Source organism: Exiguobacterium profundum, assembly GCF_001909285.1.
Taxonomy (GTDB): domain Bacteria; phylum Bacillota; class Bacilli; order Exiguobacteriales; family Exiguobacteriaceae; genus Exiguobacterium; species Exiguobacterium profundum.
In genome coordinates this window covers 1,651,706-1,767,048 of record NZ_MRSV01000001.1, presented here as the reverse complement: position 1 = coordinate 1,767,048, position 115,343 = coordinate 1,651,706, and the positions used below count along the sequence as shown (strand labels likewise).

At 47.9% G+C, this 115,343-nt stretch carries 113 protein-coding genes, 1 tRNA gene and 3 pseudogenes (2 of these 117 running past the window's edge); 31 read left to right on the top strand and 86 right to left on the bottom strand.

What is annotated here, in order from left to right:
- From BBB58_RS09155 to BBB58_RS09095, 13 genes and pseudogenes are all read right to left on the bottom strand, one after another.
- Positions 1–550, bottom strand: partial view of a glycoside hydrolase family 43 protein gene (locus BBB58_RS09155; RefSeq protein WP_074036944.1) — the 5' portion only. Its footprint begins 398 nt before the window's first position; the window shows 550 of its 948 coding nt (coding positions 1–550); its start codon is at positions 548–550; its stop codon lies off the left edge, out of view.
- On the bottom strand, positions 547–1,716 hold the full coding sequence (locus BBB58_RS09150) for a sn-glycerol-1-phosphate dehydrogenase (RefSeq protein ID WP_074036943.1): 1,170 nt from the start codon (positions 1,714–1,716) through the stop codon (positions 547–549). Before BBB58_RS09150 ends, BBB58_RS09155 begins: the two co-directional genes overlap by 4 nt.
- The gene (locus BBB58_RS09145) at positions 1,713–2,717 is read right to left on the bottom strand and encodes an aldose epimerase family protein (protein WP_074036942.1); all 1,005 of its coding nucleotides are present in this window, start codon (positions 2,715–2,717) and stop codon (positions 1,713–1,715) included. The genes BBB58_RS09150 and BBB58_RS09145 overlap by 4 nt, the downstream gene beginning before the upstream one ends.
- Positions 2,718–2,732: 15 nt before the next feature.
- Positions 2,733–2,972, bottom strand: coding sequence for a DUF6171 family protein (locus BBB58_RS15055; RefSeq protein WP_074036941.1), 240 nt, complete (start codon positions 2,970–2,972; stop codon positions 2,733–2,735).
- A 1-nt stretch (position 2,973) separates the two neighbouring features.
- The gene (locus BBB58_RS09135) at positions 2,974–4,497 is read right to left on the bottom strand and encodes an alpha-N-arabinofuranosidase (protein ID WP_074036940.1); all 1,524 of its coding nucleotides are present in this window, start codon (positions 4,495–4,497) and stop codon (positions 2,974–2,976) included.
- Positions 4,498–4,541: 44 nt separating this feature from the next.
- Positions 4,542–6,029 (bottom strand): L-arabinose isomerase, encoded by a 1,488-nt coding sequence (gene araA / locus BBB58_RS09130; protein ID WP_074036939.1) that lies wholly within the window; start codon positions 6,027–6,029, stop codon positions 4,542–4,544.
- A gap of 34 nt (positions 6,030–6,063) precedes the next feature.
- Complete coding sequence (gene araD / locus BBB58_RS09125; RefSeq protein ID WP_074036938.1) at positions 6,064–6,762, bottom strand: L-ribulose-5-phosphate 4-epimerase; 699 nt, start codon at positions 6,760–6,762, stop codon at positions 6,064–6,066.
- Positions 6,756–8,453 (bottom strand): ribulokinase, encoded by a 1,698-nt coding sequence (gene araB, locus BBB58_RS09120; RefSeq protein WP_074036937.1) that lies wholly within the window; start codon positions 8,451–8,453, stop codon positions 6,756–6,758. Before araB ends, araD begins: the two co-directional genes overlap by 7 nt.
- 280 nt (positions 8,454–8,733) lie before the next feature.
- Positions 8,734–10,047, bottom strand: a complete 1,314-nt coding sequence (locus BBB58_RS09115) for an arabinan endo-1,5-alpha-L-arabinosidase (RefSeq protein WP_074036936.1) — start codon at positions 10,045–10,047, stop codon at positions 8,734–8,736.
- A 16-nt stretch (positions 10,048–10,063) separates the two neighbouring features.
- Positions 10,064–11,455, bottom strand: a complete 1,392-nt coding sequence (locus tag BBB58_RS09110; protein WP_084543070.1) for an arabinan endo-1,5-alpha-L-arabinosidase — start codon at positions 11,453–11,455, stop codon at positions 10,064–10,066.
- 77 nt (positions 11,456–11,532) lie between these two features.
- Positions 11,533–12,375, bottom strand: a complete 843-nt coding sequence (locus BBB58_RS09105; protein WP_084543124.1) for a carbohydrate ABC transporter permease — start codon at positions 12,373–12,375, stop codon at positions 11,533–11,535.
- Between the two features lie 72 nt (positions 12,376–12,447).
- Positions 12,448–13,344, bottom strand: a pseudogene (locus BBB58_RS09100) (carbohydrate ABC transporter permease).
- Positions 13,345–13,413: 69 nt separating this feature from the next.
- Entirely contained in the window at positions 13,414–14,763 is a 1,350-nt protein-coding gene (locus tag BBB58_RS09095) for an ABC transporter substrate-binding protein (RefSeq protein ID WP_074036933.1), read from the bottom strand.
- 367 nt (positions 14,764–15,130) lie between these two features.
- On the opposite strand from BBB58_RS09095, the gene BBB58_RS09090 reads away from it, so the two are divergent.
- Both BBB58_RS09090 and BBB58_RS09085 read left to right on the top strand, forming a co-directional pair.
- Positions 15,131–16,255 (top strand): GntR family transcriptional regulator, encoded by a 1,125-nt coding sequence (locus BBB58_RS09090; RefSeq protein ID WP_074036932.1) that lies wholly within the window; start codon positions 15,131–15,133, stop codon positions 16,253–16,255.
- Between the two features lie 27 nt (positions 16,256–16,282).
- Positions 16,283–16,909, top strand: a complete 627-nt coding sequence (locus BBB58_RS09085) for a YesL family protein (protein ID WP_074036931.1) — start codon at positions 16,283–16,285, stop codon at positions 16,907–16,909.
- A gap of 417 nt (positions 16,910–17,326) precedes the next feature.
- Here the strand turns inward: BBB58_RS09085 and BBB58_RS09080 are convergent, their stop codons facing one another.
- The 4 genes from BBB58_RS09080 to BBB58_RS09065 form a co-directional block, all read right to left on the bottom strand.
- The gene (locus BBB58_RS09080; RefSeq protein ID WP_074036930.1) at positions 17,327–18,883 is read right to left on the bottom strand and encodes an AMP-binding protein; all 1,557 of its coding nucleotides are present in this window, start codon (positions 18,881–18,883) and stop codon (positions 17,327–17,329) included.
- Positions 18,876–19,673 carry an SDR family NAD(P)-dependent oxidoreductase gene (locus tag BBB58_RS09075; protein WP_244150719.1) on the bottom strand — a complete coding sequence of 266 codons (798 nt, stop codon included), beginning with the start codon at positions 19,671–19,673 and terminating at the stop codon, positions 18,876–18,878. The genes BBB58_RS09080 and BBB58_RS09075 overlap by 8 nt, the downstream gene beginning before the upstream one ends.
- Positions 19,674–19,870: 197 nt before the next feature.
- Complete coding sequence (locus BBB58_RS09070; protein WP_074036928.1) at positions 19,871–20,293, bottom strand: SRPBCC family protein; 423 nt, start codon at positions 20,291–20,293, stop codon at positions 19,871–19,873.
- A gap of 207 nt (positions 20,294–20,500) precedes the next feature.
- Complete coding sequence (locus BBB58_RS09065) at positions 20,501–21,364, bottom strand: GRP family sugar transporter (RefSeq protein WP_074036927.1); 864 nt, start codon at positions 21,362–21,364, stop codon at positions 20,501–20,503.
- A gap of 123 nt (positions 21,365–21,487) precedes the next feature.
- On the opposite strand from BBB58_RS09065, the gene BBB58_RS09060 reads away from it, so the two are divergent.
- From BBB58_RS09060 to BBB58_RS09050, 3 genes are all read left to right on the top strand, one after another.
- Positions 21,488–21,560: transfer RNA gene (locus BBB58_RS09060), tRNA-Ala, on the top strand.
- A 112-nt stretch (positions 21,561–21,672) separates the two neighbouring features.
- Positions 21,673–22,005, top strand: coding sequence for a four-helix bundle copper-binding protein (locus BBB58_RS09055; RefSeq protein ID WP_074036926.1), 333 nt, complete (start codon positions 21,673–21,675; stop codon positions 22,003–22,005).
- Positions 22,006–22,066: 61 nt separating this feature from the next.
- The gene (locus BBB58_RS09050) at positions 22,067–22,633 is read left to right on the top strand and encodes a 3'-5' exonuclease (protein ID WP_074036924.1); all 567 of its coding nucleotides are present in this window, start codon (positions 22,067–22,069) and stop codon (positions 22,631–22,633) included.
- 23 nt (positions 22,634–22,656) lie between these two features.
- On the opposite strand, the gene BBB58_RS09045 is transcribed toward BBB58_RS09050, so the two are convergent.
- The 5 genes from BBB58_RS09045 to BBB58_RS09025 form a co-directional block, all read right to left on the bottom strand.
- A complete protein-coding gene (locus BBB58_RS09045) occupies positions 22,657–23,718 on the bottom strand; it encodes a bifunctional glycosyltransferase family 2/GtrA family protein (protein WP_074036922.1) in 1,062 nt (353 codons plus the stop codon).
- A 90-nt stretch (positions 23,719–23,808) separates the two neighbouring features.
- Complete coding sequence (locus BBB58_RS09040; RefSeq protein ID WP_074036920.1) at positions 23,809–24,816, bottom strand: sodium:calcium antiporter; 1,008 nt, start codon at positions 24,814–24,816, stop codon at positions 23,809–23,811.
- 187 nt (positions 24,817–25,003) lie between these two features.
- The gene (locus tag BBB58_RS09035; protein ID WP_074036918.1) at positions 25,004–25,852 is read right to left on the bottom strand and encodes an HD domain-containing protein; all 849 of its coding nucleotides are present in this window, start codon (positions 25,850–25,852) and stop codon (positions 25,004–25,006) included.
- Positions 25,853–25,952: 100 nt separating this feature from the next.
- Positions 25,953–26,657 carry an SDR family NAD(P)-dependent oxidoreductase gene (locus BBB58_RS09030; protein ID WP_074036917.1) on the bottom strand — a complete coding sequence of 235 codons (705 nt, stop codon included), beginning with the start codon at positions 26,655–26,657 and terminating at the stop codon, positions 25,953–25,955.
- 39 nt (positions 26,658–26,696) lie between these two features.
- A complete protein-coding gene (locus BBB58_RS09025) occupies positions 26,697–27,242 on the bottom strand; it encodes a glycerol-3-phosphate responsive antiterminator (protein WP_074036916.1) in 546 nt (181 codons plus the stop codon).
- 115 nt (positions 27,243–27,357) lie between these two features.
- Between BBB58_RS09025 and BBB58_RS09020 the strand changes: the two genes are divergently transcribed.
- Positions 27,358–27,783 carry a GNAT family N-acetyltransferase gene (locus BBB58_RS09020; protein WP_074036915.1) on the top strand — a complete coding sequence of 142 codons (426 nt, stop codon included), beginning with the start codon at positions 27,358–27,360 and terminating at the stop codon, positions 27,781–27,783.
- A 25-nt stretch (positions 27,784–27,808) separates the two neighbouring features.
- Positions 27,809–28,978: a cation:proton antiporter gene (locus tag BBB58_RS09015; protein WP_074036914.1), complete on the top strand. Its 1,170-nt coding sequence runs from the start codon at positions 27,809–27,811 to the stop codon at positions 28,976–28,978.
- A 39-nt stretch (positions 28,979–29,017) separates the two neighbouring features.
- Here BBB58_RS09015 and BBB58_RS09010 read toward each other — a convergent pair whose 3' ends face one another.
- A complete protein-coding gene (locus BBB58_RS09010) occupies positions 29,018–29,635 on the bottom strand; it encodes a DedA family protein (RefSeq protein ID WP_074036912.1) in 618 nt (205 codons plus the stop codon).
- 90 nt (positions 29,636–29,725) lie between these two features.
- Between BBB58_RS09010 and BBB58_RS09005 the strand changes: the two are divergent.
- The 5 genes and pseudogenes from BBB58_RS09005 (at position 29,726) to argH (ending at position 35,920) form a co-directional block, all read left to right on the top strand.
- A pseudogene (locus BBB58_RS09005) lies at positions 29,726–30,336 on the top strand (DNA-3-methyladenine glycosylase I).
- Positions 30,337–30,456: 120 nt separating this feature from the next.
- Complete coding sequence (gene putP, locus BBB58_RS09000) at positions 30,457–31,944, top strand: sodium/proline symporter PutP (RefSeq protein ID WP_074036910.1); 1,488 nt, start codon at positions 30,457–30,459, stop codon at positions 31,942–31,944.
- A 113-nt stretch (positions 31,945–32,057) separates the two neighbouring features.
- Positions 32,058–33,200, top strand: coding sequence for a CapA family protein (locus BBB58_RS08995; protein ID WP_074036908.1), 1,143 nt, complete (start codon positions 32,058–32,060; stop codon positions 33,198–33,200).
- Between the two features lie 124 nt (positions 33,201–33,324).
- Complete coding sequence (locus BBB58_RS08990) at positions 33,325–34,539, top strand: argininosuccinate synthase (protein ID WP_031423543.1); 1,215 nt, start codon at positions 33,325–33,327, stop codon at positions 34,537–34,539.
- Complete coding sequence (argH, locus tag BBB58_RS08985; protein WP_074036907.1) at positions 34,532–35,920, top strand: argininosuccinate lyase; 1,389 nt, start codon at positions 34,532–34,534, stop codon at positions 35,918–35,920. The genes BBB58_RS08990 and argH overlap by 8 nt, the downstream gene beginning before the upstream one ends.
- Before the next feature lie 39 nt (positions 35,921–35,959).
- Here argH and BBB58_RS08980 read toward each other — a convergent pair whose 3' ends face one another.
- On the bottom strand, positions 35,960–36,556 hold the full coding sequence (locus tag BBB58_RS08980; RefSeq protein WP_074036906.1) for a TetR/AcrR family transcriptional regulator: 597 nt from the start codon (positions 36,554–36,556) through the stop codon (positions 35,960–35,962).
- A 169-nt stretch (positions 36,557–36,725) separates the two neighbouring features.
- Here BBB58_RS08980 and BBB58_RS08975 point away from each other — a divergent pair, with 169 nt between their 5' ends.
- The 4 genes from BBB58_RS08975 (at position 36,726) to BBB58_RS08960 (ending at position 39,426) form a co-directional block, all read left to right on the top strand.
- The gene (locus tag BBB58_RS08975; RefSeq protein WP_074036904.1) at positions 36,726–37,544 is read left to right on the top strand and encodes a hypothetical protein; all 819 of its coding nucleotides are present in this window, start codon (positions 36,726–36,728) and stop codon (positions 37,542–37,544) included.
- A gap of 75 nt (positions 37,545–37,619) precedes the next feature.
- Complete coding sequence (locus BBB58_RS08970) at positions 37,620–38,561, top strand: DUF5692 family protein (RefSeq protein WP_047795258.1); 942 nt, start codon at positions 37,620–37,622, stop codon at positions 38,559–38,561.
- Between the two features lie 73 nt (positions 38,562–38,634).
- Complete coding sequence (locus BBB58_RS08965) at positions 38,635–39,165, top strand: biotin transporter BioY (RefSeq protein WP_047795257.1); 531 nt, start codon at positions 38,635–38,637, stop codon at positions 39,163–39,165.
- A 63-nt stretch (positions 39,166–39,228) separates the two neighbouring features.
- Positions 39,229–39,426, top strand: a complete 198-nt coding sequence (locus tag BBB58_RS08960; RefSeq protein WP_074036902.1) for a hypothetical protein — start codon at positions 39,229–39,231, stop codon at positions 39,424–39,426.
- A gap of 21 nt (positions 39,427–39,447) precedes the next feature.
- Here BBB58_RS08960 and BBB58_RS08955 read toward each other — a convergent pair whose 3' ends face one another.
- From BBB58_RS08955 to BBB58_RS08935, 6 genes are all read right to left on the bottom strand, one after another.
- A complete protein-coding gene (locus tag BBB58_RS08955) occupies positions 39,448–40,296 on the bottom strand; it encodes a sulfite exporter TauE/SafE family protein (RefSeq protein WP_074036900.1) in 849 nt (282 codons plus the stop codon).
- A 69-nt stretch (positions 40,297–40,365) separates the two neighbouring features.
- The gene (locus BBB58_RS08950; protein ID WP_047795254.1) at positions 40,366–41,253 is read right to left on the bottom strand and encodes an alpha/beta hydrolase; all 888 of its coding nucleotides are present in this window, start codon (positions 41,251–41,253) and stop codon (positions 40,366–40,368) included.
- Between the two features lie 28 nt (positions 41,254–41,281).
- Positions 41,282–42,070, bottom strand: coding sequence for an AAC(3) family N-acetyltransferase (locus BBB58_RS08945; RefSeq protein ID WP_047795253.1), 789 nt, complete (start codon positions 42,068–42,070; stop codon positions 41,282–41,284).
- Entirely contained in the window at positions 42,070–44,700 is a 2,631-nt protein-coding gene (locus BBB58_RS08940) for an SbcC/MukB-like Walker B domain-containing protein (protein ID WP_244150718.1), read from the bottom strand. The genes BBB58_RS08945 and BBB58_RS08940 overlap by 1 nt, the downstream gene beginning before the upstream one ends.
- Positions 44,697–45,077 (bottom strand): AAA family ATPase, encoded by a 381-nt coding sequence (locus BBB58_RS15415; protein WP_244150717.1) that lies wholly within the window; start codon positions 45,075–45,077, stop codon positions 44,697–44,699. Before BBB58_RS15415 ends, BBB58_RS08940 begins: the two co-directional genes overlap by 4 nt.
- On the bottom strand, positions 45,077–46,180 hold the full coding sequence (locus tag BBB58_RS08935) for an exonuclease SbcCD subunit D (protein ID WP_074036898.1): 1,104 nt from the start codon (positions 46,178–46,180) through the stop codon (positions 45,077–45,079). The genes BBB58_RS15415 and BBB58_RS08935 overlap by 1 nt, the downstream gene beginning before the upstream one ends.
- Positions 46,181–46,286: 106 nt before the next feature.
- On the opposite strand from BBB58_RS08935, the gene BBB58_RS08930 reads away from it, so the two are divergent.
- The 3 genes from BBB58_RS08930 to BBB58_RS08920 are packed head-to-tail and all read left to right on the top strand — an operon-like array spanning position 46,287 to position 49,165.
- Positions 46,287–48,017 (top strand): ABC transporter ATP-binding protein, encoded by a 1,731-nt coding sequence (locus BBB58_RS08930; protein WP_074036896.1) that lies wholly within the window; start codon positions 46,287–46,289, stop codon positions 48,015–48,017.
- Entirely contained in the window at positions 48,014–48,886 is an 873-nt protein-coding gene (locus BBB58_RS08925; RefSeq protein ID WP_074036894.1) for an NAD(P)-dependent oxidoreductase, read from the top strand. The genes BBB58_RS08930 and BBB58_RS08925 overlap by 4 nt, the downstream gene beginning before the upstream one ends.
- Positions 48,887–48,931: 45 nt before the next feature.
- On the top strand, positions 48,932–49,165 hold the full coding sequence (locus tag BBB58_RS08920; RefSeq protein WP_074036892.1) for a DUF2188 domain-containing protein: 234 nt from the start codon (positions 48,932–48,934) through the stop codon (positions 49,163–49,165).
- A 14-nt stretch (positions 49,166–49,179) separates the two neighbouring features.
- Here the strand turns inward: BBB58_RS08920 and BBB58_RS08915 are convergent, their stop codons facing one another.
- The 12 genes from BBB58_RS08915 to BBB58_RS08860 all read right to left on the bottom strand — a co-directional run bounded on the left by BBB58_RS08915 (position 49,180) and on the right by BBB58_RS08860 (position 63,428).
- Positions 49,180–49,824 (bottom strand): DUF975 family protein, encoded by a 645-nt coding sequence (locus tag BBB58_RS08915; RefSeq protein ID WP_074036890.1) that lies wholly within the window; start codon positions 49,822–49,824, stop codon positions 49,180–49,182.
- Between the two features lie 72 nt (positions 49,825–49,896).
- Positions 49,897–50,550, bottom strand: a complete 654-nt coding sequence (locus tag BBB58_RS08910) for a copper homeostasis protein CutC (RefSeq protein ID WP_074036888.1) — start codon at positions 50,548–50,550, stop codon at positions 49,897–49,899.
- A 13-nt stretch (positions 50,551–50,563) separates the two neighbouring features.
- Positions 50,564–51,334, bottom strand: a complete 771-nt coding sequence (locus BBB58_RS08905) for a DeoR/GlpR family DNA-binding transcription regulator (protein WP_074036886.1) — start codon at positions 51,332–51,334, stop codon at positions 50,564–50,566.
- A gap of 174 nt (positions 51,335–51,508) precedes the next feature.
- Entirely contained in the window at positions 51,509–52,129 is a 621-nt protein-coding gene (gene plsY / locus BBB58_RS08900) for a glycerol-3-phosphate 1-O-acyltransferase PlsY (RefSeq protein WP_012726437.1), read from the bottom strand.
- Positions 52,130–52,140: 11 nt separating this feature from the next.
- Positions 52,141–53,001, bottom strand: a complete 861-nt coding sequence (locus tag BBB58_RS08895; protein ID WP_074036884.1) for a M15 family metallopeptidase — start codon at positions 52,999–53,001, stop codon at positions 52,141–52,143.
- Positions 53,002–53,079: 78 nt separating this feature from the next.
- A complete protein-coding gene (locus tag BBB58_RS08890) occupies positions 53,080–53,496 on the bottom strand; it encodes an acyl-CoA thioesterase (RefSeq protein ID WP_012726439.1) in 417 nt (138 codons plus the stop codon).
- Between the two features lie 31 nt (positions 53,497–53,527).
- On the bottom strand, positions 53,528–55,786 hold the full coding sequence (locus tag BBB58_RS08885; protein ID WP_074036881.1) for an AAA family ATPase: 2,259 nt from the start codon (positions 55,784–55,786) through the stop codon (positions 53,528–53,530).
- Between the two features lie 56 nt (positions 55,787–55,842).
- Positions 55,843–56,520, bottom strand: coding sequence for a hypothetical protein (locus BBB58_RS08880; RefSeq protein WP_012726441.1), 678 nt, complete (start codon positions 56,518–56,520; stop codon positions 55,843–55,845).
- Between the two features lie 101 nt (positions 56,521–56,621).
- Positions 56,622–58,187, bottom strand: coding sequence for a BCCT family transporter (locus BBB58_RS08875; RefSeq protein WP_012726442.1), 1,566 nt, complete (start codon positions 58,185–58,187; stop codon positions 56,622–56,624).
- Positions 58,188–58,311: 124 nt separating this feature from the next.
- Positions 58,312–58,806, bottom strand: a complete 495-nt coding sequence (locus BBB58_RS08870) for a DUF3939 domain-containing protein (protein WP_074036879.1) — start codon at positions 58,804–58,806, stop codon at positions 58,312–58,314.
- Positions 58,807–58,919: 113 nt separating this feature from the next.
- Positions 58,920–61,634: an aconitate hydratase AcnA gene (acnA, locus tag BBB58_RS08865; protein WP_012726444.1), complete on the bottom strand. Its 2,715-nt coding sequence runs from the start codon at positions 61,632–61,634 to the stop codon at positions 58,920–58,922.
- A 195-nt stretch (positions 61,635–61,829) separates the two neighbouring features.
- Complete coding sequence (locus BBB58_RS08860) at positions 61,830–63,428, bottom strand: peptide chain release factor 3 (RefSeq protein WP_074036877.1); 1,599 nt, start codon at positions 63,426–63,428, stop codon at positions 61,830–61,832.
- A 178-nt stretch (positions 63,429–63,606) separates the two neighbouring features.
- Here BBB58_RS08860 and BBB58_RS08855 point away from each other — a divergent pair, with 178 nt between their 5' ends.
- The 3 genes from BBB58_RS08855 (at position 63,607) to BBB58_RS08845 (ending at position 66,185) form a co-directional block, all read left to right on the top strand.
- Positions 63,607–64,038: a DUF2621 domain-containing protein gene (locus tag BBB58_RS08855; protein WP_031423504.1), complete on the top strand. Its 432-nt coding sequence runs from the start codon at positions 63,607–63,609 to the stop codon at positions 64,036–64,038.
- Between the two features lie 306 nt (positions 64,039–64,344).
- Positions 64,345–64,629, top strand: a complete 285-nt coding sequence (locus BBB58_RS08850; RefSeq protein WP_439097893.1) for a DUF485 domain-containing protein — start codon at positions 64,345–64,347, stop codon at positions 64,627–64,629.
- Positions 64,626–66,185, top strand: coding sequence for a solute symporter family protein (locus BBB58_RS08845; RefSeq protein WP_074036874.1), 1,560 nt, complete (start codon positions 64,626–64,628; stop codon positions 66,183–66,185). The genes BBB58_RS08850 and BBB58_RS08845 overlap by 4 nt, the downstream gene beginning before the upstream one ends.
- A 33-nt stretch (positions 66,186–66,218) precedes the next feature.
- Here the strand turns inward: BBB58_RS08845 and BBB58_RS08840 are convergent, their stop codons facing one another.
- Positions 66,219–66,671 carry a CcdC family protein gene (locus BBB58_RS08840; RefSeq protein ID WP_074037919.1) on the bottom strand — a complete coding sequence of 151 codons (453 nt, stop codon included), beginning with the start codon at positions 66,669–66,671 and terminating at the stop codon, positions 66,219–66,221.
- A gap of 19 nt (positions 66,672–66,690) precedes the next feature.
- A complete protein-coding gene (locus BBB58_RS08835) occupies positions 66,691–67,389 on the bottom strand; it encodes a cytochrome c biogenesis CcdA family protein (protein WP_074036873.1) in 699 nt (232 codons plus the stop codon).
- A 188-nt stretch (positions 67,390–67,577) separates the two neighbouring features.
- Between BBB58_RS08835 and BBB58_RS08830 the strand changes: the two genes are divergently transcribed.
- Positions 67,578–67,760 (top strand): aspartyl-phosphate phosphatase Spo0E family protein, encoded by a 183-nt coding sequence (locus BBB58_RS08830; RefSeq protein WP_012726451.1) that lies wholly within the window; start codon positions 67,578–67,580, stop codon positions 67,758–67,760.
- 76 nt (positions 67,761–67,836) lie between these two features.
- On the opposite strand, the gene BBB58_RS08825 is transcribed toward BBB58_RS08830, so the two are convergent.
- The 7 genes from BBB58_RS08825 to BBB58_RS08795 all read right to left on the bottom strand — a co-directional run bounded on the left by BBB58_RS08825 (position 67,837) and on the right by BBB58_RS08795 (position 75,266).
- Positions 67,837–69,600, bottom strand: a complete 1,764-nt coding sequence (locus BBB58_RS08825; RefSeq protein ID WP_074036871.1) for an ABC transporter ATP-binding protein — start codon at positions 69,598–69,600, stop codon at positions 67,837–67,839.
- Complete coding sequence (locus tag BBB58_RS08820) at positions 69,590–71,344, bottom strand: ABC transporter transmembrane domain-containing protein (protein WP_074036869.1); 1,755 nt, start codon at positions 71,342–71,344, stop codon at positions 69,590–69,592. The genes BBB58_RS08825 and BBB58_RS08820 overlap by 11 nt, the downstream gene beginning before the upstream one ends.
- Before the next feature lie 125 nt (positions 71,345–71,469).
- Positions 71,470–71,703, bottom strand: a complete 234-nt coding sequence (locus tag BBB58_RS08815; RefSeq protein WP_012726454.1) for a YneF family protein — start codon at positions 71,701–71,703, stop codon at positions 71,470–71,472.
- A 125-nt stretch (positions 71,704–71,828) separates the two neighbouring features.
- Positions 71,829–73,820 (bottom strand): transketolase, encoded by a 1,992-nt coding sequence (tkt, locus tag BBB58_RS08810; RefSeq protein ID WP_074036867.1) that lies wholly within the window; start codon positions 73,818–73,820, stop codon positions 71,829–71,831.
- A 199-nt stretch (positions 73,821–74,019) separates the two neighbouring features.
- Entirely contained in the window at positions 74,020–74,253 is a 234-nt protein-coding gene (locus BBB58_RS08805) for a DUF896 domain-containing protein (protein ID WP_074036865.1), read from the bottom strand.
- A gap of 60 nt (positions 74,254–74,313) precedes the next feature.
- The gene (locus BBB58_RS08800; protein WP_031423490.1) at positions 74,314–74,958 is read right to left on the bottom strand and encodes a YneB family resolvase-like protein; all 645 of its coding nucleotides are present in this window, start codon (positions 74,956–74,958) and stop codon (positions 74,314–74,316) included.
- 71 nt (positions 74,959–75,029) lie between these two features.
- On the bottom strand, positions 75,030–75,266 hold the full coding sequence (locus BBB58_RS08795) for a hypothetical protein (RefSeq protein WP_074036863.1): 237 nt from the start codon (positions 75,264–75,266) through the stop codon (positions 75,030–75,032).
- A 212-nt stretch (positions 75,267–75,478) separates the two neighbouring features.
- Here BBB58_RS08795 and lexA point away from each other — a divergent pair, with 212 nt between their 5' ends.
- The 3 genes from lexA (at position 75,479) to BBB58_RS08780 (ending at position 77,597) form a co-directional block, all read left to right on the top strand.
- On the top strand, positions 75,479–76,090 hold the full coding sequence (gene lexA, locus BBB58_RS08790; RefSeq protein ID WP_074036861.1) for a transcriptional repressor LexA: 612 nt from the start codon (positions 75,479–75,481) through the stop codon (positions 76,088–76,090).
- Positions 76,090–76,530, top strand: coding sequence for a metal-binding protein (locus BBB58_RS08785; protein WP_031423485.1), 441 nt, complete (start codon positions 76,090–76,092; stop codon positions 76,528–76,530). Before lexA ends, BBB58_RS08785 begins: the two co-directional genes overlap by 1 nt.
- A 191-nt stretch (positions 76,531–76,721) precedes the next feature.
- Positions 76,722–77,597: an AraC family transcriptional regulator gene (locus tag BBB58_RS08780; protein ID WP_074036859.1), complete on the top strand. Its 876-nt coding sequence runs from the start codon at positions 76,722–76,724 to the stop codon at positions 77,595–77,597.
- Between the two features lie 119 nt (positions 77,598–77,716).
- On the opposite strand, the gene glnA is transcribed toward BBB58_RS08780, so the two are convergent.
- From glnA to hflX, 4 genes and pseudogenes are all read right to left on the bottom strand, one after another.
- Entirely contained in the window at positions 77,717–79,057 is a 1,341-nt protein-coding gene (gene glnA, locus BBB58_RS08775) for a type I glutamate--ammonia ligase (protein WP_031423481.1), read from the bottom strand.
- Between the two features lie 47 nt (positions 79,058–79,104).
- Positions 79,105–79,509 carry a MerR family transcriptional regulator gene (locus BBB58_RS08770; protein WP_031423479.1) on the bottom strand — a complete coding sequence of 135 codons (405 nt, stop codon included), beginning with the start codon at positions 79,507–79,509 and terminating at the stop codon, positions 79,105–79,107.
- A 92-nt stretch (positions 79,510–79,601) separates the two neighbouring features.
- Positions 79,602–80,900: a methionine gamma-lyase family protein gene (locus tag BBB58_RS08765; protein WP_074036857.1), complete on the bottom strand. Its 1,299-nt coding sequence runs from the start codon at positions 80,898–80,900 to the stop codon at positions 79,602–79,604.
- Between the two features lie 2 nt (positions 80,901–80,902).
- A pseudogene (gene hflX / locus BBB58_RS08760) lies at positions 80,903–82,150 on the bottom strand (GTPase HflX).
- 101 nt (positions 82,151–82,251) lie between these two features.
- Between hflX and BBB58_RS08755 the strand changes: the two are divergent.
- Positions 82,252–83,256, top strand: a complete 1,005-nt coding sequence (locus tag BBB58_RS08755) for a tyrosine-type recombinase/integrase (protein ID WP_074036855.1) — start codon at positions 82,252–82,254, stop codon at positions 83,254–83,256.
- A gap of 84 nt (positions 83,257–83,340) precedes the next feature.
- Here the strand turns inward: BBB58_RS08755 and BBB58_RS08750 are convergent, their stop codons facing one another.
- Positions 83,341–83,901 (bottom strand): histidine phosphatase family protein, encoded by a 561-nt coding sequence (locus BBB58_RS08750; RefSeq protein ID WP_074036853.1) that lies wholly within the window; start codon positions 83,899–83,901, stop codon positions 83,341–83,343.
- Between the two features lie 34 nt (positions 83,902–83,935).
- Positions 83,936–84,529 carry a GNAT family N-acetyltransferase gene (locus BBB58_RS08745; protein WP_074036851.1) on the bottom strand — a complete coding sequence of 198 codons (594 nt, stop codon included), beginning with the start codon at positions 84,527–84,529 and terminating at the stop codon, positions 83,936–83,938.
- A 257-nt stretch (positions 84,530–84,786) separates the two neighbouring features.
- Here BBB58_RS08745 and BBB58_RS08740 point away from each other — a divergent pair, with 257 nt between their 5' ends.
- Complete coding sequence (locus BBB58_RS08740) at positions 84,787–85,944, top strand: MFS transporter (RefSeq protein WP_074036849.1); 1,158 nt, start codon at positions 84,787–84,789, stop codon at positions 85,942–85,944.
- Between the two features lie 32 nt (positions 85,945–85,976).
- On the opposite strand, the gene BBB58_RS08735 is transcribed toward BBB58_RS08740, so the two are convergent.
- Entirely contained in the window at positions 85,977–86,495 is a 519-nt protein-coding gene (locus tag BBB58_RS08735) for a hypothetical protein (protein ID WP_074036847.1), read from the bottom strand.
- A gap of 14 nt (positions 86,496–86,509) precedes the next feature.
- Positions 86,510–87,298 carry a hypothetical protein gene (locus BBB58_RS08730; RefSeq protein WP_143180244.1) on the bottom strand — a complete coding sequence of 263 codons (789 nt, stop codon included), beginning with the start codon at positions 87,296–87,298 and terminating at the stop codon, positions 86,510–86,512.
- A gap of 88 nt (positions 87,299–87,386) precedes the next feature.
- Between BBB58_RS08730 and BBB58_RS08725 the strand changes: the two genes are divergently transcribed.
- Complete coding sequence (locus BBB58_RS08725) at positions 87,387–87,935, top strand: DUF4256 domain-containing protein (protein WP_074037918.1); 549 nt, start codon at positions 87,387–87,389, stop codon at positions 87,933–87,935.
- A 685-nt stretch (positions 87,936–88,620) separates the two neighbouring features.
- Here the strand turns inward: BBB58_RS08725 and BBB58_RS08715 are convergent.
- From BBB58_RS08715 to BBB58_RS08610, 22 genes are all read right to left on the bottom strand, one after another.
- Positions 88,621–89,802 carry a glycine C-acetyltransferase gene (locus BBB58_RS08715; protein WP_074036841.1) on the bottom strand — a complete coding sequence of 394 codons (1,182 nt, stop codon included), beginning with the start codon at positions 89,800–89,802 and terminating at the stop codon, positions 88,621–88,623.
- Positions 89,803–89,815: 13 nt separating this feature from the next.
- Complete coding sequence (tdh, locus tag BBB58_RS08710; protein ID WP_074036839.1) at positions 89,816–90,892, bottom strand: L-threonine 3-dehydrogenase; 1,077 nt, start codon at positions 90,890–90,892, stop codon at positions 89,816–89,818.
- A gap of 166 nt (positions 90,893–91,058) precedes the next feature.
- Positions 91,059–91,319, bottom strand: coding sequence for a stage V sporulation protein S (locus BBB58_RS08705; RefSeq protein ID WP_012726477.1), 261 nt, complete (start codon positions 91,317–91,319; stop codon positions 91,059–91,061).
- Between the two features lie 26 nt (positions 91,320–91,345).
- A complete protein-coding gene (locus BBB58_RS08700; RefSeq protein WP_074036837.1) occupies positions 91,346–92,140 on the bottom strand; it encodes a TIGR00282 family metallophosphoesterase in 795 nt (264 codons plus the stop codon).
- A gap of 48 nt (positions 92,141–92,188) precedes the next feature.
- On the bottom strand, positions 92,189–93,751 hold the full coding sequence (gene rny, locus BBB58_RS08695) for a ribonuclease Y (RefSeq protein ID WP_074036836.1): 1,563 nt from the start codon (positions 93,749–93,751) through the stop codon (positions 92,189–92,191).
- A 188-nt stretch (positions 93,752–93,939) separates the two neighbouring features.
- Complete coding sequence (gene recA, locus BBB58_RS08690) at positions 93,940–94,989, bottom strand: recombinase RecA (protein ID WP_012726480.1); 1,050 nt, start codon at positions 94,987–94,989, stop codon at positions 93,940–93,942.
- Positions 94,990–95,065: 76 nt separating this feature from the next.
- Entirely contained in the window at positions 95,066–96,292 is a 1,227-nt protein-coding gene (locus BBB58_RS08685; RefSeq protein ID WP_074036834.1) for a competence/damage-inducible protein A, read from the bottom strand.
- A 62-nt stretch (positions 96,293–96,354) separates the two neighbouring features.
- Positions 96,355–96,933, bottom strand: coding sequence for a CDP-diacylglycerol--glycerol-3-phosphate 3-phosphatidyltransferase (pgsA, locus tag BBB58_RS08680; protein WP_074036832.1), 579 nt, complete (start codon positions 96,931–96,933; stop codon positions 96,355–96,357).
- 32 nt (positions 96,934–96,965) lie between these two features.
- The gene (locus BBB58_RS08675) at positions 96,966–97,838 is read right to left on the bottom strand and encodes a helix-turn-helix domain-containing protein (protein WP_074036830.1); all 873 of its coding nucleotides are present in this window, start codon (positions 97,836–97,838) and stop codon (positions 96,966–96,968) included.
- Between the two features lie 27 nt (positions 97,839–97,865).
- Positions 97,866–98,642 carry a YmfK family protein gene (locus BBB58_RS08670; RefSeq protein WP_012726484.1) on the bottom strand — a complete coding sequence of 259 codons (777 nt, stop codon included), beginning with the start codon at positions 98,640–98,642 and terminating at the stop codon, positions 97,866–97,868.
- Between the two features lie 93 nt (positions 98,643–98,735).
- Positions 98,736–99,449 carry an elongation factor P 5-aminopentanone reductase gene (gene ymfI / locus BBB58_RS08665; protein WP_244150716.1) on the bottom strand — a complete coding sequence of 238 codons (714 nt, stop codon included), beginning with the start codon at positions 99,447–99,449 and terminating at the stop codon, positions 98,736–98,738.
- Entirely contained in the window at positions 99,428–100,687 is a 1,260-nt protein-coding gene (yfmH, locus tag BBB58_RS08660; RefSeq protein ID WP_074036828.1) for an EF-P 5-aminopentanol modification-associated protein YfmH, read from the bottom strand. The genes ymfI and yfmH overlap by 22 nt, the downstream gene beginning before the upstream one ends.
- Positions 100,684–101,922 carry an EF-P 5-aminopentanol modification-associated protein YfmF gene (gene yfmF, locus BBB58_RS08655; RefSeq protein WP_074036826.1) on the bottom strand — a complete coding sequence of 413 codons (1,239 nt, stop codon included), beginning with the start codon at positions 101,920–101,922 and terminating at the stop codon, positions 100,684–100,686. Before yfmF ends, yfmH begins: the two co-directional genes overlap by 4 nt.
- A gap of 7 nt (positions 101,923–101,929) precedes the next feature.
- Entirely contained in the window at positions 101,930–102,481 is a 552-nt protein-coding gene (locus BBB58_RS08650; protein ID WP_074036825.1) for a cob(I)yrinic acid a,c-diamide adenosyltransferase, read from the bottom strand.
- A gap of 49 nt (positions 102,482–102,530) precedes the next feature.
- A complete protein-coding gene (locus BBB58_RS08645) occupies positions 102,531–104,240 on the bottom strand; it encodes a HAMP domain-containing sensor histidine kinase (protein WP_143180242.1) in 1,710 nt (569 codons plus the stop codon).
- Positions 104,237–104,953, bottom strand: a complete 717-nt coding sequence (locus BBB58_RS08640) for a response regulator transcription factor (protein WP_074036824.1) — start codon at positions 104,951–104,953, stop codon at positions 104,237–104,239. The genes BBB58_RS08645 and BBB58_RS08640 overlap by 4 nt, the downstream gene beginning before the upstream one ends.
- 160 nt (positions 104,954–105,113) lie before the next feature.
- Positions 105,114–106,298, bottom strand: a complete 1,185-nt coding sequence (ccsB, locus tag BBB58_RS08635) for a c-type cytochrome biogenesis protein CcsB (protein ID WP_031423441.1) — start codon at positions 106,296–106,298, stop codon at positions 105,114–105,116.
- Positions 106,298–107,842 (bottom strand): cytochrome c biogenesis protein ResB, encoded by a 1,545-nt coding sequence (gene resB / locus BBB58_RS08630; protein ID WP_074036822.1) that lies wholly within the window; start codon positions 107,840–107,842, stop codon positions 106,298–106,300. The genes ccsB and resB overlap by 1 nt, the downstream gene beginning before the upstream one ends.
- A gap of 19 nt (positions 107,843–107,861) precedes the next feature.
- Positions 107,862–108,443 (bottom strand): redoxin domain-containing protein, encoded by a 582-nt coding sequence (locus tag BBB58_RS08625; RefSeq protein ID WP_074036820.1) that lies wholly within the window; start codon positions 108,441–108,443, stop codon positions 107,862–107,864.
- 136 nt (positions 108,444–108,579) lie between these two features.
- A complete protein-coding gene (locus BBB58_RS08620; RefSeq protein WP_012726494.1) occupies positions 108,580–109,338 on the bottom strand; it encodes a pseudouridine synthase in 759 nt (252 codons plus the stop codon).
- A 4-nt stretch (positions 109,339–109,342) separates the two neighbouring features.
- A complete protein-coding gene (scpB, locus tag BBB58_RS08615; protein ID WP_074036818.1) occupies positions 109,343–109,936 on the bottom strand; it encodes an SMC-Scp complex subunit ScpB in 594 nt (197 codons plus the stop codon).
- Positions 109,914–110,681 (bottom strand): segregation/condensation protein A, encoded by a 768-nt coding sequence (locus BBB58_RS08610; protein ID WP_074036816.1) that lies wholly within the window; start codon positions 110,679–110,681, stop codon positions 109,914–109,916. The genes scpB and BBB58_RS08610 overlap by 23 nt, the downstream gene beginning before the upstream one ends.
- An 83-nt stretch (positions 110,682–110,764) precedes the next feature.
- On the opposite strand from BBB58_RS08610, the gene BBB58_RS15410 reads away from it, so the two are divergent.
- Complete coding sequence (locus BBB58_RS15410; RefSeq protein ID WP_244150715.1) at positions 110,765–110,932, top strand: DUF309 domain-containing protein; 168 nt, start codon at positions 110,765–110,767, stop codon at positions 110,930–110,932.
- Between the two features lie 18 nt (positions 110,933–110,950).
- Positions 110,951–111,247, top strand: a complete 297-nt coding sequence (locus tag BBB58_RS15405) for a hypothetical protein (protein WP_244150714.1) — start codon at positions 110,951–110,953, stop codon at positions 111,245–111,247.
- A 54-nt stretch (positions 111,248–111,301) separates the two neighbouring features.
- Here BBB58_RS15405 and BBB58_RS08600 read toward each other — a convergent pair whose 3' ends face one another.
- The 5 genes from BBB58_RS08600 to deoB all read right to left on the bottom strand — a co-directional run.
- Complete coding sequence (locus BBB58_RS08600; protein ID WP_074036814.1) at positions 111,302–111,658, bottom strand: GCN5 family acetyltransferase; 357 nt, start codon at positions 111,656–111,658, stop codon at positions 111,302–111,304.
- Between the two features lie 89 nt (positions 111,659–111,747).
- Positions 111,748–112,188 carry a peptidylprolyl isomerase gene (locus BBB58_RS08595; RefSeq protein WP_074036812.1) on the bottom strand — a complete coding sequence of 147 codons (441 nt, stop codon included), beginning with the start codon at positions 112,186–112,188 and terminating at the stop codon, positions 111,748–111,750.
- 114 nt (positions 112,189–112,302) lie between these two features.
- The gene (locus tag BBB58_RS08590; protein WP_074036810.1) at positions 112,303–113,604 is read right to left on the bottom strand and encodes a pyrimidine-nucleoside phosphorylase; all 1,302 of its coding nucleotides are present in this window, start codon (positions 113,602–113,604) and stop codon (positions 112,303–112,305) included.
- A gap of 28 nt (positions 113,605–113,632) precedes the next feature.
- Complete coding sequence (locus tag BBB58_RS08585) at positions 113,633–114,442, bottom strand: purine-nucleoside phosphorylase (protein ID WP_074036808.1); 810 nt, start codon at positions 114,440–114,442, stop codon at positions 113,633–113,635.
- 13 nt (positions 114,443–114,455) lie between these two features.
- A protein-coding gene (gene deoB, locus BBB58_RS08580; RefSeq protein WP_074036806.1) for a phosphopentomutase crosses the window boundary here: on the bottom strand, positions 114,456–115,343 show its 3' portion. 279 nt of this gene lie beyond the right edge of the window; only the last 888 of its 1,167 coding nucleotides appear in the window; its start codon lies beyond the right edge, outside the window; its stop codon occupies positions 114,456–114,458.

Below are 115,343 nucleotides of genomic sequence, written 5' to 3'. Positions count from 1 at the left end.
TCTCCCAGTCATACTCCGGCGTCGCAATCATCGTCTGTGGCCCCGTGAGCGTCCACGGGTTCGCCATCTCCGAGATGTAGAGGTTCGAGTTGCCATCGATGGACGGGTCTTTTTGGGCCCACACATAATAGAGGCGTCCCTCGTGCTCGAACGTCGTCGCATCAAGCGCGAACGATTCGCACCAAGTCCGGATCTGTCCTTTTTCAATCCATTCCCCTTCTAGCGGATTCGCCGAGCTGTTCTCGAGCACATACATCCGATGATCGAAGACGTGATCTTCTCGCGCGGCCGCAAAATAGAGGTACCATTTCCCTTGGATGTGATGTAATTCCGGGGCCCAAATGTTCGCACTCATGATACCCGTCTCACGTTTAGTCCAGACGACTCGTTCGTCGGCCTCGGTCAAAGCCGCGAGCGTCTTCGCCCGACGGAGCGGGATGCCCGTGAAGTCTGGCAACGAGGCCGTGAAGTAATAATAGCCATCTGTATGGCGCATGATCCATGGGTCCGCTCGTTGTTCCACTAGCGGATTTGTGATCGTCTCTCTCATAAAGAACGCTCCCCTACCTCAGATTGTGTTCGGTTCAAACTCATATGTTTTAACAGTGTGTGTCGTTCTCTCAAACGGTACGCCTCTCGCTTGCTACTCGCTAATAAGAGCGAGGAGACCCCGATCTCGTCCGGCCGCAGCGGTGACTGTAACGCGTGGAAGATGTGTTCGAGCTCTTGGCTTGTCGGCATCTGCTCGGCCCATGCCCGTAGCGCGTCTGGCGTGTCGGGCCGTTCGAGCATCATTGTTTTATAGGAATCGATGAGTTCCATCGTGGCGATGGCGACTTTCGTTCCATGGAGGACCGCCGGACGATGGTTGGCGATAAAGTCCATCTCCCAATAGTGGGACAAGTGATGCTCACCACCGGAAGCTGGATGCGAATGACCGAAAATCAACATGGCGACTCCGGACAACAACAGCGACTCCATCAGTTGATCCAACCCGTCCGCGTCTCGTTTATAGATGGCAGGCAAGGCGTCCACACACGATTGTAACGCCTGTTCCGTCAACGATGCGGCGACCGGACAAAACGGCTCACCGCCGTCAAATGCTCCGAACCGCCAGTCCAACAAGGACGTGTATTTCCCGAGCATATCGCCGACCCCGGCCGCAATCAACACGTCCGGCGCCTTTCGAATCACCTGACTCGGGACGAACACGGCAATCGGGTACACGAGCTGGTACGTGATTTTCTTGCCTCTCACAATGAGAGGGGCCCCTTTCGACGTGAAGCCGTCCACTGACGGAGCGGTCGGCACCGAGATGAACGGTACTTTCGTTTTGGCCGCACAGAACCGGGTGACGTCATGAATCGTGCCGGCCCCTAGCGCAATGAGCGCGTCGACGGTTTCATCTTGTTGAAGCAATACTTGTACGACCGAGCGCTCCTCCGCCAACACGTCGCCTTGCTCATCCGCTTGGAGCGAGACGAGCGACACATCAACTCCGATGTCCATCAAGGCTTCTCGTAGCGGGAGAAACCCGACGCGTTCGGTATTCGTGTCGGCGACGACAAGGAGACGGCTCCACTCTTTTTCGTGGACGAACGCAGCCAATTCGACCCAAACATGTTCAGACGCGACCATCCGTTCAATCGTGATTGCGTGATGGGGGTTCCCGCAATCACAAGCTTGAACGTGTTCGTTAATCTGTTCGAGGTTCATCGGCTGACTCCTGTCTCGACGCGGTACGTCGTTTGCCAACGGTACGTGTTTCCTGCCTTCAAGCGAATCGACGGGAACGTCTCGTGGTGAACCGCATCTGGGAGGTGTTGCGGTTCCAAACAGACGCCGTAGTGACGTCTCGACGTCCCTTCACGCAATGAAGTCGTCTCGTTCATCTGATTGCCCGAATAGAGGACGATGGCGGGGGCCGTCGTCGAGATCGTCAACTCTCGCTGTGACGCTCGCTCATAGAGTCTCGCTTCCCGTCGCTCCGCGAAGACGAACGGATGGTCATAACCGTTGACCAATTCGTTTTGTGGATGGGTTGACTCGAGGCCGTCCGCCAAGACACGACCAGACCGGAAATCAAACGCTGTCTGATCGACTTCAAGCAAGCGACCCGTCGGAATCAAATCATCCCGCAGCTCAGCGAACGTGTCGGCGGACAACGTGAGCTCATGGTTCAAGATGTCCCGCTCACCTCCGCTCAAGTTGAAATACGTATGGTTCGTCAAATCACACACCGTATCTTGATCAGAGGTCGCCTCGTATGTGATGGTGACGCCGTGGTCGACCAGTTCGAACGTGGCGCGGACGTCGAGTGTCCCGGGATATCCGTTCTCTCCGTCCGGGCTGACGTAATGAAGTGTCACACGGTCGGATGTTCTCTGTTCGACCGTCCAGACGTGACGGTGCAATCCTTCTCCGCCGTGAAGGTGATGGACACCTTCATTTGCGGGCACGTGATACGTCACACCATCCAGGTCGAACGTACTCTGGTCGATCCGTCCGGCGACCCGTCCGATCGTCGCACCCAAATAATACGTGTCCTGCATGTACGCCTCGACTGTGTCGTACGACAAGACGATATTTTTCCAGCCGTCGTCCTGAATCGAAAATTCTTGCAACGTCGCTCCGTAAGTCAATATGTTCAATCGATACACATCGTTCTCGAGCGTGATCGTCGACTCGTCAATCGCTGTTTCTAGTTGCCGCTTCATGACATCCACTCCTTTTTACCAAACGTTCACTGGGCAGTGCTTCGTCGCGAGTCGTGCCCGATACGAGACGTAACACCCACATTTCAAGCAAGTATCTTGTTGCTGGAACGGGCAAGCCGCGCAATGGGTGAGGCGTGCCTCGTATTCCGTATCCGACACCTGCTCCATGACTTCCGCATCGATGGTCAACAGCCAGTCTTGGTCTGTCGCTTGCGGTGTACAGGTCCGACATCGCCGCGTCTCCGCCACTGTCATCTCAGCGGACCGCGATGGTGATGACGCTCATCGCCGGCACATCGAGGACGAGCTTGCTGTCTTCCGTGACTGTCACATCATGGTCCTGTGGTGAGACGAGGTCAGGCTGTTCGAACGTGTTATGGGCGTTCAAATGGTCTGCCGTCAAAATCCGGGCCGACACGCCAGAGACGGTGCCGATTCCCCGCAAATCGATTTCGACCGTATCGCCTTGCTCGTGGTCGAGTTGGCAGAGGCTGATGTGGAGCACACCTTCCGCATTTCGCGAAGCAGTGGCGTTCACGGCCGGAATGGCTTCATCTTTGGCCATATAGTTGCGTGTGTGCGCGGCGAGTTCGACGCGTTCGGCGTCTTGGTGGACGCTGTACATCTCGAACACATGGTAGGTCGGCGTGAGGATGAATCGGTCTCCTTCTGTCAAAATCATCGCCTGCAACACGTTGACCATTTGAGCGATGTTCGCCATATGAACGCGGTCGTTATGGTTATGGAAGATGTTGAAGTGGACCGCAGCTACGAGTGCATCCCGAATCGAGTTTTGTTGATACAAGAAACCTGGGTTCGTCCCCGGCTCCACATCGAACCAAGTGCCCCACTCGTCGACGATCAAGCCGACACGTTTTTCTGGGTCATACTGGTCCATGATCTGGCCGTGTTTCGTGATCAACTCGTCCATATGGAGGGCGCGTTTCAACGTGATGAACCATTCGTCCTCCGTGAAATCGAGAGCCGAGCCTTTGCCCAACCAGAAGTCACCTGGGATCGTGTAGTAATGGAGGCTGAGCCCGTCCATCATCGTCCCTGCTTCCCGCATCAGGACCTCTGTCCATTTATAGTCGTCGATGTTCGCCCCACCGGCGATTTTATAGAGTTTATTGCCGTCATAGTTGCGGACGTACGTCTGGTAGCGGCGATACAGGTCCGCATAATATTCCGGGCGCATGTTGCCGCCGCAGCCCCAGTTCTCATTCCCGACGCCGAAGTACGTGAGTTCCCACGGCTCGGTCCGGCCGTTCTCTTGTCTCCAGTTCGACATCGGTGACTCGCCACCGAACGTCATGTACTCTACCCATTCCGACATCTCTTGCACCGTCCCGCTTCCAACGTTCCCACAGATGTACGGTTCACACTCGAGCAATTCACAGAGGCGCATGAATTCATGGGTGCCGAAGTGGTTGTTTTCGACGACCCCGCCCCAATGCGTGTTGACCATCCGTTTTCGGTTCTCGTTCGGACCGACCCCGTCCTTCCAGTGGTATTCGTCGGCAAAACAGCCGCCCGGCCAACGAAGGACCGGAATGTTCAATTTTTTCAAGGCGGCGAGCACGTCGTTGCGAATACCATCCGTGTTTGGAATCGGCGACTCAGGACCGACCCAGAGCCCTTCATAAATACAGCGACCCAAATGCTCGGCGAAGTGACCATAAATGTGCTTGCTGATCGTCCCCTTGGTTAAGTCGGCATTGACGATGAGCTGTGTCGTCCCTGTCGTCACGTGCGTCGGTTTGATGAGTTGGTTGTTCATTGTATCTCCTCCATGAAGAAGGGCCAACAAAGTGGCCCTTTAGATTATGGTCGATAGTAAAGTTCGTTCCACCGTAGTTCGTTGTTGAATTGGACCGTCTCCGTCTTGGCGTCGATGACCGCGATTTCAACGTCGAGCAGTTCCGCAAAGTCCCGCAGTTGGTCGGTCGTCACTTCATACGAATAACAGGTGTGGTGCGCCCCACCGGCTTGAATCCAGTTTTCGACCGCTTGCGCCATCGAAGGTTCTGTTTTCCAAAGAACGCGTGCGACCGGCAAGTTCGGCATCGCCTCTTCCGGCTGAATGCCTTCGACCGTGTTGACGAGAAGACGGAAGCGATGGCCGAGATCAATGATACTCGCGTTCAACGCCTTGCCGCTCTGTCCTTCAAAGACAATTCGGGCCGGTGCTTCCCTGTCGCCGATACCGAGCGGATGGACTTCGATTCTTGGTTGATCGACCGCAATCGTCGGACAAATCTCCAACATGTGGGCGCCAAGCACCATCTCGTTGCCCGGCTCGAAGTGGTACGTGTAGTCTTCCATGAAAGAGGTCCGCTCGTTGTTCGCCATGATTTTCATGAGACGGACCAACGCCGCGGTCTTCCAGTCACCTTCTCCGGCAAAGCCATAGCCTTGCTCCATCAAGCGTTGGACGGCGAGACCCGGCAACTGCTTCATGCCGTGCAAATCTTCGAACGTCGTCGTGAAGGCGGTATAGCCGCCTGCCTCGAGGAAGGCTTTCATACCGAGTTCGATGCGACCCTGGTAACGGACCGAGTCGAAGAACTCCTCTTCTGCCATCCCTTTGTTCATCAGCTCGTAACGAGACGCGTATTCGTCCATCAGCGCATCGAGATCTGTGTCGGTCACGGCGTCCATATATACGACGAGATCACCGACACCATATCCGTCCACCGTCCAACCAAGGCGGATCTGCGCTTCTACTTTATCGCCTTCCGTCACGGCGACGTTGCGCATGTTGTCACCGAAGCGAGCCACTTTTAGCACTTTGCTTTCGGCCAACGCATGAGCGACTTTCATCCAGCTCGCCATCTTGCCGCGCGTCGTCTCGTCTTCCCAGTGCCCGACGAGCACTTTGCGTTTGACGTTCATCCGGCTCGTGATGAAGCCGTGTTCCCGGTCGCCGTGCGCCGATTGGTTCAAGTTCATGAAGTCCATATCGATTGCATCCCAAGGGATGTCACGGTTGAACTGTGTACCGAAATGGAGCAACGGTTTTTGTAGGACGCGCATGCCACTGATCCACATCTTCGATGGCGAGAACGTGTGCATCCAGGTGATCACGCCTGCACATGAGTCGTCCGCATTCGCCTGAAGCATCATCTGACGGATCTCTTCTGTATTTTTGACGACACCTTTGAAGACGATCCGGTCGCTAAAGACGTCGGCCGCATCGAGTCCGGCCACCATCTCTTTTGAATGATCCTCCACTTGTCGAAGCACGTCTTCGCCGTAAAGCATTTGGCTTCCTGTCACGAACCAAAATTCATATGTTTTTGCTGTCAACATCCAAAGTCCCCCTAATGTGAGGGCGAAGTTCCGGTCATTTTTTGCCGTAGTATGCGTTCGCCCCATGTTTTCGCAAATAGTGTTTATCTAAGATGCTCTGTTTAATCGGTGTCAGGCCAGGGTTCAAGTTCAAGGCATGAAGTCCCATCTTGGCGACTTCCTCGAGGACGACCGCATTGTGGACCGCCTCATTCGCGTCTTTGCCCCAGCAGAACGGTGCGTGGTTGGCCACGAGCACGCCGGGAACGGCGACCGCTTCGAGCATTAACTCGTCGAGTGTCTCTAAAATGATGTGTCCGGTCTCGAGCTCATACGCCGTCGCGATCTCTTCGTCTGTCAATTCTCGAGTGCACGGAATCTCTCCATAAAAGTAATCGGCGTGTGTCGTTCCGAACGCCGGAATCGCCCGCTTCGCCTGTGCCCAGCTCGTCGCCCATGGCGAATGGGTATGCACGACCCCGCCAATCTCTGGGAGAGACCGGTAGAGCGCGAGATGGGTCGGTGTGTCTGATGAGGGACGAAGCTCGCCTTCGACGACGTTACCTTCCAAATCGACGACGACCATGTCTTCCACGGTCAATCGTTCGTAAGGGACACCGCTCGGCTTGATGACGACCAATCCGGCGTTACGGTCGATGCCACTGACGTTGCCCCATGTGAACGTGACCAAGCCGTGTTGCGGGAGGGCCAAGTTCGCTTCGAGCACGGCTTCCTTCAAATGACGGCTTACCATACCGGCTCCTCCTTAACGCGTGACGCGTCGGCTTTGATTTTTTTCAAGCGTTTCATCACATCGTTTTCACCGCGACCGAAGTAGTCGTATAGTTTCGTGTATTCGGCGAACAGAGCATCATATGTCGCGACGTTTTCCGGGATCGGCTTGTACGTCTCTTCTTTGACACGGCCCATCTTCGCTGCCGCTTCCGTGATCGTGGCGTAACCGCCTCGCTCCGCACCAGCCGCCACCGCTCCGAACATGGCCGACCCGAGGGCAGGCGTTTGCGAGGAGGCGGAGATTTTGATTTCCATGTTCAACACGTCCGCATAGATTTGCATCATGAGGGCGTTCTTCTCGGCGATTCCGCCGGCCGCATATACTTCATGCACAGGGACACCGCTGTTCCGGAACGCTTCCACAATCGTCCGCGTCCCATACGCTGTCGCTTCAATCAATGCCCGGTAAATGTCTTCTGGTTTCGTGAGCAATGTCGCTCCGAGTAGGACACCCGTCAAATTCGTATCGACGAGCGTCGATCGGTTCCCGTTCCACCAGTCGAGGGCGACGAGACCGCTCTCCCCAACACGTTGCCGGGCTGCTTTCTCCGTCAACAACTGATGGATGCCGATACCTTTCAAGGCGGCCTCTTCGACATAATGTCCTGGGACACACGTCTCGGTGAACCATTCAAAATGGTCCCCGACACACGATTGGCCAGCTTCATAGCCCATCAATCCTGGGATGACGCCGTCTTCGACGACACCGCACATGCCTGGGACGACTTGTTCGTCTTCACCGAGCAAGATATGGCACGTCGATGTGCCCATGACCATCAGCATCTTGCCAGGTTCGGCGATTCCGACAGCCGGTACCGCCACGTGGGCGTCGACGTTCGCGACCGCGACGGCCGTGCCTGGAAGGAGTCCGATCCGCGCGGCGAACGCCTCTGTCAGTTCACCCGCCTTGGACCCGATTGGCGCGATGTCGCGCGTTAGTTTCTCTTCGACAACGTTCTCTAGCCGTGGGTCGAGCGCTTTAAAGAATTCGTTCGACGGGTAACCGCCTTGTTTATGCCAAATGGCTTTATATCCAGCTGTGCAACTGTTCCGAACGACGCGACCTGTCATCTGGGAGACGACCCAATCCGTCGCTTCTAGAATCTGGTCCGCCGCTTCATAAATGGCCGGCGCTTCGTTCAGGATTTGCCACACTTTCGGGATCATCCACTCCGATGAGATTTTCCCGCCGTATCGTTTCAAGAACGCTTCGCCCCGTTCGGCCGCGATGCGGTTCAACTCGTCCGCCTCGTCTTGCGCGGCGTGATGCTTCCAAAGCTTCACGTAGCTGTGCGGGTTTTGCTGATGTTCCTCGCGGAAACAAAGCGGGTTCAAGTGTTCGTCAATCGGTAAGATCGTGCAGGCTGTGAAATCGATACCGAGTCCTACGACTTGGTCAGCCGTGATCCCCGCCTCTTTGACGACGGCCGGGATGGTGAGTTCTAACACTTCTAAATAGTCTTGTGGATGTTGGAGCGCCCAATCATGCTCGAGACGGGTCACCCCGTCCGGTAAATATTCATCCATGACGCCATGTGTGTACGGTTTGACCGCGGTCGCCACTTCTCGGCCTGTCGCTACGTCGACGAGGACCGCACGTCCTGATTGCGTCCCGTAGTCGACGCCGATTGTATAGTTGGCCATATTCATCACCCTACCTTTAAAAGAATGCGCTTACAAAAAGGATGAAAAAAATAAAGTGTGTGGGCACTCCTATCTTTTCATCCGTACAACTATTCAAATACCGTGCCTGATTCGAAAAAAAAACAAAAAGATACAATCAAGTTGTACGTATAACTTACACCTTGATTGTATCAACTATTTTAAATTAATCAACTGTTTTCAGTATTTTATTCGAACATTTTTGCATTAGTTCTGAAAAAACTGTGACACGCATCTTTAAAGAGAATGCGATAAGTTGTACGGATATTTACAGTTGTTTGCCGATAAAGACTCGCCCTTGGTCAGACAATCCCGCGAACACGAGCGTCTCTCGCCAATTCTCCCAGTCCCAGCCCGGTAACACATGCCAAGTGATCCCTTCAGGACCGTAGAGTTTGATGGTCGTATCCGTCAGCTTCTCATAACGCCCTCGTTCGCCGTCCTCTGTCACGAACGTCCCCCCGTCACCTAGAAGTTCAATCTTACTCGAAGGCAGGACGCCATGTTTCGTCCGGTCCATGTAGATCCACTCCCACTCCCCGACGAGCTCTTCCATCTCGATGGACCGCTCTTCTTCCCCGGCATATCGTTGCGGAGACACGAGCGGCCAGCCCGATTCCGTCCAGATGATTTTCCGAATATGCAGTTCGTGCCAGTGCGGGTCTTGCTCACCTCTGACGTGATGGACGAGATAATCCTTGTCGCCGTCCTGCAAGACGGAGTTATGACCAGGACCAACCCAACCTTCCCCAGCCCCGAACCGATAGCCCCCTAGAATCTTCATGCCAACTTGTTGCGGGTCGATCTCGAGGTCGGTCATGACGTTCCCATCAAAATCGACGTATGGTCCGGTGATCGAAGTCGAGCGGGCCACACGGATGTGATAGTCCTTGAACAAGGAGTCGTACGAGACGAACAAGTAATAATGGCGATCCGCCTCCCGATAGACGATATACGGTCCCTCGATTGCCCCTTCAACGCTTTGGTGACGTTTCGCAATCAACGTCTCCTCACTCCCCGGGCGTTTCTTTCCCGTTTCCGGATCGACCGGGAACACATACACCCCCCCGAAGAAGCTGCCGTAGACGAGCCACGGTTCTCCTTGCGCATCGAACGTGATATTCGGATCGATCGCATTCGGCCCCGATGTCCCCGCCTCGCTCTTCACGACGAGCCCGTGATCCTGCCACGGTCCGTCTATCGTTTCCGCACTGGCGACACCGATATACGACTGCGTCTGTCCAAATTGTGAAGCCGCATAGTACATGACATAGCGACCACTCATGAACACGACTTCCGGCGCCCAAAGCCCTGGCGCCCCCGTCCATTCCACAGCCTCGTGCGGAAGTTCTCCAAGCGCCAAGCCAACGTATTCCCAATGGATCAAGTCAAGTGAGCGACGCACTTGAATCCCGCCGTTGATGTGATGTCCGTGGGCGGCGTCCGTCGAGAACACGTAATACCAATCCCCGACTTTGATTGACGCCGGATCGTGGGCGTTGTGTGTGCCCCACATCGTTTCGTCTGTCAATCGTTCTAACACATAACGTTCTTCTCGTTTCAGACCGTTCAGCTTTTGCATGTACTCGTTTCTCCTTTTATCGTTTTTTGTCCCATACGGCGGTGCCGTCCTCGCTCAGACCTGTGAAGATGATCGTCGGTTGCCAATTCTCCCAGTCCCAAGCCGCTCCGACTTGCGTCTCATACGTCTCTTGCCCGACTTCGACCTCGAGGACCGAGCCGTTCAATCGCCAAGACCCGTCCCCGTTTTCGAGCTTCCCGCCTCGTTTCAACGTCAACGTGCTCCAGGCTTGCTGCCCATCGTCGAATCGCGGGAACGTGATGACGTCCCAGTCCCCGACCAGATGGGCGTCGTCGACCTCGACGTCTCCTTCGCCTGCATAGCGCTCGGGCGAGACGACCGGCCAACCGTCTTTCGTCCAATACACTTTTCGGACGTGCAACTGTGACCAGTAGATGTCTTCACTCGGTCGCGCCTGATGCAACACGAACGTATCAGTCCCGTCTTGTAAGAATGCCGAGTGTCCGGTCCCGACGTATCCGTCATCTCCTTCGAAACGATACGGACCCACGATTTTCACGCCCGTATCAAATGACTCATCCGATTCGTCCCGTAAGTCGCGACCACGCGAGTCGACGTACGGTCCCGCGATTGACTTCGAGCGACCGATTCGGACGTTGTACGTATCTTCTAACCAACCATACGACACCATCAAGTAGTAATAACCTGTCTCATCGTTATATAAGATTTCCGGTCCTTCGATGCCCATCGACATGTCTTTCCGTTTGGCGAGCAGCGTTCCTTCTGACGATTCGTCCACTCGCTTCCCGGTGCCTGGATCAATCTCCGTCAAAAAGATTCCCCCAAAGTACGACCCATACGTCATCCACCATTTACCTGACGCATCTTGCGTCACATGAGGGTCAATCGCGTTGGCGACACCCCCGTCCCCGTCTTTCGACGTCACGACGGCGCCCTCGTCTTCCCAAGGCCCTTCGATCGTTGACGCGGTCGCTAGCCCGATGTACGACGTGCGGCTCCCGACCCCTGATACGGAATAGTACAAGTGGAACCGATCTCCGATTTTTGTGATCGCCGGGGCCCAGAACGTATTCCCACCGGCCCAAGCGAACGCCTCTTCAGACACTTGATCGAACACACGGCCGACGAACTCCCAGTGAATGAGATCGGTCGATTTACGAATTTGAATGCCGGGCGTCGGAGGACTACCCACCATGTAATCCGTCGAGAAAACGTAGTACGTGTCACCATCTTTAAAGATTGCCCCGTCATGCGTGAAGTTCGTCGTCCACTCGCTCTCTTTGTTGAGCACGTCTGGCGTCACGTCTTCCACCTTTTGTTCAAACGGCGCTTTCGGGAGTGCCAACTCATCGATTGATGCACTCGTCGTCTGCCAGAAGAAAACACCTCCGACCGCGACGATGAGCAACGCCATCCAGACCATCATTTTTTTTATGTCAATCTCCTTTCTCCATCAAAAAGGCACCCGCCTTAAAAAGACGGGTGCCTTTGTCCTGTCACACCTCAGCCCTTCACACCAGAAATCGCAATCGACTCGATGATCTGTTTTTGGAAGATCATGAAGACGATTAACATCGGGAGTAACGCCACGACGGACGCGGCCATGATTAACGGATAATCACTTTGAATTGCATACGATGCGTTAAAGTTCGCGATGACAAGTTGAAGCGTCTGTTTCTCCGGCGAGTTCAAATACAGAATCGGTCCGAGATAGTCGTTCCAGATTGCCATGAACCAAAGAATCAATTGCGCGGCCACGGCCGGCTTGATCAATGGAAAGATAATCTTATAGAAGATTTGGAAGTACGAGCAGCCATCAATCTTGGCCGCTTCGATAATCGAGTTCGGAAAGCTGTTCAAAAATTGGCGCAAGAAGAAAATCATGAAAATATTCCCGAACAGTCCCGGCACGATCAACGGTAACAGCGTATCCACCCAGCCGATGCTCGAGAACATCATGAACTGGGGAATCATGAGCACCGGGTACGGGATCATGACAGAAGCGAACAAAAGGAGAAAGATTTTATTCTTGCCTCTGAAGTTCAACTTCGCGAAGGCGAACGCCGCCAAACTCGACGTGAACGTCCCGACAATCGTGACGGATAATGCGACGATCAAACTGTTCGATATCCCCGACAACAGCGGGCCCATGCTCCAAATTTCCGTGTACTTGCTAAACGAAATATCGGTCGGGATCCATACCGGCGGGAGTGCAAACACATCCTCTTTTGATTTTAACGACGTCGATACCATCCAGAGCAGCGGCGCGATCATGACGACCGCTCCGATGGACAGGAAGATAAAGATGAAGAAATCCGTGATCCGGTCCTTCTTCTTCACCGACATCGTTTCCACGTTCTCTTTTTTCCGTGAGAGAGCTAATTGCATGGTCATTCTCCTTTCCTATACGCGAATCGCTCAATCAAGATCGAACGATGATTTTTTATTCATCCGGAATTGGAGCAACGTGACGATGAAAATGAAGAGCCCGAGGACGAGCGCCATCGCCGAAGCGTAACCGAGTTGGAAGTTCCCGAACGATTTTTGTCAAATGTAGAAGACCGCAGAGGCAGACGAGTACTCCGGACCCCCGGTTGGTGTCATGACGTTGATTTCTGTGAAGATTTGCGCCCCACCGATGATGTTCGTCACGATGATGAAGAACGTGACCGGTTTGACCATCGGGAGCGTGATGTGCCAAAAGCTTTGCCACGCGTTGGCTCCATCGAGTTTCGCTGCTTCATAAAATGATTTCGGGACACTTTGGAGCGCCGCCAAATAAAGGAGCATCGTGTAGCCAAGCCCTTTCCAAATCGCCATGAGAATGAGCGCGGGTTTGACGGTATCGGTGTTTTGGAGCCAGTTCGGCCCGTCGATGCCGATCAACGCCAAGAATTGGTTGACCAATCCATAGTCCCCGTTGTACGCCCATTGCCACAAAATCGAGACGGCGGCAATCGACGAGATGACGGGAATGTAGTAAATCACGCGGAACGTATCCGTCCCAAAAATCTTTCGATTCAACGCGAGGGCGAGCAGCAGCGCGAGGACGATGCCGATCGGAATCCCAATCATCATGAAGAGCGTGTTGTACATCGATTTATAAAAATATTCATCTTGGAACAAATTGACGAAGTTCTCAAACCCAATAAATTTCATTTGACCAAGCCCGTTCCAATTCGTGAAGGCGCCGTAAACGGAATACATCAACGGTACGAACGCGAAGAGGAAGAACCCAATGACCGGTGCCGCAACGAACAAGTAGGCGTACCGCTGTTCAGTTCGATATAACTTGGAAATCGATTTTGTTTTCATTGTTCTTCCATCCTTTCAACGTCAGAGACGCGGGTGGCGAACTTCGCCACCCCCGTTTCGACTCTCTGATCAGTTCGCCTGTTTCTCTTGTTCGATCGCCGCATCGAGCAACTTCTGCATCTTCGGCTGCGCCGTCTTCACATAGTCTTCGACCGATGTTTTACCATCGAGGACAGGCTGGATGTTTTTGAAGAACTCGTCGTACCATTCTGCCGTGTATGTTTTCTCAGCCGGGAAGCCGCGGCCATAATCGTTGATCAAATCAAGGAACTCTTGTTTGTTTTCTGGTTTGATCGACGTATCAGCCGCCCAGTTGTCTGCGATTTCCATACTGTTCGGCAATTGGACTTGCGCGTCTACGAGCGCTTGTTGCCCTTCTTGGTCTGCAGACAAGTACATGGCCAACTCTGCCGCTTCCTCTTTATGTTTCGTCGTCGACCCGACGCCAATCCCGAGCGATCCGACCCATCCCGACGCTTTACCGGTAGAACCAGCTGGCCATGGGAGTAAGTCGTACTCGAATTTCAACTGTTCTTTAAATGCCGCCATATCCCACGGTCCGACCGGGAAGAAGGCGAGCTGTCCTTTCAGCCAACGTTGGTACGTGTCGAGCGTCTGTGTTTCGCCGATTGACGGTGTGATTCCGTGTTTCAACTGTTGATCGACGAAGAATTGCAACGCTTCGATGAACTTCGGATCATCGATTGTCACTTTCGTACCATCTTCATTGATCCAGTCCGCTCCATTACTCCAAACGAACGGTTGAAGGGCCCAGTTCACGTTGAAGCCAGTGCCGTACTGATCCATCTTCCCGTCACCGTTCGTGTCTTTCGTCAACTGTTTGGCCACGTCCACGAACTCGTCCCATGTATATGGTTTGTCTTTATCCGGAAGCGGGATGCCCGCATCTTCGAACATCGTCTTGTTGTAGCCGAGTGCGAACGGACCTAAGTCTTTCGGTAGCCCGTAAATCGCGCCTTCTCCGAGCGTCTTCCCATCGAAACGATATTTGTCGACACCCTTCTCCCAAATGTCGTCCAACTTGACGTCTTCTGAAGTTTCAACCGCTTCAGTGATATCGAGTAGCACGCCCGAGTTTACATAGGCCTTCACTTGGGCAGGATTATAGAAGAAGACGTCTGGGATTTTGCGACCTGCGATGGCCGATTTGAGTTTCGTGTCGTACTGATCCGGCGCCGTCTGGACCATCGTCACTTTTACATCTTTGTTGGCTTCTTCAAAACGTTTTACCGTTGCTTGGTAGGCTTTTAACTCTTCTGGATTTCCACGGAACATAAATGTCAGTTCAACTTTTCCATCCGCGCCTGCCTCGTCTCCCGAACAGCCGGCGAGCGCTAAAGAAGTTGTCATCAGTGCTGACATCGTCAACGCAAACATTTTTTTCGTTTTACGATTCATTGTGAATTCCTCCATCAATTTATATTCATGTGCAAAGCATGATAAAGATGTACGTACATGTTGAGTTAAATAAAAAAGCAAACTGTATAATGAAGCCCACACGACACTATACATTTACTAGCCAATAAACCAATATAATTGGTAATGAAAGCGTTTTCTGTACAATTCGAGTCTATTACACACGTTCGGACATGTCAATTCGATTTTTATGTATTTTTATATTTCATCCGTACATATTCATAGAAGATTCAGATGATTTTTTTGCTTATTCATAGTAAATGGTACATTTGTTTGTTAATATGGAAGTAAGATCATATCTTGTACGTATGAGTTGTTCGACGTACATGAGAGAAAGCAGGGACGCCAGATGGCACAACGCACAAAGTACAATATGGTCAAAGATCATATTCTTGAATGGATAAAAGATGGAACGGTAAGACCCGGTGAAAAAATTCCTTCTGAAAATGAATTGGTCCAATCATTTGGAGTGAGCCGTCATACGATTCGACAAGCTGTAGGAGAACTAGTGAACGAAGGTTATCTTTACCGTGAACAAGGCTCGGGCACGTATTGTTCCCCGGTCCTTCCGACCTCGACTCCCCAGACGATCGAACGTTTAGGCAATGGTAAAAACATCGGAGTCATCACGACCTACATGTCTGATTATATCTTCCCGTCCATCATCCGGGGGATTGAATCCCACTTGGCTTCAAAAGGATACACGTTGACCTTATCTTGTACGGATAACAACGTCGAGAAAGAACGGCAGTGCCTCGAGATGATGTTAGATCGTCAAATTGATGGGTTGATAGTCGAGCCGACGAAGAGCAGTAGCTACAATCCGAACATCAAATATTATTTAGAACTCGAACAACAGCATACGCCTTATTTGATGATTAACCAATACTATTCGCAGTTGACGCCCCCTTATTTGATCATGGATGACGAGAAGGGTGGGTTCTTGGCTGCCGAACATCTCATCAAACTTGGCCATGAGCGCATCATGGGACTTTTCAAAACAGATGACCTTCAAGGGGTCCATCGGATGCGCGGCTTTATACGCGCGTTCCGGGAATACAATCTCCCCCTAGAGCCAGAATTAATTATAACGTATACGACAGAAGAACTTGTGCCCTCTTTTTATGACGTGATTCATCAAGTGTTTGAGAACGCGGACGAACGGCCGAGTGCAATCGTCTGTTATAACGACCAACTCGCCCTTAATGTGTTGGACCAGTTGAGAAATCTACGCCTCTCTGTCCCGCAAGACGTCTCACTCGTCGGATATGACGACTCGGTGCTTGCCGTCGCGACAGAGGTTAAACTGACTTCGATCATCCACCCGAAGCAAGAATTGGGTCGTGCCGCAGCCGAGTGGATTATCGCGGCCGTCGAGAAAAAAGAGATGCCACCGTCACATACGTATGAACCCGAATTGATCGTCCGCAACTCGACTGCACCCTATAACCGTCTCGAATCTAAATTAGGCTGATTCTCTGCTAACTTCTTGGAGGTCCTCATGAATTTAAAACATGAACACAACAAGCTATTCCAAGCGCTCGAATTTGTCACCAGCCTGGTGCAACTGAACGTGGTCTTCTTACTGAGCATTCTGCCTGTCATCACGTTGTTCCCGGCCTTGTACGCTTTACATGCCGTCACAAGACAATGGTCAATCAACCAAGATTACAGCGTGTTCCGCGCCTACTTCCGCTTCTTTAATGAAGGAGTGCGCCGTCATTATAAGCTCGGTATAGCCTGGACATTGTTTGTATTCGTCTTATTGATCGACTTTTTACTTATTCGGCAAATCCATACAGGGCAGACGATTCTCTTCGCAGGTCTGTTCGTGATTGGATTTGTCTTCATCTCCCTGTCGTTATTCCTGTTTCCCATTTTGACGCACTACGAGATGAAGACGATGGATGCCTTGAAATTAGCTTTATTCAGCATCATACGATACGGCTATATTGTCGCGCTCGCGCTCTTGTTGTTCACAGCACTCGGTATGCTCGCGTACCGGTCACCACTCTACTTGTTGTTCGGATTTTCGTTCATCGTTTTTTTAAAAACGAAACTATATCTCCACCAATTAAATCGTACTATAACGAACAATCATATCGATATCGACTCCACGCAATATTGAATTTTTCCATCTACTTTAACATAGTAGATGGTTTTTTATTTGAGTCTAAGAAGAATGGTTTACTCATCTGTCAATTTTCAATAAATATGACCAAATCACTTCTTTAGGTTGTTTAAGTTCTATTCAAAATGAATAATACAGTTCTTAGTTAGTGAGGAAGCAAAGCAATTGGGCTTTTCCGTTAATGACTTTATTGAGTATACTCCAGTTTTTGGTGACTTACATTATATTTTGCATTATGACAATAAATCAGAACGAAGAGACACTTTAGTCTTTTCGAAAACATAATTCAGTCCTTCATTACTTAAAGAAGCTAATTTCATTAGACTACAACAAACAACCCTTCGTATTCATAAGAAGGCTTTAGAAAAATGTGCTCCCTAATAAACTATGTATGTCTCTTCATTCCTTTATATGCTACTTATAGTTCCACACTTCAACATACTTGATCACCTCAAGTCGTTTCCTGTCTAGCTTTCCAACCTCTGTATAAGGCAACTCCTTCACAAACACGATTTCTCTAGGAACCTGGTATGTTGTCACTTGTTCGCGCAACCAGCTCACCAACCCTTCTTCTGTCATTTTTTCATCATATAACTGTACATATGCCTTCAAAATGTGACCCGCGTACATATCCTCTATCCCGATGACGGCGGCGTCCTCGACATTCGGATGGTCGCGCAAAACCGTCTCGACTTCCCCAGGATAAATATTGTTTCCTGCCGAGATGATCAAGTCGTCTGTAAAAAAACACAAAAAATAATAGCCGTTCTCATCCCGGTATCCGACATCACCCGTTTGAATCCAGCGGTTTTTCTGGTTTTGCATGGACCACTTATTTCGTATGCAAAATTCCCCGATGGCGCCTGCCTCGACTTCCATTCCATCTTTCACTACCTTTAAGTCCCCTCCCGGAATCCTTCTCCCGAGTGTGTTCGCATCATACTGTAAATCTTCTGGTGTGGCGATCAGATTCAAGCCCGCTTCCGATGTTCCATATAGATTGTATAAGACGTTCCCCAACTCGTTATGTACTTCACGGACTAAAACGGGATGAAGCTTCGCACCACCGGAAGCAATACAAGCGAGAGAATAAAGTGATGTTGGATCGTGTCGTAACATTTTATGGATCATGAGCGGGACGACCGTGACCACTTCTACCTTGTGTCGCCGAATGAGGTCACAGGCTCTCTGCACATCAAAGCTCTCTTGAATGACGACCTGTTTCCCTAGCGCTAGAAAAGATAAAAGGATGGCGATGCCGTAGCCATGGTAAATCGGGGTGGCAATATAGGCAGTGTTGAATGACGGCAACTGCAACTGGTTCAATAAAGCCGTGAATGGAGCTAGAAAGTGAAAGAGGGATGGTTTATGAGTCACTTGTTTCGGACTACCCGTAGTACCGACGGTCAACAGCACGATTTTCCCGCTCGAGGCGGCCGGTAGTTTTTCTTTATGAGGTCGCTTCGACCTCGATAAACGGTTGATTGAATCTTTATCGCGATAATAGCTGACAAGTGTCGAACGTTCGTAAGATGAGTTCTCTATCAATTCTTCGAACATCTCATCGTAAATCAAGAGATCGAATGGTTGTTCTTCTACAAGCCGGTTGAACTGCAGTTGACTCATCGAACAATGAAGCATGTAGATGTCAGCACCAAGTCGTGAGGCCGCAAACATCCCTTGTACGAAAGACGCGTGGTTCTTACAAAGAAACGCCACTTTTTTTTTCTTTTTAACCCCATATTGATCAGCCAAATGATGAGCAAGGTGTTCACATCGTGTCTTTAGCTCTTGATACGTCACTGTTTCTCGACTGTCCACTAAAGCCGTATTTTGACTCCCTGCTTTTTCCGTCAATGTAAAAAGAAGCATCAAGTTGATTCCGTTTTGACGGATTGCGACGAATAGACGGACTAGGTTTGATGGTGATAGAAAATGGAGCTGCGACAAGACTTTCAATAACTTAACCATTCTTATTGTCACGCTCCTTTCTCTTAAGTAATGTAGGGACCATCCAGTCTATCGGTCTTCTGAAAACAAGAGACGCTACTTGACCGAGGAACAACCACCACGGCTTATATACTGGTCGTTTCGTATACAGGGCATGTCCAATCAGTTCCGCCACATGTACCGGTGACATGGCAGGAGAATGCTGATAAGCTAGAGTTTGTTTAATCATCGGTGTTTTTACTAGCGGTAGATATAGAGCCGTCGTGGAAATATTTTTGATTGTGAGTTCCGGACCCGCAGAGCGAAACCACGTATCGAACGCGGCTTTTGATGCCTGATAGGCCGCCCAGTGAGGAAAAGGATGAAGTAACACATTGATGGTCGACACATTGACGATCTGCCCGTTCTTCTTTTCGAGCACCGGAATAAGCGATAGCATCAATTGTACCGGGGCAAAATAATTGATTGCCATCGTCCGAGTGAAGTCATGGTATCGATCGAGTGACTCAGTGATGGGACGATTGATGGAGATTCCAGCATTGCTGACGAGAACATCCAATCCGTCCGGTAGTTGATGGAGATACGCCAGCAAACCATTCCGTTCCTCTTCAATTCGAAGATCTGCCGGGAACACGGTCACTGTGGCTGATCCCTTCTCGATTTCAGACTTCATGACGTTCATGTCTGCTTCTCTACGGGCAACGAGAATCAGATGCGCGGTTGTATCCGTTAGTAAATAAGCGAACGCCTGCCCGATTCCTGAGCTCGCTCCAGTAATCAATACCGTTTTCCGTTCTAACGCTGATTTCATTTTCTGATGATCGAAGGAAGGAAATCGGAATAGGAGTCTCTCTAGTAACGTGTAGTCATACATATTGCCAGCACCTTTTATTTATATTCGTCTCTTCAAGCTAAAAAAACCTAGACAATCATTTAGCCTAACATGACAAACAGCAGCGTCCACTTTCATTGAAAAGGGACCTGCTGTTCAAACCTTCCGTTTATCTTTTATACACTCTTCCCATTCGCATATCGAGTGAAATTGTCGAGGATCGCCTGCCAGCCTTGTCGTTGCATTTCAACCGGATTCATCGACTCCGCATCAAACACCTCGACCACTTTCGTCTGATCCCCTTCTGAAGCAAATGAAATTCTGACTCTCCGTTCATCCTCCAGACGATACTGAATAAGCTCATTTTCTTCAACTTCCTCATATACCCCTTCAAAATCAAAGCCCATGCTCTGATCTTTTGCTTCCATCCGACTACGAAACTTCCCGCCGACCCGTAAGTCGTTCTCCGCCTCAATCGTATGCCAATCGTCAGACGCATGATTCCATTGTTTGATATGTTCAGGTTCTGTCCAGAATTTCCAGACTCTCTCGATTGGTGCATCGACGAGCGTTGATATCGTCACGACATTTGATTCCATGATTCGTTTCCCCTTTATTCTACAATTTTTGATCAATCACGAATGTGCTGCCCGTCCTATATGACGAACGCAATATGAGATTACTTCCCTATCGATCACATCTTCTCCTGCTCTCATTTCAACGATTGAAAGATACTCAAAACAAAAACCTTGAATGGCACTCAAAATCGAGTTCATTCAAGGTTCTTTTCATTTCATAATTGAAACTTAACTCTTGGCAATCCCAAGCATAAATCCAGCGACGACAATCAACCCGATTCCCATGAAAACAAAGACGCGTTCTTTTGTCGTCTTCTCTTCTTTCAAGAGATAGATCCCACCAAGTGTCGCCACGACGACGTTCAATTGGGATAAGGCGAACGAAGTCGCAATCCCCACTTCTCCGCTTGAAACGAAAAGTCCGAAGTTCCCGATTCCCCAGGCGATCCCCGCCAAGATGTTTTTGAATGTGCGTGGATCGAATTTCTTGACGTCCTTTTCACGAAGACTGAACAGAAGTGCCGCGATGAACATCCCCACGGATTGTGGAAGAATCGCGGTGATCCCTTCTACTTCAAAGTAGTTCGTCAAGACGGCATACGTGACGTAACCAATACTCGAAACGAATAGGACGAGTAAACCCTTTTTCAACGCACCGGCACTGTCCTGATCTTTCTTCTGTTGGTAAGAAGTCATAGTCGCTCCGATGATAATCAAGACGAGCGCTGAAAACCCTAACCATAGCTCCGTCGATGTCTGCCAGTCCCCGAGTACGATGACCCCAAAGAGAGACGTCCCAACGAGTTGCATCCCCGTGCTGATTGGCATCGCTTTGGAGACGCTTAAGATTTGGAACGATTGGAACTGCAAATATTGACCGAGCGCCCAGAACGCCCCTGAGATAAACCCGGTCACGATGGCGAGTGTCGTGAACTCCGGTCGGAAGACGAGGGCAATCACTGTTGCCATGATCATCGCCCCGATGGTCGTTCCGATTAACTGCTGAATCGGTTTTCCTCCTACTTTCGACACGATGAGTGGAATGCTTCCCCACATGAGTGCCGGTAAGAGTGCCAAAAGAATCATTTCCATGAAGCACACCTGCTTTCTTAATATAACGTCTAACATGAAATTCCCACGTCTCCAATTTTATAAAACAAAAATCAAAAAGGGAATTGCCATGTCGAATACTACGATGATATAATGATTTCGAACGGGGCATTAGCTCAGCTGGGAGAGCGCTACGCTGGCAGCGTAGAGGTCAGGGGTTCGAGCCCCCTATGCTCCATTAATTGGTCACATCTCGAATGAGGTGTGGCTTTTTTATTGGTATGGTGCGATTCAACCTCTTTCTGAACGGGTAATGATAGTTAGACTTTTTCATATAAGGGGGAATTTTGATGGAACGTACATCTGTAGAAGAAACATTGTCGAGCGTGATCGAATGCATGCGCGCATGCAAACACTGCTTCTCAAAAAGTTTGCAAGAAGAGGATTTACACATGTTCACCGAATGCATCCGCCTGACTCGAGAATGCTCAGACATTTGTACTTTAGCTTTAAATGCCTTAGAAACAGATTCAGCCTTTTCAAAACCAATCGTTGCTTTATGCGCCCAAGTCTGTGATACGTGTGCGGTTGAATGCGGACGACATCAGCACGACCATTGTCAAGCCTGTGCCAAAGCATGTGAGCGTTGTGCGGAAGCTTGCCGAACACTTGTTGCCGCTTAAGCACGACATTCGTCTAACTTTCTGTTAGACTTTTTTTATTGCTTACGAAAGAAGGTAAACTATGAACCATACCATTCTCGCACTTGACGTGGAGACCGCTAACCGTGATAGTCGCAGCATCTGTTCTGTCGGATGGAGCATCCTTCAAAATGGTGATGTGGTCGAAACCGACCAGCGACTCGTCAATCCGGAGGAAGACTTTGATATGGGTAACATCCGCGTCCATGGCATTCGTCCGAGTGACGTGTGGGATGCACCGGCATTACCGGAAGTACTTTCCTCTCTTTACCCGATTTTACGGGAAGTGGACCTCGTCATCGCACATAACGCTTCATTTGACATGGGTGCCTTGAGAAAGGCGATTGTGAAATATGATCTATTCGATTTCCCTACAATCGAATACGGTTGCACCGTCAAACTGTCACGTAAACTGTATCCAGGACTCCCGAACCATAAGTTGAACACGATGGCAGAACACTTGAACGTGCCGTTTATTCATCATGATGCTGCGGAAGATGCTCGCGTATGCGCGCTACTTATGCGAAAAATGATGCAAAAAACCGGCATCACAAGCCCAAAAGAATTACATCGCTATACGTCCGTGAAAACAGGAACGCTCGCATATTAAACCGGTCATGAAATCATGACCGGTTATTTTTTGAAAATCCATCTCTTCTGCACATAAAAAAAGACGAAAAAGAGAAAACTATCGACGATTACTTTTAGGATGACCTCGCCTTGTCTGAGCAAGAGAAACAAGAGATAAACAAGGAGTGCTGAAACGACCATTTGAAGCACGACGAGACTAAAATATTTCGGAAGAGACCGCCGCGCCTTCGAATCGAAGACTACTTTTCGATTAACGAGATAATTGAAGAGAGAGGAAATGATTCGAGCGATGACCGTCGCGATGACGACGTGAGCCGTATCGAAGTATGGGGATAATAAATAAATAAAGAGCGCATACATCCCTACGTCGACAAGGAACGAGGCGACAGAGGATAACGAATACATCAAAAACATCCGATAAATTAAAATCGAGTCGAGAATCGGTCTAAAATGGGATGAATCATTTTCATTCTCATATACGGTCTGGATGGTCGTTTGTTGAATCGGGACCTGCAATCGTTTCGTGAACGTGAGCATATTCATCTCGAACTCATATCTATTTCCCGGAATGTCAATCAGTTGTCGCGCATATCGCATCGGGATGGCTCGAAGTCCCGTCTGCGTGTCTTTTAACTTCAGCCCGCTCCCTATCAACATCACGAGCCGTGTCGCCTGATTGCCGAATCGGCTCCGGAACGGAATCGCATCTCCGCTAAAATCTCGACATCCCATGATGAGATGATGTGGTTTATTCAACCCTTCCTCATAGACGTTGACGACATCTTGCGGCAAGTGCTGCCCGTCGGCATCGACCGTGATGACCCCCGTTTTATCCGGATATGTGTCCACCACATACCGTAACCCCGTCTTGATTGCTGCTCCCTTCCCTTGATTCTGTTCGTGCGTTAACACTTGGTCGACAAATGATGCAATCTTATCAAATGTGCCTACCGACGATTCGTCACTACCGTCATTGACCACAATGATGTTCGAAAACCCACTCGCCCTCAACTTCTCCACGAGTGTGACGAGTGCCTCATCAGGGTTATAGGCCGGAATCAAAATCGAATACGCTTGGCGTGTTTCCACTTCATGCATCTGCATCGCCACCCCTCCTTCAATTCCTCTATACCCGAAGCAATGAATTCGCAATCCCAATTAAAAAAACATCAGCCCTAAGGCTGATGCGTGAGTTCACCCGATAAAGATCAAGTAAGACGAAACAAAGTAGACAATCACAATCATAAGTGATGGAAGAACATATTTGAATGATTTAGTCACTTGCTTACGTAGAATACTGTACATAACGATAATCGATAAAATCGTGATACCAACCGAAGTGACAAGGTGAGATGATGAAACATCAGCTAAAATTGAACCATTCCGGTAAAACACATCAGACATCGCTATAATCAACATGTTGAAGATATTGCTTCCTAGAATTGAACCAAATGCTAAGTTTACATTCTTTAACTTGAGTGCCATAAAAACGGCTACTGCCTCAGGTAAGGAAGTTGTTGCGGCAATCAAGAAACTTCCAACAAAACTCGATCCGAGACCTGTGACGACTGCAATCTGGTCGCCCGTAATAGACAACGCAGTACCAGCTGCCATAATCACAATCGCAGCAATTCCGAACCCTACAATTGCATGTCGGAGTGTAATCGGGTTCTGCAATTCTGCTAGAGCATGATCATTCGAAGTGTCCGAAACTTCAAGCGTTGCTGCACTAGATACTTCTTTCGGCATCTTTCCAATCCAGTAAATCCCAATCGCATATAACACTGCGATAAGCAAGGCATCAATCCCGATACCAAGAATAGTAAAGTCAATTCGTAAAATCAGGGCAAGCATAGTAACTAAGGTCAATGCCAGTCCAAGCATCGCAGTATAGAGGTGCTCTCTGTCAGCGCCATTAAAAAGACGTTTTTGGCGGAAATATAAATCAAACATTGCTAATATAAAAATATTGAACAAGTTTGAACCAAGCATATTCCCAATGGCGATATCTGGATTATTGATTAAGACAGCTGAAACACTTGTGGTCACTTCTGGTAATGACGTAGCTCCGGCTAGTAACACCGTACCAACGATCAATCCCCCCATTTTCGACTTCGTACTCATGACGTCGGCGTACGTCGACAATTTGATGGCGGCATAGACCGTGATGGCCGCGGCCAGTAAGAAATAAACAAATACCATTTTTTCTCCTCCTTGGGTAAACAAAAAAGACCTTTTTATGGACGACAAAAACGCCCATAAAAAGGTCTTGCGGACTTGTAAAAGCTCGATGGACCGAGTGCGCACGCACTGTAATGACGACCCATCGACCACGATTGTGGTCGCTACTCCCCTTTTTATCTTCCTTTTGACTATATCATGAAGAGAACTAATTGACAATCGAGCGGCGCATGAGTGCGAGAAGCTGCTGTGGTTCGAGAGCCGTCCGATACGCGAGTTCTTGCATCCCTGCGAGTTTCTCAGGTGGCAATGGCGTGGTCAAACCTGCTTCGTGAAGTCGTTGTCGGAAGCATGAAATCTCCGCCTCATCACTCGTCTCTCGCGCAACAATCTCCCTTAACTCATATGCCGTTTGACATAGTGGTGCCGATTCTTGCAACCATTCGTCTTCGACGAAATGGGTCAGCATCGATTCAAGGAGCCTTGCCACTTTTCGATCTTTTGAATTTTTCTCGCCGTAAAACAATAGATGGAGTTCTTGTTCATACAAACCGATTAGGTCTGTCGAACTCCGAAACGGTTCAAATGTTGATAGTAATTCATGATAATACCATGATTGGTCTCGCAGCGGTCGTTTAAAACGTTGCCACACCTTCATCCCTTCCATCTCAAGATCATAACGGATGGAACGGAGATTATGTAGCTTATCCGCCACGAGAAGTGCGACTTCATCAAATTGAAGTGATTTCACCTGCTGAAGTGTCAGTCGTTTTCGTTGTTCCCACGACTCGTCACGATTTTTTTCCGAGACCGCGAGAACGAGCCTGTGCACGTCAGATCCGAATTTTGATAAGATTTCTTGTGGGTCCGTCTTCGTGTCCTCAATCAAATCATGGAGTAACCCTGCCGCCACGACCACCGGTGCTTGATGATCGGACTCAAGAAGCATGGCGACCGAGAATGGGTGTGACAAATATGGTATGGATGAACCTTTTCGGAACTGTCCTCCGTGACGAATAGACGAAAAACGTAACGCCTCTTCTACGAGCGGGTTCATGTCGCCATCCTCCTTCTTCCGGATAAAAACTCTCCTATTCATTACCCGGAATTAGGTACATATAACCTAAAAACATCCCGAATTTAGGTATATGGTCACATTATTCTTCATAAATCATTTTTTTTGTTATTCCTCCATCGACGACAAGATTATGCCCGTTCACAAAACTGTTTTGACGATCGATCAAGTATCTCACAGCGCGGACGATATCTTCTGGTTCACCGACACGTCCCGAAGGATGTTGTTCATGATCAATCTCACTTAACGACTCATCAGACGTATGAATCCATCCTGGACTGATCGCATTCACCGTCACAGGGCGGTCGCCTAATGAGACGGCAAGTGAATGGGTCAAGCCGACGATGCCTCCTTTAGATGCACCATATGCATCCCAATGCGGTTCGTTCTGGAAAGCACGTGTCGAGGCCATGTTAACGATTCTTCCATATGACTCATCTTGATTCAGTTCTAAAAAGTATTTCGCACAACTAAATGTCCCGACTAAATTGACATCGATGACTCGTTTGAACGTGTCAATCTCAAGCTCATCAATCGGCTTGACCAGCGAAGCGATTCCTCCATTGTTGATCAAAACATGGGCTCGACCAAATTCGTTGTGAATATCGTCAAAGACACGCTTAAGTTCAGACGTGTCTCCAAGGTCTACTTGATAAAAGCGTAACCCTTTAATGTCCGGGTCATCTCCAATATCTAACCCGATTACTTCATACTGATTTACGAAAGCTTGAGCAATCGCATAACCAATTCCTTGACTAGCTCCTGTTACAATCATTACGTCTTTCATCATTCATCCCTCCTAAAAGACTGTATACCCAAATCCCGATTAGTCGGACCATAGTTTTCGATTCGAAGTCGTGATCACACTCGCTCCCGCATCAAGTGCCGCTTGGACTTCCTCCTTTGTTTCAATCAGCCCACCTGCGAAAACGGGTATTCCCGTCTTCTCCTTCACACGTTGAATATACTTGGGTACAATACCTGGTAAGACTTCGATATAGTCCGGTTTTGAACGTTCAATGTGTTTGATACTTTTCTCTAATGAGGTGGAATCAATTAAAAATAGACGCTGTACAGTGACCACATCATTTTGCTTTGCTTTGACGATGACGTTTCCTTTCGTCGAGATGATACCGAACGGTTTGAACGTCTGGCAGACATACTCTGTCGCATACTCGTCCGCCTTCATACCTTGAATCAAATCCATATGAATGAACACTTTTTTTTTTTGTTTCCCCAATAATCTGAAGATGGAGTCCAATCGACTCATATGAATCTCTAATAACACCCCTAATTCGAAATCACTCGATAAAAACCGCTCCAAATCCCGCATGTCCCGTATCGCCGGTAAGATGGATTGACCATTGATCATCAACTATTCCCCCTGTCTCTTTCTCATTATGCAGATAGCCGATTTTATAAATCAAGGTTTACTCATTCAATATATCGGGAAAATAAAATCAACTTGTGTAGAGGGGGATTTGAGTATGGTCAATGAAGTAACTGTAAAAGTCGAAACACCGACTCCAGAACAACATCAAGCGTTACGCGTGAAGGCAGGGATGCCACGACGTTCTGATCGAGGTACGGTGAAGGGGCTTCAAAATACACTGTATGGTATTTGTTTATACTTAGATGATGAGATTGTCGGAATGGGACGCGTCGTCGGTGACGGCGGGATGGTATTCCATTTAGTAGATATCGTCGTAGATCCAGAATGCCAGGGACTAGGACTCGGAAAATTAATCATGGAGCATTTGATGGAATGGATCTTACAAGAAGCCGATGAGACGGCCATCATCAGCTTAATCGCAGATATTCCAGCCGATGGATTGTATCGACAGTTCGGTTTTGATTACTCACGACCTGAATCCGTCGGAATGGAGTATCAATGGAATCAAATAGAAAGCTAATTGGGGTCGTGAGAGGAGATGACGTATGGATGGGTTAAACATCATCGTGTTGCTCGGATTGGCGCTCACCCTCATCTCTGTCCTCAGTCTCCTGATTGAACGATTATTCTTCCCAAGTATTTTAGCGTTTATCGCAATTGGGGTCGGGGTCGGGTTTTTCTGGGATGGGAATGAAGTCTTTAAAGTCGCGGGAGAGATCGGAATCATTCTGTTATTTTTCCTACTCGGTCTGAAGTTTCCACTACGTGAACTTTGGAAGCGCATGCGGAAAGTATGGAAGGCGGGAATACTCGATATCATTCTGTCATTCGGGGTATCGTTTGGGATTGCTTTAGCATTTGGTCTCGATTTCCCTCGCGCCTTTTTAATCGGGGCCGTCTTATATGCGACGAGCTCCTCCATCTCTGCGAAACTGCTTGAGCGGCATTCCGAAAAACATGAAGATATTAAAGAGTTTGTGCTCGCATTACTCATCTTTGAGGATATTTTTGCCCCTCTCCTATTGACGGTTGCCCCTTTCATCATTCAAGAAGAACCGGTTGCGATGTCCGATATCGGCAAAGTGTTCGCAGGATTTCTGATATTTGGCGTACTCTTGTTCATTGGTTCGAGCTTCGTATCCAAACAACAAAAGTTTTCGAAGCACTTGTTGCGACAAGATGATGCGAGTATCGGTCTGATCGGACTCATTCTCTTTTTCGCAGGGATTGGGATGGTGTTTGGATTATCTGAGATTTTAGGAGCATTCATCGCCGGGATCATGCTCGCAGATATCCACGACGTGAGACCGCTGAAACGTTTGACCGTACCCGTCCGAGATTTATTCTTGCCGATCTTTTTCATCTCGTTCGGTATCTCGATCAACCTCGAGAAAGGTGTCATCGTGAATACGCTCTTCTTCGTCTTGATTGTGTGGGGGGTATTATCAAAATGGATTGTCGGACGTGTCGGGGGCAGAATCTATGGCTTGACGCGTGTTCAAGCCAATGAAGCCGGGTTCTCACTCGCGCCACGTGGGGAGTTCTCTATTTTATTTACCGCCCTTTCGAACGGTGCCATCAACTTGTTTGTCGGTCTCTATATTTTTGTGTCAGCCATTGTCGGAATCATTCTGTTCCGTTTCTCAGAGTACTTGGCAGAAAAAACGGAGAAAACCCTCACGAAAGTCTTACCAGACGAGAAAAAAGAAGAATAAATTGGCGGACCCATATGCTGGGTCCGCCTACTTTGTGCATTAGTCTTTTGCTAGTTTGTTGCGCCGCTTTTTACGCCATACGATATAAATGATGACGCCGATGAACAGTAGCCCATAGATTGCATAAGAATAGGCATCGAGGTATGAGAGGATATCTTGCCAATTCTCACCGACTTTCATCCCGATAAGGATGAGAATGGTATTCCATAAGGCTGTTCCAGCCGTACTGAGCAGTAGAAATTTCATGAATGGCATGTTCGACATCCCTGCTGGAATCGAGATCAAGCTTCGGACGACCGGCATCAAACGTCCAAAGAAGACCATCCATCCCCCGTAGCGATCGAACCAGGCATCCGCCTTTTTTACATCATTCAGATCAAGTCGTAACCACTTTCCATATTTCTTCGTCCATTTTTTAATCTGCTCGACATCAAACAAGAGTCCAAGACCGTATAATAATACGGCTCCTAATATGGCACCGACCGTCGATGCCACGATGACGAGCGTGATGGACAAATTCGTAATCACAGCAAAAAAACCACCAAAGAGTAAGACGACTTCAGAAGGGATCGGTGGAAACACATTCTCAATAAAAATCATGAATGCAATCCCTATGTAGCCGTACTGTTCAATCACAGAAATCATCCAGTCACTCATGTCGCTTCCTCCATTCTTCCCCTCTATACCCGTCCATTTTGATATATAATCGCAAAGACATGCTACACTCAAAGAAAGGAGCTGATTGAAATGGAAGAAACAGTACGGTGTCCTTGGTGCGGGACGGATCCATTGTACGTCCGTTACCATGACGAGGAATGGGGAAAGCCCGTTCACGATGATCAGAAGCACTTTGAATGTCTGACACTCGAAAGTGCGCAAGCAGGACTCAGTTGGATCACCATCTTAAGAAAACGTGAAAATTATCGATTGGCCTATGCGAACTTTGAGGTGCAGCAAGTTGCCAGCTTCACGGATGAGGATGTGGAAAGACTCCTCTCCGATAGCGGAATCGTGAAAAAANCACGGATGAGGATGTGGAAAGACTCCTCTCCGATAGCGGAATCGTGCGAAATCGACGAAAAATCGAGGCGTCGATCAATAATGCGAAACAGTTCATCAAACTACAGGAAGAGTTTGGCTCATTTGATTCGTACATCTGGTCATTCGTCAACGATGCACCGATCCTGAATGCATGGAATCGTCTTGAAGATGTTCCTGCTACGACGGAACTTTCTGAACGATTGAGTAAAGACCTGAAACGACGCGGCTTTAAGTTTTTAGGACCGACAACGGTCTATGCCCACCTACAAGCGACGGGTCTCGTCAATGACCATCTCACCTCTTGCACGTTCCGATAACTTAAGACCAGCTCTCAAAAATATCTTTACATTCCCCCTCTTGTTGTGACAATATTTTGACAAAGTGATACTCTATCACTGAAAGCGTTTTCATATTTTTTATCTTTCGGGGGGATGTTGATGAACGGAATTTTAGTGTCCATTGTCGTGTACATGGCACTGATGGTCTTGCTTGGGATCATCGCGTATCGGAGAACAAGCAGTATCGGAGATTACATGTTAGGTGGTCGGGCGCTTGGTCCCGGGGTCGCCGCCTTATCTGCCGGTGCATCAGACATGAGTGGATGGCTCTTAATGGGATTACCTGGTGCAATGTATGCGTCAGGGATTTCAAGTGGCTGGATTGTCATCGGGTTGACGATCGGCGCCTATTTGAACTGGTTATTGGTCGCACCAAGATTGCGCATTTATTCATATATATCGGATGATGCGATCACAATCCCAGACTTCTTTGAGAAGCGATTTAAAGACACAAAAGGTGTGTTGCGTTCATTTTCAGCTGCTGTCACGTTAATTTTTTTCTTTCTTTATGCGACAAGCGGATTCGTCGCCGGCGGTCGCCTATTCAATGCCGTCTTCGACATTGAATTTGTAACGGGAGTCGTCATTCTCGCTTCCATCATTATTCTGTACACTTTCATCGGTGGATTTTTAGCAGTAAGCTGGACAGATTTTGTTCAAGGATTGATCATGCTGTTTGCCCTTATTTTTGTACCTGCCATCGCCATTATGGCAACTGATGGTGTATCAAATGCTTTAGACACGGTACGAAATATTGATGAAGCGTTACTTGATCCGTGGACGGGGCAATCACTTATCGGAATCATTTCACTATTTGCGTGGGGGCTCGGCTATTTCGGCCAGCCACACATCATCGTCCGTTTTATGGCAATCGGAAAGCTCGAGGACATTAAGACGGCACGTCGAATCGGGATCTCATGGATGGTCTTCACCGTTGTCGGGGCGATGGCGACCGGATTATTCGGTCTCGCCTATTACACACAACAAGGCCTCACCATCGATAATCCGGAGAACGTTTTTATCAACCTATCTGACTTATTATTCCCGGATTTGGTGACTGGTGTATTATTGGCTGCTCTTCTCGCCGCCATCATGTCGACCATCTCCTCTCAATTGCTCGTCTCGTCGAGTGCCGCGACGACAGACTTTTATCAGAAGTTCTTCCGTAAAGAAGCGGGAGACCGTGAACTCGTCATGGTCGGTCGGATTACGGTCATTCTCGTATCCGTCATATCGATTATTCTTGCACTCGATGCAGACGACACCATCTTAAACCTTGTTGGTTATGCTTGGGCAGGGTTTGGTTCATCATTTGGTCCGCTCATCTTGTTCAGTCTGTTTTGGAAACGAACGACGCGTCAAGGCGCGCTTGCTGGAATGTTGACTGGAGCCTTTGTCGTCATTCTATGGAAGAACTATGCCGCTTCTCTTTTCGGAACGTTTGGGACATTGTATGAAATGATTCCAGCATTCTTCCTGTCGTCACTTGCCATTTATATTGTGAGTTTGGTGACACCGCCACCAAATGAGGTCATTCAACGTGAGTTTGACCAAATGCAAGACATGGTCAAAGAACATATCAAATAAATCTCATGACAGGTCAAAAACGACCTGTCTTTATTTATTTAGGCAGGATTTTTCTTAATTATCGACGAATTTTAGGGTTATTGTACGAATCTGTCGTGAAAAGGAGAATCGGGATGAAACCAATCAAGATCGTCTCTCGTCTTACCTTCCTGTCTAGCTTTGTTTTATTAATCGCTTGTGGTACGACTCCGGCAACGAATCAAGAAATACCAGAAGAAGTCGAAGAACCGATTGTCGAGGTACCTGAAGAAATGCCGCCTGCCGAACCGGAACCGATTGTCACGACGGCCTCCCTCTATGCAATCGGCGATATTCTTCTACATGATTCGGTATACAACGCAGCTCGTACTGATGAAGGGTATGAATTTGATTCTGCATTCGACCAGATCTCTCCAATATTGAATCGCGCCAATATTTCAATTGCCAACCAAGAGAGCATGATTGGCGGGAGTGAAATCGGACTTTCGAGCTACCCGGCATTTAACAGTCCATATGAAATTGGTGATGCCCTACAACGGGCAGGAATCGATTTGGTCACGACAGCGAATAATCATACGCTCGACCGTGGCGTCCGAGCCATTGAAAATTCAATCGACCATTGGAATGCAATCGGAATGCCTTATACAGGCTCCTTCCTATCTGATGAGGACAAAGCGAATATTCGTACGTTGACGGCTAATGATATTTCTTTTTCCTTCCTCGCATACACGTATGGAACGAATGGAGTCGTGCCGAAGCAACCCTATCATGTGAACTATATCGACCTTGCACAGATGCAACCAGAGATCGAGAAGGCGGAACAGTCGACTGACATGACGGTCGTCTCCCTCCATTTCGGTACGGAATATGAGCCGTTACCGAATAAGAGTCAAACTGAGCTCGCCCAATCTTTAGCAGACCTCGGAGTCGATATCATCATCGGTCACCACCCTCACGTGCTGCAACCTCCGACCATGCTAGAAGGAGTCAATGGCAATCAAACTTTTGTCATCTACTCGCTCGGTAATTTCCTTTCCGGACAACAAGGGGATGAGCGAAACACGGGGGGCATTATCGGGATTGATGTGGTCAAGACAATCGAAGATGATCAATCGAATTTTGAGTTGAAAAATCCGATGTTCTATCCGACTTTTGCTCAAAAATCTTCGGTCGGTCCATATGAAGTCGTCCCATTAAAAGCTGCTCGTCCTGAACTTCTTTCCCCTGTTAGCGACCATATGTCGCAATGGTTACCCCAACTCAAAATCGAACAATGACGACCACGAAATCACTCGTGGTAAAATTATTTTCAAAAAAGGGTTGCCACACGACATCTTATCCCTTACACTGAGTTGTATATTTATAAATAAAGATTAATAATTATTCACAAGGGGTGTTCATATTTTGAAACAAAAACTCGTATTGGCTTACTCAGGTGGTCTTGACACATCGGTTGCGATTAAATGGTTGGACGAACAAGGTTATGATGTCATCGCCGTCTGTTTGAACGTCGGGGAAGGGAAAGACTTAGAAAAGATTCAGCAAAAAGCGATGAAAGTTGGAGCGAAAAAATCTATCGTCATCGATGCGGTCGACGAGTTCGTCAACGAGTTCGCTCGCTATTCGATGCAGGCCCACACATTATATGAAGGCGTATACCCACTCGTTTCGGCACTATCTCGCCCCCTCATCTCGAAGAAATTGGTTGAGGTCGCACAAGCCGAAGGCGCCGTCGCTGTGGCTCACGGATGTACTGGGAAAGGAAATGACCAAGTGCGTTTTGAAGTATCCATTCATGCACTCGATCCTTCACTCGAAATCGTCGCACCGGTTCGTGAATGGAAATGGTCACGTGAGGAAGAAATCGCGTACGCGGCGAAACATCAAATCCCTATTCCAATCGTTCAAGAAGAGCCATTTTCAATCGATCAGAACATCTGGGGACGCGCCATCGAATGCGGCATTTTGGAAGATCCTTGGGCAGCACCTCCGGCAAGCGCATACGAGTTAACAGCAGCACTGGAGGATACACCGCATGAACCGACTTTTCTTGAAATTGAATTCAAGAACGGAGTTCCGGTCGCTATTGATGGGAAGAGCCAATCGTTCACTGATATCTTAAAAGAGCTCAATATCGTTGCGGGTGCCCACGGTGTCGGGAAGATTGACCACATCGAGAACCGGGTCGTCGGTATCAAATCGCGTGAGGTATATGAGGCACCTGGCGCCATGACATTGATCACTGCGCATAAAGCTCTTGAAGCTTTGACACTCGTTCGTGAAGTGGCGCATTTCAAACCAATTGTCGAGCAAAAATTGACAGAAACAATATACAACGGACTTTGGTATTCACCGCTCACAAAAGCACTTCTTGCGTTTATCGATGAGACTCAAGCGACCGTCACAGGAACGGTTCGCATGAAATTGTTTAAAGGGCAGGCCATCGTCGACGGACGGAAGTCGCCAATTTCTCTTTATGATGAGGAACTTGCGACCTATACGTCAGCCGATACGTTCGATCAACAAGCAGCTGTCGGATTCATCAAGTTATGGGGTCTGCCAACAAAAGTTCAATCAGAGGTGTTGATGGAAAAGGGAGCGTTCGTCAATGAGTAAATTATGGGGAGGCCGTTTCGAGAAGACGGCGAGCGATTGGGTCGATGCATTCGGTGCATCGATTGAATTTGATGCTCAACTCGTCCTTGAGGATTTAGAAGGTAGCATGGCTCACGTGACGATGTTAGGTGACCAGGGCATCCTCTTAAAGGAAGAAGTCACTCAAATCCTTGATGGATTACAACAAATTAAGCAAAAAGCACTCGCGGATGAATTGAAATTCGAGGTGTATCACGAAGATATCCATATGAACTTAGAAGCTCTACTTCATGAAGCGATCGGACCGGTTGCAGGGAAGATGCATACGGCACGTAGCCGAAACGATCAAGTCGCGACGGACATGCATCTTTACTTGAAAGAACGTGTGAAAGAAGTGATTCAATTGATTGAATCACTTCAGCGTGAATTGCATGCTCACGCTTCAGAAAACGTAGAGACAATCATGCCTGGCTATACGCACCTCCAACGTGCACAACCGATCTCGCTGGCCCACCACTTGCTCGCCTATTTCTGGATGCTAGAGCGTGATAAGGAGCGGTTTACGGACAGCTTGAAGCGGATTGATTGGTCTCCTCTTGGCGCAGGAGCCTTAGCCGGGACAACGTTTCCGATTGACCGTTCCCGTTCAGCTGAATTACTTGGATTCAATCGGGTTTACCCGAATAGCCTCGATGCCGTTAGCGATCGTGACTTCATACTCGAGTTTCTTTCAAATGCATCGATGCTTATGATGCACCTCTCCCGCTTCTGTGAAGAATTGATTCTTTGGGCAAGCGAAGAGTATCGCTTCATTACAGTGTCGGATACGTTTTCTACCGGTTCGAGCATGATGCCACAAAAGAAAAACCCTGACATGGCCGAACTCGTCCGTGGAAAATCGGGTCGAGTGATTGGAAACTTGATGGGCTTGTTGACGCTCATGAAAGGACTTCCACTCGCTTACAATAAAGATTTACAGGAAGATAAAGAAGGGATGTTCGATACGGTCAAGACCGTTCAAGGCTCGCTCAGTATCATGGCGGGGATGATGAATGAACTGACGTTCCACCCGGACGTCATGAAACAAGCGACCGAGCGCGATTTTTCTAATGCGACCGAACTCGCCGATTATTTGACGGCAAAAGGGTTACCGTTCCGTGAGGCGCACGAGGTGACTGGAAAACTCGTCAAATATTGCGTGGATGAGCGATTGTATTTACGCGAGCTTCCAATCACGGTATTCCAAACGTACTCTGAATTGATTCAAGAGGATGTGTATCATGCCTTGACCCCTGAAGAGGCAGTCGCACGTCGAAACAGTTACGGCGGAACAGGATTCGATGCCGTCCGTGAACAGTTGAAAGAAGCTTCGGCATGCATGAGCACGATGACCTATTCTTAATCATCTTGAACCCGTCACGTTAATCTGTGACGGGTCTATTTATTTATCCTGTTCATTCAGACGTTCAACGAAAGAAGGAAGACCTTTTTCTAGTAGAAGATCGAATACCTCCATCATCTCATCAATGGAATTTTCATTGACGTCTAGTAGATATTGCAAGACGACCCCATCGACTGCCGCAATCAGCCATGAACTGAACGCATTGTTTAGACGAGTGTTTTCTAGTCCGTACAAATGAATCAGGATTTGTTCGATTTGTTTTGTCCATTCTGCATATTTGTCTTTTAATTTCAGTTGTGCCTCCATGTTCCCCAGTAACACTTCATGAGCAAAATGATACTGCAGACGGTTCTCTGCATCTTTATGAAAGCGTTCCGCCGTATTTCGTGCAATCTCCATTTTGATACGTTCTTTTGAATAGTCATCGTCTGTCATTTCTTTGGCGATTTGAGAGGAAACAGACAAGCTCTCATTCATTAAATCGTACAATAAATCCTCTTTATTTTTGTAATGATGATAGATGGCTCCTGTCGTCATATTCGCCTCGATTGCAATCGCTCTGACTGTTGCCCCGTTCACCCCACTTCGAATAATGACCGTTCTGGCTGCATCTAGAATTTTATTTTTACCGTCCACTATTATTCTCCCCTTTCGAGTCCACTTTAGAATAACATAGCTCTACCAATGCGAGTGCTCAGGACTAAATTTTGTGAAATAATTCACATTGACTAAACAGGATTATCGACCTATACTAAAAACATAACAAACGTTATGTTTGTTAAATTCAAATGAGAAGGTGAATGGAATGAACGTTTGGCCGCATGTGATCTCGATGCCACTCTATTTAAGTTTATTATTAGGAATCATCGTTTTTTTCAGAAAGCACTATAAACTGTCCGCCTACTTTTGGCTCGCTTCGTTATTGACCATCCCATTATGGATGATGGGGAATGTCGATGGCTGGTTTCGTTGGGCTAAAATTGTAAGCGTTATCATACCGACGATTATCGTTGGTTTCTCTCGAATCGCCATTTACGAGAACAAACAAGGACGGATTTGGAACTTTTTAAAGCGTGACGAATTTTTATGGTTCTTCTATGCCATCTTGTTTTTGAATATCGCAGAAGCCACGATTAAAGATGTGACACTCGGCAATTACTTTAATGCCGCCTGTGGATTTTTACTCTGTGTGACGATTCCTTTCGCACCGACTTTTTGGAAGTTTGCGAAAGAAGGATACGCCGATCTCGTAGCCTATACGACTGGGTCATGGAATTTTATATACACGTCATGGAACGCATGTTTCGTCTATGCAGAATCTCCAACTTATTTTGCCAGCTCGCTCTGCATCTTGCTTGCGGCAGAACTGTATCCAGTCATCAAAGGACGACCAGAGCTTTACATTACCGCTCGTATTTACACGCTTGCAGCCCATTTATTGATTCGTGCATGCTATGACATTTTCCCGGAAGTCATGAACTCTTCGACATGGTTCAACTCGGAAGTATTGAAGTCATGGGGAGTAATTAATTTTGTAATCATCGTCCCTTATGTCTTCTGGCATATGTGGCAACTTCATCACAATAAGGCCATCATCAGCTTCAAGAGAGCCAAAGTATCATGATGGAATCGAATATGTGAATGTATGATTTTGATTGCTCAATAGTGAACAATTAACTGATGTAAGGAGGAGATTTGAGTGGGAATTCTATATGAACGAATCGATCTCGTCGGATGGGGAATTGGGTTATTTGTCTTGTTTAGCTTGATGGCTTTCAATGAATTCAGTCGCACGACTAAGTGGGGAGGAATAACGTTATTCTTCATTGTACCGACTATACTGACCCTTTTTGTTTGGCCGACAACCGCAGCTCCAGGGAATGAATATGGAACGGGTACTTGGTTCAACTGGGTGAAAACATATTCTGCACTCGCCGGCTGTCTCGGTTTCATGATTATTCGTTACCGCCCCTCGCTATTACGAAAGAAATGGGTCTTATTCTTTCCACCGGGGATTTTGGCACTGAACATTTTAGAAGCCTGTATCCGAGACTTTCAAGTATACTTCTATAACGTTCCCGATGGCGCTTATATCGATCACCTTTGGGTCATGTCCGGACCTTGGAATCTAATGAACGGTTTTGCCGGATTGTTGAACATCATCGCCATCTGCGGATGGATTGGAATCAATATTTCGAAAGATCAATCAAAAGATATGATTTGGCCTGATATGATTTGGCCATGGATCATCGCCTATGATTTATGGAATTTTGCTTACGTTTATAATTGTATCTCTGACCATTCGTTTTATGCAGGATTGATTCTGCTCCTTTCATGTACCATTCCTTCATTCTTTATTAAAAAAGGGGCTTGGTTACAACATCGTGCCCACACGTTGGCTTTATGGATTATGTTTGTCATGACAGTTCCCGCGTTCGCCGACCGATTAGCTCCCGTACCGTCGACACATGACCCGAGAGCCTTCTTTATCGTCAGTCTACTCTCCCTCTTATTCAACGCGGCGCTTGTCTCCTATCAATTTTATCGGATCCGTCAACGACATCTTCATCCACTCAAGGATGAACTTTATGTTGAAACGAAGGCATATCAGACAGCTTTGAGTCAAAATGGGCTGTCTTGAAATAATTCTTGCCAACCCCTTCTCAACATGTTAACTTTTATATTGTTAACGTTAACTGAAAAGGGGTTTACATATGAAGATTCAAGATATGACTCAAATCGCCTTCGGCGCGGCACTCATCGCAAGTATTGGTTTCATCGAAATACCGATTGGACCCGTTCCAATCACCCTTCAAACACTCGCCATCATGACCATCGCCGGTGTATTCGGTGCAAGGAAAGGATTTTTGGCAGTAATCGTGTATCTCTTGCTCGGCTTGATTGGACTTCCAGTACTGAGTGGTCAAGGAGGTCTCGCACCGTTTGTAGGACCAACTGTCGGTTATTTAATCGCCTTTCCGATTGCAGCACTCTTCATTGGCTGGTTCAGTGAACGCTATCGCTCCATCCCTGCATTGATTGGCTATAACTTTTTATTCGGTCTAGGGCTCGTCTACTTTCTCGGAAGTATCGGACTCGAGATCGTTCTCGGTATGTCGTTCATTGATGCGCTCAAAGTAAATATTCCATTCTTGTTTGGTGACGCTTTGAAAGCAGTACTTGCTGCCATATTAGCCGTGAAAATTTCTCAGAACGTTCAAGTCCGTCGTTCCCTCGCCTCTTAAAGGTTCGAACGTTTCACCCGTTTCCATCTGTGGAATAACTGTAGTATGGAAGGGGGTGTCCCGATGAGCGACTCGACGTTTAAAAAACGCTTAAAGAAAGCGACCCACTTTTACCAACGCTCTGACAAAGGGCAGCGTCAAGGAATCGATAAGTCGTCTCATGAGAAACGTGACACAGATGCGTTTGAGCGAAGACTCCGTGAGGCTAAAGCGAAAGTTGGCGAGATTCAAGAAAACATTGACCATATTGCTAGACGTTAAAACCCCGTCCGAAGACGGGGTTTATTTTTTGCGTGGTCGAATGAGAAGGGTGACGATGAACAGAAGCGCTAATGTGACGAGAAGTGCAAGTGATGCCGTATTCCACCCTATCAAATTCAACCCTACACTGATGGCGACCGTGATATAAAATCCACCGAGCGCTTTTTTGACGTGCTGCGAGCTGAAACGTTGTAGCTGTTTCGCCCCAAATGGTGATCCAATCATGGCACCCGCAATCAGAGCAAGACCGTGCAGATAATTCGTTTCAGCACCCGCCACCGCGTAACTTATGACACCGGATACGACGATGAGAAGCGCTGCCGTAATACTCGTTCCGACCGCACGCTTCATCTCTGTGTTCAACAACTTGACCTGAAGAGGAGTCAAGACGAATCCACCGCTTACTCCCATCAACGAGGAGATGAACCCCGCGAACACACCGATGATCCCAAGGCGTGGTACAGAGTCCGTTCCGACGCTTCCTTCCACATGCTGTTTCGAACGAAAGAAAGAAACCGCAAAATATGTGAGTAATGCGATATAGACGAGTGAGATGATCAGTGTCGCCCCATCGACTCCTTCTAAATAAAAGACAAGCGGTGTGGCAATCCAGGTCCCGACAATCCCGAACACACCGATCCATAAGGCGTGCGACACGTTCACGTTACGCAAACGGATATGCGAGATCGTTCCTGCCGTCGTTGATCCAAGCGTCAACATCAGGCTAAGGGCAATCGCCGCACTCGCTTCATACCCGAAGACAAGGAGAAGTGGTGTCAGTAAGATTCCACCACCAATTCCAAAGAATCCACTCAAGATTCCGATTAACGTTCCTAAAAGGAGAAACTGTAATACTTGTAAAACGTCCATGTTGTACCCTTCCTTCATTGGTCTCGTCTGCAATCATATCAAAAAGGGGCGTCGAATGCGCCCCTTTGCTTACAATGACCGTTCTAGAAACTCGAATATTTGTTGACGATATTCATTCTGGAATGACTGGTACGATCCGACATGACCTTCGTTATCAGTCACCCAAAGTTCGACGCGTTCTTGTGCTTCAGCCAATTTTTCACTTTCAGAAACAGGAATCGCATCATCGCCTTTACTGTGGATCAATAAGATAGGAGCCTCAATCAACTTGATATCCTGAATAGGAGATACGACATCGGCATCGAGACCGGTGAACCAAGGGGTCACAGTCATGATGACGGGCGTGAACGGAACGTTCGGCAAGTCACTCCATACCGGAAGATTTGTCTCGAGATAATTTCGTAAATCACTAAACGGACTGTCGGCGATGACTGCAGCAACTTCGACATCATCAGCTGTAGAGAGTGCTGTCGCCGCTCCCATTGAAATCCCATATAAGACAACCGGTCCTTCTGAACGACCTTTCGCATATTGGATGGCCGCTTTTAAATCGGATTGTTCTTTAGCGCCGACCGTGACTCGGTCACCCTCTGATATCCCTGAACCGCGAAAATCGAACGTTAAAAATTGGTATCCTTGTTCATGAAATTCTGGAATCAACTCTTTCAACGGTAAATCTTCCTGTTCACGGTTCTTCCCATATCCGTGGGCAAAGACGATGGTCGCACGCGGCGTAGGATGAGGAATCCACCATCCGTATAAGTCATATCCTTCCTCCGATTCGATTGTCACATTCTCGTACTTCAAACCAAGTGATTTCGGGGTGTATGTCAATGTTTCCCGCTCCGGTGACGTCAACTGGTCCCCAATATGAGCCGAGATTCCTCCGATAGCCAAACCGGCAACGAGTAAAATGATGAGTACCGCAATACTCAATAGTTTCATCCAACGATTCATCCGTAACTTCCCCTCGATTCTATTTACTCTATCTCAACCAGCTACGAAGCGCGATGAGCGCATGTTGGACTGGTTCCCATGTGCTAGACGGAATGAGATAACATGTCGCTTCATGGATAGAAAATGTTCGCACATCCTTTTGTTTGACGATGTTCTCGCCGATTGCGCCAAACGGATCGCTGTTCACATCGACATGTTCAAATGTACGCCACTTTCGCTCCCCTCGTTCTATAACAGCACAACCGAATGATTTGGTCGGACCGTCAATTCCGTACTCGGCATAATGCCAGAGTGTCGTCGCATCGAGCGGAGACCCAAGGTGAAGGATTCGTGCGTTTCGCTCAATCATTCGCTCGATAGGTGAACCTGGACCGAACCCGACATCGATAGTATGACCGGACACGATGGCTTCAGCCCCATCGCCCCAGGCGGCAACAGACCACATCGGATGGGAACTACGATATACGTGCGGATAGCTTCGGAACAGTTCCGGCACACGTCCCATGCCACGTGTCGCTGTTTTATCAGCTTCGTACGGAGGCATCTCCGCGCGAATCGTCTGCCACCATTCCACGGGGACAGGTGGCGCTTCCCATTCAGCTGGGTCTGAATTGTCTCCGGTCTGGGTCGCCATCATAATCAACCCAGATGGACCGACCACTTCCTGAATCGCTTCAATGACGGTCTGCGCCCCTCCACATACCCAACCGAGTTTTGAGAGCGACGAATGGACAAACAACGCCTCTCCCGAGCGAACGCCGGCTTCTTTTAACTTTTCGATGAGACTCGACTTCGTCACCATCTTTTTCACAACCATCACTCCACAATCAGCTGGATCGACGACCCGCTTCTAGATTTTTTCACTTCAATCCGTGCATCGACACGGTCTTTCAATTCTTGGACATGACTGATGACGCCGACGAGCCGACCGGTCGCCTGTAAAGACATCAATAATTCAATCGCCTGGTCTAGAGATTCGGCATCGAGCGTACCGAATCCTTCATCGATGAGCATCGTTTCAAGACTGATGCCCCCACTCAGCTGTTGGACCACCTCCGCAAGTCCAAGAGCGAGTGACAACGACGCCTTAAACCCTTCACCGCCAGATAAATTTTGTACACGACGCGATTGTCCGGTATAGGCATCAAAGACGAGAAGCTCAAGACCAGATTTGGCATTCCCTTTCGCCGTCTCGACTTTCCGCTCAAGCCGGAACTGACCGCTCGTCATCTGATCCAAATGAATGTTGGCCGCATGAAAAATCTGATCAAAAAAGGCGGTTTGAACATATGTCTCAAACGTCATTTTCTGTGGGTTGATTCCCTTCCCCGTATCCGCAATCAATTTGATCGTCTCTAATTTCTGCTCTTCTTGCGCCGTCTGTTCGCGAAGGGTATTCCATTCCGAGATGACGTGTCTATGTCGAGACAAGGCATCTTGGGCTGTGATCAGCTGTTTCGACGCCTGCTCACTGCATTCAGCCACTTCCTTCACTTTCATCTCCATCTCATGCAGGTCTGGTCGCTCCTGATTCTTCAGTTTTTCTTCAATCATCTGTTTATGGTGTCGGAGTCGAACACCTTCTTCCTCCTCACGTTGCAACTGTTCACGAATCATTGTCCGCTTGTCGATTTGATTGGCGTATGATTCATAGCGTTCACGCGTCAGATGTGATGCTTCTAGTTGATTGACCCAAATGGTCTGCTGGTCATCATACTGCTTCGATGCTTCAGTCAACTGTTCACGGATCAATGACAGTCGTTCTTCCTCTTTCCAAAGTGCTTTTTTCACCGTCTCAAACTCAAGGTCGTACGCTTCGACTTGTTTCATCAACATCGAGATGCGGTGCTCAAGGTCGGCTCGCTCGCGCTGCAACGCATCGAATGTCGTTTCTTCACTTTGACCGAGTGCATACAGACTTTGTTGCGTCATTTCAAGTTCGGATACGACACGCTCCCGCTCTTCGAACTGTTGACGTCGCTCTTGCTCTAACTGTCGGATTTCTGCTGACAGTTGGCGAAGTGTCCGTTCGTTCTCTTGACGCATTCGTTCTTCCCGTTGCAATAGCTCTGCACGTGTTCGCCACTTATTGAGTTCTTCTGTGACATCGCCATTGAATTGAATGTCTTTGGAAGCTTGATCTAGTTCTTGTCGGACTGCTTCAAGTTGTTGATGAAGCGAACGATAATCCGCCCTCGCTTCGATTAAGCGTGTGGACAAATCATCAAGACGTGCCACGGCCGCATCCCGCTCCGCGATGTTCGTAACGGTTTCTTCGTGTTGTGGGATATCATGATGACGAGAACCGCATACCGGGCATGGCTCACCGTCTACAAGCGTCTCGCTCAGTTGTTTCGCTAGTATTAATTGTTCTTGCTGTGTAAACGTGGTGACCACTTCTTGTTGGGTCACGTACTGTCGTTGAACGTCTTTGCCCGTTCGTTCACATTCGTCGAGTTGTTTCGATAACTCACGTGCCTTTGTTTCAAGAGATGCCAGATGCACCAATCGGTCGACATGACGCTCGGCGTCGACTGCTCGTTCGCTAGGTTCAGACTTTATGCTGTCGACCAATCGCCGTTCTCTTTCTTGAAGTTCTTGTAACCGAACTTCTTTTGAAAACATGGCCAATTCTTTTGCACGATTCATCAATCGGTCACGAAGGGTCACGAGTGTGGCGCGCTCCTGGATTCTTGGCATCATCTCATCGACGATCCGAAGTCGCTCCTTAAGAGAGATGACTTCTTCTTTGTCCGTTTCAATCGTTGATTGTTGCTTCATTAACTTTGATTGAGAGGATTGCAAGTGCTCTAATTTCGTCGAGGAGGTCTGTTCTTCCATCGTCAATCGACGCACGAGTTGCTCTAACTCCTGTAACCGTTCAAAGACTGGACGAATGTTTGCCGCCACCTCTAAATTTGTTAGCAGTTCACGTGTCTCATTTCGAATCGATTCACCGTTTAAAAAGATTGCAAGTGCTCGATCGGTTTCTTCTCGCTCCTTGAACAGCGTGACGAGTGATTTTGCTTTCTCAAGCGCTTCTCTTGCCTCTTCCAGTGCTGTCGCATACAGTTGTTTCTGGGTTTTGGCCGTATCACATGTTGTCATCAGATATTCTTCACGCTCGTCAAGCCAACGTTGAATCTCCTCGATGGACTGGGTCGACACCTCTTCGATTGCTTCATCTTCGAGCTCTAATAACTTGAGTCGCGTCCGCTCGACCGACCATTCCACTTGTTTTCGATACGCGCTATAGCGTTCACCCCACTTCTCCTGAAACGTACGATATGCCTCAGTTTTGAAAATGGATTGGAGGATTTGTTGTTTTTCATTCGAGTTCGAGTCGAGTAATTGTCTAAATTGGTTTTGAGGGAGCAACAAGATTTGACTGAACTGTTCATACGATAATTGTAAAATCGATTCGATTCGTTCTTGTACCTCGTTCACCTTCGTCGCCAGCGGCTTCCAACCGTCCTCCCATTCATAGAGGATGGCCTCGTGCGGAATTGGCGTCTTATTTTTGGATGAGGTTGTTGCGGCTGTCTTACGATCCGATAGCGGTCACCTCGAATCGTGAACGAAAAATCTACTTCCGTCTTCAACTCGGGTTGTGCATACTGGCTTCTGAAGTCACTAGCATTTCGAAGCGACCCACTCGCCCGGCCATAAAGGGCGAACGTCATCGCATCAAAAATGGTCGTCTTCCCGGCGCCCGTCCGACCGCTGACGACAAACATCGAGCGACCAACCAACTGGGTGAAGTCAATCGTTTCACGTTCTGCATACGGTCCAAATGCTTGAATCATCAATTCAACCGGTCTCATTAGACATCACCTTCTTCTATCATTTGCTTCACGGCATCTGAGGCAGCGCGATCATGAACGGCCTCAAAAAATTGGAGATATACCTCTTCTACTGACTGTCTTTCGAGCGTCTCGCGTTCAAACGTGGATGTCTGCTCCTGGCGACGTAACAGTTCCAATTCAAGATGAAGGATATTCGGATAGACAGTCCGAAGTTTCGCCATCGGATCATGAAGCGCCGTATCATCGGTCAATACAATTTTAAGGTAATCATCTGTCTTTTGTTGCTGATAATAAGTTGGGGCAAGGAGTTCGTTCAATGTTCCGGTGAGTTGTCGCATATCCCGCTCTGGTGTCAAGGCACGGCGACGACGTGTCCATTGACCGTTCCATTCCAGAACGTCGACGGATTTTTCATGATTGACCTCGGAAAACGAATATTTCATGAGCGACCCACTATATGCAATTCTTTCTGATTGAATCGCATCACGATTATGTAAATGACCTAAAGCCGTATACGAAAAAGGCTCATATAACCCTTTGGCGACCTGTCCTGCCGTGCCAACAGATAGTTGACGTTCTGAATCCGTCTCCAGTCCTCCCGCTACAAAACTGTGGCCAATCGTCACGGCATTTTTTTCGATCATACCGAAAGCTTCAATGACCGCCTCCAGTGCATCATGATGCGTTCGAATCGAGTCGATACCGAGGATATGCCGTACACGAGCCGGCTCAAGGAATGGAATCGGATAAAATGGGACTCCTGCTACATCAAGGGGACCAGATGTCGGGTCTAGCTTCCCGACGATGTGAAGTCCTACTTGTCTCAATAACTTCGAACTATATTCGAGACGTTCTGCCGAATCATGGTTTCCTGCGATGGCTACGACTGGGATTCCGCGGTTCAAGACGAGCTCTCGCCACATCTCATCGAGTAAATCGACCGCCTCGACGGGAGGGACGGCTCGGTCATATAAATCCCCTGCGATGATGACCGCATCGGGTCGTTCCTCATCTACGATTTGTAAAAAAGAATGGAATAAGATATTCCGTTGATCTTCTGTCATATGTCGACCATGGACGATCTTACCTAGATGCCAATCGGCCGTGTGAATCCATTTCATCACGTATCACCTCTCTTTCCTATTCTAGCATGAGTCATTCGTATGATTCGACGTCTTGACACCCGTTTTTGAAACAGCGAAAGTAAGAGGAGAGGAGGACTTCAAAATGAAATCATCAACATGGCAAACTTTTTTTCAATTATTCAAAATCGCGAATCCTCCGAAAAATCTATTTGTCGGAGCCATTCTGATCTCGCTCCTTCAAGCCGTCGCCTCACTGGCCATTCCGCTCATTTTGCAACGTGTGGTCGACCGGTGGAGCAGCGACTTATTGACACCAGAATGGATCATCTATTTCGTCATCGCATTTTTGATTCAGGTCATCACGAGTGCCGTTTCGATTTATTGGTTACATATTGTGGGGCAACGGGTCGTTGCCAATTTACGCACGACCTTGTGGGACCATCTCGTCAAACTGCCGATTCCATTCTATGACGGTATCAAGTCAGGGGAACTGGTGTCTCGGTTGAACAACGATACGACGACGCTTCAACAGTTATTGTCCGAACAAAGTGTCAGGTTGTTGACCTCTCTTGTCTCGGTCATCGGTGCCGTCGCCATCTTGTTCACACTCGATTGGCAAATGACACTCGTCATCTTGTTCTCTGTTCCGACCACACTCATCATTGTCATACCGCTCGGAAGAAAGCTACGTATCATCGCAAAAGAGACACAACAAGAACTCGGAAGTCTTTCCGGCTTCTTCGCCGAACTACTCGGTGAGATTCGACTTGTCAAATCACAAGCGACGGAACAGATGGAAGTGAGTACCGGCAAAGCAAAAATCGAGACACTGTTCGATTACGGGGTGAAAGAAGGACGAATTCAAGCGATCCTCATCCCCCTTCTCAATGTGACGTTGACCGGGATGTTGATTGCCATCCTCGGGTTTGGCGCATATCGCGTCTCGACCGGAGCTTTATCAACGGGCGAACTACTCGCCTTCATGCTCTATCTCTTCCAAATCATCACGCCCCTCATCACGATGAGTGAATTCTTGACGAGACTTCAAAAGGCGCGTGGAGCTACGGAACGGATTGCTGAATTGCTCGAAGTCAGTCCCGAACCATACAGCACACATGAAGAAACGATTCATCAGACGGCACTCTCATTCGAAGACGTTGCTTTTCATTATGGCACTGAACCCGTCATCCAAGGATTGACACTTCAAGTGTCACCGGGGGCGACAACCGCCATCGTCGGACGGAGTGGTGCAGGGAAAACGACACTTTTCTCACTTGTCGAACAGTTCTACACACCGACGGCAGGGACGATTCGATATGGAAATCGAGAGATTCAAACATACGGGCGTGATACTTGGCGTCAAATCATCGGATATGTCGCTCAAGATTCCCCCGTCCTTTCGGGATCTGTACGGACAAACATTGTGTACGGACTTCAACATGAAGCGAGTGATGATGAAATCAAAGTGGCCTGTGAGATGGCCAACGCATGGTCATTCATTGAAACGATGCCAGAACAGCTCGATACGGAGATTGGTGAGCGAGGTATCCGTTTGTCTGGCGGGCAGCGCCAACGGCTTGCTATCGCACGTGCGTTATTAAGAAATCCACAGATCCTATTGCTCGACGAGGCAACATCAAGTCTAGATTCAGAATCAGAACGCGTGGTCCAAGAAGCGTTAGACCGCCTGATGGTCGGACGAACGACGCTTGTGATTGCCCACCGACTCTCGACTGTCAGACATGCCGACCAGATAGTCGTCTTAGAAGATGGACGAATCAGCGGGATCGGGAAACATGAGCAACTTTTAACAGAGAACGCACTATATCAGCGACTCGTTTCACAACAATTATTAGGGGGACAAGCCACATGAAAACAATCGGATTTATCGGGCTCGGGGTCATGGGCCAATCGATGGTACGTAACTTGATGAAACACGGATTTGAAGTGCAAGCATACACACGGACGAAAGAGAAGGCAGCCGCATTGTTAGAGGAAGGTGTGACATGGTGTGATTCGGTACGGGACGTTTGCCGAGATGCCGATGCCATCATCACGATTGTCGGCTATCCGTCCGATGTCGAATCCATCTATTTTGGCGAAGGGAACATTCTTGATTCGGCAGAACCAGGTACATTATTGATCGACATGACGACGTCCTCACCGAAACTGGCTGAACGGATAGCCGAGACTGCCATTGAGCGGAGTCTCCTCCCACTTGACGCTCCGGTCACGGGAGGCGATGTCGGAGCCAAAAATGGAACGCTGTCGATTTTAGTCGGTGGGGGTGAATTCGCCTTCAATAAAGCGAAGCCTTTATTTGAAGCGATGGGACAATCGATAGAACGAATGGGATACGCAGGAAGCGGTCAATATGCGAAACTTGCCAACCAAATCGCCATTGCCGGAATCATGATGGGGAATGCCGAAATGTTAGCGTTCAGTAAACGAGCTGGAATTGACCCAGAGGCACTCGTTCGTACGATTCGTGGTGGGGCAGCAGGTAGCTGGACGCTTGAAAACTTGGTTCCACGCATGATTGCCGAAGATTATGCACCTGGCTTCTTCATCAAACACTTTATCAAAGACATGACACTCGCTATCGAGAGCGCACACGATCTACAAGTGACATTACCAGGTCTCGAGCTCGCACATCGCCTCTATTCAATTCTTGAAAAGAATGGATACGGAGAGAATGGCACGCAAGCACTGATCGAGTATTATCTTCATCAAGACGTTTGAAACCGGATGTTTGTGGAATTAGTAGGAGTGAAGGAGGCGATTTTCGTGCCATGGAATATGAAAGACTATCAAGAATCACTGAAAAACTTCGATCCACTTGTAAAAAAGAAAGCCATTGATATCGCGAACGCATTACTCGCGCAAGGCTACTCTGAGACGAAAGCGATCCCCATTGCCAAAGAGCAAGCAAAAAAGTGGCATGCGGATGCGACGGAAGAGGAAAAACAAGATTTTGAAGACGCCCCAAACCCCAAAAAGTCAGATCAGCACGGAACATAAAACAACCGGTCGGGTTATCCGACCGGTTGTTTTGCTTGATAGGAGGCATTTAACTCTAAATAGAGTCCAGAAATCGCCGTTTGAAGATATGGTGTGACAAAGATATAAGCTAAGCCTCCAGTAAGAAGGACGAGCGCATACCATCCGATAAAACTCGCATAGAGCTTTAACATCGTCTGTTTGTGCCCTTTCATCATTTGGCGGCTTTTTCGCATCGCCTGGAATGTAGATAGGTCCGGCTCATCTCGCATGATAAATGGCGCGATGCGATACGTCAAATAGAACCAGACACCAGGTACAATCAGCAAAAGCATCAGAACGTTTAGACCTAAATAGAATACCGCATAATAGACCACGGCACGTGAATAGTCTTTAAGTGAACCGAACGATTCAATCAACAATCCGAACGTTGGCTTTTCATCTTTCGCCACCTGGAGAAACACCCAATTTTTCCCGAGCTCGATAGGTGCGAGCAGAACCGTCGCCCCGTAAAGAAGCGCCACCGATGTCAAAAGAACTTCGGGGTCGTTCGCCGAGAGATCAAGTCGGGTCGTGATCATCGCTTGAATGACCATGACAGTTAAGACTACGAGTAATGAAATGCCCCACTTCCCTGATAGCATTCGTAGCGCATATTGTTTGTAAACGGAAGATTGCATGAATTCACCTACATTTATTGTTTTCTCACATTATAGCAAAAAAACAGTCTTCCGACTGTTTTCCGCATTGGCTCATCCAAGAAGTTGTTTGAACTTCACTTCATCGAGCTGTCCATTCGTTCGTACGCCATTTCCTATGTGTACCATCGCTACGTCAAGACGTTCTTGAAGAATCGGTAACGTTTCCACCGTGATCCCTGCACCAGGCAAAATTGTCATCTCGGCCTGTTCCTTCAAGGCTATCAAGGTTTCGATTCCTTCTAGTACAGTTTTGGCACCGCCTGAAGTAAGGAGAATATCTACTTCCGGATATTCATTCAACACATCCATCGCTTCAAAGACATCACGTGATGCATCAAAAGCACGGTGGAACGTGAGCGTCATTTCCCCTTTGTGCTTGATCACTTCCCCTAAGATCCGCTCGTCAATCGCGCCATCCTGTGTCAATGCACCGAATACGATTCCATCGACACCTAGCTCACGGCATAGACCGATATCCGCAAGCATAGTCTCGACATCATCCTCATTGAAATGGAACGAATGTGTATGGGGTCTTATCATCACATGCACCGGAATCGACACATGTTCGACCACATTTCGAATCGTTCCAAAACTTGGTGTGATGCCCCCGTTTTCCATATCCGCAATCAGTTCGAGTCGTTTCGCACCGAGTTGCTCAGCCTGAATAGCTTCCGTTAGTGTAGTGACAATCACTTCTACATTCATTTAATCGCTCCCTTTACGGTGCGAACTTCCAGTCCACACCATGTTCGGCTAAGACGCCTTTGAAATCTTGAGGCTCCGGAAAATCAGAGATAATCGCAAAAACCTTCGAAAAATCACAGACGCGATACCGTTTTTGTTGATTTAGTTGGGTATGGTCCGTCAGTAAGAACGTCTCGCGACTTTGTGACATCACCGATTGGGTGATACTGGCGAGGCCGAAAGCGTCACATGTTAAACCTAGTGATGCGTCGACCCCTTCGACGGACAAAATGGCAAGGTCGAACATATATGTCTGTAGTTGCGCCAGGACCTGCTCACCTGTCGTCACGAGATGTTTCGGGTCGATTGTACCACCTAATAGCTGAATTTCGCCACCAAGCACACCTTTCGCCCGCTGTTCAAACAACGCCTTCGCCACCGTCAACGATGGCGTCACGACCGTCACATTGCGACCACGTAGCCGAGAAGCCACTTGCTCTGCCGCGACCCCGTGTCCGATATATAATAATGTATCATCTGGAATCAACTGAAATGCGGTATAGGCGATCCGACGAATTCCATCCATGTTTGCAATCACGATAGGCTGAAAGGACATGCTCTGATGAAGGACCGCTCCCCCGTATACACGTTTGATTCGATGTTCTTTTTTTAATTCTTCTAAATAACGGCGAATCGATTCCCCCGATACGTTCAAACGCTCGATTAACTCGCTTGTTTTTACTTTGCCTTCTCTTTCGATCCATTCTACAATTTTCTGTTTACGCTCTTCACCGATTAAAGACACGTCCCTGCCTCCTCCACAATAATCTTTCCTTTTCTAGTGTAACGAACGCATGTAAATTTAACGTAAATTGAAAGTAAAGAACGAGCAAATCCAACATGTTTTTGTTTCTTTTTTGTGTAAATCAACAAAAAAAAACAAAAAAAGGCACGCCCTTCACGGACGTACCTGCATGAGTCATGATTTCGGCTTGTGTTGAAACAGCGGAACTTTTGGTTCTTTCCCAGCACGTATACGTTGCCAATTGGTACGATGCTTAATAATAATGAACAATGCGAGTGGCACGATGACGATCAGGGGTAACCAATCTTTCGTCACGATGCTATAAGTCGTTGCCGTCACAAGTCCCACCACGGCGGCAGCCATCGAGGAGAGGGATACCATGCGCGAGGTGAGGAGAGTCACGATAAATGTACCGACGACGACAAAGAAGAACCATGGGAAGGCTGCCAACAAAACACCACCGCTCGTCGCAACCGATTTTCCACCTTTGAATTTCGCAAAGACAGGATAAGAGTGTCCAATCACTGCCGGAATCCCGGCAAGAAGCAGGCTCATCTCGCTTCCGAACAGTAGAGGCAGCAATGCAGCGACAAGACCTTTCCCCATGTCACCGAGTAAGACGAGGATTCCTGCCTTCTTTCCTAATACACGAAACGTGTTCGTCGTTCCCAGATTGCCGCTCCCATGTTCTCGAACGTCTACGCGATAGCCGAGCTTGCCGATGATGAGGGCAAACGGAATGGCACCAAGTAAATAACTTAAAATAATAATCATGATTTCTGTCACATATGGCATCGCAATTCCCCTTATTTCACAAATTCCGCAATATAGCGATCATATGGCTGATTCAATGCATGTACCTGTTTCGCATGCTCAATACCGATATAGCGTAAGTGCCATGGTTCGTACATATATCCGGTTTCTTCCTCAAAGGCTTTTTGGTAACGGATGATAAATCCATACTCGTGAGCATGATCTGCCAGCCATTTTCCTTCAAGCGTCTCACCGAGACTTTGAGTCAGTTGATAGTTGACCGAGGCGCTCGATACGTCAATCGCAAGTCCTGTTTGATGTTCAGAATGACCTGGTGGTGCGGAATATTTCATGGCTTGCTCTTTGCCATCTCGTTCGACATAAGCATTGAAGAGATTGACTTGATAGGCGTATGAACGGAACGCACTCGTCCCTTTCAAATCAATTCCTGCTGCTTTTGCACCTTTCATTAAACCTTCAATCGCCTGAGCAGCTTCTTTACGTAACATTCGACGTTCACCGACTGTCGAGTCGACAAAATCAATGTTCGCCTCTACCAAATCACTCGGCTGATAGTCGGCGGGTAATGCAATTTTCTTGTTTACAAGAATCAATTCATCTAATTCCAAATTGGCCACACCATCCGTTTCAATCGGTTGACTAGGTGCCACAGGTTCTTCCTCTACTGGTTCGGTCGGCTGTTCAGACTCGTCCGACGTCTCCTCCTCAGAAGGTGACTCGGTGACTGTCTCATCTTCACGATCCAAAGTCGGTTCATTTGGTTCTGTCTCTTGTTCATCTACTGTTGATGACTGTGTTGTTGGTTCTTTCGGTTCAACTTGCTCGTTTGTCGTACAACCGGCTAACATGAACGTCAAGGCGCCGCAAACCATCAAAATCGATGGATAACGCATGCGATCTTCCCCTAACTAGATAACAAAAAGTACCGTCAAGATATGATACCACACTGACGGTACGAAGACAGAAGATTCTTAAACAGGGTTCATGACGTTCAAATACATTTCATGCCATTTCGGGAACTCTCGATCAAGTCGAATCGGTTTGAAGTCGCCTCGTTTGACGACGACATGCGTTGTAGTCGCTGTGCCAACAAGTTCTCCATGTTGATTCGTCAACTCATAGCCATAAATCGTTCTGATTTTTGAATATTGATCGACCCATACACGAACATGAACCGTATCACCATACGTCACGCTACGCTTATAGTCCATGGATACATTTGTCACAGGAGAGACAAATCCCGCTTCTTCCATATCTTTATACTCGACACCTAGTTGTCGTAACAATTCCGTGCGCGCAATCTCTAAATAAACTAAATAGTTGGCATGATAGACGATGCCCATCATGTCCGTCTCTTGATACCTTACTGGGATTTGAACCGTGTGCATTGAATCATCCTTCTTTCCTAAGAAAAGTATATTATAACTTACTCTTAATATCTACTACTAATAATTGCTGGAGTGACACATTCTCATCCTCCGTCGACACTAAACGATAGGACTGACGAGCAATCGATTCATCGATAACAGATAGAGCGGTGCGCGCGTTCGCATGTTTGATGTCTTGTAAGCGAGTAGCTAATGCTTCAAGCGCATCTTCCTCCATCACATATCCGAACTGACTTGCGTAGTTTTTTGCGATGTCTACTAACTGTTCTTGCGTATAGTCAGCAAAATGAATCGTCCGTTTCATTCGGCTACTAAGACCAGGGTTGGATTCAATTAATCGGCGCATCGGACCTTCGTAACCGGCAAGGACGACGACAAGATTCTCGCCATGTTTCGGCATTTCATCAACGAGTGTATCGATTGCCTCCCGGCCATAGTCGTTCGCCCCGCCGTTCAAACTATAGGCCTCGTCAATTAGCAAGACGCCGCCAAGGGCGTCACGGATCGCCGCTTTCGTTTTTTGAGCTGTCTGTCCCACATAGCCACTAACTAAATCTGCACGACTGACGACATTGACATGGCCTCGCTTCAAATAACCTGTCCGTTTCAACATCTGAGCATACAGATAGGCAAATGTCGTTTTTCCGGTACCGCTGTTTCCGGTTAATGTCACATGGAGCTGGACCGGCGCCGTCTTCAAACCGAGCGCTTTTCGTTTCTTCTGTATCTTGATGAGCGCTTCAATTTCAGCCAGTTGTGCTTTTGCATCTTCCATGCCGACAAGGTCATCTAACGATGTCGGACTCGATTCATCATCTGGCTGATCAAAGTCTTCTTCAGTCAAGAGCGCCATTTCGTCTAACGGAGCATCTGCACCGAAGCGGGAACCCTTCTTAAACATCGCATCAAGTAAAATGTTATGGACAGTCCGAGCATTTCCGAACGTCGAGTCGACCCGTTCTCTGTCGATTCGAGCAAGAAGTGATCGTTTCGCCTCTTCCGTCAGCACGTAATTGTTCTCTTGTGCCACTTTCTCCCCGATGGTGACCAATTCTTCGTCACGGTAGTTCGGTAACTCGTAGTGATTCGACTCAGGGAATCGTGAGCGTAAACCGGGGTTCGCCAAGAGGAAATGACGCATTTCTTCTGGGTAGCCAGCTAGAATGACGACGAACTTGCCAGCATATTCGCCACTCGTCATCGCGGCGACGAGCGTATCGATGGCCGCTTGTCCGTAATCACTGCCACTCGCATCCTGACGCTTCAATGCGTATGCTTCATCGATGAATAAGACACCACCTTCTGCCTCTTTCACCTTGTTCATTACCTGCTCTTCCGTTTGCCCAACATAGGCACCGACAAGGCTCGAACGGTCTGCCTCGACAAGGTCCGGGCGTCCTAATAAGCCGAGTTCAAAGTAAATTTCGGCCATGAGTCTTGCTAATGTCGTCTTCCCGGTTCCTGGATTCCCTGTAAAGACGAGATGAAGGGATGGTTGATGTTTTGAAGAAAAGCCGGCCTTCTCTCGTTCTTTTTGGAAAAGAAGGAAGCGATACCACGCTTTTACACGTGCTTTGATGTCATCGAGCCCAATCATGTCTTCAAGTGATTCAATCGCACTTGAACGTGCCTCGGTCGGACGGTCTGGTAGTAGCTTACAAATCGTGTGTAGTCGTTCTTTCACAAGGGAAACGCGCTCCCCGAAACGATGAAACGCTTCACGACTGAAATAGTTCCCTTGCATGGATGCGAGCAAGGAGGCGGTATCATCTTCAAGAGATGCGACCTCTTGCATCGCTTCGATGATCGCTTCAAACAGGTTTTCCAATTGTCCGCGCCATTCAGAATCACGTAAATCAGACTTCGCAGTCTCCACCTCATCATGGAGTTGGTCAAGTTGATCGAGCAACGCTGACGTTTTTGACTCGTACTCTGTTAAGATTTGAACCTTCATCGAGGCGTAATCGGCCTCTCGTAAGGTTGGCCAGTCGATTTGAAGCGCCTGTTTCGAACGACGCAACTGCTCATTCAGTTGAAACAGACGAAGCTCTGGAGGAAGTGCGTTCATCGCCTCCAACTCTTTTACCCAGCGGTTGAGTAACGGGTCCATCGTTTCCTTTTGTTTGAGCCGATGTGTTGCGAGCAGCCGCAAGGAACGAATTAATTCTTCTTGGTGCTGAGTCGCACGAGACCAATGTGCGTAAGATAACAAAGCCGCCTCGTTTACTTTTTCTCCAGCTTCCCAGTTCGTCAAGTCCGTTTGAACTTGTTCCACTTGAATTTGTTTCATCTTGTTCTCCCTTTCAGACGACAAGGGAGCCGACATCATGTCTGCTCCCCATCGGATTATCTTGATTCAAACGATGTCATCCGAATCGAATGGAATAACTTCCCGTTATTCCGCGATTCTGCCGCGAGCAAGATTCGTTCGTGCGCATCGACATAATATGTGACAGTCTCTTTATTTTCTTCTTCACTAAAAATCGATGGATAGTTTTCAATCCACTCTTCCGGAACGGTCTCAGCCGATTCTGATTTCACATACGCTTGCGCGGTACGTCCGACCAAATCGGTTTCGCCTTCACTTGAACCGAGCGTCCCGTCATCGAGCCATTTACGAATCTGTTCGTTCGTTGCACGTGACAAGAATGGATGAGGTGCGACTGCTCCGGAGTTCGTCTCCTGTCGAAGAACTTCTTCCCCGTCCGGATTGAACTCTAAGTAGGTCTCTCCATCCCATTCAGCTTTCGCGCCAACATTTGGACCCGTCACGACTTCAGATACAAAATGTCCATCCTCATCATAAGTGACAAGATACTCTCGTTCTTCGAGCTCTTCGCCTTCTTTTGGAAGTTTGCGTTCTTGATATCCGATCACGACATTCGAGTAGAATGGTTCGACTTGCTCCTCCTCTTCCCCGCTCAAATCCATGAGCACATAGAAGTTATAAGCGAGTAATGCCCCGACAATGAGGATGCCAGCCAATATCACCCAGCTCAACCGTTTTTTTATCTGTTGTTTCATAGCCTATCCTCCTCGTTTCTTCACTTACTATCCTACACTAGCGAGAAGGACAAGCAAAATATTTTTGACCGAAAAAGGGCCTCATCTGAGACCCTTTCGAATTAACCTAGTTTATCTTCATCTTTCTTTTGCATCTCTAGCCATTTATCTCGTTCATCCGGTTCGTCGGTAAGATCCTTGAATAAGGCAATCATCATAAAGATGAGCACGAAGATGAATGGGAAGGCTGCGAGAATCGCAACAGCTTGTAGAGCATCTAATCCACCAGCATACAACAATACGGCTGCGATTGATGATTGGATGATTCCCCAAGTCATTTTAATCCCCATCGGCGGGATAAGCTTCCCGTTCGATGTAAGCATACCGAGGACGTATGTCGCAGAGTCGGCCGATGTAATAAAGAATGTCGAAATCAAGAAGATGGCGATTACACTGAGAAGCGTCCCAAAACCACCGAACGTTTCAAACAGTGCGAACAGCCCGACTTCAGTACCGATTTCGTTTACTTGATCAATTAAGCTATATCCTCCGAACAAATCAGCCCAGATGGCCGAACCGCCGAAGACGGAGAACCATAATAATCCGAATGATGTCGGGACAAGTAAGATTCCGATGATAAATTCCCGAATCGTACGCCCTTTCGATACACGTGCGATAAACGTTCCGACGAATGGTGACCAAGAAATCCACCAAGCCCAGTAGAAGATGGTCCAACCGTTCACCCATTCACGTTCAACGGGTTCAAATGCGGCTGTACGGAAACTCATGCTCGGGAGCTGCTGCAAATAAGTTCCGACTGTTTGTGTGAACAAGTCGAAAATGAAAGCTGTCGGTCCCGCAAACATCGTCGCTACAAGTAGGACAATTGCCAAGAATATATTCGTATTACTTAAGATTCGAATTCCTTTGTCAAGACCTGTCGAAGCACTGATCATGTAGAGCACCGTTACGACGGCAATGATGATCAACTGTGTCACGAAAGCGTTCGGTACCCCAGGGATGAGGTAATGAAGGCCACCGGCAATTTGCTGAGCACCAAAACCAAGTGAAGTCGCTACCCCGAATGCAGTCGCAATGACCGCAAGGATATCGACCGTTTGCTTCACGGGTTGTTCGTAGCGGTTATGGACGAGCGAACCGATTGTCTCCCCAATCGTCGCGGGACGACCTTTTCTAAACGTCGAATATGCGATGGCGAGCGCAATCATTGCGTAAATCGCCCATGGATGGAGACCCCAATGGAAAAATGCATAACGCATAGCAGTCCGTGCATCTCCTTCAGGTGTAGGGGAAGCGAATGGTGGTGAGTGGAAGTGGAGCAACGGTTCAGCCGCTCCCCAGAAGATGAGTCCAATTCCCATCCCGGCACTGAATAACATGGCAAACCATGATAAATAACTAAATTCTGGACGATCTGTATCCTTTCCAAGTCGAATCGAACCATATCTTGAAAAGATTAAAAAGATGGCAACCAGTAAAAACCCGGTGGCGCTCAAGAGATAGAACCAACCCATCCCGTTTGAGAGCCAGCCTTGTAACGTACTCGTCACGTTTAATAGACTGGCATTACCTAATAAACTCTCGGGGAAAAGTCCCCAAATCGTAAATAAGCCAGTTATGATTGCAGATACGACGAATACGGTCGTCACACGGCTTTTTCGTTCCATAAAATCACTCCTATTTAATTTTCTATTTTCATATACGTTTTCCACCCTAACATACTTTTGAAACAAGTCACAACCCTATGTGTACATAAATGTGTTGTTTACCGTCCAATAGATAGGTGTCTTGTCATCCAGTTGTTTCTTTGGGCTCCAGTGAAACAATCAATGTTTCATCGACCACATAGTAAGGTCTTTTTGGCAACGTTTTTAAATAACCCCCCTCTCGTAAACAGGTCAAATCGAGTTGAAGCGCGTTCTGAAATTTTTGTAACGGTAATTTCTTCTCCTGGTCCATATACAGATCGAGTGCCCGTTGCACTTGATCCATTTCATAAATGACGTCGCGTTCATCTTCCGGTACGATATGAAACGTCTCTTTTGACATGAAGAAACGTTGTTTCGGGATTCCCGAAAGGTGATGTTTCAAGCGTTTGGTGTCGATTTCTTGCGAGTCATCCAGTAGGACGGTGCGATTCACACCTTTTGGCAGTGTCTGTTCATATTCGTGAATCGCATGACGCAATTCTGAAAGGGTGATATCAATTTCTCGATCCGGTTCCACCTCTTTTTGTTGTTTTAATCGTTTCCACCAACTCTTTCCGAGCTTCTCTTTCTTATCCATAAGCGCACCCCTCCCTGTCTTCCTGTTCCCGAATCTTTTAAAACTTTCACCTTAAAATTGCATATTCATGAAAAAAACCTTCCTTTTTTTAAAGGAAGGTCATGGACTAGCACTTATTTCAATTTGTTACGGAGAACCATTTGCAGGATTCCACCGTGACGGTAGTAATCAATTTCAACTTCAGAGTCGAAACGAGCGATGACTTTGAACTCTGTCACCGTTCCGTTTTCATGTGTCGCTTTTGCGTTCAAAATATCGCGCGGACGTACAGACTCATCGACTTGAATATCAATTGCTTCTTCACCAGTCAATCCGAGTGATTCAGCCGATTCCCCGTCTAAGAACTGAAGCGGGAGCACACCCATCATGACAAGGTTCGAACGGTGAATCCGCTCGAAACTTTGTGCGATGACCGCACGGATTCCAAGAAGATTCGTCCCTTTCGCTGCCCAGTCACGAGATGATCCCATTCCGTAATCATTTCCTGCAAGGACAACAAGACCTGTTCCCTGTTCCTTGTACTTCATAGCCGCATCATACATTGGCATGATTTCACCAGTTGGCCAGTACGTCGTAAAGCCACCTTCAGTTCCTGGAGCAACTTGGTTGCGGATACGAATGTTTGCGAACGTACCACGCATCATGACTTCATGGTTACCACGGCGAGAACCATATGAGTTGAAGTCGATTGGCTCTACCCCTTTAGAAAGGAGGTATTGACCGGCTGGTGTCGTCTTCGAGAATGATCCAGCTGGCGAGATGTGGTCGGTCGTAACCGAATCCGCAAACTTCCCGATGACACGTAAGCCATTCAATGCATGAACCTCGCCCGCTTCTGGTTCGAGTTGTTCGAAGAACGGTGGGTTTTGGATGTATGTCGACTCATCTGAGAAGTCATACAAGTTTCCTTCCGGAACATCGAGTGCGTTCCAACGCTCGTTACCAGTGAAGACCGTTTCGTACTCTTTACGGAATGCTTCTGGTGATACGACGTCTTGGACAACCATTTTGATTTCATCGTTTGATGGCCAGATGTCTTTGAAGTATACTTCATTTCCATCTTTGTCTGTACCGAACGAATCATTCATAATGTCGAAGTTGACTGACCCGGCAAGAGCGTAAGCGACGACGAGCGGTGGTGATGCCAAGAAGTTTGCCTTCACGAGCGGGTGAACGCGCCCTTCAAAGTTACGGTTACCAGAGAGGACTGACGACACGAGCAAGTCGTTTTCTGTGATCGTATCTTCGACTTCACGGTCAAGCGGACCAGAGTTTCCGATACATGTCGTACAACCGTATCCGACCGTGTTGAAGCCAAGTTCGTCCAAGTAAGAAGTCAAACCAGCCTTATCCAAGTAGTCCGTTACGACTTTCGAACCTGGTGCGAGTGATGTCTTCACGTATTTCGGAACGGTTAAGCCACGTTCAACGGCTTTCTTCGCAACGAGTCCAGCACCGACCATGACGTATGGGTTCGACGTGTTCGTACAGCTTGTGATGGCTGCAATCGCAACATCTCCCGTACTCATGTCGACTGCGCCGTCCTCGTACTTGACTGTCGCCGTTTTGTCGAGTTCAGAACGGTCAAGTCCGAAGCCACTGTTTCCTGCAGGAGCACTCAAGCTATCGATGAACGATGTTTGAACGTCTGAGAGGTTGATTCGGTCTTGTGGACGTTTCGGACCCGCAAGTGAAGGCTGGACTTTCGACAAGTCGAGTGTCAACACTTTTGTGAACGTTGGATCAGCTTGATCTGGTGTATAGAAGAGATCATTCGCTTTAGAGTATTCTTCGACGAGTGAAATCAACTCTTCAGAGCGACCAGTCGTACGCATGTAGTTCAATGTTTCCGTATCGACCGGGAAGAATCCACATGTCGCACCATATTCAGGCGCCATGTTTGCAATCGTCGCACGGTCTGAAAGTGGCATCGTGTGGAGCGACGGTCCGAAGAATTCAACGAATTTCCCGACAACTTTTTCATGACGTAGCATCTCTGTCACGACGAGCGCCACATCTGTCGCTGTCACACCAGGGTTTACTTCACCGATGATTTTGACACCGACGACGTCTGGCACTGGGAAGTATGATGGTTGACCGAGCATGCTTGCTTCCGCCTCGATTCCGCCGACACCCCAGCCAAGAACACCGAGTCCGTTGATCATCGTTGTGTGCGAATCCGTTCCGACGAGTGAGTCTGGATAAGCAACTGTACCTTCTGCATCATTCTTCTCGAGGACGACAGATGCCAAGTACTCCAAGTTTACTTGGTGAACAATCCCCGTTGCAGGTGGTACGGCACGATAGTTGTCAAATGCCGTCTGAGCCCAACGTAAGAACTTATAACGTTCTTCGTTACGTTCAAATTCGATGTCCATGTTTTTCATCAATGCGCCAGCGAAACCATATGCATCTACTTGAACTGAGTGGTCGACGACGAGATCGACAGGAATTTCTGGGTTGATTTTGTTCGGGTCTCCACCGAGGTCTGCCATCGCTTTACGAAGTGAAGCAAGGTCTACGACCGTCGGTACACCCGTGAAGTCTTGAAGTACGACACGTGCCGGTTTGAACGGTACGTCAATGTCTTTCGAGACGTCGGCAGTGCCCCATTTTGCCAAGTTCTCGACATGTTCTTTCGTGATGGCACGCCCGTCTTGTTGACGGAGAACCGATTCAAGAAGAACGCGAATCGAATACGGAAGACGGCTGATGTCCGTCAATCCTTCTTCTTCCAATTTTTTCAAACGATAAAAATCATACGATTGCCCGTTCGCTTCGAACTTTGTCCGAGATGCGAAGGCGTCTAAAACATTCGTCTGTTCCATTGCAATTTCCCCCTTTTTTAAAGCGCCGACCACACGACAATGCGTAATCGCTTACTTTTCACATATTTATCATAATACAAGTATAGCGTGACGTAAAATACATTCCGTCACAAATTAGTCATAAGTAAAACTTATCAAAACTAAAACGACTTACTTCACAACAAAAAAACACCTCAGAAACGAGGTGTTTACATCTTATTCTTCCGTACCGATCTCTTCGTTGACGTCAAGTGCCTCAACAAGCGTCAAGTCATCTGCGTGACGCTCAGCGAACCGTTCATATGTGAACTCGTTCGCGAACAGGAAGACCGGACGTTCCCAACGGTCTGTAACGAGCATGTTCCGTGAATCTTGGAACGGTTTCAATGCCTTCAACTCTTTATCTTTGACCCAACGAGCAACGCTATATGAGACTGGTTCCATTCGAATATCGACGCCATATTCATTGTTTAAACGATATTCGAATACCTCGAATTGAAGTTGTCCGACCGCGCCAAGATAAATCTCGTTATATTCGTTGCGATACACTTGAATCGCCCCTTCTTGCGCAAGCTGTTCTACCCCTTTGTGGAAGTGTTTCGACTTGAGCGAGTTGACCGGCGAAACGCGCATGAACAATTCCGGTGGGAAAGTTGGCAGCGCCTCAAACGCAATCTTCTGCTTCGATGTGGTGATGGTATCTCCAATTTGATACGTCCCAGAATCATAGATCCCGATGACATCACCAGCAAACGCTTGGTCGACTGTTTCTCGATCGTTCGCCATCAATTGTGTCGATTGGCTCAATTTTATCTTTTTCCCAGTACGAGTGAGCGTCACATCCATCCCACGCTCAAACACACCTGAACAGATGCGTACAAAGGCGATGCGATCGCGGTGTGCCGGATTCATGTTCGCCTGAATCTTGAAGACGAATCCACTGAAGTCTTCTGATGTCGGATTGATTGGACCGACGTTCGACTTACGTGCCTCAGGAGCCGGAGACATCTCTAAATAGTGATTCAAGAACGCAGTCACGCCAAAGTCGACGAGCGCTGTTCCGAAAAATACCGGTGTCAATTTACCGCTCTGGATCGCCTCGACATCAATCTCGTTCCCCGCTCCATCGAGAAGGTCGATCTCATCGCGGAGGTTCATCAAGTTCTCTTCCGACAAATGATCGGCGAGAATCGGATCGTTCACTCCGTCCTCACCCAGTTGAAGTGTCGACTTCTCCCCACGGAACAAGTGGACCTCATTTTTTTTTTGGTCGTAGACACCTTCAAACTGCATTCCACTTCCGATTGGCCATGTAATCGCGACAGAAGGCATGCCTAACACTTCTTCGAGCTCTTCCATCAATTCAAGCGGATCTTTTGCCTGACGATCCAACTTGTTCATAAATGTGAAGATTGGAATCCCACGCATCCGACAAACTTGGAATAGTTTTTTCTTCTGTGTTTCAATCCCTTTCGCAGCATCAATGACCATGACCGCGCTATCGACTGATGTCAACACTCGATACGTGTCTTCACCGAAGTCGTTGTGTCCTGGTGTATCCATGATCGATACAACCTTGTCTTGATAGATGAATTGCATGACAGACGATGTGACCGAGATCCCACGTTGTTTCTCGATTTCCATCCAGTCAGATTTTGCGTGTTTTGAGTTTTTGCGCGCCTTGACCGTACCTGCCTCGCGAATCGCACCACCGTGCAAAAGTAATTTTTCTGTTAATGTTGTTTTCCCCGCATCCGGGTGAGAGATAATGCCGAATATCCGACGTCTCTCGACTTCCTGTTTCAATTGGCTCATATAGGATAGACCTTTCCTTTCTCGTCTCAGTTCATGCTTATTCTCGTAGCAACGCTATCTATTCTAACGAAATCAATTCGGTTCGTCTATCCTAATGGGACGTACGCCTTTTGCAAATGGATTCTTTTTTGTATACTAACGATGAAAGCAAGTGAATGTATAGAACGGGGGAAAGACGATGCCAGAAAACTTGATGATGTATTTCATTGTATTCTGGGGATTCGTCATGATTGGACTCATGACGATTGGCGGGTACTTCATGTTTCGTAAGTTTTTAAAACGAATGCCAAAAGAAGATGGACGTTCCCTACTTGACATCGAAGATGATTATATAGAAAGAACGCGTCATCTCTGGACTCCGGAGACGCGGACGCTATTAGATCGTCTCGTCACACCGGTACCCGAGTTGTTCCGCGACGTCGCGATCCGAAAAATCGCAGGTAAAATCGGTCAATTCGCGCTTGAATCGCGTGCAAAAAAAATGACGACCGAACTTGTGGTAAAGGGTTACATCGCCGCAACGCCGAAGCGCGATCACAAGTTCTTAAAGAAAGCGCTAACCGAAGAACAGATTGATTGGACGCCATATGAACACTATTTTCAGCAGTAGACTCTATCTCATTCAGATAGAGTTTTTTATTTGTCGAATTGTGCGATTCGCCTAATGGGTCAAAAGTACCTTTTCTCGAGCTTTATATTACATCGAAATAACGTTCACGAATTAGACAATATTGAAAACGCTTACAGTAAATTGGTATGACCAATATTAATATAACGTCTTTCATTTCGACACGAAAAAAAGGAATGACTGAATTGTTTTTCACAACGCATAATGGATTTATCTTACAGTCAAGGAGGGTCTATTATGCATGATGTAACACAAGTTTCACAAGCGACAAGCCATCAATCTGCCCACATGATTACCGAACATGAGACATTTCATCGGATAAAAAAGGAAAAAAATCGCTTCATCGTTCCAGCTATCATCTTCTCACTCATCTTTTATTTCACACTCCCGATTCTGACGAGCTATACGACGATCTTGAATACACCACTCATCGGGGACGGGGACATCACTTGGGCTTGGGCGTTCGCCTTTTCCCAGTTCATTATGACCTGGACACTTTGTGTACTTTATAGTCGACGTGCCCGTCGCTTTGACGCACTCGTCGAACAATTGAAAGACGAGGTGAGATCATGAATTGGACCGCAATCGCCCTCTTTATCGCCATTGTCGGACTCACGCTAGTGATTACATACTTTGCAGCAAGAAAAACAAAAACTGCCAGCGATTTTTATACGGCAGATGGTGGATTGACCGGATTTCAAAACGGTCTTGCCATTGCAGGCGACTATATGTCTGCCGCATCGTTTCTCGGAATTGCAGGTATGATTGCGCTTGCGGGATTCGATGGGTTTTTCTATTCAATCGGTTTCCTCGTTGCCTATCTCGTTGTCCTCTATCTCGTCGCCGAACCATTGCGAAATCTTGGGAAATATACGATGGCAGACATGATTGCGGCACGTTTTAACAAGCCTCGCGTACGTGGTGTCGCAGCGATGAATGCGATTGTCATCTCCATTTTTTTTTTTATTGCGCAACTCGTCGGAGCGGGTGCTTTGATTGAACTGTTACTCGGAATCCCTTATACGACAAGTGTCGTCGTCGTCGGAATCTTAATGACAGTCTACGTCGTTTTCGGTGGCATGACGGCCACTTCTTGGGTACAAATCACAAAAGCCGTACTTCTGATGATTGGGACGGCAATCATTTCATTTCTCGTGTTCGCTCGTTTTGATTTCTCCGTCACGACGATGTTTAATGAAGTCAGCAAAGCGACCCCACTCGGAAGTGACTTCTTGAACCCTGGGAACAAGTTCAAGCTACCGCTCGATACCATTTCATTAAACATGGCGCTCGTGCTCGGTACGGCAGGGCTCCCTCATATTCTGATTCGCTTCTTCACCGTCAAAGATGCACCGACTGCTCGGCAATCCGTCGTCTATGCGACATGGATCATCGGTGCATTTTATATCTTGACCATTTTCCTAGGATTCGGTGCCGCAGCATTCGTCGGACGTGATGCCATTCTCGCCGCAAACCCTGCCGGCAACATGGCGGCCCCTCTTCTCGCGCAAGTGCTCGGTGGTGACCTCTTGTTCGCTTTCGTTGCCGCAATCGCGTTCGCGACAATTCTTGCCGTTGTCGCTGGACTCGTACTGTCAGCTGCTTCCGCCTTCGCCCATGACTTCTACGGACATATCATTCGTAAAGGGGAAGCGACAGAAACTGAACAAGTGAAAGCCGCGCGAATCGCTTCAGTTGCGGTCGCCCTCGTCTCAATGGGACTAGCCTTTTTCGCGCAGTCGATGAACGTGGCATTTCTTGTCTCGCTCGCTTTCGCCGTTGCGGCGAGTGCGAACTTACCTGTTATCCTCTTTACGATTTTCTGGAGACGCTTCAATACAGGTGGCGCCATTTGGGGAATGGTCGTCGGCTTGTTCTCCTCACTGATTCTAGTCGCACTCAGTCCGAACCTGTGGGCTCCGGACGGTTCGGCCATTATTCTCGGTGAAGCCCTTTTCCCGCTATCCAATCCCGGGATTGTATCAATCCCCCTTGGTTTCATCGCTGCCGTGATTGGTACACTGGTCACGAAATCAGATGAAGTTGCTGGCAACTATGAACGCGTACTTGTCAAGGCGAACACCGGAATCGACGCGGAGACAGAAGTCGCCGCTACGAAAGCAGATTAAATAAAAATGGAGTGGCTCAACGCCACTCCATTTTTACGTGATTGCGATTCGTTTATATTTTTGATACATGGCGATTCGCCACGGGACAATCATCCCCCAAGCAATCAAATAGAACAATCCGCCTGTAGAGAATAGATCGACCTCATGACCGACCCAAACCTTCATTGCTGTACGGATGGCAAGGAGTGCGAAAACGACCACAAAAAATGCTTTCGATCGCGAGAGATACACTTCGCCGTCCCGTTTTTTAAAATTGGATGTCTTAATCAAAAACAGACTGAAGATGAGTCCGACCGCAAGGGCCTCAGCCACTTCGACCCATGATAAGCGAAACGCGGGAATCAAAAACTGAATCATCCCGGTCGTCATCGCAAGTGGTGGAATTAAAATTTTCTTCGCATTCGTCGGCTTTGCCGATGCTTTTACACGAACAAAGCTCGCTACGATACCCATTAACAACGCGACGAGAGTCGACCCCCATAACATTGACATCTCGGTCAACCCCTTAAAATCCGGTGAATCCGACAAGCTCGCTCATCCATGCAGCGAACCGATTCATTCCGTCAAAATATAATAGTACGCCGAACGCCATCATCAAATAGCCTCCGACTTTTGCTACTTTTGCACTGTTGCGTGCTAAGTATTTGATCTTGCCAACGAATGCGACCATTACCAAAAATGGAATTGCAAACCCGATGACATACGCCAACATATAGCCGAGTCCTTGACTCGGGTTCGTGGCGGCTAGTGCGATCACACCAGCTAAAATTGGACCTGTGCACGGTGTCCAGCCTGCCGCAAATCCAATACCAATTAAAACGGTTCCAAAATAACCGCTCTTTCGTTCGCCGATATCCATTTTCTTTTCACGCATCATAAATTGCGGTTGCCATAAGCCCGCCAAAAAGACGCCGAACACGAAAATCAAAATGGCGCCGAACATGCGTAGACTGTCCTTATATTGGATGAAGACGTCTGCAATCAATGAAGTCGACAATCCTAGTACGAGAAAAAAAAAAGAAAAACCGAATAAGAACGAAAATGTGTGGAACCAAGCTGTACGCTGTTTTAATCCTTCATTTTTTAACTCAGATACGGAAACCCCAGTAATATACGAGAGAAAGACCGGATACAACGGGAGCGTACATGGTGACAAGAACGATAAGACGCCCGCCCCAAATGCGAGCCATAATGTGACTTCCATGACGATTTCCACCTTTCACGACCATTATAGCGAAAACCTATTTAAATTGCTCGAATCTTTTCTTTCAAACCGCAACATCATTTTGTAATTTTTGAAATGGAAATGAAACTTGTCATCTGTAAACGGAGGTGCTAAGATTTGGATATTCCAGTTCACAAAATTCTAATTTACATGATGGGGGAACGAACGTGGCAGTCACCGCAGCAGATACACTACACCAAGCCATTGAACAAAAACGTGATGAACTGTATAAAATCGCGTCAAAGCATTCTTGGACCTCACCCGAAGTCATTTCAGTAAGCCAAGAACTTGACTCTCTAATCACTCGTCATGTCCTATCAAAGCATAATAAAGAGCAACTTCATTCTTGAAACTTGACGGCTCGTCACCTTGTGTGACGAGAATTTTCCATGGAAAAAGGACACCTGAATAGGTATCCTTTCCAAATCAAGACATCAGACGTTGTCCGGATTGCAGTTCATACATCTTTTTGTACAGTCCGTCTTGTTTCAATAACTGTTGATGATTGCCGCGTTCCACGATTTCACCACGATGCAAGACCAAAATTAAATCTGCATCTTGAATCGTCGACAGGCGGTGGGCGATTGCGATTGTCGTCCGACCACGACGCATCCGATCGAGCGCGGTTTGTACACGCTCCTCTGTTTCGGTATCGATCGAGCTCGTCGCTTCATCGAGAATAAGCACTTTTGGATTACGTGCGACCGTACGGGCAAATGCGAGCAATTGACGCTCCCCGCTTGAGAACGTCGCTCCACGCTCTCCGACGACATGGCCATAGCCAGCGTCCAACTTTTCAATGAATGTATGCGCTTGGACGAATTCAGCAGCTTCACGCGCGCGCTCAGAATCGATGACTGGATTGAACAGCTTCAAATTCTCTTCGATTGTTCCCGTAAATAAGAATGGGTCTTGTAGGACAAGCCCGACTTGTTGACGAAGCTCTTGCTCCTCGAACTGTTCGAGCGGTTGCCCGTCAATCGTGATGCGACCAGATTCATATGGATAAAAACGTGTCAACAAATTGATGATTGAACTCTTACCGCTCCCAGTATGACCAACGAGCGCAACCGTCTCACCTGGTTTAGCAACGAAAGAAATCTGTTTCAACACGTCAACTTCTCCGTCGTAACTGAATGTCACATTTTCGAACCGAACTTCCCCATCAGTGATTCGTGCTTCACCAGGCATCTGTTTACCTGGAGCCGGTTCATCCGTATCTAAAATTTTGAAGACACGGTCGGCCGATACGACGGCTTGTTGAAATTCGCTTAATCGTTGCATGATATCAAGCACGGGACGGAAAATACGTTCAATATAGCTGATGAAAGCATACACGACCCCTACTTGAACTTGTTCACTCATCGAGAGTACCCCGTAATAACCGAGCAGACCGATGATGGAGAAGGCGAGAAGCAATTCGATAATCGGGCGGAGTAACATGCTATCGAGTTTTAAGTTCCGATATCGTGCCTCCTGATGCGCTTCGTTCGTCTCTTCGAACTGACGAATGAGACGCTCTTCTTGACGAAATTGTTGAATGATGCCCATCCCATTGATGGATTCGTTCAACTGGGCGTTGAGTTGTGACAACAAATCCCGCACTTGCGCGAAATATTTCGTCGAGAAACGACGATACGCCCAAATGATAAGCCAGAAGAGAGGCAACAAGATTAGTCCCATCGTCGCGAGCGGGGGCTCCAAGATGTAGAGGAAGATATACGTCCCAATCAACTGAACGGCAGACTGAACGAACGTACTCATCACCCCGACATAGAGCTCTTTTACGGCCTCCGTATCATTCGTGATACGCGATACAAGGACTCCCGCTGGTGTGCGGTCAAAGTAGGCAAGTCGCATCCCCATAACGTGACGGAAGATGTCCATCCGAATGTTTTGCACAATTTTTAAGGCGATTTTTTGAAAAGATATGGATTGCAGATAGTCAAATACAATCGCCGACAAATGAAGCACAAAAAAAAAAACAAAAAGAGCGATGACCCAGTTCGTCGGGTAGACACCTGGTGTGACGAATTCATCGATAAACACTTTGATTAGAAACGGTCCTGCCAACTTTGCACCTGTCGCAATCAAGAGAAATACGAAGGCAACACTTAGCGGTTTTCCGTACCGTTTCGCGTAACTGAGCAGGCGCTTGATGACTTGCCATTCTTGGACATCATGTTTCATCGTGTCCCCCCCCTTCTACAATCGCTTCAAGTTGCTGACGATCATATGTCTCACGATACCAGCCCGTCTCTTGAAGCAATGCCTCATGGCGACCTCTTTGAATGATGTTTCCGTCCTCAATCACGAGAATCTCGTCAGCGTGTTCTACAGCCGAAAGACGATGTGCGACAATGACGCGCGCCTGATCTGGATTACCGACTCGAAAATGCTCGATAATCGACTCTTCCGTTTTCGCATCGACCGCAGATAGCGCATCATCTAATATCAATACATCCGCCGCTGTCATGAGCGCCCGCGCGATGGAAATCCGTTGTTTTTGTCCTCCTGATAATGTGACTCCACGTTCACCGACGAGTGTCGCATATCCTTCCGGAAGACGGACAATATCTTCATGCACCTCAGCAACCTTAGCTGCTTCGATGATTTCTTCCATGCTCGCTTCAGGCCTTCCGAACGCGATATTGTTCGCAATCGAATCCGAGAACAAGAAATGATCTTGTGGAACTACCGCAATTTTATCCATCAGAAGTGATTTTTTCTCTTGGCGGATGTTGATCCCACCGATTTTAATCTTTCCATCTTTCACATCATACTCACGCGTCAATAGACGGACAATCGTCGTCTTCCCTGCACCTGTTCTGCCGACAATCCCGATTGTTTTTCCACGTTCAATCCGAAAATGGACATTGTGGAGCACAACGGTCTCATCATAGGCGAAGTTTCGAATATCGACCTCCACCTCTGAATGAGAAAGGGTCGTCGCAGCCATGCGGTCGTCTTGAATCTCAGGTTTGACGGCGAGCATTCGCTCAATTCGGTCGTAAGACGCGCGTCCACGCTCCACGATATTGAACAACCATCCAAAGGCTAACATCGGCCATGTCAACAGTGCCAAATAAGCTGTGAAGCTGACAATCTGTCCAATCGTCAATTCGCCTTGTTCAATCAAGACGGCTCCATACCCGACCGAAAGGATATAAGACAATCCGACAATTCCGAAGATGGTCGGGTCGTATAAGGCATCAATCTTCGCGACTCGTACGTTTTTCGCCATGACTTCACTCGATAAGTTCTCAAACGATTCCACATCCCGATTGACTTCCCCCGTCGACTTTAAGACACGGACGCCACTGACGCTTTCCTGCACTTTGTCATTCAATTCTGAAAATGCCGCTTGGGCGACCCCGAATCGGCTATGTAACATCTTTCCATATCGCGTTGTCAAAGCGACCATGATTGGTAACGGTAGTAAGGCGACGAGCGTCAATTTCCAGCTGATTGTTGTAATCATCGTGATGATGACGAACGTCCCAAGTGTCACGCTATCGACGAGTGTTAAAATCCCCGCACCGGCCGTCATCGATACGGCTTGTACATCATTTGTCGCATGGGCCATCAAATCACCGACCCGTGACTTTTTATAAAATCGCTGATCAAGATCTGTGAAATGCCGATATAGTTGGCTACGAAGCATTCTTCCTAGACGAATCGATGCGCCGAAGATAAAATAGCGCCAAAAGAAGCGGGCGACATAATTTCCAATCCCAACAGCAGCAAGTCCCCCTAATAACAGCCAGAGTGTGTCGGACGAAAGCGAACCACGGTTAATCTCATCGACAATCCGTCCGATGATGCGTGGTGGAATCAGTTCTAGACCAGCCACGAAGATCAGTAAGACGATGCCGAGCGCGTACGTCTTCCAATCAAGACGCAAAAACCAAGATAATTGTTTGAATACACGAATGTGAAACGCCCCCCTTTGTCTTTAGATGAAGATTATTCATTAATCGTAGCGAAAGTTTGTTCGATTGTCTAACAAAAAGAGGAAACAAAAAAGCACTTCGGGAACCGAAGTGCTTTCGTGATTGATTATGATTTCTTTTCGTTTTTCATCTGCACGTTCATGGCGCGCATCACTTGGTTGACTTTCTTCTGTGATGGCTTTTGACCCATCTGCATCATCAACGTACGAATCATATCTTCATTGATTGGCGGGTTCTGTTCAAGGTAGTTCATCATGTATTTACGCGCGATAAAGAATCCAATCGCGATACCCCCGATGAGTGCTGCCACGACAAGAAGAATCCAGAATAATGTACTCAAGGCTTTACCTCCTCTACCATATGAAACATCGTTTTTTACTATACACTAAATTGAACAACTTCGCTAATCGTCCAGAAAAAAAGTGACGGCCAAACGATTGGCCGTCACAACAATCTAACTAGAGATTAAAGTGATTTCACTGCATTGACGACGTTGTCGACTGACATGCCGTATTCTTTCATGAGGAGGTCACCAGGTGCAGATGCTCCGAACTTGTCGATTCCTAGTACCTTACCACCGAATCCTACATATTTGTACCATCCAAGTGTCGCACCCGCTTCAAGTGATACACGTTTCGTAACTGAAGATGGAAGGACAGATTCTTTGTACTCTGCAGATTGCGCTTCGAAGAGTTCCCATGATGGCATCGAGACGACTGCCGCTTTCACGCCTTCTGACGCGAGCTGTTCACGCGCTTCAACGAGAACGTGTACTTCAGAACCTGTACCGAGCAAGAGAACGTCTGCATCTTTCGATTCACCTGCAACGACGTAAGCTCCTTTTGCTGCCGTTTCAATAGATGTACCTTCGAGTTCTGGTAACGCTTGACGAGTCAAGACGAGAAGTGAAGGAGTCGTTTTCGATGTCACCGCTTGTTTCCAAGCTGCAATCGTTTCTTTGCCGTCAGCAGGACGAAGAACAGAGAGGTTCGGCATCGCGCGGAAGCTCATCAAATGTTCGACCGGCTCGTGCGTTGGACCATCTTCACCGACTGCGATTGAGTCGTGCGTCAAGATGAACGTCGATGGAAGTCCCATAAGTGCTGCGAGACGGACTGCAGGACGGAGGTAATCCGAGAAGACGAAGAACGTCGCACCGTAAGGAAGAACACCACCGTGAAGGGCCATACCGTTCACAGCTGCCGCCATCGCGAACTCACGAACACCGAACCAGATGTTACGACCAGCTGGGTCTTCATCGAAGTCTACCGCACCTTTGATCATCGAGTTGTTCGATCCAGCAAGGTCAGCCGAACCACCAAAGAGTGTCGGTACTGCTTTTGCGATTGCGTTCAACACTTCACCGCTCGTTTGACGTGTTGCTTTTTTCGAACCGATTTCGAAAGTCGGCAACTCGCTATCCCAACCTTCAGGAAGGTCATTGTTCATCGCGCGCTCGAACTGTGCTCCGAGCTCAGGGTGTGCCGCTTTATACGCTTCAACGAGTTCGTTCCAGTCTGACTCATATTTCGCGCCAGGCTCGACAACTTTCTCGTTGAATAAGTCATATACTTCGTTTGGAACGTAGAATGACTCGCCTTCCCATTTGTAGAACTGTTTCGTCAATTCGATTTCAGCGTCTCCAAGTGGCGCACCGTGTGATGCCGATTTACCCGACTTGTTCGGTGAACCGAATCCGATGACCGTCTTGACTTCGATCAATGTCGGCTTCGACGTCTCTGCTTTCGCAGCATCGATCGCTTTTGCGATTGAATCGATGTCCGTTCCGTCTTCGACACGAATGACTTGCCACCCGTAAGCGTTGAAACGGTCTTCTACGCTTTCAGAGAACGACTTATGAAGGTCGCCATCGAGAGAGATATCGTTTGAATCGTAAAGAACGACGAGTTTACCGAGCTTCAAGTGACCTGCGAGGGAAGCCGCCTCCGCAGATACACCTTCCATCAAGTCTCCGTCACCGCAAATGCCGAACGTGTAGTGGTCAACGACGTTGAACTCGTCGCGGTTGTAAGTCGCTTCTAAGTGTTTCTCTGCCATGGCCATCCCGACAGCCATCGCAATCCCTTGTCCAAGTGGGCCCGTTGTCGCATCTACCCCAGCCGTGTGGCGGTACTCAGGGTGACCAGGTGTCTTCGAGTCCATTTGACGGAATGATTTCAAATCGTCCATCGACAAATCATAGCCAGACAAGTGAAGGAGCGAATACAAGAGCATCGATCCATGACCCGCTGAGAGCACGAAACGGTCACGGTTGAACCAGTTCGGGTTTTTCGGGTTGTGACGCATTTTATCTGTCCAAAGTGTAAACGCCATCGGGGCAGCGCCCATTGGCATCCCTGGGTGACCAGAGTTCGCTTTTTGGACTGCATCAATTGAGAGCGTCCGAATCGAGTTAATCGCTAATAATTCTTTAGTAGTTGTTTCCACTAATTTCATCCTCTCTGTGTTAAGAAGGTTTTCTACCCGTCATATTTTATCATACTCAATCGTGTGTCACAACTAATTAATTAGTATAACACATTTGATGAAATCGTTTCCTTCTATTGCATGAAATAGCATGTAATCCGTTCGTCTGATGCGTGTTCGTGTATAACAAAAATGCACATCCTATGCGAAATAGGATGTGCATTCGGTATCACTCACCGCGATAGCGTTTTTTTTTTTCTTTCAACTTCTCTGGTGTAACGTCATTTCCATCTGGATCGACGACTTTCATACCCATCATTTGTGATTTGAACGATTGACGAAACGCCTTCAAATATTCTTGACGCAAGTCTTGTTGCTCGTTCATTTCTTCTTGAGACAGTCCTTCTGTCTTCGCTTTGTTGGCGAGGAAATTGATTCGCTCCAATTGTCCTGGTGCTAACATATGACTCGCCCCCTCTCTAGTGAATTTGTTCTTATACTTTACAAAATCAGAGAGGAAGAATCAAGTTTCAGCAACCGACTGGTGCTCAAGATATCGTCGATTGACCGTTGCCTTCGAGACCTCATAGCCAAATCCACGTAGCGTCGCCGCAATCTCAGCGAACGTCAAGCCACGTTCACGCAATTGGATAATCTCTTCGATTGGCACTTCAATTCGATGTCGCCCACCTTGATCATGATTTTGAATGTTGCGCTGTGGGTTAAATCCGTTAGCGACCGCACGACGCATCCCACGCGAGATTTTCGCATTGTGAATTTTTCGTTGATATTCTTCGACAACACTGACAATCTCCAATACCATCTTCTCTGCATCGGAAACGACATAGTCCGACGTAGACTGCATCGTCAGCAATCGCACGTCATGCTTCATTAAAGTATGCAAGATCGCAATCTTAGCATTCCCTCGTCCTAAGCGACTGTCGTCCGTGACGAGCACGGCATCGAGCTGAGAAGTGGATACATGGTCCAGTAAATCAAGTAGCCCTTGTCGATTGACTTCATAACCGCTCTCTTGCTCTGTGATGACATCTATGACGTCGGCCCCTAATCCCGAAGCCAGCTGCTGTAATTCTTCGACTTGCCGACTGAGTGATGTCTCTTGGGTAGACTTGTTCGTCGATACCCGGCAATAGATGACGACCCGCATCGCACCACTCCCTTTCATTGCATTCATTTGTTACGATACACAGTTTAAGATTGATTCGCAATGAAGAACGATCACTCAGCGGCATACCATTTCATTTTTCGTTCGTTATGCTCTTCACGCTCTGCCATGATCTGTGCTTCGAGTGATTCTGCTTCGACGTACGCAACCTCTTCTTCGATTGTCCGCTCTGACGTGACGACCGGATCCACAACTTTTGGTTCCCCTCGCATTTCACCAGCCAAATAAAAAGCGAACATCCCGACTAAGAGCATCCCGACTAAAATGATTCCGTTGAGTGTATCTTTCATGATTACATTGCCTCCTGTATAAGAATATATGTTCGTTAGAACGTTTGTTCGTTTATCTGTTCTCATCATAAAACAAGAACCCGTGTTCGAAAAACACAAAAAAACGAACGAATGTTTGTACGCTCATGTGTTCTTGTGTTACACTAGACACATAAAGAATAGGATGCGATTGCAGGTTATTCGATTATATCGAGGTGAACATAAAGAAAAAAATGTCAGCGCGACAACAACAGATTCTTGATTTCATCAAAGACGAAGTACGGGCAAAAGGTTATCCGCCTTCTGTTCGTGAAATTGGAGAAGCCGTCGGTCTTGCATCTAGTTCGACCGTACACGGTCATCTAGATCGTTTAGAGAAGCGTGGATTGATTCGTCGAGATAAGACGAAGCCTCGCGCGATTGAAATTTTGACTGAAGATATGCCGACAATAGAAGAGCAAGAGTCCGTCATGTACGTACCGGTCATCGGGAAGGTCACTGCCGGGACACCGATCACCGCCATCGAGAACGTGGAAGAGCACTTCCCTCTTCCAGCACATATCGTCGGGTCAGATAATGTATATATGTTGTCTGTCTCTGGGGATTCGATGATCAATGCAGGAATTTTAGACGGAGACCGGGTGCTCGTCCGCCAGCAGAGCACGGCCGACAATGGAGAGATTGTCGTCGCCATGACGGAAGAAGGCGAAGCGACCGTGAAGCGAATTTACAAAGAAGCTTCGAAGGTCCGCCTTCAACCGGAGAACGACGAGTTAGAAGCGATGTATTTTGACAACGTCTCGATTTTAGGGAAGGTTATCGGTGTATACCGGACGATTCATTAATGGCTAGTGGCAAGACCCATACCCGTACGAATCTCGTGGCAACCGGAGCACTCGCGGTTGCCACGCCTTTTCTTGAAATCGATGTTCCGTTCTCATTGATCATCGGTGCCATCATCGGTACACTCTGGCTCTCCCCGGACCTCGATTTGAAATCAGACGCCTATTATCGATGGGGACCTCTCAAACTGATTTGGCTCCCTTACGTAAAGCTCATGCCGCACCGTTCGCTCTTCTCGCACCTACCTGCTTTGAGTGATGTGATTCGGATTGCATATATCGGGTTCCCACTCGTGCTGCTTCTGCCCTTCACGGCTTACGAAGAGGAAATACGCTCATGGGTGGACATTCATGGCATGTCCTTCTTTTTAGGGCTCGTGTTTGCAACGACACTGCATACGACGCTCGACTATACTTCAACGTTTTTCAAAAAAGCGTTTTAACCAACAAAGGACCACCTTCGTGAAGTACAGAAGGTGGTCCTTTGTTTTAATTGGAATGATAACGTGTTATAGGGTATCCATTTTATGAATGAAATGCTTAAACTAATACGACCCGATCTTTCCTGCACGCAAATTATCGAGATGAGTTGGAAGAAATCCGATATGGTCAAACTATGAAGGAGGAGAACTTGATGGTAAAAGCATTAAATGAGCTGATGGACTTTATCGAACAGCACTTAACGGAAGAACTCTTAGATTCAGAGATCACAAAAATCACCGGACTATCTGCTCATCATTTTAAGAGGATGTTTTCGTATATGTCAGGAATGACACTTCACACTTATATACGAAATCGACGGTTTTCTATCGCAAATGAAAAATTGGTTCATGGTTCAAGCGTAACAGAAATCGCATATCTCTATGGATATCAATCGGTCGAAGGGTTTTCCAGAGCGTTTCGAGATTGGTCTGGTCATTTGCCTTCTGAAGTCATGAAGAATCACATTCAAAAGTCGTTCCCTCGCTTCACGTTTTATATCGATATAAAAGGAGGAACATCAATGGAGTTCAAGTTAGAAGAGAAAGAAGCTTTTCAAATCGTTGGAGTTTCAAAGCGTGTCCCTATTCAATTCGAGGGAGTCAACGAAGAAATCATGGAACTAGCGAAGTCGATTACGGAAGAGCAACGGGCTCACATGCATGAATTGGGCAATTTATATCCGCATCGTGCCTTGAACGCATCGTTCAATTTTGATGACGGTCACTTAGAAGAAGAAGGTTATTTGACACATATGATCGGTTTCGCCACGACAAGAGAAATTAAGTATGACGATCTCGAAGTGAATTCAATCCCAAAAAGTTTATGGGCAATCTTCCCGAACACTGGACCATTCCCAAACACTCTACAAGAGACGATGGCAAGAACCTATGCAGAATGGTTACCTTCTTCGGGATACGCACTTCAAGACTTACCAAGCATTTCATTTAGCAAAATAGAAACAGGATATGACAACGTATATAGCGAGGTTTGGGTCCCTGTGAAGGTAAGAGAAGAGCCGGAATCATAAAGATATCTCCGCTATTATGATTTATCAAAAAGAGTATGGAGCAACCCAAATTGAGGGATGCTCCATACTCTTTAATATATCTCTTCTATTTAGTAGAGCGTCATGTACTGATCGCGTATTTAGTAGAGCGTCATGTACTGATCGCGTTCCCACTCTGTTACTTGCATACGGAACATATCCCACTCGATTTCTTTCAGCTCGAGGAAGTGTTCACCGATATGCTCACCAAGTGAGTCCATCACGACTTTGTCCGCACGAAGGACTTCGAGTGCGTCGAAGAGTGTCGCCGGGAGATCGTCGATTCCGTTTGCTACACGCTCTGGCTTGTCCATCACGTAGATGTTGCTATCGATTGGTTTAGGTGCATTCAAATCTTTTTCGACCCCGTCAAGACCTGAAGCCAAGAGGGCAGCAAGTGCAAGGTACGGGTTCGCCGCTGGGTCAACCGAACGTACTTCGATACGAGTCGAGAGACCACGTGCCGCTGGTACACGTACGAGTGGCGAACGGTTACGTGCGCTCCATGCAACATAGCAAGGTGCTTCGTAGCCTGGTACGAGACGCTTGTATGAGTTGACAGTCGGGTTACATACTGCCGTGAAGGCACGAGCGTGCTCCAAGATACCGGCTGTGAACGCGCGAGCTGTATCTGAAAGTTCCATGTCGCCGTTTGGATCGTAGAAGACGTTTGTGTCGCCTTTGAAGAGTGACATGTTCGCATGCATCCCTGAACCGTTTACCCCGAAGAGCGGTTTCGGCATGAATGTCGCGTGAAGACCATACTTCGCTGCGATCGTCTTAACGACGAGTTTGAACGTTTGGATGTTATCTGCCGTCGTGACAGCATCTGCGTATTTGAAATCGATTTCGTGTTGTCCTGGTGCTACTTCGTGGTGTGATGCTTCGATTTCAAAGCCCATGTTTTCAAGTTCGATGACAATCTCTTTACGGCAGTTCTCACCGAGGTCAACTGGTGCCAAGTCGAAGTATCCACCTTGGTCGTTGAGTTCAAGAGTCGGACGACCTGATGCGTCTTTTTTGAACAAGAAGAACTCTGGCTCTGGTCCAACGTTGAACGCTGTGAAACCAAGTTTTTGCATCTTCTCAAGGTTACGCTTGAGTGTACCGCGCGGGTCACCGCTGAATGGTGTACCGTCTGGGTTATAAATATCGCAAATTAAGCGAGCAACTTTTCCGCTGCCATCTGTCCACGGGAAGACAACCCACGTGTTGAGGTCTGGATACAAGTACATGTCTGATTCCTCGATGCGGACGAATCCTTCGATTGACGATCCGTCAAACATCATCTTGTTATCAAGTGCTTTGTCCAATTGGCTGATCGGCACCTCGACGTTTTTGATTGTTCCGAGGATGTCCGTGAATTGAAGACGAATAAAGCGTACGTCTTCCTCTTGTGCGATGCGTTTAATGTCTTCTTTTGTGAACGTTTTTCTGGCCATGGTAAAATGTCCCCTCTCACATTGCGTAATGGTTGATGTGTGCGGCGTTATCGATAGAAACGTGAAAGCTCACCTTGAATGAGCGACGTTTTATTGAAACGACCGGCTTCTTGAAGCTGTGTTTTCAACAAATGATGTAACTCTTTTTCCGAAACCTTCGGTGCTTCACTGACCGGTGCGGCCGGAGCAGATGCTTCCGCTTCTTTTTCACCTTCTTGCTCTAACATGTGGCGAATCGCCGCCAAGTTAAAGCCTTGATCAATGTAATCCTTGATTGCGAGTAGACGTTCGACATCATTAAAGGAATAAAGTCGTCGTTTCGATTCCGTCCGACTAGGCGAAATCAGACCCTGTTCTTCGTAATACCGAATCTGTCTACCTGTCAGTTGCGTCAAATCTTGGACGATTCCAATCGGAAACAACGGGTTGGAGCGACGAAATTGATCGGCCATCCTTACCCCTCCTTTTCTGTCTCACAATGTGAGAATAATATATGACAACAATCCTGTCAATAGATGTTAAGAAAGTTAACATGACAGATTAGTTACAAATGTGTCGGCTGATTTTGGTCATTGAATTCGACCAATCCTTTACCGTGTAATTGGCTCAACGCCAACATGAGCGCGACTTTTACGTGAGCATACGTCAGACCACCTTGAACGTACGCCGTGTACGGTGCCCGAAGCGGACCATCGGCAGACAGCTCGATGGAAGAACCCTGAATGAACGTCCCAGCTGCCATGATGACGTCATCTTCATAACCCGGCATATAGGCCGGCACCGGTAACGCATGGGCATTGACCGGCGATGCCATTTGGATGCTCTGACAAAACGCAATCATCTTGTCGCGGTCACGGAACGTCACCGACTGAATCAAGTCCGTTCGTAGAGTCGTATAGTGAGGATCTGTCTCGAATCCGATCAAAGACAATAGACTTGCCGTCAAATGGGCCCCTTTTAATGCCTGTGCGACTGTATGAGGTGCCATATAGAAGCCTTGATACATCTCTTGAAGCGAGTAGAGTGATGGTCCGGCTTCACTTCCGATACCTGGGGTCGTCATACGGAACGAACACCGTTCAATTAACTCTTTCGTACCAGCGATATAACCGCCCGTCTTCGCCAATCCACCGCCTGGGTTTTTGATGAGAGAACCAGCCATCAAGTCAGCCCCGACGTGCGTCGGTTCGATCGTCTCGACAAACTCACCGTAACAATTGTCCACGAACACATACACATGCGGATGTTCCGCTTTAATCCGTTCGATGGCCACTTTGATTTCATCGACTGGAATACTGCGACGATTCGCATACCCTTTCGATCGCTGAATCCCAACGAGTTTCGTCTCAGGACGAATCCGTTCGAGGACGCGGTCGATGTCGATTTCACGTTCCTCTTTTAATTCGACAGTATCGTAATGGACACCGAGTTCTTTTAACGAACCGCGACCATCGCCACGAATGCCGACAATCTCCTCAAGCGTGTCATACGGCTTCCCTGTGATATAGAGAAGCTCATCACCTGGTAGAAGGACACCAAACAAGGCAATCCCGATTGCATGGGTACCGGAGATGATTTGTGGTCGACATAGCGCGAGCTCGGCTCCAAACACATCCGCATAAATCGACTCGAGGGTGTCTCGACCGATATCGTCATATCCATATCCCGTCGTCGGATTAAAATGAAAATCCGACACTTTATGCTTTTTAAACGATTCTAGGACGCGATACTGGTTGAATTCGGCCGTCTCGTAAATCCTTTCGAAAAACGGTTTGACCCGTGCCTCCGCTTTTTTTACGAACGGCGCGAGCGCATCATAATGTTCAATCTTTTCTTGCCACATACTTACACCTCAAATTGTTTTAGCGTCGCATATAGACGCGTGTCTTCTCTCATATAACCTACTAATTCGACAGAACCGTCATCTAAAAAGCTCTCTTCAAGACGATACATCGCCTCTTTGGCCGGGTGGTAGTGTTCAAACGCCGTCACCGGGAGAATGACATGGACTTTTGTCAAAATGTCCGCAATCTTATCCTCGAGAGCACCTGTCAACGTCACGATATCTTCCGAGGCGATTGCCGAGATCAATAACGGTCCGCCGACGAAGTCTTCCGTGAGACGGTCTTTCTTATTATATACCTCGAGCTGAGGCACCTCACTCGCACCGAGTTCCTCTAATACCGCATTCGTCGTATCGATTTGATTCAGATAATGTGGGTTCGATGCATCGATGACATGAAGGATCAAGTCGGCACCGACAACTTCTTCTAATGTCGAACGAAACGCGGCAACGAGTTTCGTCGGCAAGTCACGGATGAAGCCGACCGTATCTGTGATCAGTACTTTCCCACCTCGCGGAAGTTCGAGCTCGCGCGTCAACGGGTCGAGCGTCGCAAACAATTCATCCTGCTCGTACGTGTCGGCATCGGTCAATCGGTTAAAGATTGTCGACTTCCCAGCATTCGTATACCCGACGAGCGCGACTTGGAATACCCTGTTTTCTTTTCGTCGTTCTCGGTAACGTCCACGGTGTGCGACTGTCCCCTCGAGCTGTTTCGTGATTTCATCGATGCGGCGCTTGATGTGACGACGATCCGATTCAAGTTTCGTCTCACCAGGACCACGCGTCCCGATTCCACCACCGAGTCGCGAAAGCTGTGTGCCTTGACCGATGAGACGCGGCAGCAAATAGTTCATCTGCGCGAGTTCGACCTGCAATTTCCCTTCGCGCGATTGCGCACGGCTCGCAAAGATGTCCAAGATGAGCTGTGTGCGGTCAATCAACTTCATCTCATCTGGTTCGTTCAAGGCGATGCGAATGTTTTTCTACTGTGCCGGTGTCAATTCGGCGTTGAAAATCAATAAGTCCGGCTCGAACTGTTCGACGAGCATCGCGAGTTCCTCGATTTTCCCTTTCCCGATAAAGGTACGACGGTCGATTTGTTGACGCTTTTGGTCGAGTCTGGCAACGACTTCGCCTTGCGCCGTGTCCACGAGTTCGACGAGCTCGCCCATCGACTGTTCATATGTCCAATCATCGGTACTAGGCAACTGACAACCGACGATGACAACTTTTTCACGTTCAATCATGTAATCCCTCATTCCATAAAGTCTCACCTTCCATCTTACCACGAATCAGCGTATAGAGAACGTCCGTTTGTGGTAGGATAAAGGAAGAAGGAGGCTCGACCATGACGAAACGAAGAAAAGACTACCCGCTCCCGGAATTTATTGAAACGTACCTCTATCATCTCGGCGCCAGCGGTCGTCAACCCTCGACGCTTAAGCGATATCGCTACGACTTGATCGACGTGCATAAATACTTTCACGACCACAATGTCGAACTGAACGAACCGACGGACTGGTTAGACGTTCCGCTCGAATCGTGGAAGACATTCGTGAATGACTTCTTAATCGAAGAGAAGCACTATCAACAGGCGACCGTCGCAAGAATCGTCACGGTCATCAATAGCCTGACCCAATTTTTAAATCCGCTTCGTAAAAAGATGCTTGCCTATTCCCAACCGGCACATACGTTGACAGTCGACCAAGTCGCACTCGAATCTGAATTCGACCGACTCGTTCAAACGATTCGTTCGACGAGAGGACTGAGTGAGAATCAGCTCCAAGCTCATCCTTATCTCGTCAATCGGAACGAACTGATTGTGACGCTTTTCTATAAATATGGATTGCGTGTCCATCACATCATTCGTTTGCGAATGAGCGACTTGCATCTGGCCGATCACACCTTCGACGTGTATGATCGTCTCGGAAACCGTTTCACGTTGAAGCTGTCACAGGAAGATCAATCGTTGCTCATGAATTACCTGGCTGATATCCCGACCCCGGTACGACCACGTTGGTATTCAGAAGACCCGGTCTTCGTCTCATTCGATTTTGCCCGGATGACGTTCCGCTGGGTGTATGCGAAGAATCAACCGAAGCAATTGACGATCGTCATGATTACGAAAATGATGCGGCAGTTGAACGAACGAAGTGGACTCGCGCGCTCCGTCACGCCATCGATGCTTCGAAACGCCCATGTGTTGAAGACATATGCTGGCGATATGACACCATCCGAGCGGATGAATATCACCTGTATGCATAAGGAATCTTCCCTCCGCCGGTATGAACAGGCGTATGAAGAGTTTGGAACTGAGTTATTTGAGTCAGACGAAAGACCCGCCCTCTCGTGAAGGGCGGGTCTTGGTCTGTACGATTTCAGGTTATCCAATGGTACGAAGACAACTTGATCCTTACCATCTATAGTCAATCGATTTCTAACCTTGAGGTTTATATAACTTCTCGACACTCATCAATGTGTTGTTCTCAAAAGTCGCCTTATAGATATCCGGCATGTCGAGTTCTTTCCAAAATTCATATCCATATCGCGCATCAAAATAATTCAGCATGAGAACCATAATATTTCCATGTGTGCCGAGCACCACTTTTTTCTCTTCGTACGTACGGAGCAGTGATATGAGAGCCTCTACCCCTCTAGATTGAGCCTGATCGTTCGACTCTCCCCCTTCCCATGCGAACGCAGGATTTTTCCAAACGGTCTCCATCGCGCTTGTAAAGTCTTTAGCCGGTTCTGAAGTCAAGGTTCGCTCTCTCAAATCATCCGACACTACAACGTCCTGTCCAAGATAATCCGCGATGCCTTTTACGGTTTGAACGGCTCGTTTATATGGACTCGAAGTCACGATATCGATCCCCTCATCGATTAGAAGGTTTGTAATTTCAGCAACATCATGCATTCCTTTCTCAGATAACGGTCTGGCGAATTCGTCTGGTGTATAGGTAGAATGTGCATGTCTGACAAAATATATGGTTGTCATTCAGTAGTCCCCTTTTAAAATGTCTCGTCGTTGTTTACATACGATGTCCAGCCTCATCAAAAGCTTTAGAATGATAGTTTAGCTGCAAAAATTCATGTTTCAACAACCCGTAGACGACATGATCGACGTAACGGTCATACAGCCACTCCGCATCTCGAATGACCCCTTCTTCCTTAAAGCCGAATCGTTCCGGAAGTGCCCGACTCTTCACATTCTCTGTCGCGACTCGGATCTCAATTTTATTTAGTTTCAAATCTTGAAACCCATACTCGATGATGGTCTCGAGCGCTTGACTCATGATGCCTTTCCCTTGAAACTCTTGTCCGAGCCAGTATCCGATTGTGCCACATTGAATACCACGATCGATTTCGTTAAATCCAATTGTTCCGGCCAGTGCTCCTTTATACATCAAAGCGAACGATTTTGGGCGCCCGCCCGTTTCAATCAACCCTTTGATTCGTCCCTCTATGTTCTGCTTCGAGTCTTCCACCGTCTCAATATAGTCGAGCCAGCCAAGCCACTCTCGCAAATAAGGCTTCGATGCAATCGTCAGCTTGAATAACTCGTCCGCATCGTCTGTATTGAACATTCTCAGTGTGACACCGTCATTTAGTTTATATTCAAGCATATAGTCCCATCCTTATCTTTCATTATTTTTTCTATTTATTTTCGTAAAGTAAGACACGCAATTGCTTTTTACCCACTACCATCAAAGCTTGTTGAATCATTCCACTCTTCTATTATGACAATTTCACCCATATGATAAGTTTACAGAATTAATCAAATTTTGTATAATTATTTTTATATCATTTTATGAAGAGGTGAAAATGTGTAAAAACGATTCGTCCAACCCACCAAATTGAATAGATTCGGAGGAGATTTGTGATGAAATCCTTTTACACACTGCTCGTTAGCCAATGGCTCGCAAACATTGGCGATGTCCTATACATCGTCGCGCTCATTGCCTTGCTGTATCAACAAACTGGGTCCGCTCTGATGGCAGCCAGCTTCCCGATTGCCGTGACTGCCGGTATGACGCTCAGCGGATTCTTTTTCGCCCGCATCCTCAGTCGCTTCTCGCTCGGGAAAACGCTCGTCCTGTCACAACTGATGAAGACGGTCACCCTTGTTCTCGTTCTCTTCACGGATTCGATTCTTGTTCTCGCACTCGTCATGTTCATTGCATTCCTCGATGGGTTCGCACGTCCAATTCAAGTGTCGTTCATCCCAAGATTGACGACGAATCGTCAACAAGCGAACAGCCTCGTTCAAGGTTCCAATCAGTTCATCCAACTCGCGATGTGGCCGCTCGGGACGATGCTCGTCTCTCTCACATCGAGCGCCATTGCGTTAATCCTTTCACTCGTTCTCTTCAGCCTTTCAACGGTTGTGACGATTTACTTCTATCAATCGCTTACGGAAGACATCGTCGATGATGGAACGGAGGAATCGATTACCTTACGCGATAGTCTTACTTATGTAAGAACGTCACCATTCGCTCGTCGTGTGACTTGGTTTGTGACGTATGAATCATTTGTCAGCACACTTTGGATTTCAGCGTTGCTCCTCGTCTATCTCGAGCGACATCTGCAAGTCGATACAGGCTGGTGGGGAACGCTTAACGCATCATTTTTGATTAGTATGATTGCGGCGAGTGCTTATCTTTATCGGTCTCGTCGAGCACCCTCGCTACCGTCAACTGCCGTCTTATCCATTGTTGCCGCTCTGTTGTTCGGCGTGACCGAGCATCTCGCGTTTGCGATTTTGGCGTTAGTGATTCAAGGCGCAGCCACACAAATGCGCATCATCCAGGCGAATACCGTCATTCAAGAACAGATCCCGACTGCGCGACTTCCCTATGTATATAGTGTGCAACAAACGGGATACGCCCTCGCATTCAGTGTGGGGAGTTTGCTTTTCGGTCTTCTTGCGGATGGACTACCGATCGATTCGGTTTACCTTCTCGGAGCATTTTTGACCCTTCCGTTAATCTGGATTGGGCGATTGACCGAACAGTCCATTTTGACCGCATCTTCTGTATAAGTAACAGGCGCCTTCTCAAAGAGAGGGCGCCTTTATGTGTAGAACTTTCCACCGAAATATACGGTTGGACTCGCCTTTCGATTACAACCGAGTGAAATCACAGATGCAACGGTCGGTTCCGAAAGCGTGATGATTTCTAAAACTGAGTTCAGACCGCAAATACGATAGTGCGTGAAGATTGTTGAATCGTCATGTATCACTTCCCAAAACGAGAAACGCGTTCGTGTCAAGAAATCCAAATATCCGGATTGCTCGAATCGTTTGATTTGCGAACCTTCGAACTCATCTGACGGTTCATCGATGATTCCATCCGCAAATGACTCTTGAATGACCTCCATATAGATGACGTCTTCAAAGCATAGTTTTACATTGATCACTTCTCGCTGGGAATGAACGCCGCCCGCTTCGACTCGTTCACGGAATGTCGTGTTTCGCTTTCTCTGGTGATCGAGTAATTTCACTTGAAAGGTGAGGCGACTCGATTCTAAATCATGCTGAAAATCAAACACATGAATCATCCCATGATAGAAGAATAGATCCTCAAACTCCATTGTCACTCCTCCTTTTAGTCACTTTCGTATTGAAATACTCCGACGCCATAGCCTCGCCTAACATCTCCTAAAATGAAAAGTGAAAGTATACACCCTTCAATCTCAATCAAAAATCGAAATTCTTCTAATTCTTCTCTTGTCTCAATCATTGTAACCAATTGCAGGAGATCACTTTCAGATACATTTGAAAGATTGCATGTCACCATATAGTCATTCGACCATATCCTTCTCCCATGATGTTCGATACTGTACTCACACTTTGTCTGATCTGCCCATTCCGAAAAATCAGATAAAAATCGATTATTCTTCAAAATTGTCTGAAACGAAGTGACATCTAATATATGTAATAGTTGAGATAAGAATGCCGCTGCCGACTTCACTTTTGGTAACCTAAATTCCCTCCAGTTGCTATCCGACGGTAGGTTAAATAGATTTTCTTTCTTTAGAGAAAACGAATCAGGGTCATGAAACTCGCGACTGTAAGCACTTAGAAAATCAACTGTCGAGATGCGTCGTTCATCGAGATCGATCCGTGTCTGAGTTGAATAGATTTCACGACGATACGGATCATACAACAAGAAAAGTTGTTCCTCTGTGTAAACGCCTAACGGCAAGGTCAAATCAATGTACCGAAGTCGTCCTAATTGTGAACTCGTGACCATCACGTCAAGTTCACAATAATCTGTGACTCGATATGAACCGACTGGCAATCGACTTAAATAGCCATCTTTCAATGTGAACAAATCCATCGTCTGAAATGACTGAACATGTAAATGTTCGACGTTTGTTTCATCAAAGTTCAAACTAGATTCTCCTTTCTTGTAACGAATGAAGTAAATTGAACTAAATAATGTCGTATACTGAAAGAAATACATGATCGGAGTGATTCTCATGTCGAAGCTTTCACACGAAGAAACCCACAAATTACTTAATACCCTCGAGTCTCGTTTCACTGAAAACGTTGAACGTCATTCTGACGTCGTCTGGTCAGACATATTGGAGCGAATTCAAATTGATCAGGATAAGTTGACCTCACTCGCATTGATGGAAGAGACCGGCGGAGAACCAGACGTGATTCGTCTCCCTAACGGAGACCTCGCTTTTTGTGACTGTTCAGTCGAGAGTCCGAGTGGTCGACGAAGTCTCTGTTATGACGAACCAGCTCTTGAGGCACGTAAAAAGAATAAGCCTGCCGGAAGCGCGGTCGCCCTATCTGAACAGATGGGCATAACCCTTCTCGATGAAGAAACATACCGACACTTACAAACGCTCGGTGCATTCGATTTGAAGACGTCAAGTTGGATTCAGACACCGGACACCATTCGTCAAAAAGGTGGCGCCCTGTTCTGCGACCGTCGCTATGATCACATCTTCGTCTACCACAATGGTGCAGATTCTTATTATGCCGCTCGAGGATTTAGAGGAATAATCATGATTTAAGCAAGGCATTGCGCCTTGCTTCTTTTTTATTGCAATAACCAACTAAAGACTTTCGGAAAATATATGATGAAAAATAAGCTGACAGGAATCACTGCGAAAAGCCTTAATATCCACGTATATTTACCCTTGAACTTTCTGAAGTAGAACAGCAACGCACCAAACGCAATCGCATTTGCTGTCAAATTCGGTTCTTCTATACCGTTCTCAAACAATTGAAAAAAAATCTTCCATCCAGGAAAGGGTTCGAGGGCGAACGACTCGTTGAAACTCGGTGTAAGGTTGTATTTCAGCCTCACAAACCAGGCTCCTATATAGACAAAGATGAATAAGAGCGCGTAACACATCAGTACAACGTTCCACAATTTCCCTTTCCAACTCTCACTCCGAAAGTACAAGACGCCAATCAAAATCAGGACACTAAATATCACATTTATTATGAATGGTGGTGAAATCGTCAGGATCGAAAACGTCTCTCGATCTAACACCATCCCCACTTGAAATATCCCTTGCTGAAACATAGCCTTTCCTCATTTCTGAGATGTACTAATTCAATCAAAATACGGTAATTGAAATATTAAGAAATACGCTATATTTCGATTTACTTCATCCATACCCTATTTGAATATACTCGATTTCATATACAAATCCACCAAAAAACTGCAGACAGATCGTCTGCAGTTCTCATTTATGCGTGTAGTGTCACATTCAACTCTTCCGCGACCGTTTTAAACGCTTCGAGTGCCCGTTCGAGGTCATCTCGTGTATGTTCCGCTGTGACGATGGTCCGGATACGGGCTTTCCCGCGTTCGACCGTCGGGAAAGCGATACTCTGTGCGAATACACCATGCTCTTTCAACTTGTCCGAGAATGTATGCGCAAGCGTCTCTTCGCCGAGCATGACCGGTGTGATCGGTGTCGTCGCATGTCCGATATCGAAACCAAGGTCACGTAAACCGTTTTTGAAGAACTCGGTGTTCGCCCATAGCTTGTCGAACAGCTCTTCTTCCTCTTTCATCACACGGATCGCTTCACGGTTCGCCGCCACGACTGCCGGTGGATGTGATGTCGAGAAGAGGAACGGGCGACCTTTGTGGATCAAGTAATCCCGAATATCTTGTGAACAGGCGACATAGCCACCGAGGACACCGATCGCTTTTGAGAGCGTCCCGACCTGAAGCGCGACACGACCGTCCAAACCGAAGTGGTTGACCGTTCCGCGACCGTTCTTCCCGAGAACGCCAGATGCGTGAGCATCATCGACCATGACCGCAGCGTCATACTTCTCGGCGAGTTCGACGATGGCCGGAAGCGGTGCGATGTTCCCGTCCATCGAGAACACACCGTCCGTCACGACAAGACGTGTGCGATAATCTTGTGTCTCTTTCAACGCCTTCTCCAAGTCTTCGAGGTCGACGTGTTTATAGATACGTCGAGCCGCTTTCGTGAGGCGAATCCCATCGATGATTGACGCATGGTTGAGAGCGTCACTGATGACGACATCCTCCGGTCCAAGCAGTGCAGACAATACCCCGAGGTTCGTCGCGAATCCTGATTGGAAGACGAGTGAGGCCTCCGTATGTTTGAACTCCGCGAGTTCGCGCTCAAATGCTTCATGCATCTCGAACGTTCCGGCAATCGTACGGACTGATCCCGTTCCTGCGCCGTATTGCTCGACCGCTTCAATGGCTGCCTGTTTCAAGCGCGGGTGGTTCGCAAGTCCGAGATAGTTATTTGACGACAGTTGGACGAGTGACTTTCCATCGATTGTCACTTCATTCCCTTGTGCTGATTCGAGTGGGACGAGCTTACGGAACGTCCCTTGTTCTTTCATCTCGTTGATTGCTTCTGTAATATGTTCAAATGCCATGTTGTTTCCCCCTTTATGGTATTAAGACGACCTTCCCACATTTCCCTGCCCGCATGAGTTCGAATCCTTTTTCGAACTCCTCGAGCTTGAAGACGTGTGTGATGATCGGTTCGACGTTCAGCTGACCCGTCGCGAGCATCGTCGAGACCTGGCCCCACGTCTCATACATCTTACGTCCTGTGATCCCTTGGACGCGGACCCCTTTAAAGACGACGTCCCGTGTGAGATCGATGGCGACCGGACGGGCCGGGAGTGACAAGACGTTGACGTCCCCGCCTGCCGTGACCATCTTAAACGCTTGATCGATGGCAATCGGATGACCGCTCATCTCGCAGACGACATCGATTCCGTCCCCGTCGGTCTCACGTTCAATCAATTCGAGCGGATTCTCCTCTAAACTGTTGATGACGACATCAGCCCCCATCTTTTCGGCAAGTTGTAAGCGATATGGATTGACGTCAATCGCATAGACACGACTCGCCCCTGCTGCTTTGGCGACACCGACCGCCATGAGTCCGATTGGGCCACAACCGACGATGGCGACCGATTTAGCTGACACATCACTCGCCAACACCGTGTGCACCGCATTCCCGAGCGGTTCTTGAATCGATGCCAGTTTTGCTGGCATCGACTCCGGGTTCACCCATAAGTTCTCTTCGGGCATGACGACGTATTCTGCGAAGCAACCTTGCGTGTCCACCCCGATGATTTTTGTGTTCTTACAGATGTGGTACTGCCCGCGCAAACATTGTTTACACTGATGACAGACGATATGCGTTTCAGCAGACACCGTCTGTCCGACTTTGATCCGCTTCGTCCCTTCTCCGAGCGCCACGACTTCCCCCGAAAATTCATGACCAAATACGTATGGTGGTTTGACGCGGCTCTGTGACCATTCATCCCACTCATAGATGTGGACATCGGTCCCGCAAATCGATGTCGCTTTGACTTGAATGAGTACTTCTCCAGGTCCTGGTGTCGGAACTGGTACGTCGACCAGTTTTGCCCCAAACCCGGCCGTGTGTTTTTGAATCGCTTTCATTACTGGTGTCGTTGATTCCGTCTCTTTGGTTGACACAAGTTGTTCCATTGAAAACGTCCCCCTCTTGTCTCTAATGATCGAACGATACGTTCTTTATCATCTTGTCATAAAATGACGAAACTGAGAAGATAGAACGTAAAAATTACACAAAAAAAGAGGAGCCATCCGCGCCGATGGCTCCTCTTCACAAGAATAGGACCTATGTCCCGACCGCTCATCGCGGCTCAATGATGAGCTTGATGGCAGTACGTTCCTCTCCGTCAATCATAATATCAGTAAAGGCCGGAATGCAAATCAAATCGAGACCGCTTGGCGCGACGAAGCCTCGGGCAATCGCGACGGCTTTGATGGACTGATTCAGTGCCCCTGCCCCGATCGCCTGTATCTCACACGTTCCTTTTTCACGTAGCACACCCGCTAAAGCACCCGCAACGGAGTTAGGGTTCGATTTTGCCGAAACTTTGAGTACGTCCATTCTTGTTTCCCCCTCGGGTAGGTTGTTCAATCAAACCAGACGGTCTGATCATCTAGGTGTATTCGTTCGATTTTTGTCGCTCGTTTCGTCTGATCATCGATTGTAATGAAAACTCCATTAAGTTGTTCCCGTCCCTCGGCAACTTCAAACCGAACTGGGAGTTGTGTCATAAATTTTTTTAAAACAGTCGACGCATCCATTCCGAGTACCCCGTCTAGTGGACCGGTCATGCCGACGTCGGTAATGTAGGCCGTGCCGTTCGATAGGACACGCTCGTCCGCTGTCTGCACGTGTGTATGTGTCCCGACAACGGCTTGAGCGCGACCGTCGAGATGATAGCCCATAGCGATTTTCTCGCTTGTCGCCTCAGCATGGACATCCACAAAAATCGCATCGACCTCATCGCGCACTTCTTCGACGAGACGGTCGACGGTACGGAACGGACAGTCAAGAGACGGCAAGAAGACATTTCCCATGACATTGATCACGGCCAATTTCTTCCCATTTTGTTTCAACTTCATCATGCCAACCCCAGGTGTCCCGTCCGGATAGTTGGCCGGACGGACGATCCGGTCGGCGTCGTCGATCCAATCAAAGATGTCACGGTTGTCCCACGTGTGGTTTCCCATCGTTACCCCATGAAAGCCGAGCTCCAAAAACTGTTGGTAAATCTTTTTCGTAAGACCACGTCCATTTGCTGCATTCTCACCGTTGACGAGCATGAACGTCGGGTTGTATTTGTCTTTCAAGCGTCCGATTTGTTTCGTCAATATATCACGACCTGGTTTCCCGACCACATCACCGATAAATAAAATTTTCATATAAAGTCCTACCTCAAACAGAAAAAGCGGAGAAATTCTCCGCTTCGTTTACTTCGCATAATCGACGGAACGTGTTTCACGAATGACCGTCACTTTGATTTGTCCAGGATAATCGAGTTCGTCCTCGATTCGCTTACAAATATCACGTGCCATCTTACCGGCGACGACATCGTCAACGACATCAGGGCGAACGATAATCCGAACTTCACGTCCTGCTTGAATCGCATACGATTTCTCGACACCTTCGAACGACTCACAGATTGATTCGAGTCGCTCAAGACGACGGATGTAGCTTTCAAGTGTCTCTTGGCGAGCTCCAGGACGCGCTGCTGACAAGGCATCAGCCGCTGCCACAAGTACAGCAATCGTCGATGTCGCCTCGACGTCCCCGTGGTGGGAAGCGATCGAATTGATGACGACCGGATGTTCTTTGTATTTCGTCGCGAGTTCTACACCGATTTCAACGTGACTACCTTCGACTTCGTGGTCGATTGCTTTCCCGATATCGTGTAAGAGTCCTGCCCGTTTCGCGAGCGTGACATCTTCACCAAGTTCGGCTGCCATCATCCCGGCAAGATGTGCCACCTCAACCGAGTGAGACAAGACGTTCTGACCATAACTCGTACGATAACGCATGCGACCGAGCGTCTTGACAAGGTCTGGATGGAGTCCGTGAATTCCGGCTTCAAACGTAGCTTCCTCCCCGTATTCACGAATGCGTTCATCCACTTCACGGCGAGACTTCTCTACCATTTCTTCAATTCGAGCCGGGTGAATCCGACCGTCTTGAACGAGTTTTTCAAGCGTCATCTTCGCGATTTCACGACGAATCGGGTCGAACCCTGACAAGATGACGGCTTCTGGTGTGTCATCGATGATGAGGTCAATCCCAGTCAACGTTTCGAGCGTCCGGATGTTACGTCCTTCGCGCCCGATGATACGACCCTTCATCTCATCACTCGGTAAGTTGACAACGGATACCGTCGTCTCGGCGACATGTTCAGCTGCATATCGTTGCATCGTGAGAGATAAGAGGTGTTTCGCTTTTTTATCCGCTTCTTGTTTTGCTTTTTGCTTTATTTCTTTTTGAAGGAGAGCAGCATCGTGAAGCGCTTCCTGCTTCGCTTCGTCCATGATGATGGTACGTGCTTCATCTTTCGAGAGGGATGCCACGCGTACAAGTTCTCGGCGTGCCTCTTCGTATAACTCCTCCACTTTGCTTTCGAGCATTTCTGCTTCACGCTTGCGTTTTTTGAGTCCTCGTTCCTGTTCATCTAGCGAGTCTTCTTTCCGCTCGAGCATGTCTGCTTTGCGGTCAAGAAGCTCTTCCTTTTGAACGAGGCGATTCTCTTTCACTTTCTGTTCTTCGCGACGTTCACGCAATTCTTGTTCCGTCTCATTACGAAGTTGAATCATCTCTTCTTTTACTTCAAGCCGTGCTTCTTTTTGCATCGCTTCCGATTGTTGTTTTGCTTGCTCTACAATCTTAGTCGCTTCCGTCTCGGCACCTTGAATCTTCGCTTCGGCGATCGATTTACGCACAAAAAAACCTGCAACAAAAGCTATCGGCAAAAGGAGGATCAGAATAAGCCAGTATAGCCATTCCATCATGTTCACCTCCCTTTCGCAAGGTTATTTTATTTTTTTAATAAGTGAGATACACGGGCAAGCCCGCGCATAACTTTATTGTACTTATTTAATAGGGAGAATGCAATGCACGGACAGGATAGAACTACCAATTGCCTAAAAAATTATACTAAAAAAATCTCACTCGAAAGAATTCGAGTGAGACGATGTGCTTATTCGTCATCGAGAAGTGAGAGGACTTCGTCGTCTTCGCCTTCGACCGTGACCGTTTTTTCTCCATTCAATCCGTAGTGATCTCGAATCTGTTGTTCGACCTCAGCTGCGATTGCTGGATTTTCTTTCATGTATTGCTTGGCGTTTTCACGACCTTGACCAAGACGTTCTTCATTGAACGAGTACCAAGCTCCGCTCTTTTGAACGATGTCGAGGTCTGCACCGATATCGATGAGTTCCCCTTCACGCGAGATCCCCTCACCATACATAATATCAACTTCCGCTGTTTTGAACGGAGGTGCAATCTTGTTTTTTACAATCTTGATCTTCGTACGGTTCCCGACCATATCTTGACCTTGTTTGAGCGTCTCCGCACGACGAACTTCAAGACGTACAGAAGAGTAGAATTTCAAGGCACGGCCCCCTGGAGTCGTTTCCGGGTTACCGAACATGATCCCGATCTTCTCACGGATTTGGTTGATGAAGATGACAATCGTTTTCGACTTGTTCGTCGCACCAGACAACTTACGAAGTGCTTGAGACATCAAACGAGCTTGAAGACCGACGTGCGAGTCTCCCATTTCCCCTTCGATTTCGGCTTTCGGTACGAGTGCCGCAACCGAGTCGACGACGAGGATATCAACTGCTCCCGAGCGAACGAGCGCTTCAGCGATTTCGAGCGCTTGCTCCCCAGTATCCGGCTGTGAAAGGAGCAACTCATCGATGTTGACCCCAAGATTTTTAGCATACTTCGGATCGAGTGCGTGCTCGGCATCAACGAATGCTGCTTGACCGCCACGCTTTTGGACTTCTGCAATCGCATGAAGGGCAACCGTCGTCTTACCTGAAGATTCTGGTCCGTATACTTCGATGACACGACCGCGTGGATATCCACCCGCACCGAGCGCGACGTCGAGGGCGATTGACCCTGAAGGGATGACTGATACTTGTTGGTCTGTATTTTCACCAAGGCGCATGATTGAGCCTTTACCGAATTGTTTTTCAATCTGGCGTAATGCCATTTCTAACGCTTGTTTACGATCACTCATAGATAAATGAGCCTCCTTTAATTGATACTCTTATTATACGTGAACACTGTACGATACACAAGTTTTTTACGAACATTTATTCGCCTTTTTTGTTTTTTTGAATGATGGCCCATAATCCGTCCTTCGCGGCTCGCATGCGGATGATATTCCGTTCTTGATGGGGATACGTCCGCTCGATGACCTCTATTCCGTTTGGTGTCTTCACTCCGATATAGACCGTACCGATCGGACGACCCGAATTCGATGTCGGTCCTGCCTCTCCCGTGAAAGAGAGGGCATAGTCGGCATGGGTGGTCTTTGACAATCCGTCCACCATCTCAAAGGCAACTTCTTTTGAGACGACTGAGTGCTGTTTAATTGTATCAAGCGAGACCCCTAAATACCTATTTTTTATCTCATCCGAATAGGTCACGACTCCACCTAGAAAGACGACTGAAGCGCCAGGTGTTGATGTAATCATCGATTGTACCTCGCCGCCGGTCAACGACTCAGCCACAGCGAACGTACGATTCAATCTAGACAATGATTGGACAAGATGTGATGCGATCGTTTCATCGTCAGAGCCGAAGTAGTACGAACCGACCCGTTTCATAATCTCAGTCTTCACTTCTTCAATCATCTGACGCGCGGTCACCTCGTCCGTCGCTCGAGCACTGATCCGAAGTCTTGCCTCTCCCGTCTCGGCATAGGGGGCAACGGTCGGATTCGAGCCGTCCAATAAGTCCTTCACGGCATCGTCGAGAGCGGATTCTCCAATCTCATAAAACCGTAATGACTCTGAGACGAGCGTCGCTCCTGATAGTTTCTGCGGAAACGTCGCCTCGACCAAAGCTTTCATTTCACGTGGCACACCCGGTAAAAGCAACCACGTCGTGTCTCCGGCAATCCACATGCCCGGGGCAAGCCCGACCGGATTTGGTAATACGTCTGCTCCGCTGAGCACGTCGGCTTGGCGAGCGTCCCCATCATTCATCAATCGATTTCGTGACACGAGGAATCGTTGAATCGTCTCATACGCTTCCTCATCCCGAACGATCGGACGGTCTAGTAAGTCGGAAAGGACTGTCTTTGTGACATCATCCGCCGTCGGACCGAGTCCACCCGTGACGATGACAAAGTCGGAACGACGACGGGCGATTTCAAACGTCTCTCGCATTCGTACCGTGTTATCCCCGACAACTTGATGATACAAGACCGGCACACCGTACTTCGACAGTTGTTCTGATATGTAACTCGCATTCGTATTGACGATTTCCCCTAAGAGCAACTCGCTTCCTACCGCAATGATTTCGGCTCGTTTCATCTCATTTCCTAAACAAAAACAAAAAAAAGACGAGCTAGATCAACCAACTCGTCTCTGTCGACTTACATCGACTTCACAATAATCTTATAGTTTTGTGCGAAATATTCGGCACCTGAGTAAATTGTAAGTACGAGCGCCAACCACATCGCCCATTCGCCAAACGGGATCCCGACATAGCTAAAGATCGGGTTACCGAACAGTAAGAAGATGATGGCAAAGAGCTGCACCCACGTCTTCGCTTTTCCAGATTTCCCGGCCGCGACGACAATCCCTTCATCGGCAGCAACGAGACGTAAGCCTGTAACCGCAAATTCACGTGATAGAATCACGACGACGACCCACGCCGCGACGAGATCCATCTCAACGAGCAACACAAGGGCCGCCGTGACGAGCAGTTTATCTGCGAGCGGGTCCATAAATTTACCAAAGTTCGTGACTAAGTTATGCTTACGGGCCAAATGTCCGTCTAACCAGTCTGTAATGGCCGCAATCGTAAAAATCACACCAGCGATAAATTGGTGCATCGGGATATCAGCGCCTAAAAAAGCGATGTTTCCCCAATCAAAATCAACAGCGAGTAAGACGACGAATACGGGGATCAAGACCACGCGTAGCATCGTCAATCGGTTAGGTAGGTTCATATAGAACGCCTCCTCTTAGAAGGAGAGTCGACTTATTCGGCGTCGACTCTCTTTACAAAAATATTTTGTGTGACCGGAGACTCTTGAAGCTCGAGCTCACGACCGTTGACGACGATTTTCTCAACGCCTGCGATGAGTCCGATTCGAATACGCAATGTGTCCGTCTCGGCATCTTCAATGACAATCGGATTCTGTTTCGACTGGTTCGGATATTCCGGTGCGAGAAAGGCTCCTTCTAACGACGTATCACGAACACCCACGTAAGAGGCAGGTGACTCCTTCACATAAATCTCGGTCGACAGTTTCTCGTTCGTCGCGAGTTCATAAGTGATATCTGCCCCATTCGACTCCTTCACCGCAATCGGACCAGATTCCGCTGGCGGTTCTTCTTCGGTCGGCTCCTCTTCAGTCGGTTCCTCCTCGACCGGTTCATCAGCCGGGACATCCTCATTCTGGTCGACTGTGACACCAGAACTTGGCGGTTCGGCAGGACTTGCATCCTGACCACCGAAGTCGATGCTTCTCACTGCGAAATAAATCGCGGTGATGAGCAAGAAGACCGTGAGAACGAGGAGAACTTTCGGAACCCATCTCGAGACCCGACTTGTCGACTCGGAAGCCTTCGAATACGTTTTCTTCCGAGAGAGTTGAACAGACGGCTGTGCCTCGATGACCGGTAAATCTTTTGCATATGTCTCGTATAATTCATCCACATCTAGGCCGAGCGACTCCGCATACGTCTTAATGAACGCCCGTGCATAAAAAGAGCCAGGGAGATTTTTGTAATCACCTTCCTCGATTGCGATGATATAGCGCTTTTGAATCTTCGTCGTCTGCTGGATTTGGTCGAGCGTCAATCCGCTCTCCTCACGATTTTGTTTCAAAAAAGTCCCTAGTTCTGTCACAGGGGTCCACACCTTCCATTCACATAATTATTCAAACCATTCTGACTCACGATGCGTTTCTTGTGGGATGATGATCGTCTCATCCGGATTGTTTCTCAATTCAATAATATAATCAAAGTCTTCATACACGCAATCGGTGTTTCGGACGTACAGGTCAGGGTGTTCGATGACTTTCACGGCCGGCAACCGCATGACTTCACGAATGAGCTGGCGATGTCGTTCATCCATCGTTCGGGTAGAGACGGCACCATCGATTATGTATACGTGATCACCTTCCCGTTCCTCTTCAAATAATGAGGTCCGAACGGTCTGTTTCATCAGTGTCGAGGAAAGAAACAACCATCGTTTGTTCGCACACACACTCGCTGCTACGATGGACTCCGTCTTTCCGACGCGTGGATTTCCACGAACACCGATTAACAAATGGCGTTCTTCCTTCATCAGTTCCGCAACGAAATCGACGAGAATGCCCAAATCTTCACGGACGAAGCGAAACGTTTTTTTGTCATCACTATCATGGTCGATATAACGACCGTGACGGATTGCAATCCGGTCTCGTAACTTCGGACGGCGCAACTTGATGACGGCAATAGCTTCCATCCGCTTTAAAATATGCTCGAGTCGATGCACATGATCGGCGGCAGGTGCTTTGAGCAACATTCCCCGTCGCTGCAAATCGACCCCATTGATGGTGACGATGGAGATTTGAAGCATCCCCATGAGAGATGCGATGTCTCCGAGGATACCCGGTCGATTCTGACACAATTCATATTCGAGATACCACTCTTCGAATTTATGTTCCATCCCCAACCATCCTTTCGAGCGAGTTCGCTACCTTGCCTATTTTAAATTATTTTAGAAGAATTGAAAAGAACAGGTTTATTTACATGAATCGGATCATTGCCAACCGCCGTCGACGCGTATCACCGTGCCCGTCATATACGAGGCGTCCGGTGAGCACAAGAAACGGATCGTGTTGGCCACGTCCTCTGCCGCACCGAGACGTCCAAGTGGAATGTCATCGATCACGGATTGTTTCGACTCTTCTACCGTATCATTCATTGGCGTATCAATCCACCCCGGGGTCACCGCATTGACTCGAACATTGAACGGTCCGGCTTCTCGTGCGAACGCCTTGACGAAGCCGAGCTGTGCCGCTTTGACGGTTGAATAAAACACCTCAGCCGCCGCACCGACCTCTCCCCATACACTCGAGACAATCACGATATCCACGTGATGATCGTAAGGCTTCCTTGCAACGACGGACTGGATGAGTCGGATCATTGCCCGAACATGTACATCGTACAGCCGGTCGAGCTCATCCATCGACTGGTCGACGACGAGACCATGGAGCGCATGTCCGGCCACATATACAATTCGGTCGATGTCCAGCATATCCTGCACCCACGACTCAACAGCGTCACGGTCTGTTAGGTCACAAGGGAGAATTTCTGCCGAAAGATTCTCTTCATCTATCAAATGACGGAGTTTTTCACTACCCTCGTTCGCATGCAAAATCAGTTCATCTTCACGAAAAGCGAGCGAGACGGCACGTCCGATGGTACCGCTCGCTCCAACAATCAATGTCTTCATGGTTTTTTGACGATGCATACCGTTCGTTGTTCATGGCGGAACAAGCGCTCGTATGCTTCGTATAGTTCGTCGAGTGTGATGGCATCAATCAAAGTCGGGATTTCAAACAAATTCCCATCATTGAGTGCATATCGAGAGAACTGATTTGCGATGAATTCCGGTGAGTTCAATGCTTTCAAGAACTGCCCTTGCATCATGCGTTTCTTCCGGTCGAGCGTCTCTTGACTCAACTGAAGTGGACGTTCTAACGCCTCCGTCACACGGCCGACAAACGCATCTACTTCCGACGTCTCCATCGACAAGGCGGCAAAGGCAAACGTTTCCTCTGACGTATAGTCAAACGAGAAGGCATCGTCAATCAATCCTTCAGCATAAAGTTCTGTATAAAGAGGAGCTGTCGTGTCGAAGAGCGCATGCATGAGCAATTCTACTGTCAATTCTTGCTTCAGACCTGCTTCCCCAGCTTGTGGTACATCCTTATACCCAATCATGACTTTCGGTACAGAGACGTCCATCTCGATGACCCGTTCTGACAGACGAACCGTGGTCGGCTCATATACTGTCTCACGAGCACTCAATCGTGGTGTCTCAAAAGATTTACCTGCTTGGTTATCTCGAATCAACGCAAGCATCTCATCCGGTTCGATGTTCCCGACGACGAACAATGCCATGTTGCTCGGATGATAGAACGCTTGATGACAGGTGTACAAGTCTTCCGCCGTGATCTTTGAAATCGATTCGATTGTACCTGCGATATCAATCTTGACGGGATGTGTCTCGTACATCGCCTCAATTAAACCAAAATACAAGCGCCATCCCGGATTGTCTTGATACATTTGAATTTCTTGACCGATGATGCCTTTCTCTTTCTCGACCGACTCTTTCGTAAAATAAGGAGTCTGGACGAAATCAAGTAGCGTTTGTACGTTTTCCGAAATCTTGGACGTGGCACCGAACAAATAAGCCGTCCGTGTGAAGGAAGTGAAAGCGTTCGCTGACGCTCCTTGACGACCGAATTGTTGGAAGACGTCACCATCTTCTTTCTCGAACATCTTATGTTCTAAGAAATGTGCGATACCATCAGGAACCTCGATCCAGTCTTCTAGTTTGAAGCGTCGGTCAATCGATCCATATTTAGTCGTGAACGTCGCGAATGTTTTTTCATATCCAGTCTTTTTCAACAAGTAAACGGAGAGGCCATTGTCGAGAACGTGATGATGTAACGTCTCTCCGACGTTAGGAAAGTCTAATTTCATGCTTCTCCTCCTTTCAAGCAATAAACCGCTTCGAGTTCCATTTCTTTCGCAAGCGCAACGACATGATCTCGTGTCGTGTTTTCAATGATTGCCATCTCTTCGTCTAACGAGAACGGACGAACGTCTGCTCCACTCATCCAAGCAATCAATTGACGTGGACTGTCTCCAAGTTGTCGACGTTGATGGAACAACAACTCTTTCGTCTGTTGCAACGTCTCATCCTCAAACTCGCCCGCTTGTAAAGCGTTCAATTGCTCTTCGATGATCTGTTCGGTTTTTTGTTTTTTTGTCGCATCGATGCCGGCATAGACGAACAACTTCCGACTGAGGGAACTGTATTGTGAAGCGGCATAGTACGCCAGGCTCTCTTTTTCACGCACGTTCATGAACAGTTTCGAGTGAGGGAATCCTCCGAACAATCCATTCACGACTTGCATACGAATCGCTGCTTCCGTTCTTGGGTCGACATTGAGTGAATAAGCGAGATGGAGCTTGCTTTGTTTAATGTCTTGGTGTTCTTCCAAACGCTTGAACTCTCCTCGACTCGCTTCTGGTAACAGGCGTGGTCGACGTGTCCCAAGGGATTCCAATGGATTGAAAGCCTGTTCGACTTGCTCACGATTGACATCCCCGACAACATAGATGTCCACACGGTCATGTTGAATCATCGATTGATATGCCGCATACAATGATTTCGGTGTGACATGGTCGAGTTGCTCAAGCGTACCGAGTGACGGAATCGCAAGTTCTCCTCCGAGCATTTCTTGTAGACGCTGTTGGGCGAAACGCATTTTGTCATCATAGACCGATTCGATACGCTGACGTTGCAATCGACGTTCCTGCTCGACGATGAGTGGCTGGAACGCCCCATCGTATGCGTTCGGACGAAGGAGAACGTCTTCGAGTAACTCGATTGCCTGACTCAATACGTCTTCTCCGACAAGATGATCGTTGACGACTTCGAGTTGGAATTGGATGACGTGCTCCTTTCCGATCTTAGATGCACCAGCATATAAGTTTGTGTCATACAACTCCTCTAGCGGTGTGTGAAATAACTCAATGGATGGATACGTTGCCGTCGATTTCTCCATAATGAACGGGAGCAATGCCCGATCTGCGACCGTCTCCGCCGATAATGGAGCGGCGAATGACACGAGACAAGTCGTCGTTTTAAATTTTTTGGTCGGATAGACCGAGTAGTGCAATTGATGTTGGAACTGTTCGATTCCTTTCATCTGCCGATCACTCCTTTTTTCTTTTTTGTTGAAACACGGCAGCGCCGCGCGCATATTCTTGATCCGGCACCCCTGCCACGACGTTCGCGTAACGGGCAACCGTAAATAAATAATCACTCAAGCGGTTAAAGTAAGGCAATTGCCGGTCTGCGACTCCGAGAGCCGCTAAGTCACGCTCGACCCGTCGACAGACGGCACGAGCCACATGTAAGCTAGCTGCGGCAACGCTGCCGCCCGGAAGGATGAAGCGCACAAGTTCTGGACAGGACTCCTCCCACTCATCCATCCATCGTTCTAGTTCCGTCACGATTGACAAATCGACCATTTTTGGCGGTGCCTCAGCATACATCAGCTCCGATCCGAGGTCGAACAAGTCGTGCTGAATCTTCGTCAGCTGTATTCGGAGCGTCTCATCCTCTTGATGCGCGATGGCGAGTCCAATCTGACTATTCAACTCATCGAGATGACCCATCGCTTCAATCTGAGGATGGGATTTCTCGACACGACTACCGATTAATGATGTTTCACCCTTGTCGCCCGTTCGTGTATAACGTTTCATTCGACTCCCCCCTTAAAATGCCACAAATGGTGACTCAAGCGAGTCACCATTACGAGTTGTGTGGTTGTTCAAATGGTAAGTAAATCTCGAAGGTGGTTCCGACCCCGAGTGTACTCGATACGCTCACTTTTCCGTGATGGGCATCGACCACATTCTTCACGATCGCGAGTCCGATGCCTGTCCCTGTCTTCGAACCACTGGTCCGGGCTTTATCGGCTTTATAGAATCGCTCGAAAACGAACGGCAAATCCTCTTTTGGAATTCCATGACCTGTATCCGTCAACTGAATCCGTAGCCCGTCCGTCTCTTCTGTGGCCTCAATCCGAATTTCTCCAGAATCGGTATGCGCGATAGCATTGCCAATCAAGTTGGTGAACACTTGCTCGAGACGATCGCCATCCGCCTCGATGAGACGGTGCGGGGCGTCGGTCTGTAAACGAATCTCTTTTTCAGATGCCATTTGATTGAACTTTCGCATGACTCGGGGCAAGAAATCACCGATATCAAACGAAGTGAAATGCATCGTCTCTTTACCCGATTCGATGCGTGCCAAATCCAACAAATCATTGACGAGTCTTGCCAAGCGGAGCGATTCATCATAGATGATGGAGGCGAACTCTTTCGTCGCCTCGTCACTCTCAGTGATGCCATCGATGATTGCCTCTGAATACCCTTGAAGCGTCACGAGCGGTGTCCGGAGTTCATGGCTAATGTTCGCCACAAAATCGGTCCGCATCTTATCGAGTCGATGACTTTCTGACGTATCCCGGATGACAACGACAGCACCCTCGAAATCGTCTTCTCCGACTAGTGGTGTGACTGTCAGTGTATAGTACCGCTCATCCTGTTTCACTTCGATCGTCTTTTCAGACGTCCCCTCCATCACTTCCTCATAAAGAGACAATACGACTTCATGTGGTTGCCCATCTTGAAGTAATGGACTCGCTTGCGGGTTCGTGACAATCACGTTCGCATGACGATCGAGTGTAATGACACCGTCTGCCATCGAACGAAGAATCGACGCAAGTTGCAGCCGTTCCCGGTCAAGGGCATTCACATACTTCGAAAGCTGACTGCTCATTGCGTTGAAAGAAGCAGCGAGTTCTCCAATCTCATCCCGTGTCTTCGTCTCCAAACGCAAATCAAATTGCCCCTCTCCCGTCTTATTGACTGCATCCCGCATCGCTCGGAGCGGTGCCGTGATTCGTGTCGACAAGAAGAAAGCGAAGACGGTCGTGACGATGATGGCCGAAGCGACGGTCCAAAGAATGATGGTCCGTGCTCCCGCGTTCGCACTCGAGATCGCATCGAGCGGTTCGAGCAGGTAGAGCGTATACTGTCCTGTCGATAAGGAGAAGGTCGTCCGATACGCTAGTGCGGCCTGGTCGTCAAAAGATGAGAAATTCCCGATGGCCGTCTCACCGACCGCCTGATAGGTTTCCCAATCCTGTCGTTCAAGTTCCACCATCAAACCATCCACTTGATTTCCAAAATTCGATCGGGTCGTCCCGTTCTCTAAGATATAGTTAGCCCCGTACACTTCGATGATTTGATCAATCGTCTGGGACGTGTCACCTTCATTCAACAAAACCGATTGGACCTGTCCACCGAGCTTGGCAAGATGGCCTCGTTCCTGGTCGATATGAAAGGAATTAAAAAATTCAAGCATCAACACCGAGACGATGAATAAGATGACACTGACCAAAACGAGAATCGTCAGCCACAGTTTCGTGACGATGCTGTTTCGACGAATCATCATTCACTGGCAGCTTCGAACTTGTACCCGACACCCCATACGGTCGTGATCATATGCGCCGCGTCCGGTGAGACACGATTCAATTTCTCACGAAGACGTTTCACATGCGTATCGACGGTCCGAAGGTCTCCGAAAAATTCGTAGTTCCATACTTCTTTTAACAACTGCTCTCGTGAAAAGACTTTATCCACCTGTTTTGCGAGGAAGAACAATAACTCATATTCTTTTGGTGTGAGGGCGATTTCCTCGCCGTCCACCGTGACGCGGTGTGCATCATTATCGATTGTCAGATGTGGGAAGACGATCAAATCCTTCGACTTCTCACTCGTGTGCATGAACTTCGTCGAACCAGAGCGGCGAAGCAATGCTTTGACGCGGAGCACGACTTCACGCGGACTGAACGGCTTGACGATATAATCATCCGCCCCGACTTCGAATCCTTGGACACGGTCGATTTCTTCACCTTTCGCCGTGAGCATGATGACCGGAGTCGCTTTCGTCTTCCGGAGTTCTGTACATACTTCAACCCCATCCATCTTTGGCATCATCAAATCAAGCAAGATCACGTCGTATTCGTTATCAAGGGCAAGCGCGAGCGCTTCTTCGCCATTGACCGCTTCTTCAATCACATACTGTTCACGTTCTAAGTACATTTTCAAAAGTCGGCGAATTCTCTCCTCGTCGTCGACTACTAAAATCTTCGTTTTATCAGCCATACCTGAAACCCTCCTAAGACCCATTACGAGTTGTAGCGAATGTTGCACAATTGTGAACATTCCACTCTCTGCCATAACTATACCACTCTATTATTTCGCTTCACAACGATGATTTGATGGACCAAATGAAAAAGAAGTCACAATTGTGACTTCTTTTATGTCAGGCATACGAATGCAGACCGGCAATGACCAGGTTGACGAAGACGAGGTTGAACATGATGATGGCAAATCCACCGACACATAACCAGGCCGCTTTCGTTCCTGTCCAGCCACGCTGAATGCGCATATGCAAGTAGTAAATATAGATCAGCATCGTGATGAGGGCCCAAACTTCTTTCGGGTCCCATCCCCAGAAACGGTTCCAGGCAATCTGTGCCCAAATCATCGCAAAGATCAGACCACCAAGGATAAAGACCGGTAATCCAATCGCGACCGAGCGATAGCTGATTTCATCAGCAAGGTCGAGATCGACTTTTTTCGCAAGGGGTTGGAGCGCTTCAGCGACGCGTTTACGCAAGATGACAAAGCGGAGCAACACATAGATTACAATTCCGCCGATGACCGACCAGATGAGCGTGTTCAACTTGAGTGTATTGATCCAGTTCGGGAGCTCGAGTGACAAGCCACTCGCGCCAGACACGAGTTGTGCCCCTTCTGGGACGAACAAGATCGGCATGAAATATTCATACGTCTCCGCTTGACCGCGGTCGTTCGTGAACTCGACGACACCTCCGGCACCAATCCCCTTGAATAACATCGAGACGATGATGAAGCCGAGCGTGCACATGAGGACAAACATCGTCACTTCGAGCCACGTCCGTGACTTAGACTGTTCTTTCATCGATGTTTCGTTCAATAAGAAAATGAGGCCCGATGCAAAACTAATGGCCAAAATCCCTTGTCCGAGCGCAGCCGTCGTAACGTGAATTTTCAGCCATACACTGTTGAGTGCCGGGATGAGCGGTGCGACCTCACTCGAGAACATTGAAGCGAAGGCGATGACGAGTAACGCCACAGGCATCGCGAACAAGCCGAGTACATCATTTTTATAAATTCCATATACGACGAGGAACCCAAGTACCATCATCATACCGAAGAACGTCGTATATTCGTACAAGTTTGATACCGGCGCATAGCCGACACCTGCCCAGCGCATAAAGAAATATGTCATTTGAGCGACAAAGCCGATGATTGCCAAGATAAAGGCGTATTTCCCATAGGCAACACGGTTGACGTTTCGATCTTTACGCATACCACTGACGGCAATCGTAAAGAGAACCGTCGAGATTGCGTACAGGAAGAACGCGATAAACAGCATTCGGCTGCTCCATTCAATCCATTCCATCAAGATTCCCCTCTTTCATCTGTTGACTCGTTCTCCGACTTCTCTGTGAATCTCGCCTGGTCTTCCCACATCGGTAAGCCAGTTTGTTCTAATAGCGGCGACACTTCACGACGGAGCGAGGACGGGTTTTTATTCGTAAAACCGGCGACAAGCACGCCCTCTTCATGACGACGGATCCAAACGCGACGGTGTGGCCAGTACATGCCCATCGCAATACCGATCATAAAGATCGTGGCACCGACGATCAAAATCGGATAGGTGGAGTCACTCTTCACACGTAAACCACTCGTGCTCGCCATCTCTGTACCTGCAAACTGGACATCGTAGCGGTTCTCTTCATCAGCGACATTCAGACGAATGCCGATTAAATTCGACTCCGTTTCTCCTTCAGGTGATTCAACGTTGAAGAAGAAGGCAGGATTCAGTGCACGTGGTGATTTCGTATTCGGTTGTCCATCTTTCACTTCAAAGTCTGGATACAAATCTTTCAACGTGACGGTGACCCCATCGAGCTCATAAGACTTTTCCGGATTCTCCAAATCAACTTTGAACGGACCATATTCGTCGCCGGTTTCTTTATCGGCCAACATGAACGACATCGATAAGAACTCTGGACGACTTGAATATTGTTCCTGATACACTTCAAATTTATCGAACTTAAACGGGTGGTTGACTTTCGTCGAACCGACATCGACTTGCTCGAGTTGCGGCGATCCGTCCTCGTTCGTTCCCGTCTTTTTGAATAACGTCAACTCTGTCTCATAATTTTTAGGAACGGCTCCTGCTTTTTCAATGGCGGCCGCGAACTTCGCGTCCTCTTCATTGTTCTCAGGGTCGTACATTTCAAGAATGAACTGGTCGTTCCGTAAGTAGTACTCGCCGTCAGTCGCCTCTAGCGACACCGTGTCGCCTTCACGCACCCATTCGAGCGTATCCGTATGGAATGCAGGGAACACTCGCAGCATCGCCCCTAGGAAGAAGATGACAAGTCCGAGGTGGTTGACGTACGGACCCCAACGACCAAACCGGTGTTTCTCTGCTAACAGAGCATCGCCGTCCCGTTTGACGGTATATCGTTTCTTTTTAAGTGCGACTGAGATCTCATCAATTTGAGCCTCCGTCCCATCACCTTGTCCGAAGAGACGTTGCCCCTTCATAAAACGTTCTGTCCGTCTGACCGGTTGTTTTTTAAGCGCCTTATAGAGCGGAACCCCACGGTCAATCGACACGACGACGAGTGAGAGCGTCAACATGACAATCAGACCGATGTACCACCACGAAGTGTATAGGTTATGGAATCCGAGGGCGTAATAAATAGAACCCGGTGTTCCATACTCCTCCATATAATATTGTTCAGGCGGTAATTGTTGTGGGATGTACATCTCTTGAGGAAAGATTGTTCCGATTGCCGAACCGACAATAATCAATGCAATTAACCACAACCCCACTTTGACCGATGCAAAGAAGTTCCACACACGGTCAATGATCGATTTCGGACGACGCTTCGACCGTAAATCAGCGCCTTCGTATTTCATATCTAGCATCTGTGCGTCCCCCGTTCGCTTACAATGACTTCTCGGCTAGCTCCATCAATTTCTCTTTCGTGAGTTCACCTTCATACTTTTCAATTACGTTCCCTTCACCATCGATGACGAATGTGACGGGTAGGTTATAAATGCCATACGCTCCTTCGACTTCGCTCTGGGTATCCATCAAAATCGGATAGTCGAGCCCGACACCAAGGTCGTTGATGAAATTATCGACACGAAGCGGTGTCTCTCCGACGAACACGGCCCAAAAATCGACACCCATGTCTTGAAGTGTCGCATAGTTTTCTTGTACGACCGGCATCTCTTTCTTACACGGTTCACAGAAAGTACCCCAGAAGTTCAAGAGCATCCCTTTCCCTTCGTAGTTATCTCGCTCATACAAGGTCGAACCGTCGAGTGTGACGAGCTTGAAGTTCGGTGCCTCGTCGCCCGCCTCGATGCGTCCATCGTTACCCGCTTGGTCGAATGTTTGCATAATCGTAACCGCTCCCGCGAAGAGAACGACCGTCATGATCATCATCCGCCAAAATGACCTCTTTTTCTTTTTTGCGACCGCTTGTTCCATCCGGTCGTCTTTTTGTTGATCTTTTGTCATCGTTTTCACACCATCCTTCAGTTGCTATTGTACTGAAAAAACATTAAAAACGCACATTAACAGACTTTTTTTTTTTTTTTGTCACACAATCTACACAATCAAAAAAATCATCCTATTTCAGGACGATTTTTTGTTGTTATTTTTTTTTTTTTTTTCCTCGTGGTTTCGGTGGAACGGTAGGGTTCGCAAGTTCCCGAAGCTTACTGATTTCTTTGTGTGAAAGTTCACGCCAGTCGCCCGTGTTCAGACCGTCGAGCGTCAAGAAACCGAACTGTTCACGCTTCAGTTTGATGACCTCTGAACCAATGGCTTCCACCATCCGACGGATTTGACGATTGTGACCTTCCGAGATGACGATTTCGAGGATGGCTGTGTTCTTCTTCTGGTCTACAGACTTCATCTTCACTTTCGCACTTCCCGTTTTGAATCCGTCATCGAGTTCGACACCAGACTCAAGCTGTTTGATGGCCAAGTAAGATGGGATGTTCTTCACTTTTGCCACATAACGCTTTTGAATTTTATATTTCGGGTGTGTCATCATGTTCGAGAACTCGCCATCGTTCGTCAAGATGATGAGACCCGTCGTGTTGTAGTCAAGACGACCGACCGGGAATACACGTGCTCCTGGTGGGACGAGGTCTGTGATGACTTTACGTCCTTTGTCGTCATCGACCGTCGATACGTAGCCACTCGGTTTATAAAGCAAATAGTAGACATGTTCTTCTTGTTCGATTTTGACGCCATCGACTTCAATCTCTGACTTCGGTCCAACTTTCGTCCCGAGTTCACGGACGACTTTTCCGTTCACGCGGACGCGACCATCCAAAATCATTTCTTCCGCTTTCCGACGCGAGGCGACCCCCGCTTGTGCGATTACTTTTTGCAAACGTTCCATATGATTAATCCTTCTCCAATCTCTCTTCTTGCTTCGGTGATTCCTGACCGAAGAACAAATCGCCTTCGTCTGTCAGTTCATCCTCAAATGTTAATGGTGGCAATTCTTCGAGCGAGTTGAACCCGAAATGGTCGAGGAAGTGCTCTGTCGTACGATACAGCTTGGCACGACCAATCGTCTTCGCACGACCAGCCGATTCGATCAATCCTTTCGATAACAACGTATGGATGACCCGTTCGACTTTGACCCCGCGAATCTCTTCGATATCCGCTCGTGTGACCGGCTGTTTGTAGGCGATGATAACAAGCGTCTCCATCGCTGCACGTGAGAGCGCCTGCTCAGCCATCGTCCCGACATATTTTTGAATGTACGGAGAGACGTCCGGCACGGTCACGAGCTTGTAGACACCTGCCGATTCCATGAGCTGAAACGGCCGATTCGATGATTTGAACGATGTCTCTAGCTTACTGAGCTGTTCTCGTGCCGCAGCTTCTGAGATATCGAGCGTCTCGGCGAGCGCGCGTACTTCCATCCCTTCATCACCGACGACGAACAGCAATCCTTCAATAATCGTCTCATAAGACAGCAACCGCTTCATCCCCTTTCTTTGATGGTTCAATGAATGAGATTTGAATATCTTGGTCGAGTTGTTTTGTTACGACGACCCGTAGCTTGATCAGCTCAAGAAGTGCCATAAACGTTACCACGAGATCCGAGACGTTCGATTGCTCAACAAAAAAGGCGAAAAACGACGTTTGTCTCGTCGACGATACGTGTTCATGAAGACGCGTCATCTGCTCTTCAAGCGTACGCTCTTCCCGCTTGATCGTCTTTTTGCGTCGTTCTTTCCAACGTTTCCGTTCAATCATCTTCGAATAGGCGTGGAGAAGATCCGAGAAGTTGAGTGGTCCGTCATACTTAGACACCTCTTCAGACATATAAGTCGTCAAATCTTCACCCGGTCGCGTATACAATTCAAGCCGGTGTTCTTCTTGTTCACGCATGAAGACGACCGCTTCTTTATATGCTTTGTATTCAATCAATTGACGAATGAGACCTTCACGCGTCGGTTCCTCACTGAAGTCTGGAACCTCTTCATCCTCGACCGAAACTGGCGGTAACAATTGTTTGCTCTTCAATTGGAGCAACGTCGCCGCCATGACCAAGTATTCACTGGCCACATCGAGTTCAAATTTTTGCATCGTGCGAATATAGCCGACATACTGGTCAGTGACTTCTGCCACGGAAATGTCGACGATATCAATCTCCATTTTTCCAATCAAATGGAGCAACAGGTCGAGTGGACCTTCGAACGTATCAATTTTAACGTTATAGGCTTCCATAGAGACACCTGCCATTTTACATTTTTGCGCTTTAGTATAACATGTTTTATAACACCGTGGACACGAAAGGAGAAAATTGATTCATGACCCCTTTTATTCATTATACGTTGCTTTTTGAATGTCATGCCGATTATTTCGAATGTCATGAGGTATTAGAAGAGGCGTGGCAGGCAGACGGACGCCGTCACCACGGCTATGCAGCGCTCATCCAATATGCTGTCATCCACTATCACCTCCGGCGCGACAATTAAGTCGGCGCAAAAAAGAGCTTGCGACTCTTACGTCGAAAGATTGACATTGCTTCTCCCTATTTGAATGAACTCGGTCTAGATGTCGACTCCTTCATCGCACAACTCGAGGAATGGCCGCTTCGCGCGACGCTTCCATTGCAATCAGATGTCCGTGTGACGGTCGAATCCCTAAAATCGACGTTTCCATCGACGGACCTGGCGTTCGAGGAACTCGTTCATAAACATCTACACCGTGACCGGAGCGAAGTGATTATGGAACGGAAATCTGCCCTTCTCGAACGTCAACGAGCGAGGAATTCCGCTAGCCATTCCTGAACCACATGCAAAACCCCCGCAGTCACAGGGTCGTGATTGCAGGGGTTTTTATCGTCAGACGACTAATTGATTCCATTTATCCAATAAATCGCCCGTCTTGCCTGTACCGGTTAGCGTCAAATCAAGTGGAAGGACGTTTCTTACCTCGTCTAGAAGCTCGTAAGAACGTTTCTCGCCGCGGAATGATGGCGACAAGGCGATATGGTCGATGACCATTGTCGTTTCTTGTTGCTCCATACCAATGATACCAACGAAGTCTTCACCGACTTTCCACAAATAGAGGAACTTCGACTCCTCCTCGTCATACGATCGGACGAGTTCAAGCAAGCTTAGCGGAGATTTGTCACTGCATGAGAATGCGAGTAGACCCATCGCCGTCTTTTCATAAGAACGTTTATATTTGACCAGCATTGCTGGGTTCACCACCTTTTGTCATTCAAGTTTCACGACGTGAACACGTGAGAGACATGGTTCATTGTGCCATAACCTTCAGGCAAAAATCAATTCTCGTCCCACACCTTCACTTCTGCCATCTTCGTACCTTGACGAAGTTTGACGGCATGCTCAAGACCAGATGTCACTTTACCGAATACCGTATGGACACCATCCAAATGCGGTTGTGGCTCATGGACGATGAAGAACTGTGAAGACCCTGTGTCACGACCTGCGTGGGCCATTGAGAGTGAACCCGCTTCGTGTTTGTGTGGGAACGATGTCGATGTCTCACAAGGAATCGTATAGCCTGCGCCACCCATTCCAGTTCCTTGTGGGCAACCACCTTGGCTGACGAAACCAGGGATGACACGGTGGAACGTCAATCCGTTGTAAAACCCGCTGTTCGCAAGTTTTTCGAAGTTTTCGACCGTGATTGGTGCTTCACCGTGGAATAAATCAAATTCAATCATTTCTCCATTTTCAAGTTTCATAGAACCTTTTTTCATGTTTCAAGCAACCCCTTTTTCATAATATGTATCCTGCTGTTTGACACTCACATTACCAAACTTATCAAAAAAACACGTCTGTCTCCACTTTTTTGTGGAAACAGACGTTCTGCCTTATTGAATCACCGCGTGAACGAGTGGACGGGCCTCTGGTTTCGTTGCACCGATCGTATACGCATGGTCTAAACGCTCGATGGCTGAAGACATGTCTTCGATGTTCGAACGGAGTACCGCGATCACATCGCCTACCTCGACACGGTCGCCGACTTTTTTCTCAAGCGTGATGCCTGCCGCAAAGTCGATTTTGTCTTCTTTTGTCGCGCGTCCTGCACCGAGAAGCATCGCCGCAACACCTACTTCGTCTGCGATGATCGACTCGACATAACCTGCTTCTTTTGCGACGAATGTCGTCTCATATGAAGCTTGTGGTAATTTCGTCACATCATCGACGAGTGATGCGTCGCCACCTTGTGCTTCGACGAACTTGCGGAACACCTCGAGGGCGTGTCCATCTGCAATGCGCTTCTCAAGGTCGGCATATGCTTCTTCAAACGTTGGATAGAATTCACCGAGGACAGCCATATGTCCAGCGATTGTGAGCGCGATTGTTTTCAAATCTTCGACTTCTTTACCTGAGAGGACTTCAATCGCTTCTTTCACTTCGTTCGCGTTCCCGATTTCAAAGCCGAGCGGTTGGTCCATGTCTGTGATGACCGCGACCGTCTTACGTCCGACGTTTTTCCCGATTGCGACCATTTCTTCCGCGAGGGCTTTCGCATCATCAAATGATTTCATGAACGCACCAGAACCTGTCTTGACGTCAAGAACGATACTGTCCGCGCCTGCTGCAATCTTCTTCGACATGATTGAACTTGCGATGAGCGGGATCGATTCGACCGTAGCCGTAACGTCGCGGAGCGCATACAAGCGCTTATCGGCAGGCGTCAAGTTTCCTGTCTGACCGATGATCGACATTTTGATATCATTTACTTGTTTCGTGAATTGTTCTTCCGTCAATTCAACGTTGAACCCCGGGAATGATTCGAGCTTATCAATCGTACCACCCGTGTGACCGAGACCACGACCGCTCATCTTCGCAACGGGGATGCCGATTGAAGCAACGAGTGGTGCCACGATCAAGCTGATTTTGTCCCCGACGCCGCCCGTCGAGTGCTTATCAACTTTTTTCCCTTCGATGTTGGAAAGGTCAATCGTATCACCAGACTTCACCATTTCCATCGTCAATGCAGCCGTCTCGTTTTCAGTCATCCCATTGAAGTAGATGGCCATCGATAAGGCTGACATCTGATAGTCAGGGATTGATTCGTTCGTGAAACCTTCGACAACGAAGCGAATCTCCTCTTCGTTCAATTCTCCACCGTTACGTTTCTTTAAAATCAAATCGACCATACGCATAACTGTCGTCCTCCTAAAATTAAGTTACTTACATGCTTTTAATCGTGCCACGTACGAGAGAGAGGAAGTCTTGACGAACGCGCTCTGTCGTTTCGATGACTTCTTCATGGTTGAGTGGTTGATCTAAGATGCCTGCTGCCATGTTCGAGACACACGAGATCCCGAGGACACGCATATCCGAATGACGCGCGACAATGACTTCTGGAACGGTTGACATACCGACGACGTCGCCACCGAGAAGACGGGCCATTTTGACTTCAGCTGGTGTTTCGTACGTAGGACCTGTGTTACCGAAGTAAACCCCTTTTTGTACAGAAAGTCCAAGGTCTGAAGCGACACGTTCTGTCAATTTCACGAGCTCTTTATCGTACGCTTCTGACATGTCAGGGAAACGAGTCCCGAATTCACTCGCATTCTTCCCGATGAGCGGGCTCGTACCAAAGAAGTTGATATGATCTGTGATGATCATCAAGTCGCCTGGGTTGAATGACTCGTTACATGCTCCTGCCGCGTTTGTGACGATAAGAGTCTCGACACCGATCAATTTGAGGACACGAACCGGGAACGTCACTTGTTCCATCGAGTATCCTTCATAGAAGTGGAACCGTCCTTGCATGGCGACGACTCGTTTTCCTTCAAGTTCACCGAACACGAGTTGACCCGCATGTCCTTCGACAGTCGATACCGGGAAGTGTGGAATCTCCTCATAAGGAATCGCTACCGGGTTCTCAATCTCGTCCGCGAGGACTCCAAGTCCCGACCCTAGAATGAGTCCGATTTCTGGTGTACTGCCCATAAAAACCTGCAAAAACGCTTTTGTTTCGTTCCAATTTACCATGAATATTGCCTCCTCAAATTTCGTTTAAGAAACTCTTTCCGTTTGATGGTGCCGCAACGTTAAAGTTGTCAGCGACGGTCGCACCGATATCTGCGAACGTACCACGAATGCCTAAATCAACCGCTTTCGCTCCGTTGTGATGAACGATGAGCGGAACGTATTCACGCGTGTGATCTGTACCGGCATGAACAGGGTCATTTCCGTGGTCAGCCGTGATGATGAGCAAGTCATCTTCACGAAGGCGCTCCATCACTTCCGGTAAGCGAGCGTCATACTCTTCAAGCGCGACCGCATAGCCTTCCGGGTCACGACGATGACCGAATAATGCGTCGAAGTCAACTAAATTCAAGAAGCAGAGCCCTTCGAAGTCTTCCTCGAGCGACTCGACCAATTTGTCCATGCCATCCATGTTCGATTTCGTGCGGACCGCTTTTGTCACACCTTCACCATCGTAAATATCGCTGATTTTCCCTAATGCGATGACGTCTTTCCCAGCTTCCTCGAGCGTGTTCATGACGGTCTTGCCGAATGGTTTCAAGGCGTAATCGTGACGGTTTGCCGTACGGACCCATGCTCCTGGTGTCCCGATGAACGGGCGAGCGATGATTCGTCCGAGCATGTATGGATCTTCACGTGTGATTTCACGAGCGTATTCGCAGATTCGGTACAACTCATCAACCGGCACGATGTCCTCGTGTGCTGCGATTTGAAGGACTGAGTCGGCTGATGTATAGACAATCAGAGCGCCAGTCTCGACATGCTCTTCACCGAGTTCGTCCAAAATTTCTGTTCCTGACGCCGGTTTGTTTCCGATGATTTTACGTCCGCTGAACTCTTCGAGGCGGTGAATCAAGTCATCAGGGAACTCCTCGAATACACGGAATGGTGTATCGATATGAAG

What these genes read in the sequence shown, in the direction of transcription:
- BBB58_RS08910 (WP_074036888.1), bottom strand. Translation starts at nt 50,550, where the DNA reads ATGAATGTAGAAGTGATTGTCACTACACTAACGGAAGCTATTCAGGCT.
- BBB58_RS09015 (WP_074036914.1), top strand. Translation starts at nt 27,809, where the DNA reads ATGGATGGGTTAAACATCATCGTGTTGCTCGGATTGGCGCTCACCCTC.
- BBB58_RS08945 (WP_047795253.1), bottom strand. Translation starts at nt 42,070, where the DNA reads ATGGTTGTGAAAAAGATGGTGACGAAGTCGAGTCTCATCGAAAAGTTA.
- BBB58_RS08740 (WP_074036849.1), top strand. Translation starts at nt 84,787, where the DNA reads ATGAAATCCTTTTACACACTGCTCGTTAGCCAATGGCTCGCAAACATT.
- BBB58_RS09110 (WP_084543070.1), bottom strand. Translation starts at nt 11,455, where the DNA reads ATGATGGTCTGGATGGCGTTGCTCATCGTCGCGGTCGGAGGTGTTTTC.
- ccsB (WP_031423441.1), bottom strand. Translation starts at nt 106,298, where the DNA reads ATGGAATGGATTGAATGGAGCAGCCGAATGCTGTTTATCGCGTTCTTC.
- BBB58_RS08735 (WP_074036847.1), bottom strand. Translation starts at nt 86,495, where the DNA reads ATGGAGTTTGAGGATCTATTCTTCTATCATGGGATGATTCATGTGTTT.
- plsY (WP_012726437.1), bottom strand. Translation starts at nt 52,129, where the DNA reads ATGCCATATGTGACAGAAATCATGATTATTATTTTAAGTTATTTACTT.
- BBB58_RS09020 (WP_074036915.1), top strand. Translation starts at nt 27,358, where the DNA reads ATGGTCAATGAAGTAACTGTAAAAGTCGAAACACCGACTCCAGAACAA.
- BBB58_RS15410 (WP_244150715.1), top strand. Translation starts at nt 110,765, where the DNA reads ATGACCCCTTTTATTCATTATACGTTGCTTTTTGAATGTCATGCCGAT.
- BBB58_RS08930 (WP_074036896.1), top strand. Translation starts at nt 46,287, where the DNA reads ATGAAATCATCAACATGGCAAACTTTTTTTCAATTATTCAAAATCGCG.
- BBB58_RS09075 (WP_244150719.1), bottom strand. Translation starts at nt 19,673, where the DNA reads ATGAAATCAGCGTTAGAACGGAAAACGGTATTGATTACTGGAGCGAGC.
- BBB58_RS09065 (WP_074036927.1), bottom strand. Translation starts at nt 21,364, where the DNA reads ATGGAAATGATTCTTTTGGCACTCTTACCGGCACTCATGTGGGGAAGC.
- BBB58_RS08825 (WP_074036871.1), bottom strand. Translation starts at nt 69,600, where the DNA reads ATGAAACATGATGTCCAAGAATGGCAAGTCATCAAGCGCCTGCTCAGT.
- pgsA (WP_074036832.1), bottom strand. Translation starts at nt 96,933, where the DNA reads ATGAACCTACCTAACCGATTGACGATGCTACGCGTGGTCTTGATCCCC.
- BBB58_RS08975 (WP_074036904.1), top strand. Translation starts at nt 36,726, where the DNA reads ATGAACGTTTGGCCGCATGTGATCTCGATGCCACTCTATTTAAGTTTA.
- BBB58_RS08835 (WP_074036873.1), bottom strand. Translation starts at nt 67,389, where the DNA reads ATGGAAGTCACATTATGGCTCGCATTTGGGGCGGGCGTCTTATCGTTC.
- BBB58_RS08700 (WP_074036837.1), bottom strand. Translation starts at nt 92,140, where the DNA reads ATGAAAATTTTATTTATCGGTGATGTGGTCGGGAAACCAGGTCGTGAT.
- BBB58_RS08890 (WP_012726439.1), bottom strand. Translation starts at nt 53,496, where the DNA reads ATGCACACGGTTCAAATCCCAGTAAGGTATCAAGAGACGGACATGATG.
- BBB58_RS08895 (WP_074036884.1), bottom strand. Translation starts at nt 53,001, where the DNA reads ATGCGTTATCCATCGATTTTGATGGTTTGCGGCGCCTTGACGTTCATG.
- BBB58_RS08745 (WP_074036851.1), bottom strand. Translation starts at nt 84,529, where the DNA reads ATGCTTGAATATAAACTAAATGACGGTGTCACACTGAGAATGTTCAAT.
- BBB58_RS08950 (WP_047795254.1), bottom strand. Translation starts at nt 41,253, where the DNA reads ATGAATCGTTGGATGAAACTATTGAGTATTGCGGTACTCATCATTTTA.
- BBB58_RS08915 (WP_074036890.1), bottom strand. Translation starts at nt 49,824, where the DNA reads ATGCAATCTTCCGTTTACAAACAATATGCGCTACGAATGCTATCAGGG.
- BBB58_RS08795 (WP_074036863.1), bottom strand. Translation starts at nt 75,266, where the DNA reads ATGAAAGATACACTCAACGGAATCATTTTAGTCGGGATGCTCTTAGTC.
- BBB58_RS09010 (WP_074036912.1), bottom strand. Translation starts at nt 29,635, where the DNA reads ATGAGTGACTGGATGATTTCTGTGATTGAACAGTACGGCTACATAGGG.
- BBB58_RS08620 (WP_012726494.1), bottom strand. Translation starts at nt 109,338, where the DNA reads ATGGAACGTTTGCAAAAAGTAATCGCACAAGCGGGGGTCGCCTCGCGT.
- BBB58_RS08800 (WP_031423490.1), bottom strand. Translation starts at nt 74,958, where the DNA reads ATGCGGGTCGTCATCTATTGCCGGGTATCGACGAACAAGTCTACCCAA.
- BBB58_RS08715 (WP_074036841.1), bottom strand. Translation starts at nt 89,802, where the DNA reads ATGGCATTTGAACATATTACAGAAGCAATCAACGAGATGAAAGAACAA.
- BBB58_RS08850 (WP_439097893.1), top strand. Translation starts at nt 64,345, where the DNA reads ATGATTACCGAACATGAGACATTTCATCGGATAAAAAAGGAAAAAAAT.
- BBB58_RS08770 (WP_031423479.1), bottom strand. Translation starts at nt 79,509, where the DNA reads ATGGCCGATCAATTTCGTCGCTCCAACCCGTTGTTTCCGATTGGAATC.
- BBB58_RS08885 (WP_074036881.1), bottom strand. Translation starts at nt 55,786, where the DNA reads ATGAAACAAATTCAAGTGGAACAAGTTCAAACGGACTTGACGAACTGG.
- BBB58_RS08855 (WP_031423504.1), top strand. Translation starts at nt 63,607, where the DNA reads ATGCCAGAAAACTTGATGATGTATTTCATTGTATTCTGGGGATTCGTC.
- BBB58_RS08870 (WP_074036879.1), bottom strand. Translation starts at nt 58,806, where the DNA reads ATGGATAAGAAAGAGAAGCTCGGAAAGAGTTGGTGGAAACGATTAAAA.
- BBB58_RS08875 (WP_012726442.1), bottom strand. Translation starts at nt 58,187, where the DNA reads ATGGAACGAAAAAGCCGTGTGACGACCGTATTCGTCGTATCTGCAATC.
- BBB58_RS09085 (WP_074036931.1), top strand. Translation starts at nt 16,283, where the DNA reads ATGAATTTAAAACATGAACACAACAAGCTATTCCAAGCGCTCGAATTT.
- BBB58_RS08610 (WP_074036816.1), bottom strand. Translation starts at nt 110,681, where the DNA reads ATGGAAGCCTATAACGTTAAAATTGATACGTTCGAAGGTCCACTCGAC.
- BBB58_RS08785 (WP_031423485.1), top strand. Translation starts at nt 76,090, where the DNA reads ATGGCTAGTGGCAAGACCCATACCCGTACGAATCTCGTGGCAACCGGA.
- BBB58_RS09115 (WP_074036936.1), bottom strand. Translation starts at nt 10,047, where the DNA reads ATGCAAAAGCTGAACGGTCTGAAACGAGAAGAACGTTATGTGTTAGAA.
- tdh (WP_074036839.1), bottom strand. Translation starts at nt 90,892, where the DNA reads ATGGAACAACTTGTGTCAACCAAAGAGACGGAATCAACGACACCAGTA.
- BBB58_RS09055 (WP_074036926.1), top strand. Translation starts at nt 21,673, where the DNA reads ATGGAACGTACATCTGTAGAAGAAACATTGTCGAGCGTGATCGAATGC.
- BBB58_RS08625 (WP_074036820.1), bottom strand. Translation starts at nt 108,443, where the DNA reads ATGACAAAAGATCAACAAAAAGACGACCGGATGGAACAAGCGGTCGCA.
- BBB58_RS08645 (WP_143180242.1), bottom strand. Translation starts at nt 104,240, where the DNA reads ATGATGATTCGTCGAAACAGCATCGTCACGAAACTGTGGCTGACGATT.
- BBB58_RS09090 (WP_074036932.1), top strand. Translation starts at nt 15,131, where the DNA reads ATGGCACAACGCACAAAGTACAATATGGTCAAAGATCATATTCTTGAA.
- BBB58_RS08960 (WP_074036902.1), top strand. Translation starts at nt 39,229, where the DNA reads ATGAGCGACTCGACGTTTAAAAAACGCTTAAAGAAAGCGACCCACTTT.
- BBB58_RS09035 (WP_074036918.1), bottom strand. Translation starts at nt 25,852, where the DNA reads ATGAACCCGCTCGTAGAAGAGGCGTTACGTTTTTCGTCTATTCGTCAC.
- BBB58_RS08925 (WP_074036894.1), top strand. Translation starts at nt 48,014, where the DNA reads ATGAAAACAATCGGATTTATCGGGCTCGGGGTCATGGGCCAATCGATG.
- BBB58_RS09050 (WP_074036924.1), top strand. Translation starts at nt 22,067, where the DNA reads ATGAACCATACCATTCTCGCACTTGACGTGGAGACCGCTAACCGTGAT.
- BBB58_RS08955 (WP_074036900.1), bottom strand. Translation starts at nt 40,296, where the DNA reads ATGGACGTTTTACAAGTATTACAGTTTCTCCTTTTAGGAACGTTAATC.
- BBB58_RS09145 (WP_074036942.1), bottom strand. Translation starts at nt 2,717, where the DNA reads ATGAAGCGGCAACTAGAAACAGCGATTGACGAGTCGACGATCACGCTC.
- BBB58_RS08840 (WP_074037919.1), bottom strand. Translation starts at nt 66,671, where the DNA reads ATGTTATGGGGGTCGACTCTCGTCGCGTTGTTAATGGGTATCGTAGCG.
- putP (WP_074036910.1), top strand. Translation starts at nt 30,457, where the DNA reads ATGAACGGAATTTTAGTGTCCATTGTCGTGTACATGGCACTGATGGTC.
- BBB58_RS08705 (WP_012726477.1), bottom strand. Translation starts at nt 91,319, where the DNA reads ATGGACGTACTCAAAGTTTCGGCAAAATCGAACCCTAACTCCGTTGCG.
- BBB58_RS08805 (WP_074036865.1), bottom strand. Translation starts at nt 74,253, where the DNA reads ATGTTAGCACCAGGACAATTGGAGCGAATCAATTTCCTCGCCAACAAA.
- rny (WP_074036836.1), bottom strand. Translation starts at nt 93,751, where the DNA reads ATGATGGAATGGCTATACTGGCTTATTCTGATCCTCCTTTTGCCGATA.
- scpB (WP_074036818.1), bottom strand. Translation starts at nt 109,936, where the DNA reads ATGAAGCGGTTGCTGTCTTATGAGACGATTATTGAAGGATTGCTGTTC.
- BBB58_RS09105 (WP_084543124.1), bottom strand. Translation starts at nt 12,375, where the DNA reads ATGTCGGTGAAGAAGAAGGACCGGATCACGGATTTCTTCATCTTTATC.
- BBB58_RS08670 (WP_012726484.1), bottom strand. Translation starts at nt 98,642, where the DNA reads ATGGAACATAAATTCGAAGAGTGGTATCTCGAATATGAATTGTGTCAG.
- BBB58_RS08845 (WP_074036874.1), top strand. Translation starts at nt 64,626, where the DNA reads ATGAATTGGACCGCAATCGCCCTCTTTATCGCCATTGTCGGACTCACG.
- BBB58_RS08600 (WP_074036814.1), bottom strand. Translation starts at nt 111,658, where the DNA reads ATGCTGGTCAAATATAAACGTTCTTATGAAAAGACGGCGATGGGTCTA.
- BBB58_RS08640 (WP_074036824.1), bottom strand. Translation starts at nt 104,953, where the DNA reads ATGGCTGATAAAACGAAGATTTTAGTAGTCGACGACGAGGAGAGAATT.
- lexA (WP_074036861.1), top strand. Translation starts at nt 75,479, where the DNA reads ATGTCAGCGCGACAACAACAGATTCTTGATTTCATCAAAGACGAAGTA.
- BBB58_RS08780 (WP_074036859.1), top strand. Translation starts at nt 76,722, where the DNA reads ATGGTAAAAGCATTAAATGAGCTGATGGACTTTATCGAACAGCACTTA.
- BBB58_RS08585 (WP_074036808.1), bottom strand. Translation starts at nt 114,442, where the DNA reads ATGGTAAATTGGAACGAAACAAAAGCGTTTTTGCAGGTTTTTATGGGC.
- araB (WP_074036937.1), bottom strand. Translation starts at nt 8,453, where the DNA reads ATGAATATGGCCAACTATACAATCGGCGTCGACTACGGGACGCAATCA.
- BBB58_RS09080 (WP_074036930.1), bottom strand. Translation starts at nt 18,883, where the DNA reads ATGGTTAAGTTATTGAAAGTCTTGTCGCAGCTCCATTTTCTATCACCA.
- BBB58_RS09040 (WP_074036920.1), bottom strand. Translation starts at nt 24,816, where the DNA reads ATGGTATTTGTTTATTTCTTACTGGCCGCGGCCATCACGGTCTATGCC.
- BBB58_RS08995 (WP_074036908.1), top strand. Translation starts at nt 32,058, where the DNA reads ATGAAACCAATCAAGATCGTCTCTCGTCTTACCTTCCTGTCTAGCTTT.
- araA (WP_074036939.1), bottom strand. Translation starts at nt 6,029, where the DNA reads ATGTTGACAGCAAAAACATATGAATTTTGGTTCGTGACAGGAAGCCAA.
- recA (WP_012726480.1), bottom strand. Translation starts at nt 94,989, where the DNA reads ATGAGTGATCGTAAACAAGCGTTAGAAATGGCATTACGCCAGATTGAA.
- ymfI (WP_244150716.1), bottom strand. Translation starts at nt 99,449, where the DNA reads ATGCATCGTCAAAAAACCATGAAGACATTGATTGTTGGAGCGAGCGGT.
- BBB58_RS09025 (WP_074036916.1), bottom strand. Translation starts at nt 27,242, where the DNA reads ATGATCAATGGTCAATCCATCTTACCGGCGATACGGGACATGCGGGAT.
- BBB58_RS08860 (WP_074036877.1), bottom strand. Translation starts at nt 63,428, where the DNA reads ATGAGCCAATTGAAACAGGAAGTCGAGAGACGTCGGATATTCGGCATT.
- BBB58_RS08880 (WP_012726441.1), bottom strand. Translation starts at nt 56,520, where the DNA reads ATGAAACAACAGATAAAAAAACGGTTGAGCTGGGTGATATTGGCTGGC.
- BBB58_RS08725 (WP_074037918.1), top strand. Translation starts at nt 87,387, where the DNA reads ATGTCGAAGCTTTCACACGAAGAAACCCACAAATTACTTAATACCCTC.
- acnA (WP_012726444.1), bottom strand. Translation starts at nt 61,634, where the DNA reads ATGGAACAGACGAATGTTTTAGACGCCTTCGCATCTCGGACAAAGTTC.
- glnA (WP_031423481.1), bottom strand. Translation starts at nt 79,057, where the DNA reads ATGGCCAGAAAAACGTTCACAAAAGAAGACATTAAACGCATCGCACAA.
- BBB58_RS08755 (WP_074036855.1), top strand. Translation starts at nt 82,252, where the DNA reads ATGACGAAACGAAGAAAAGACTACCCGCTCCCGGAATTTATTGAAACG.
- BBB58_RS09135 (WP_074036940.1), bottom strand. Translation starts at nt 4,497, where the DNA reads ATGAACAACCAACTCATCAAACCGACGCACGTGACGACAGGGACGACA.
- tkt (WP_074036867.1), bottom strand. Translation starts at nt 73,820, where the DNA reads ATGAAATTAGTGGAAACAACTACTAAAGAATTATTAGCGATTAACTCG.
- BBB58_RS09150 (WP_074036943.1), bottom strand. Translation starts at nt 1,716, where the DNA reads ATGAACCTCGAACAGATTAACGAACACGTTCAAGCTTGTGATTGCGGG.
- BBB58_RS08685 (WP_074036834.1), bottom strand. Translation starts at nt 96,292, where the DNA reads ATGAAACGAGCCGAAATCATTGCGGTAGGAAGCGAGTTGCTCTTAGGG.
- BBB58_RS09045 (WP_074036922.1), bottom strand. Translation starts at nt 23,718, where the DNA reads ATGCAGATGCATGAAGTGGAAACACGCCAAGCGTATTCGATTTTGATT.
- BBB58_RS09030 (WP_074036917.1), bottom strand. Translation starts at nt 26,657, where the DNA reads ATGAAAGACGTAATGATTGTAACAGGAGCTAGTCAAGGAATTGGTTAT.
- resB (WP_074036822.1), bottom strand. Translation starts at nt 107,842, where the DNA reads ATGCTAGATATGAAATACGAAGGCGCTGATTTACGGTCGAAGCGTCGT.
- BBB58_RS08765 (WP_074036857.1), bottom strand. Translation starts at nt 80,900, where the DNA reads ATGTGGCAAGAAAAGATTGAACATTATGATGCGCTCGCGCCGTTCGTA.
- BBB58_RS08590 (WP_074036810.1), bottom strand. Translation starts at nt 113,604, where the DNA reads ATGCGTATGGTCGATTTGATTTTAAAGAAACGTAACGGTGGAGAATTG.
- BBB58_RS08935 (WP_074036898.1), bottom strand. Translation starts at nt 46,180, where the DNA reads ATGAAATGGATTCACACGGCCGATTGGCATCTAGGTAAGATCGTCCAT.
- BBB58_RS08965 (WP_047795257.1), top strand. Translation starts at nt 38,635, where the DNA reads ATGAAGATTCAAGATATGACTCAAATCGCCTTCGGCGCGGCACTCATC.
- BBB58_RS08595 (WP_074036812.1), bottom strand. Translation starts at nt 112,188, where the DNA reads ATGAAAAAAGGTTCTATGAAACTTGAAAATGGAGAAATGATTGAATTT.
- BBB58_RS09070 (WP_074036928.1), bottom strand. Translation starts at nt 20,293, where the DNA reads ATGGAATCAAATGTCGTGACGATATCAACGCTCGTCGATGCACCAATC.
- araD (WP_074036938.1), bottom strand. Translation starts at nt 6,762, where the DNA reads ATGGTAAGCCGTCATTTGAAGGAAGCCGTGCTCGAAGCGAACTTGGCC.
- BBB58_RS15415 (WP_244150717.1), bottom strand. Translation starts at nt 45,077, where the DNA reads ATGAGACCGGTTGAATTGATGATTCAAGCATTTGGACCGTATGCAGAA.
- yfmF (WP_074036826.1), bottom strand. Translation starts at nt 101,922, where the DNA reads ATGAAAGGAATCGAACAGTTCCAACATCAATTGCACTACTCGGTCTAT.
- BBB58_RS15055 (WP_074036941.1), bottom strand. Translation starts at nt 2,972, where the DNA reads ATGACAGTGGCGGAGACGCGGCGATGTCGGACCTGTACACCGCAAGCG.
- BBB58_RS08750 (WP_074036853.1), bottom strand. Translation starts at nt 83,901, where the DNA reads ATGACAACCATATATTTTGTCAGACATGCACATTCTACCTATACACCA.
- argH (WP_074036907.1), top strand. Translation starts at nt 34,532, where the DNA reads ATGAGTAAATTATGGGGAGGCCGTTTCGAGAAGACGGCGAGCGATTGG.
- BBB58_RS09095 (WP_074036933.1), bottom strand. Translation starts at nt 14,763, where the DNA reads ATGAATCGTAAAACGAAAAAAATGTTTGCGTTGACGATGTCAGCACTG.
- BBB58_RS08650 (WP_074036825.1), bottom strand. Translation starts at nt 102,481, where the DNA reads ATGAAACGTTATACACGAACGGGCGACAAGGGTGAAACATCATTAATC.
- yfmH (WP_074036828.1), bottom strand. Translation starts at nt 100,687, where the DNA reads ATGAAATTAGACTTTCCTAACGTCGGAGAGACGTTACATCATCACGTT.